The organism is Pseudomonas sp. NPDC087804 (genome assembly GCF_044742965.1).
In the GTDB taxonomy this organism is placed as follows: domain Bacteria; phylum Pseudomonadota; class Gammaproteobacteria; order Pseudomonadales; family Pseudomonadaceae; genus Aquipseudomonas; species Aquipseudomonas rustica.
The window spans coordinates 50,071-143,924 of the sequence record NZ_JBIUVN010000011.1 but is presented as its reverse complement, the minus strand read 5'-3'; the positions used below and the strand labels follow the sequence as shown (position 1 = coordinate 143,924).

The 93,854-nt window shown below is 55.5% G+C and carries 81 protein-coding genes and 3 pseudogenes; 44 read left to right on the top strand and 40 right to left on the bottom strand.

Going from position 1 to position 93,854, the window contains the following annotated elements:
• From ACIOMO_RS16525 to ACIOMO_RS16505, 5 genes are all read left to right on the top strand, one after another.
• Nucleotides 1–814: ribonucleotide-diphosphate reductase subunit beta (locus tag ACIOMO_RS16525; protein WP_401242091.1), on the top strand; the 814-nt coding region annotated here is incomplete at its 5' end.
• A 622-nt stretch (nucleotides 815–1,436) separates the two neighbouring features.
• Complete coding sequence (locus tag ACIOMO_RS16520; protein ID WP_401242088.1) at nucleotides 1,437–4,421, top strand: type I restriction endonuclease subunit R; 2,985 nt, start codon at nucleotides 1,437–1,439, stop codon at nucleotides 4,419–4,421.
• Nucleotides 4,411–5,733, top strand: coding sequence for a restriction endonuclease subunit S (locus ACIOMO_RS16515; protein WP_401242085.1), 1,323 nt, complete (start codon nucleotides 4,411–4,413; stop codon nucleotides 5,731–5,733). Before ACIOMO_RS16520 ends, ACIOMO_RS16515 begins: the two co-directional genes overlap by 11 nt.
• On the top strand, nucleotides 5,730–6,863 hold the full coding sequence (locus ACIOMO_RS16510) for an AAA family ATPase (RefSeq protein WP_218263292.1): 1,134 nt from the start codon (nucleotides 5,730–5,732) through the stop codon (nucleotides 6,861–6,863). Before ACIOMO_RS16515 ends, ACIOMO_RS16510 begins: the two co-directional genes overlap by 4 nt.
• Complete coding sequence (locus ACIOMO_RS16505; protein ID WP_054070660.1) at nucleotides 6,860–8,467, top strand: type I restriction-modification system subunit M; 1,608 nt, start codon at nucleotides 6,860–6,862, stop codon at nucleotides 8,465–8,467. Before ACIOMO_RS16510 ends, ACIOMO_RS16505 begins: the two co-directional genes overlap by 4 nt.
• Nucleotides 8,468–8,807: 340 nt before the next feature.
• Here the strand turns inward: ACIOMO_RS16505 and ACIOMO_RS16500 are convergent, their stop codons facing one another.
• The gene (locus tag ACIOMO_RS16500) at nucleotides 8,808–10,085 is read right to left on the bottom strand and encodes a hypothetical protein (protein WP_401242081.1); all 1,278 of its coding nucleotides are present in this window, start codon (nucleotides 10,083–10,085) and stop codon (nucleotides 8,808–8,810) included.
• A gap of 552 nt (nucleotides 10,086–10,637) precedes the next feature.
• Here ACIOMO_RS16500 and ACIOMO_RS16495 point away from each other — a divergent pair.
• Together ACIOMO_RS16495 and ACIOMO_RS16490 are read left to right on the top strand one after the other, a co-directional pair.
• Complete coding sequence (locus ACIOMO_RS16495) at nucleotides 10,638–13,958, top strand: STY4851/ECs_5259 family protein (RefSeq protein ID WP_401242078.1); 3,321 nt, start codon at nucleotides 10,638–10,640, stop codon at nucleotides 13,956–13,958.
• A 9-nt stretch (nucleotides 13,959–13,967) separates the two neighbouring features.
• Nucleotides 13,968–20,234 carry a DEAD/DEAH box helicase gene (locus ACIOMO_RS16490; RefSeq protein WP_401242075.1) on the top strand — a complete coding sequence of 2,089 codons (6,267 nt, stop codon included), beginning with the start codon at nucleotides 13,968–13,970 and terminating at the stop codon, nucleotides 20,232–20,234.
• Between the two features lie 128 nt (nucleotides 20,235–20,362).
• On the opposite strand, the gene ACIOMO_RS16485 is transcribed toward ACIOMO_RS16490, so the two are convergent.
• Both ACIOMO_RS16485 and ACIOMO_RS16480 read right to left on the bottom strand, forming a co-directional pair.
• Nucleotides 20,363–21,511, bottom strand: a complete 1,149-nt coding sequence (locus ACIOMO_RS16485; RefSeq protein ID WP_401242072.1) for a hypothetical protein — start codon at nucleotides 21,509–21,511, stop codon at nucleotides 20,363–20,365.
• A gap of 96 nt (nucleotides 21,512–21,607) precedes the next feature.
• The gene (locus ACIOMO_RS16480; RefSeq protein WP_401242069.1) at nucleotides 21,608–22,468 is read right to left on the bottom strand and encodes a tetratricopeptide repeat protein; all 861 of its coding nucleotides are present in this window, start codon (nucleotides 22,466–22,468) and stop codon (nucleotides 21,608–21,610) included.
• An 88-nt stretch (nucleotides 22,469–22,556) separates the two neighbouring features.
• On the opposite strand from ACIOMO_RS16480, the gene ACIOMO_RS16475 reads away from it, so the two are divergent.
• Nucleotides 22,557–23,600 (top strand): helix-turn-helix transcriptional regulator, encoded by a 1,044-nt coding sequence (locus ACIOMO_RS16475; protein ID WP_401242067.1) that lies wholly within the window; start codon nucleotides 22,557–22,559, stop codon nucleotides 23,598–23,600.
• A 133-nt stretch (nucleotides 23,601–23,733) separates the two neighbouring features.
• On the opposite strand, the gene ACIOMO_RS16470 is transcribed toward ACIOMO_RS16475, so the two are convergent.
• A complete protein-coding gene (locus tag ACIOMO_RS16470) occupies nucleotides 23,734–25,692 on the bottom strand; it encodes a DUF262 domain-containing protein (RefSeq protein ID WP_401242064.1) in 1,959 nt (652 codons plus the stop codon).
• Nucleotides 25,693–26,407: 715 nt separating this feature from the next.
• On the opposite strand from ACIOMO_RS16470, the gene ACIOMO_RS16465 reads away from it, so the two are divergent.
• Together ACIOMO_RS16465 and ACIOMO_RS16460 are read left to right on the top strand one after the other, a co-directional pair.
• Entirely contained in the window at nucleotides 26,408–26,632 is a 225-nt protein-coding gene (locus ACIOMO_RS16465; protein WP_103405935.1) for a hypothetical protein, read from the top strand.
• A gap of 228 nt (nucleotides 26,633–26,860) precedes the next feature.
• Entirely contained in the window at nucleotides 26,861–27,988 is a 1,128-nt protein-coding gene (locus ACIOMO_RS16460) for a hypothetical protein (RefSeq protein WP_401242061.1), read from the top strand.
• A 288-nt stretch (nucleotides 27,989–28,276) separates the two neighbouring features.
• Here the strand turns inward: ACIOMO_RS16460 and ACIOMO_RS16455 are convergent, their stop codons facing one another.
• The 3 genes from ACIOMO_RS16455 to ACIOMO_RS16445 are packed head-to-tail and all read right to left on the bottom strand — an operon-like array spanning nucleotide 28,277 to nucleotide 31,661.
• Nucleotides 28,277–29,182: a plasmid partitioning protein RepB C-terminal domain-containing protein gene (locus tag ACIOMO_RS16455; RefSeq protein ID WP_401242059.1), complete on the bottom strand. Its 906-nt coding sequence runs from the start codon at nucleotides 29,180–29,182 to the stop codon at nucleotides 28,277–28,279.
• A 2-nt stretch (nucleotides 29,183–29,184) separates the two neighbouring features.
• Nucleotides 29,185–30,099, bottom strand: a complete 915-nt coding sequence (locus ACIOMO_RS16450; protein WP_169909414.1) for a ParB/RepB/Spo0J family partition protein — start codon at nucleotides 30,097–30,099, stop codon at nucleotides 29,185–29,187.
• Nucleotides 30,096–31,661, bottom strand: coding sequence for a recombinase family protein (locus tag ACIOMO_RS16445; RefSeq protein WP_169909412.1), 1,566 nt, complete (start codon nucleotides 31,659–31,661; stop codon nucleotides 30,096–30,098). Before ACIOMO_RS16445 ends, ACIOMO_RS16450 begins: the two co-directional genes overlap by 4 nt.
• A 115-nt stretch (nucleotides 31,662–31,776) precedes the next feature.
• On the opposite strand from ACIOMO_RS16445, the gene ACIOMO_RS16440 reads away from it, so the two are divergent.
• Together ACIOMO_RS16440 and ACIOMO_RS16435 are read left to right on the top strand one after the other, a co-directional pair.
• Nucleotides 31,777–32,127, top strand: coding sequence for a hypothetical protein (locus ACIOMO_RS16440; protein ID WP_262502001.1), 351 nt, complete (start codon nucleotides 31,777–31,779; stop codon nucleotides 32,125–32,127).
• A gap of 95 nt (nucleotides 32,128–32,222) precedes the next feature.
• Complete coding sequence (locus tag ACIOMO_RS16435; protein ID WP_169909410.1) at nucleotides 32,223–32,432, top strand: hypothetical protein; 210 nt, start codon at nucleotides 32,223–32,225, stop codon at nucleotides 32,430–32,432.
• Nucleotides 32,433–32,588: 156 nt separating this feature from the next.
• Here ACIOMO_RS16435 and ACIOMO_RS16430 read toward each other — a convergent pair whose 3' ends face one another.
• Entirely contained in the window at nucleotides 32,589–33,203 is a 615-nt protein-coding gene (locus ACIOMO_RS16430) for an MbcA/ParS/Xre antitoxin family protein (RefSeq protein WP_169909408.1), read from the bottom strand.
• A gap of 141 nt (nucleotides 33,204–33,344) precedes the next feature.
• The gene (locus ACIOMO_RS16425) at nucleotides 33,345–33,683 is read right to left on the bottom strand and encodes a hypothetical protein (protein ID WP_401242053.1); all 339 of its coding nucleotides are present in this window, start codon (nucleotides 33,681–33,683) and stop codon (nucleotides 33,345–33,347) included.
• A gap of 1,129 nt (nucleotides 33,684–34,812) precedes the next feature.
• Here ACIOMO_RS16425 and ACIOMO_RS16420 point away from each other — a divergent pair.
• The 7 genes from ACIOMO_RS16420 (at nucleotide 34,813) to ACIOMO_RS16390 (ending at nucleotide 43,449) form a co-directional block, all read left to right on the top strand.
• Nucleotides 34,813–35,463, top strand: coding sequence for a TnsA endonuclease N-terminal domain-containing protein (locus ACIOMO_RS16420; protein ID WP_169909403.1), 651 nt, complete (start codon nucleotides 34,813–34,815; stop codon nucleotides 35,461–35,463).
• Between the two features lie 6 nt (nucleotides 35,464–35,469).
• Nucleotides 35,470–37,401, top strand: a complete 1,932-nt coding sequence (locus ACIOMO_RS16415; RefSeq protein WP_401242050.1) for a hypothetical protein — start codon at nucleotides 35,470–35,472, stop codon at nucleotides 37,399–37,401.
• On the top strand, nucleotides 37,401–38,345 hold the full coding sequence (locus tag ACIOMO_RS16410; RefSeq protein WP_169909399.1) for a TniB family NTP-binding protein: 945 nt from the start codon (nucleotides 37,401–37,403) through the stop codon (nucleotides 38,343–38,345). The genes ACIOMO_RS16415 and ACIOMO_RS16410 overlap by 1 nt, the downstream gene beginning before the upstream one ends.
• Nucleotides 38,342–40,288 (top strand): TniQ family protein, encoded by a 1,947-nt coding sequence (locus tag ACIOMO_RS16405; protein WP_248693405.1) that lies wholly within the window; start codon nucleotides 38,342–38,344, stop codon nucleotides 40,286–40,288. Before ACIOMO_RS16410 ends, ACIOMO_RS16405 begins: the two co-directional genes overlap by 4 nt.
• Before the next feature lie 545 nt (nucleotides 40,289–40,833).
• Nucleotides 40,834–41,367 carry a Bro-N domain-containing protein gene (locus tag ACIOMO_RS16400; protein WP_159812725.1) on the top strand — a complete coding sequence of 178 codons (534 nt, stop codon included), beginning with the start codon at nucleotides 40,834–40,836 and terminating at the stop codon, nucleotides 41,365–41,367.
• A 113-nt stretch (nucleotides 41,368–41,480) separates the two neighbouring features.
• Complete coding sequence (locus ACIOMO_RS16395; RefSeq protein WP_159812727.1) at nucleotides 41,481–42,194, top strand: HNH endonuclease signature motif containing protein; 714 nt, start codon at nucleotides 41,481–41,483, stop codon at nucleotides 42,192–42,194.
• Nucleotides 42,195–42,462: 268 nt separating this feature from the next.
• On the top strand, nucleotides 42,463–43,449 hold the full coding sequence (locus ACIOMO_RS16390) for a hypothetical protein (protein ID WP_401242045.1): 987 nt from the start codon (nucleotides 42,463–42,465) through the stop codon (nucleotides 43,447–43,449).
• Nucleotides 43,450–43,615: 166 nt separating this feature from the next.
• On the opposite strand, the gene ACIOMO_RS16385 is transcribed toward ACIOMO_RS16390, so the two are convergent.
• Nucleotides 43,616–44,296, bottom strand: a complete 681-nt coding sequence (locus ACIOMO_RS16385) for a DUF6933 domain-containing protein (RefSeq protein ID WP_053122903.1) — start codon at nucleotides 44,294–44,296, stop codon at nucleotides 43,616–43,618.
• Between the two features lie 374 nt (nucleotides 44,297–44,670).
• Here ACIOMO_RS16385 and ACIOMO_RS16380 point away from each other — a divergent pair, with 374 nt between their 5' ends.
• Entirely contained in the window at nucleotides 44,671–44,988 is a 318-nt protein-coding gene (locus ACIOMO_RS16380) for an XRE family transcriptional regulator (protein WP_212543847.1), read from the top strand.
• On the opposite strand, the gene ACIOMO_RS16375 is transcribed toward ACIOMO_RS16380, so the two are convergent.
• A complete protein-coding gene (locus ACIOMO_RS16375; protein ID WP_401242042.1) occupies nucleotides 44,989–46,506 on the bottom strand; it encodes an amidase family protein in 1,518 nt (505 codons plus the stop codon).
• A 361-nt stretch (nucleotides 46,507–46,867) separates the two neighbouring features.
• Here ACIOMO_RS16375 and ACIOMO_RS16370 point away from each other — a divergent pair, with 361 nt between their 5' ends.
• The gene (locus ACIOMO_RS16370) at nucleotides 46,868–47,236 is read left to right on the top strand and encodes a type II toxin-antitoxin system RelE/ParE family toxin (RefSeq protein ID WP_159812737.1); all 369 of its coding nucleotides are present in this window, start codon (nucleotides 46,868–46,870) and stop codon (nucleotides 47,234–47,236) included.
• Nucleotides 47,223–47,543, top strand: a complete 321-nt coding sequence (locus ACIOMO_RS16365; protein ID WP_053122912.1) for a helix-turn-helix domain-containing protein — start codon at nucleotides 47,223–47,225, stop codon at nucleotides 47,541–47,543. The genes ACIOMO_RS16370 and ACIOMO_RS16365 overlap by 14 nt, the downstream gene beginning before the upstream one ends.
• 12 nt (nucleotides 47,544–47,555) lie before the next feature.
• On the opposite strand, the gene ACIOMO_RS16360 is transcribed toward ACIOMO_RS16365, so the two are convergent.
• Entirely contained in the window at nucleotides 47,556–48,599 is a 1,044-nt protein-coding gene (locus tag ACIOMO_RS16360) for an MBL fold metallo-hydrolase (RefSeq protein ID WP_401242038.1), read from the bottom strand.
• Between the two features lie 215 nt (nucleotides 48,600–48,814).
• Between ACIOMO_RS16360 and ACIOMO_RS16355 the strand changes: the two genes are divergently transcribed.
• The 3 genes from ACIOMO_RS16355 (at nucleotide 48,815) to ACIOMO_RS16345 (ending at nucleotide 51,336) form a co-directional block, all read left to right on the top strand.
• Nucleotides 48,815–49,423: a TetR/AcrR family transcriptional regulator gene (locus ACIOMO_RS16355; RefSeq protein ID WP_053122915.1), complete on the top strand. Its 609-nt coding sequence runs from the start codon at nucleotides 48,815–48,817 to the stop codon at nucleotides 49,421–49,423.
• A 157-nt stretch (nucleotides 49,424–49,580) separates the two neighbouring features.
• On the top strand, nucleotides 49,581–50,636 hold the full coding sequence (locus tag ACIOMO_RS16350; protein ID WP_401242035.1) for a diguanylate cyclase: 1,056 nt from the start codon (nucleotides 49,581–49,583) through the stop codon (nucleotides 50,634–50,636).
• Between the two features lie 166 nt (nucleotides 50,637–50,802).
• On the top strand, nucleotides 50,803–51,336 hold the full coding sequence (locus ACIOMO_RS16345) for a DUF1003 domain-containing protein (protein ID WP_053122919.1): 534 nt from the start codon (nucleotides 50,803–50,805) through the stop codon (nucleotides 51,334–51,336).
• On the opposite strand, the gene ACIOMO_RS16340 is transcribed toward ACIOMO_RS16345, so the two are convergent.
• Nucleotides 51,337–52,215 carry a LysR substrate-binding domain-containing protein gene (locus tag ACIOMO_RS16340; RefSeq protein WP_053122921.1) on the bottom strand — a complete coding sequence of 293 codons (879 nt, stop codon included), beginning with the start codon at nucleotides 52,213–52,215 and terminating at the stop codon, nucleotides 51,337–51,339. It abuts the gene before it with no gap.
• A gap of 228 nt (nucleotides 52,216–52,443) precedes the next feature.
• Between ACIOMO_RS16340 and ACIOMO_RS16335 the strand changes: the two genes are divergently transcribed.
• Both ACIOMO_RS16335 and ACIOMO_RS16330 read left to right on the top strand, forming a co-directional pair.
• On the top strand, nucleotides 52,444–53,145 hold the full coding sequence (locus ACIOMO_RS16335) for a CTP synthase (RefSeq protein ID WP_401242033.1): 702 nt from the start codon (nucleotides 52,444–52,446) through the stop codon (nucleotides 53,143–53,145).
• Nucleotides 53,142–53,447 carry an antibiotic biosynthesis monooxygenase gene (locus ACIOMO_RS16330; protein ID WP_159812747.1) on the top strand — a complete coding sequence of 102 codons (306 nt, stop codon included), beginning with the start codon at nucleotides 53,142–53,144 and terminating at the stop codon, nucleotides 53,445–53,447. Before ACIOMO_RS16335 ends, ACIOMO_RS16330 begins: the two co-directional genes overlap by 4 nt.
• A gap of 127 nt (nucleotides 53,448–53,574) precedes the next feature.
• Here ACIOMO_RS16330 and ACIOMO_RS16325 read toward each other — a convergent pair whose 3' ends face one another.
• Complete coding sequence (locus ACIOMO_RS16325) at nucleotides 53,575–53,901, bottom strand: DUF2025 family protein (RefSeq protein ID WP_159812749.1); 327 nt, start codon at nucleotides 53,899–53,901, stop codon at nucleotides 53,575–53,577.
• Nucleotides 53,902–54,121: 220 nt separating this feature from the next.
• Here ACIOMO_RS16325 and ACIOMO_RS16320 point away from each other — a divergent pair, with 220 nt between their 5' ends.
• Both ACIOMO_RS16320 and ACIOMO_RS16315 read left to right on the top strand, forming a co-directional pair.
• Complete coding sequence (locus ACIOMO_RS16320; protein ID WP_401242028.1) at nucleotides 54,122–55,249, top strand: glycerophosphodiester phosphodiesterase; 1,128 nt, start codon at nucleotides 54,122–54,124, stop codon at nucleotides 55,247–55,249.
• Nucleotides 55,250–55,405: 156 nt separating this feature from the next.
• Nucleotides 55,406–55,711, top strand: a complete 306-nt coding sequence (locus ACIOMO_RS16315) for a PepSY domain-containing protein (protein ID WP_159812753.1) — start codon at nucleotides 55,406–55,408, stop codon at nucleotides 55,709–55,711.
• A 257-nt stretch (nucleotides 55,712–55,968) separates the two neighbouring features.
• On the opposite strand, the gene ACIOMO_RS16310 is transcribed toward ACIOMO_RS16315, so the two are convergent.
• A complete protein-coding gene (locus ACIOMO_RS16310) occupies nucleotides 55,969–56,415 on the bottom strand; it encodes a hypothetical protein (RefSeq protein WP_401242026.1) in 447 nt (148 codons plus the stop codon).
• Between the two features lie 207 nt (nucleotides 56,416–56,622).
• On the opposite strand from ACIOMO_RS16310, the gene ACIOMO_RS16305 reads away from it, so the two are divergent.
• Together ACIOMO_RS16305 and ACIOMO_RS16300 are read left to right on the top strand one after the other, a co-directional pair.
• Nucleotides 56,623–57,645: a transporter gene (locus ACIOMO_RS16305; protein ID WP_401242023.1), complete on the top strand. Its 1,023-nt coding sequence runs from the start codon at nucleotides 56,623–56,625 to the stop codon at nucleotides 57,643–57,645.
• A 374-nt stretch (nucleotides 57,646–58,019) separates the two neighbouring features.
• Nucleotides 58,020–59,633: an inorganic phosphate transporter gene (locus tag ACIOMO_RS16300; protein ID WP_212543853.1), complete on the top strand. Its 1,614-nt coding sequence runs from the start codon at nucleotides 58,020–58,022 to the stop codon at nucleotides 59,631–59,633.
• 143 nt (nucleotides 59,634–59,776) lie between these two features.
• Here the strand turns inward: ACIOMO_RS16300 and ACIOMO_RS16295 are convergent, their stop codons facing one another.
• Nucleotides 59,777–60,673 carry a LysR family transcriptional regulator gene (locus tag ACIOMO_RS16295; RefSeq protein ID WP_401242020.1) on the bottom strand — a complete coding sequence of 299 codons (897 nt, stop codon included), beginning with the start codon at nucleotides 60,671–60,673 and terminating at the stop codon, nucleotides 59,777–59,779.
• A gap of 121 nt (nucleotides 60,674–60,794) precedes the next feature.
• On the opposite strand from ACIOMO_RS16295, the gene ACIOMO_RS16290 reads away from it, so the two are divergent.
• A complete protein-coding gene (locus tag ACIOMO_RS16290) occupies nucleotides 60,795–61,553 on the top strand; it encodes an SDR family NAD(P)-dependent oxidoreductase (RefSeq protein ID WP_401242017.1) in 759 nt (252 codons plus the stop codon).
• A 117-nt stretch (nucleotides 61,554–61,670) separates the two neighbouring features.
• Here the strand turns inward: ACIOMO_RS16290 and ACIOMO_RS16285 are convergent, their stop codons facing one another.
• Nucleotides 61,671–62,108 carry a multidrug/biocide efflux PACE transporter gene (locus ACIOMO_RS16285; RefSeq protein WP_401242014.1) on the bottom strand — a complete coding sequence of 146 codons (438 nt, stop codon included), beginning with the start codon at nucleotides 62,106–62,108 and terminating at the stop codon, nucleotides 61,671–61,673.
• Nucleotides 62,109–62,197: 89 nt separating this feature from the next.
• On the opposite strand from ACIOMO_RS16285, the gene ACIOMO_RS16280 reads away from it, so the two are divergent.
• On the top strand, nucleotides 62,198–63,052 hold the full coding sequence (locus ACIOMO_RS16280; RefSeq protein ID WP_053122944.1) for a LysR family transcriptional regulator: 855 nt from the start codon (nucleotides 62,198–62,200) through the stop codon (nucleotides 63,050–63,052).
• A 195-nt stretch (nucleotides 63,053–63,247) separates the two neighbouring features.
• On the opposite strand, the gene ACIOMO_RS16275 is transcribed toward ACIOMO_RS16280, so the two are convergent.
• The 3 genes from ACIOMO_RS16275 to ACIOMO_RS16265 are packed head-to-tail and all read right to left on the bottom strand — an operon-like array spanning nucleotide 63,248 to nucleotide 65,292.
• Entirely contained in the window at nucleotides 63,248–64,489 is a 1,242-nt protein-coding gene (locus ACIOMO_RS16275; protein ID WP_401242011.1) for an RNA polymerase sigma factor, read from the bottom strand.
• The gene (locus ACIOMO_RS16270; RefSeq protein WP_053122952.1) at nucleotides 64,482–64,826 is read right to left on the bottom strand and encodes a YciI family protein; all 345 of its coding nucleotides are present in this window, start codon (nucleotides 64,824–64,826) and stop codon (nucleotides 64,482–64,484) included. The genes ACIOMO_RS16275 and ACIOMO_RS16270 overlap by 8 nt, the downstream gene beginning before the upstream one ends.
• 40 nt (nucleotides 64,827–64,866) lie before the next feature.
• Nucleotides 64,867–65,292, bottom strand: coding sequence for a YybH family protein (locus ACIOMO_RS16265; RefSeq protein ID WP_401242009.1), 426 nt, complete (start codon nucleotides 65,290–65,292; stop codon nucleotides 64,867–64,869).
• A gap of 141 nt (nucleotides 65,293–65,433) precedes the next feature.
• Between ACIOMO_RS16265 and ACIOMO_RS16260 the strand changes: the two genes are divergently transcribed.
• The gene (locus ACIOMO_RS16260; RefSeq protein WP_159812775.1) at nucleotides 65,434–65,919 is read left to right on the top strand and encodes an N-acetyltransferase; all 486 of its coding nucleotides are present in this window, start codon (nucleotides 65,434–65,436) and stop codon (nucleotides 65,917–65,919) included.
• A gap of 193 nt (nucleotides 65,920–66,112) precedes the next feature.
• Here ACIOMO_RS16260 and ACIOMO_RS16255 read toward each other — a convergent pair whose 3' ends face one another.
• The 3 genes from ACIOMO_RS16255 to ACIOMO_RS16245 form a co-directional block, all read right to left on the bottom strand.
• Entirely contained in the window at nucleotides 66,113–66,601 is a 489-nt protein-coding gene (locus ACIOMO_RS16255) for a GNAT family N-acetyltransferase (RefSeq protein ID WP_053122958.1), read from the bottom strand.
• A gap of 120 nt (nucleotides 66,602–66,721) precedes the next feature.
• Nucleotides 66,722–67,216, bottom strand: a complete 495-nt coding sequence (locus ACIOMO_RS16250) for a GyrI-like domain-containing protein (RefSeq protein WP_053122959.1) — start codon at nucleotides 67,214–67,216, stop codon at nucleotides 66,722–66,724.
• A 67-nt stretch (nucleotides 67,217–67,283) separates the two neighbouring features.
• Nucleotides 67,284–67,946: a LysE family translocator gene (locus ACIOMO_RS16245; protein ID WP_212543864.1), complete on the bottom strand. Its 663-nt coding sequence runs from the start codon at nucleotides 67,944–67,946 to the stop codon at nucleotides 67,284–67,286.
• 138 nt (nucleotides 67,947–68,084) lie between these two features.
• Here ACIOMO_RS16245 and alaC point away from each other — a divergent pair, with 138 nt between their 5' ends.
• On the top strand, nucleotides 68,085–69,302 hold the full coding sequence (gene alaC / locus ACIOMO_RS16240; RefSeq protein ID WP_159812781.1) for an alanine transaminase: 1,218 nt from the start codon (nucleotides 68,085–68,087) through the stop codon (nucleotides 69,300–69,302).
• 164 nt (nucleotides 69,303–69,466) lie between these two features.
• Here the strand turns inward: alaC and ACIOMO_RS16235 are convergent, their stop codons facing one another.
• Together ACIOMO_RS16235 and ACIOMO_RS16230 are read right to left on the bottom strand one after the other, a co-directional pair.
• Entirely contained in the window at nucleotides 69,467–70,822 is a 1,356-nt protein-coding gene (locus ACIOMO_RS16235; protein WP_159812783.1) for a GntP family permease, read from the bottom strand.
• 82 nt (nucleotides 70,823–70,904) lie between these two features.
• Nucleotides 70,905–71,393, bottom strand: a pseudogene (locus ACIOMO_RS16230) (gluconokinase); the annotation flags it as partial.
• A 49-nt stretch (nucleotides 71,394–71,442) separates the two neighbouring features.
• On the opposite strand from ACIOMO_RS16230, the gene ACIOMO_RS16225 reads away from it, so the two are divergent.
• The gene (locus ACIOMO_RS16225; protein WP_401242004.1) at nucleotides 71,443–72,474 is read left to right on the top strand and encodes a LacI family DNA-binding transcriptional regulator; all 1,032 of its coding nucleotides are present in this window, start codon (nucleotides 71,443–71,445) and stop codon (nucleotides 72,472–72,474) included.
• Nucleotides 72,475–72,595: 121 nt separating this feature from the next.
• Here ACIOMO_RS16225 and ACIOMO_RS16220 read toward each other — a convergent pair whose 3' ends face one another.
• A complete protein-coding gene (locus ACIOMO_RS16220; protein ID WP_282357922.1) occupies nucleotides 72,596–73,468 on the bottom strand; it encodes a LysR family transcriptional regulator in 873 nt (290 codons plus the stop codon).
• 121 nt (nucleotides 73,469–73,589) lie between these two features.
• On the opposite strand from ACIOMO_RS16220, the gene ACIOMO_RS16215 reads away from it, so the two are divergent.
• On the top strand, nucleotides 73,590–74,030 hold the full coding sequence (locus ACIOMO_RS16215; RefSeq protein ID WP_053122973.1) for a PACE efflux transporter: 441 nt from the start codon (nucleotides 73,590–73,592) through the stop codon (nucleotides 74,028–74,030).
• 125 nt (nucleotides 74,031–74,155) lie between these two features.
• Nucleotides 74,156–75,574, top strand: coding sequence for an MFS transporter (locus tag ACIOMO_RS16210; RefSeq protein ID WP_401242001.1), 1,419 nt, complete (start codon nucleotides 74,156–74,158; stop codon nucleotides 75,572–75,574).
• A 117-nt stretch (nucleotides 75,575–75,691) separates the two neighbouring features.
• On the opposite strand, the pseudogene ACIOMO_RS16205 reads toward ACIOMO_RS16210, so the two are convergent.
• The 6 genes and pseudogenes from ACIOMO_RS16205 to ACIOMO_RS16180 all read right to left on the bottom strand — a co-directional run.
• Nucleotides 75,692–76,120 (bottom strand): annotated as a pseudogene (locus ACIOMO_RS16205) (methyl-accepting chemotaxis protein); the annotation flags it as partial.
• A 114-nt stretch (nucleotides 76,121–76,234) separates the two neighbouring features.
• A pseudogene (locus tag ACIOMO_RS16200) lies at nucleotides 76,235–77,011 on the bottom strand (PAS domain-containing protein); the annotation flags it as partial.
• A gap of 532 nt (nucleotides 77,012–77,543) precedes the next feature.
• The gene (locus ACIOMO_RS16195; RefSeq protein ID WP_401241999.1) at nucleotides 77,544–78,557 is read right to left on the bottom strand and encodes an ABC transporter substrate-binding protein; all 1,014 of its coding nucleotides are present in this window, start codon (nucleotides 78,555–78,557) and stop codon (nucleotides 77,544–77,546) included.
• On the bottom strand, nucleotides 78,554–79,081 hold the full coding sequence (locus tag ACIOMO_RS16190; RefSeq protein ID WP_401241997.1) for a sigma-70 family RNA polymerase sigma factor: 528 nt from the start codon (nucleotides 79,079–79,081) through the stop codon (nucleotides 78,554–78,556). The genes ACIOMO_RS16195 and ACIOMO_RS16190 overlap by 4 nt, the downstream gene beginning before the upstream one ends.
• Before the next feature lie 179 nt (nucleotides 79,082–79,260).
• Nucleotides 79,261–80,052, bottom strand: coding sequence for a phosphate/phosphite/phosphonate ABC transporter substrate-binding protein (locus ACIOMO_RS16185; RefSeq protein WP_401241995.1), 792 nt, complete (start codon nucleotides 80,050–80,052; stop codon nucleotides 79,261–79,263).
• Nucleotides 80,053–80,195: 143 nt separating this feature from the next.
• Complete coding sequence (locus ACIOMO_RS16180; RefSeq protein ID WP_401241992.1) at nucleotides 80,196–81,137, bottom strand: fatty acid desaturase; 942 nt, start codon at nucleotides 81,135–81,137, stop codon at nucleotides 80,196–80,198.
• Nucleotides 81,138–81,461: 324 nt separating this feature from the next.
• Here ACIOMO_RS16180 and ACIOMO_RS16175 point away from each other — a divergent pair, with 324 nt between their 5' ends.
• The gene (locus ACIOMO_RS16175) at nucleotides 81,462–81,869 is read left to right on the top strand and encodes a GNAT family N-acetyltransferase (protein ID WP_053122987.1); all 408 of its coding nucleotides are present in this window, start codon (nucleotides 81,462–81,464) and stop codon (nucleotides 81,867–81,869) included.
• Between the two features lie 81 nt (nucleotides 81,870–81,950).
• Here the strand turns inward: ACIOMO_RS16175 and def are convergent, their stop codons facing one another.
• The 3 genes from def to ACIOMO_RS16160 form a co-directional block, all read right to left on the bottom strand.
• Nucleotides 81,951–82,490 (bottom strand): peptide deformylase, encoded by a 540-nt coding sequence (def, locus tag ACIOMO_RS16170; RefSeq protein WP_401241988.1) that lies wholly within the window; start codon nucleotides 82,488–82,490, stop codon nucleotides 81,951–81,953.
• On the bottom strand, nucleotides 82,487–83,443 hold the full coding sequence (locus ACIOMO_RS16165; protein ID WP_053122992.1) for a YihY/virulence factor BrkB family protein: 957 nt from the start codon (nucleotides 83,441–83,443) through the stop codon (nucleotides 82,487–82,489). The genes def and ACIOMO_RS16165 overlap by 4 nt, the downstream gene beginning before the upstream one ends.
• A 165-nt stretch (nucleotides 83,444–83,608) precedes the next feature.
• Nucleotides 83,609–83,800 carry a CsbD family protein gene (locus ACIOMO_RS16160; protein WP_053122994.1) on the bottom strand — a complete coding sequence of 64 codons (192 nt, stop codon included), beginning with the start codon at nucleotides 83,798–83,800 and terminating at the stop codon, nucleotides 83,609–83,611.
• A 198-nt stretch (nucleotides 83,801–83,998) separates the two neighbouring features.
• Here ACIOMO_RS16160 and ACIOMO_RS16155 point away from each other — a divergent pair, with 198 nt between their 5' ends.
• Nucleotides 83,999–84,376, top strand: a complete 378-nt coding sequence (locus tag ACIOMO_RS16155; protein WP_008082340.1) for a hypothetical protein — start codon at nucleotides 83,999–84,001, stop codon at nucleotides 84,374–84,376.
• A gap of 196 nt (nucleotides 84,377–84,572) precedes the next feature.
• Here the strand turns inward: ACIOMO_RS16155 and fadD1 are convergent, their stop codons facing one another.
• Nucleotides 84,573–86,270, bottom strand: a complete 1,698-nt coding sequence (fadD1, locus tag ACIOMO_RS16150) for a long-chain-fatty-acid--CoA ligase FadD1 (RefSeq protein WP_401241983.1) — start codon at nucleotides 86,268–86,270, stop codon at nucleotides 84,573–84,575.
• Between the two features lie 360 nt (nucleotides 86,271–86,630).
• Nucleotides 86,631–88,319 carry a long-chain-fatty-acid--CoA ligase FadD2 gene (gene fadD2, locus ACIOMO_RS16145; RefSeq protein ID WP_159812801.1) on the bottom strand — a complete coding sequence of 563 codons (1,689 nt, stop codon included), beginning with the start codon at nucleotides 88,317–88,319 and terminating at the stop codon, nucleotides 86,631–86,633.
• Between the two features lie 199 nt (nucleotides 88,320–88,518).
• On the opposite strand from fadD2, the gene ACIOMO_RS16140 reads away from it, so the two are divergent.
• Nucleotides 88,519–89,463, top strand: a complete 945-nt coding sequence (locus ACIOMO_RS16140) for an alpha/beta hydrolase (RefSeq protein ID WP_053123001.1) — start codon at nucleotides 88,519–88,521, stop codon at nucleotides 89,461–89,463.
• A gap of 42 nt (nucleotides 89,464–89,505) precedes the next feature.
• A complete protein-coding gene (locus ACIOMO_RS16135) occupies nucleotides 89,506–89,976 on the top strand; it encodes a MaoC family dehydratase (RefSeq protein WP_053123003.1) in 471 nt (156 codons plus the stop codon).
• 139 nt (nucleotides 89,977–90,115) lie between these two features.
• On the opposite strand, the gene ACIOMO_RS16130 is transcribed toward ACIOMO_RS16135, so the two are convergent.
• On the bottom strand, nucleotides 90,116–90,583 hold the full coding sequence (locus ACIOMO_RS16130) for a PA2169 family four-helix-bundle protein (RefSeq protein ID WP_038369175.1): 468 nt from the start codon (nucleotides 90,581–90,583) through the stop codon (nucleotides 90,116–90,118).
• A 205-nt stretch (nucleotides 90,584–90,788) separates the two neighbouring features.
• On the opposite strand from ACIOMO_RS16130, the gene ACIOMO_RS16125 reads away from it, so the two are divergent.
• A complete protein-coding gene (locus tag ACIOMO_RS16125) occupies nucleotides 90,789–91,025 on the top strand; it encodes a DUF3820 family protein (protein ID WP_003213031.1) in 237 nt (78 codons plus the stop codon).
• A gap of 28 nt (nucleotides 91,026–91,053) precedes the next feature.
• Nucleotides 91,054–92,235, top strand: coding sequence for an aminotransferase class V-fold PLP-dependent enzyme (locus ACIOMO_RS16120; RefSeq protein ID WP_401241978.1), 1,182 nt, complete (start codon nucleotides 91,054–91,056; stop codon nucleotides 92,233–92,235).
• Between the two features lie 5 nt (nucleotides 92,236–92,240).
• On the opposite strand, the gene ACIOMO_RS16115 is transcribed toward ACIOMO_RS16120, so the two are convergent.
• Complete coding sequence (locus ACIOMO_RS16115) at nucleotides 92,241–92,966, bottom strand: intradiol ring-cleavage dioxygenase (protein ID WP_159812807.1); 726 nt, start codon at nucleotides 92,964–92,966, stop codon at nucleotides 92,241–92,243.
• Between the two features lie 305 nt (nucleotides 92,967–93,271).
• Nucleotides 93,272–93,854, bottom strand: a 583-nt coding sequence (locus ACIOMO_RS16110; RefSeq protein ID WP_401241975.1) for a bifunctional 4-hydroxy-2-oxoglutarate aldolase/2-dehydro-3-deoxy-phosphogluconate aldolase, incomplete at its 5' end; no start/stop codon positions are given.

The following is a 93,854-nucleotide window of genomic DNA, read 5'->3' as shown; positions in this document are numbered from 1 at the left end:
CATGCGCAACCTCGGCTTATTCTCCACCGCCGTCTCCCTGGTTGCCTTCAACCTGGTACTGGCCGTGTACCGCCTGATCACCTACCCGGAATGCCGCCAGTACATCCTGCGCCAGGCCTTCGAAGAGGCGATCCACACCCACGCCTACCAGTACTGCATCGAATCGCTGGCCATGGATGAAGGCGAAATCTTCAACATGTACCACGAGATCCCATCGGTCGCTAAAAAAGCCGCCTGGGGCCTGAAGTACACCCGTTCGATCTCCGATCCGAAGTTCGAAACCGGCACCCCGGACACCGACAAAGAGTTGCTGCGCAACCTGATCGCCTACTACTGCGTTCTGGAAGGCATCTTCTTCTACTGCGGCTTCACCCAAATCCTCTCAATGGGCCGCCGCAACAAAATGACCGGCGTCGCCGAGCAGTTCCAATACATCCTGCGCGACGAATCCATGCACCTGAACTTCGGCATCGACGTGATCAACCAGATCAAAATCGAAAACCCGCACTTGTGGGATGCTGAGATGAAGGAAGAAGCGACCCAGATGATTCTGCAGGGTACGCAGCTGGAGATTGAATACGCACGGGATACCATGCCTCGCGGGGTGTTGGGTATGAACGCGGCGATGATGGAGGATTATCTGAAGTTCATCGCTAACCGTCGTTTGTCGCAGATCGGCCTTAAAGAGGAATATCCAGGGACGACTAACCCGTTCCCTTGGATGAGCGAGATTATGGACTTGAAGAAAGAGAAGAATTTCTTTGAGACTCGTGTGATCGAATACCAAACTGGTGGTGCGTTGAGCTGGGACTAATAGTCTCGCTCGCTCAAAAGCACTAAAATGTGAAACCTTCTCACTAAACGTGGAATGGATGCACCAAAAAGGGCTGCCATATGGCAGCCCTTTTTATTCGCAAGAAAATACCCTCAATTCAAAGCGTACCTCCCAATACGGCACCCACGGTAGAGATGCCGCTACAGCTACCCTCTGTTAGACTGACAACGACATGGAACAGCTTTGAGACAATGACCTGAGCCAATGCCATGAATTCGAACCGTTGGTCACCGCCATCGATATCGCCGGTCATCTGGGCGTCGCGAAAGGCACCGCTATCGGGAGCGCAACGGCCTGCTGGTGCACAAAATCGGTCGGCGGCGAAATCTCCAACCGTCCGAGGTCGATGCTTAGTGCGGGTGGGCGGTGCGGATAAGGAGTGGAAAGGTGAAAGCGAATAAGAATGAAGCAAAAGGGAATAATAGTTATGAGGGCCCGTAGGCCGTCGGTCGTCATTTGCTTCAAAACCGAGCCCTATCTGCCGTACCCGAGCCAAGAAATCGGGTCAAATCGGCCACTTCTTCCGCTTAATCCACATACCCCCAGCGGTCAATCATCATGGTAGCCAAGGCAATTCACCTGGCGCATCTGGAATGGATCTATGACGACATCGGAACAACAAATTGAACAAGCCCTGATCGAAAAACTGGGCAATCTGAAATACACCTACCGCCCGAACATCTGTGATCGTGCAGCACTGGAGGCCAATTTCCGCCAGCACTTCGAGACGCTCAATCACGTTCAACTCACCGATAACGAATTCGCGCGCCTCTTGGAATCCATCGTCACACCCGATGTCTTTGCAGCTGCCAAGCACCTTCGTGAGCGCAACAGTTTTGAGCGCGATGACGGCACTCCGCTTTACTACACACTGGTGAACATTAAGGATTGGTGCAAGAACAACTTTGAAGTCATCAACCAGCTCCGCATCAGCACCGATTATAGCAATCACCGCTTTGATGTGATTTTGCTCATCAACGGCGTGCCAGTGGTGCAGATCGAGTTGAAGACCCTGGCCATCAGCCCCCGCCGAGCCATGCAGCAAATCGTCGATTACAAGAACGACCCAGGCAATGGCTATACCAAAACGTTGCTGTGTTTTTTGCAACTGTTCATCGTAAGCAACCGCAGCGATACCTGGTACTTCGCCAACAACAACAGCCGGCATTTCAGCTTCGACGCCGACGAGCGCTTTCTGCCTCTCTACCAATTTGCCAGTGAAGACAACACCAAAATAACCCATCTTGATTGTTTCGCCGACGCCTTCCTCGCCAAGTGCACGCTGGGTCAGATGATCAGCCGCTATATGGTGCTGGTGGCCAGCGAACAGAAGCTGTTGATGATGCGGCCTTATCAAATCTATGCGGTCAGGGCGATTGTCGAATGCATCCACCAGAATACTGGCAATGGCTATGTCTGGCACACTACCGGCAGCGGCAAAACGCTCACCTCGTTTAAAACCTCCACACTACTCAAAGACAACCCAGACATCGACAAATGTCTGTTCGTGGTTGACCGCAAAGACCTCGACCGGCAGACACGGGAAGAATTCAACAGATTTCAGGAAGGCTGCGTCGAAGAAAACACCAACACCGAAACGCTGGTGCGACGCCTGCTCTCGGACGACTACGCCGACAAGGTAATTGTCACCACCATCCAGAAGCTCGGCTTGGCGTTGGATGGCACTAACAAGCGCAACTACAAAGAGCGCTTGGAGCCGCTACGTAACCAGCGCATGGTCTTCATTTTCGATGAATGCCATCGCTCCCAGTTTGGCGAGAACCACAAGGCCATCAAAGAATTCTTTCCCAACGCCCAGCTGTTCGGTTTTACTGGCACACCCATTTTTGAAACCAACGCCAGCGCCCAACAGATCGAAGGCGAGCAGGCCAGCTACAAAACCACGGCGGATATATTCCAGCAGCAATTGCACGCCTACACCATCACGCATGCCATTGAAGACCGCAACGTGCTGCGCTTCCATGTCGACTATTACAAACCCGATGGCAAACCCGGAGCCAAAAAGCCACCCATGCCCGGCGAGCCGCTGGCCAAACGCGCCATCGTCGAAGCGATATTGAGCAAGCACGATTCTGCTACCGCTGGGCGCAAATTCAACGCGGTGCTAGCTACCGCCAGCATTAACGACGCCATCGAATACCATTCCCTATTTAAAACAGTGCAGGCTGAAAAAAAGAACGCCTCCCCGCACTTCCAGCAGCTCAACATCGCCTGCGTTTTCTCGCCGCCGGCTGAAGGCAACAAGGACGTGCAGCAGATTCAAGAAGATCTGCCACAAGAAAAACTGGATAACGAGCAAGCGCCGGACGAAAAGAAAGCCGCGCTCAAGGCAATCATCGCCGACTACAACGTTCAATATGGCAGTAACCACAGCATTGGCGAATTCGATCTGTACTACCAGGACGTGCAAAAGCGCATCAAGGATCAGCAATACCCCAACTCCGACCTGCCGCACGCACAGAAACTCGACATCACTATCGTGGTGGACATGCTACTCACCGGCTTCGATTCCAAATTCCTGAACACGCTTTACGTGGACAAAAATCTAAAGTTCCACGGACTAATCCAGGCGTTTTCGCGCACGAACCGAGTGCTCAACGACACCAAGCCCTACGGCAACATCCTCGACTTCCGTCAGCAGCAAGACGCTGTAGACACTGCCATCGGTCTGTTCTCCGGTGAAGCCAGCAAACCCGCCAAAGAAATTTGGCTGGTGGACAAGGCGCCGGTGGTCATCGAAAAGCTACAAGCGGCCGTGCAACAGTTGGATGCGTTCATGCAATCGCAAGGGCTGGAGAACAAACCCGAAGCCGTACCCAACCTCAAGGGCGACGCTGCCCGCGCCCAGTTCATCAATCTGTTTAAAGAAGTACAGCGCCTCAACACCCAGCTCGACCAATACACCGACCTGACCGACGAGAACAAGACCGCCATCGAGAAGGTTATGCCTAAGGAGCAGTTGCAGGGTTTCAAAGGCGTGTACCTCGATACCGCCCAGCGCCTGAAAGAAAAACAGGACAAAGGTGACAACAAAACCGACCCGGCTGTGCAGGAGCTAGATTTTGAGTTCGTGCTGTTTGCCAGCGCAGTAATTGATTACGACTACATAATGGCCCTCATAACCCGCTATGCCAGCCAAACGCCGGGCAAGCAGAAGATGAGCCGCGAACAGCTCATGGGGCTGATCCAGGGCGATGCCAAATTCATGAATGAGCGCGACGAAATTGCTGAGTACATCAGCACGCTGGAAGCGGGCAAGGCGCTAGATGAAAAAGCCATCCGCGCCGGGTTTGAGCATTTCAAAGCTGACAAGCACGCCGACCAAATAGCTGAAATTGCTGGCAAGCACGGCCTGGATGTCGCCGCACTGCAAACTTTTGTGGATACCACCCTGCGCCGCATGGTGTTCAATGGCGATCTATTGAGCGATCTATTCACGCCGCTGGAACTGGGCTGGAAAGCCCGCACCAAGGCGGAACTGGCTTTGATGGAAGAGCTGAACCCGCTACTAAAAAAACTCGCACAAGGGCGAGAAATTTCAGGACTAGGCGCGTATGAACAATAAGGTGGAAGTCAAGATGATGGAGTCAGTGGAGAAACCCATCTTGGTGCCCAAGCTGCGCTTCACGGAGTTTCTGGAGGCCGGAGCATGGAAAACTGAAACGCTAGGTTCGATGGCAACAATTAGCACAGAGAAAGTGGGTGAGAAAACGTGCTTACCCATGAGTATCACCTCCGGCGTTGGCTTGGTGAGCCAACAGGATAAATTTGGGCGAATCATCGCCGGAAGCTCCTACAAAAATTATTTGCAACTGAAACAATACGACTTCGCCTACAACAAGAGCAGCACCAAAGAATATCCAGAAGGGTACCTTGCTCTGTATTCGGGGGAGGAGCTTGCTGCTGTTCCAAACAGCATATTCACCTGCTTTCGAATCAAGGGGGACTCGCCTGCACCGCAGTATCTGAACTATTTATTTCAATACAACCTGCATGGGAAGTGGCTACGAAAGTTCATACAAGTGGGTGCCCGTGCCCATGGATCATTGAGCATAAACGATAGCGATTTGATGGCATTGCCTGTACCGCTTCCACAGGGGGCATCGTCACTCTCCGAACAACAGAAAATCGCCGATTGCCTTGCTTCCATTGACGAGGTGATTACCCAAGCGGGAAAAAAGCTCGACACGCTCAAGGCGCATAAAAAAGGCCTAATGCGGCAGCTTTTCCCAGCCGAAGGCCAAACTCTACCCAAACTGCGTTTCCCAGAGTTCCAAAACGCACCAGGGTGGAAGAGTGACTCAATTGGAAAAATTTTTGAAACAACGTCTGGCGGCACACCAAGCCGCTCAGAAGCGAGCTACTGGGGCGGAGACATTCCATGGATCACTACCTCTTTAGTGAATTTTTGCGTGATAACTGAGGCTGGGGAATTCATCAGTGAGGACGGTCTGAGATATTCATCCGCCAAACTCTTCCCTAAAGGAACTGTTCTGATCGCGATGTATGGCCAAGGGAAAACGCGAGGACAGGTCGCATTGCTGGGAGTTGAAGCCGCAACAAATCAAGCGTGCGCAGCCATTCTTCCTAGGAAGGGGGTCGAGCCATATTTCGTGTTTCTGAATTTGGCGGGGAGATACGAGGAGTTGCGAGATTTGAGCAACAGCGGCGGACAAGAAAACTTGAGCCAAGGGCTCATTAGAGAAGTTACCTTCTCGTATCCCTCGGATGTCGAGGAGCAAAAAACCATCATTTCTTGCCTCTTCTCCCTCAACGATCTCATAGACGCCCAAGCCCAAAAGCTAGAGAAGCTCAAGATCCATAAAAAGGGGCTGATGCAACAACTTTATCCGGCGCTGGACGAGGTACTGGGATGAGTGGAATCACCCTAGACAGTCTGGACGATTTGGCCGAGCACCTGCGAGCCGAGCTAGAAGAAAAGAATTGCGTCCTGCTTTACGCCTATAACGGCACCGGTAAGACCAGGCTCTCGATGGCCTTCAAGGACATCGGCAAGCAAGGCGAAGGCGAGAATGCCACACGTGACACGCTCTACTTCAACGCCTTTACCGAAGACCTATTCACCTGGGACAACGATCTGGAGGGCGACAGCACGCGGGTACTGAAAATGAACGCCGCGTCACGATTTTTTGCAGGACTGGAAACACTGGAGATGGAAACCCGCATCCGTCCCTTCCTGCACCGCTATGCCGATTTTGATTTTGCTATCGACTACAGCGACTGGACGATTCGTTTCTCGCGTGACGTTTTTGTGGGCGAAACGACGCAAGCTATTGACAACATCAAGGTGTCACGCGGCGAAGAAAATCTTTTCATCTGGTGTTTCTTTCTGGCAATCGCTCAACTCGCCATGGATGGTGCGGAGTCTTATCAATGGGTAAGATACATATACATTGACGACCCCATCACGTCGCTGGACGAACACAACGCCATTGCAGTGGGCAACCATCTGGCGCAGTTTCTCAAACGAAAAGACCACACCATAAAAACGGTCATTTCATCGCACCACACGCTTTTCTTTAACGTGTTGTGGAATGAGCTACGCGAGATTGACCGTAGGAAATTCGCCCCGCATTTTTTGTCGCACTCCCGAAAGACCGGAGAGTTTCACCTTTCTTATACCGGTGATACGCCATTTTTCCACCATTTGACGCTATTACAGGATATTTGGCAGGCGAAGGAAACGGGCGAAATCTACACACATCACTTCAACGCTTTGCGCAGCCTGTTGGAAAAATCCTCCATCTTCCACGGACACAAGAAGTTTACAGTTTGTATCAAGCAGCAGGATGACGATCCGGACGACACCCTTTACGGCAGGCTCGTAAACATTTTGAGTCACGGTAATTATTCGTTCTATGACCCTGTGGAAATGCTCCCTGAAAACAAAGCGCATTTTGAAAAAATACTGGCCGACTTTCTTGAGTTCTACCCCTTCAACTCAGACCTGTTGCCAGAAACGCAAGAACAGGAAGCGACTCCATGACCGAACAAGATCAGAAACAACTGGGTACCACCCTATGGGGAATTGCCGACACCTTACGTGGGGCAATGAACGCGGATGACTTTCGCGATTACATGCTCTCGTTCTTATTCCTGCGCTATCTGTCTGACAACTACGAGACGGCGGCGCAAAAGGAGTTGGGCTCCGATTATCCGAAACTGGATGCAGGCGACCGCCGTGCACCTCTAGCGGTGTGGTACACACAAAACCCGGAGGACACCGCTGACTTTGAAAAGCAGATGCGCCGTAAGACGCATTATGTGATTCAGCCCGCTTTTCTATGGAGCAGCATCGCTGAGATGGCCCGCACCCAAGACGGTGAACTGCTGCGCACGCTGCAAATGGGCTTCGACTACATCGAGAATGAATCCTTCTCCAGCACTTTTGGCGGGCTGTTCTCCGAGATCAATCTAAACTCTGAAAAGCTGGGAAAGGGCTACACTGCACAAAACGCCAAGCTCTGCACCGTCATTAAAGCGATTGCCGAGGGACTGGAAAAGTTCTCTACCGACAAAGACACGCTAGGTGATGCCTACGAATACCTGATCGGTCAGTTTGCGGCGGGTAGTGGCAAGAAAGCGGGAGAGTTTTACACCCCACAACAGATCTCCAGCATCTTGTCGGGCATTGTCACACTAGACAGTCAGGAACCCGCTACCGGCCAAAAGAATTATCTGGAAAGCGTGTTTGACTTCACCTGCGGCTCTGGCTCATTGCTTCTGAACGTGCGCCACCGCATGGGCCCGCACGGCATTGGCAAAATCGTTGGGCAAGAAAAGAACATTACCACCTACAATCTTGCGCGCATGAATATGCTGCTGCACGGAGTGAAGGACTCAGAGTTCGAGATCTACCATGGCGACACACTGATTAACGAATGGGATTCGCTACGCGAAATGAACCCGGCCAAGATGCCGAAGTTTGATGCGGTAGTAGCTAATCCACCGTTCAGTTATCGCTGGGAGCCAACCGCGGCGCTGGGCGAGGACATGCGCTTCAAGAATTATGGCCTGGCACCGAAGTCAGCCGCTGACTTCGCCTTTCTGTTGCACGGCTTTCACTACCTGAAGCAGGACGGCGTGATGGCCATCATTCTGCCCCACGGCGTCCTGTTCCGTGGCGGCGCAGAAGAGCGCATACGGACAAAACTACTGAAAGACGGCCACATCGACACGGTGATTGGCCTGCCGGCAAACCTGTTCTTCTCAACAGGCATACCTGTGTGCATTCTGGTGTTGAAGAAATGCAAGAAGCCCGATGATGTGTTGTTTATTAATGCCGCCGAGCACTTCGAGAAGGGCAAGCGGCAAAACCGACTGCTGCCCGAGCACATCGACAAGATTCTCGACACCTACCAGTTCCGCAGCGAAGAAACGCACTACTCCATGCGTGTGTCGATGGATCGCATTGAAAAGGAAGGCTTCAATCTAAATATCTCGCGTTATATCAGTACTACACAGACGGAAGAAGAAATTGTGCTGGCAGATGTTCATAGCGAACTGCTGGCTCTCGATAAAAAATGTAAAGTCGCAAGGGATAGGCACAACGACTTTCTCAAAGAGCTGGGGCTGCCTGCATTGCCATGAGCAAACGCCCCATCAACCTCTCTGACCTGCTGTGCCACCGAACGGTGAAGGGTAAGCGCATCGGGCAAAGAGTCCGGACATGATCATTTGCACCCTGGGTAGATACTCTAACTACTTCGAAATTTCGACGGCATTCACGTGGTGATCGGGTAGTGGTCGCAGCACGCTTCAATCAGTTGGACCACTGTGATCAACTAGGGACCGGGCGGCTGGCGACCGGTCCCGACGGGACTGACGCCAGGGATGAGCTAAACGAGGAGGCATTGACCATAAGGCTAAATTACGCGCGCACATCTTTTTATGAAGGACGAGGGATATGCGCCCCACTGCGACCGATCGCCTATCGGGGGGATAACAACCCGAAAGCGAAGTTCACGGATTCGCCTTTACTCGCTTGTAGTGGGCGGTAGGGAGCAAAATCCTCAAGAACTTCAGTGTGTGGGTGACGATATCCCCTATGAAGGGGATTGGAGCTGAACACGCTGAGTTCGGGGCGGATTTTATCAGCCAACCCGGTGTGCCAATTTGCTCTTGCCCCGTGATGCATGACTTGCAATGCAGCGAGACTTTTCAAGCGATGCGGGCCCACGAAGGCCTGCATACTGGCAAACCGTAAATCGGTATCGAGGTAACCATCACCGGTATAGAGCAGACTGCCCCTACACGTCGTAATAAGCTCGACCCAATCGCGCCTATTGTGCCAACGCCAATACCAATAAGGTTCCCATAGATGCCCCTCATACACATCCGCCGTGCATGATTCTGTCGGTCCGGCGTAGAGAAACAGGGAAATCAAATTGTTGTTTTCCTCATGACCATTGAAGTCAAACTCCTTTGCGTACAACCTTTTCAGCACCTCCAAAGTACGGGTTGCAACGCTCTTGACACCGCCAAGCAGATCGCTGCGCAAACGGAAAACCTCATTGCGAAATGCCGCCGAGGCCATCGGTGCCAGCTGCGCATCGTTGTACGGCATGAACTCCCAGCAGCCTGCGACCACCAGCGCTGTTCCAACCTTCATGAACGCAACGCTTGTTCCATTTCTAGCGGCCTCCGCCATGCGAGTGGCGTCGAACCGCATGCCATCCGCAGTACCCAGGCTGGACAAATCCTCGGTATCAACTTCTACGGAAATAGGCTTCGCTCGGCGATGCTCTGCCCGCTCGTCACCTGATGCGGCTGGTCGTTCGGGTTGTGGCGAGATACCTGCATCACGGCGCGGCTCCTCAAGGGGAGGCCCGCCTGAAGCAAACAAAATACGTTTGACGTTAGATTCCGGCACAGCAGCAATGAACGCCACCGGATTCACCAGAAAATTCGTCAAGCGCGAGCGGTGGCCTCGATGGGCGTGAAAGGCAATAACAAGCCGTTGCCAGAGTGGCATATACGGCAATAGAAGGTCACCAACATCGAAGCGCTCCAGCAGCTTCACAAGTCCGCTGATGTGATCCTTATCGAAGTGTGAAATGGTAACCAGATCAAGGTAGGGGCGCCGGCCCGCAGGCGTGCGGATGTCACGCTCCAAATCGCCCAGCGCACTATCCAGATAATGCTGGGAGGAAGAGGTACCACAGTCATACACCCAGTTGAATTGGCTGCTAGTGGCTCCGTTGAGCATCACAAGGCTCCCCGAACTGAACAACCCTTGACCTACGCCGTGGAACCCATAATGAACTCGCAGACCCCATTTCATACTGTGTGGAATTCCTTTTGCTTTTACGGAGAATCGCTAAAGGAGGTATTGAACTGTCTTTCGCTCAACATAGCCATAGCAAAACGCCATCTCACAAGGCGCGACCAAATTCCGCATCACGAGGCAGCGCTCCGATAGTCACCCACGGGGCCTGCCAAGCTCAGTTCACAATCGCCTCGGCACACCCAATCATGAGTCCCACTCTCGAATTGAACTCGCCACCAACCCGCGAACGGCTTGCGGTAAGCGCTCAATAACCTCAAGAGCAGCGTGCTCAGCCGCAAGAACAGCGACGCTATTGCGAGCAGAAATGCCGATTGGAGCCTCCGAGCTATCAAGATTCAAATGTCGACGGCGTTTGGCCAAGATGGCACAGTGACACACGCCTCAAAAACTGAGGTGGTGCAGCTGTAGGCGTCGTCAAGGGTCTGTGCTGCGTTGCATGCTTGTGAATCTTCAGCATAAGGATTTGCGTCAATGACCGCGTTCACTCCTGCTGTAAATCCCATAAAAGCCTGGCTCAGCGAGTTTTTGCTCACCCGCGAGCTATTCAAAGGACCTAACGGCAAACCTCTGTACAGCTACCAACTGTCCGAACACGAGTACGCATCCTTACGCGATTTACTTCAAAAGTACCTTCGCCTAGCGTCCAGTCCAGTTCAGGTCATACACCTGGGAGCATGTTTTTGTTTATTTGTCAGTGAGCAGTACCGTAGAAATTACAACAGTTCATGGTCCTGGTCAGGCGCTGAGAGCGAGTTAGCCGTCTCACTGTCACACAGCCAGCATGCAACCTTGACCAGTAAAGGACTGGAATACTGGAAACGCCCTATTCGGTACCGTGAAAACGGTAGGGATTGGCTAGGGTCCCTTTTCGCAGAAGGTGGGTTACCTTGGCCCCTAGTTCAAAAGGAATCACATGGCTTTGGCAGAGCCGTCAATCGAGGTATTAATCTCTTCAGCGCAGGGAGCAGCCACCGAACAACTGCTGACCTAATAGCGGCGCACGAAGATGAATTGCCAATTTCCTTTCGAAATCTAGAAACCAGGCAGCTGCTTGCCGGCATTGTTGAACAGTTGATGCATCTGGCGGGGCAATATCCGCTTAAGGATCAGAAAGACCCCGCTGCCTACCTGGATAAAGTCGCTCCTGAGTGGACAGAAGCCTTTCCAATCCCTCTCGATGAAACTAATGCTAGAGGCCTGATTAATGATTGGCTACATGATGCTGGCAAGCAGCGGCTTGATAGAAAAGAGGCCCTCATTCAAGCCAGAGCATTCACCTGTGAGCATTTTCTATTAGGCACACTGCCGGACTGGAGGATTAGGACAGAGCTGGCCTTGCCAAAGGAACACTCATTTGACATTGATGCCCAGCAGTTGGGTAGCACTCGGCTCGATCAAGCCTATTACGAAGGTGAGCACATATTAGCTCGTGGGCCTGCGGTGTATGCCCAGCTGAACGAGTCGCGTCTGACGATCCGCTTCTCCAATCCCTCAATATCAATAGAACGTCGCCGGCTAGGCGAACCTGTCACGCTGCGCTTACTCGACAATGGACGAGTTGTTCAATGTTACCAATTCGACGGCAGCGAGTTGGATTATGAAGAAACGCCGTTAGTTTTTGAGCAGCGGGCGGATTGCTGGCAATTGGTCGGAACATCTTCTTGCGGTGTCGTTGGTGAGTCCGCACGTATTCGTATTCCGACCAAATTTAGTTTTTTGTCAGACGGCCTCTCACCATCGCTGCTGACTACCGACAAAGAGAGCGGCCAGTGGCTGGATCTACGGGCCGATGTATCGCTCCAAAACGGCCCTGACCTCTATCGAATCGAATTAAATCAGAATCAAAACGAACACCGAAAGCCCGCTCTGGCCGGTGTTCAGGGGCTCTATGACAGTAACCCAGGTGTTGTATATTTGGGTTGGCCACGACTGGAGTTGCCCGAAGACTATGAGTTTGGTATGGGCGATATTCTGGAATTTGCCAATGGGCACCCCCTGGACACTCTTCGCCGTACCGGGCCCTTCGGTGTCGTTCGTTACACCTTGAAAAACCGCACGGGGAAAACGCTTTTAACACGACGCTTTGCCGTCCTACCCAAAGAATTCAGTACTTCGTTGCTTCCCGCAACCACTGAAAAACCTGCTCGATTGCAGGTCAAAGGTGCGCTCCAGCTTGACTTAAAAATCGACAGCTCGCTGCTAATGGCCAAGCGATTGGAGTCTGATCACTCCGCAACCACTTTCAGCCTTATTCATCGAACCGATACACCTCCTGCTGGTTTTACGCTGGAGATCGACCAGAAAAGCAGCAATCAGCAACTACGACTTCGCCTCCCGTACCCGTATCAAGGAGCCCGGCTTATTGGACCAGACGACCGGCCCTCACGAGCACACGAACTTACGTTACCTGAACTGATAGGTCATCGCATCGCATTGACCTCAGGGCAAACTCAAGGGCAAAGTTTCTACATGCAACTGGAACTGGTGTGCGAGGCGCTGCCACATCCAAAACGGCACTATGAGATCAAAGTAGGCTCATCGCCCACGCTGCTAAATTTGTTTAGCTACCAAAATGACATGCTTCAAATGCTGGGAGCTGTCGACGAACAAGATGCGTTTATTAAGCTCACCTTAGAAACCGAACAGCGCGCGCTCAGCCTGAATATCAGACGGTACAACGGCCGCTTACAATGGGAAAGTCGAGACACATTCACAATCTGCGAAATAAGTAACGCGACAATTTTGAATGACACCGAAGTTGAAGCAATGTTGCTTTCTGATCCTAAACAAGTGCCAGTCAAAATCGAGGAACTCAAGAGCCAGGATGTTGGCACCGGGCGATTTATTTTACCCAACACCATGCAACGTGATGGCCCATGGCTAATCTACCCAGCCAAAGATAGTAAAACTCAATTTCGCCCTGCACTGTTCGTGTCGGCTTCGTCGATTACTGAAATTCAAACTGAAGTTTTATCCCTGCACAGAGCGACACAGGTTTTCCACCCAAAAACCAACCCAAACGCCATCAGTCAACAAATCTCCGTCATGGCAAAAGAGTTCGGACACAGTGGTTGGCAATATTTAGCGGATTTGAAGCAACATTACGCGCACCTGCCGTTGTCCTCATTTGAAAGCTGGAAGGCACTGTCAAAGCAACCAGAGGCGCTGGCATTCGCGGTGCTCCGACTAGAAATGGACGAAGCGTTCTGCGCTCGAATTCGCGATGAGCTGGCGGTAATCTGGGAAGCAATTCCTCTCCCCATGTGGGCCGAAGCGCATGCACGACTTTTTCAAGGGCTGATGGCATGTGGCTTGCCGGAGATTCTTATCAAGAACCTTGAAACGAATCGCGCGGCCGTGTTGCGACTTGTGGTTTCCGGCTTTGACTATTTGGGCGACTACCTAAGTACTGGCAATAAAAACAGTCTGACCAAAATCCCTCCCCAATTGGTGGTACCAGGCTGGAATCAAGCTTTACGCCAACAACACGCTACCGACAGACAGTGGCCTACCGATCTTACTGCGGAGTTGACTAGCTGGCTCCTTCAGAATCCGGTACCTGCATTCTTGAGAGAGATCACCCCTGTTGGTTTCACTAAAGCAGTTTCTTACTTACCAATTTTTTTGGCCTATGTGACGGCAGGCAAAGCCACCCTAAATGATCTTCCTGTGCCGATGGCGTACCTAAAATTTGCCATTCGATTGGTTTCTGATTTTGACCGTCAGGGATGGTTCGCACCTACTCACGCACTGATGGTTTCGTATTTGCTAGCCTCCGATGACGAGGCATAAGGAGTTCCGATGCGTTTTTTCACGGATTTAATTGAGCAAAGCCTTAACCGCACGCGGGAAGCAACCCTAGGCGTCCTAGGAGTTAACGAACCAGGGCTTCGCCGTCATCTGAACGAAAAAATGGTTGATGAATTGGGGGCCGATGGCTGCTTTTTGGCTCCGCCGGTTTTCGAACATACGTTTGGTTGGAAAGAGTCGGAACAACGTCTTCTCGACTTAGAGGGCACATTGCTCTCCAAAAGCCTGCTCAATACATTACAAAACGCCCATGCGTATGACTTCCCAAGAGAAGCCCATCCCTATACGCACCAGCTTCAGGCTTGGCGAACGTTGCTTAACGAGAAACCTCGATCTGCCATCATCACCAGTGGCACCGGCTCGGGGAAAACAGAATGTTTCATGGTGCCTATCCTTGAAGATCTAATCCGGGAACGTGAGCGAAATCAGTCGTCTTTGATTGGGGTGAGAGCGCTATTTCTCTATCCCCTCAACGCCCTAATCAACTCTCAACAGGAGCGATTAGATGCATGGACCCGTGCGTACGGTAAAGATATTCGGTTTTGTTTATACAACGGCAAAACTGAAGAACGCGAAGGGGTCATTCGCAAGATTCAAGAACAGAAACCCAACCAGGTTTTGTCACGTGAGCTTTTGCGCAAAGAGCCCGCGCCAATATTAATGACCAACGCGACAATGCTCGAATACATGCTGGTTCGTCAGGTAGACAATCCTATCCTGGAGATTTCAAAGCAGCAGCAGTCTCTACGCTGGATTGTCCTCGACGAGGCACACACTTACGTTGGTTCTCAAGCCGCAGAAATGTCCCTCCTGCTGCGCCGCGTCGTTCAAGCCTTCGGTAAAAATCCTGAAGAGATTCGTTTTGTCGCGACATCGGCCACCATCGCTGGGGGGGAGGCCGAAGAAAAGTTGAAACGGTACCTTGCAGACCTCGCAGGAGTGCGGCTAGAACAAGTCGACGTCATTGGAGGATCTCGTGTTTGGCCGGATATCTTGTTCGACTCGAAAGTCGACAAGGCCTCGCTGGAGGTCGTGCAGTCTATCGAGAATGAACAAAAAATATCACCGTCCCGTTTTGAGGCTTTAGGACGTAATTCAATAGCACGCTCATTAAGGCATGCGATTGTTAACTCGACGAAACCGTTAGATTTAAATGAATTACTGACGATACTGCAATCCGAATTAATGCCCGGCTCGCGGCTGGAGCAGCAACGGGAAGTGTTAGGTTGGCTCGATGTATCAACTGGCACCCGACGCCATAAGGACGAACCGCCGTTTCTTAAACTACGGACCCATCTTTTCCAACGAATGCTTCATGGACTATGGTCCTGCATAGACCCCAATTGCACTGCCAAATCTGCCAGTCTGAGTGAATGGCCATTTGGCAACGTCTACGTTCATCAACGTGCACGCTGCGAGTGCAACGCGCCAGTGTACGAATTAGGATTTTGCGATGACTGTAAAACTCCGCATTTGATTGCAGAGGATCGCAATGGGGTTCTTCACCAATTGAGCCCGTACGCAGGAGATGAGTTTTCTCTGAGCTACGAAAGCGGCGAAGAAGAGACGTCGCCTGAAAGTGAGGTAACCGGCCCCACTACTAGTCGTACTTATGCGCAACGTTTGGTAATTGCCGGATTGCAGGTCGCACAAGATCCCTTTTTCAGCGTCAGCCTCGATCTCGACACCCACGGCTTATGTGCTACTAACTCAGAACGCCCTATCAACATTACTATCGCTGAAGAGAAAGCGGCTTGCTGTAGTCACTGCGATCACGAACTTCCAAACAAAAAGAGCTTTCTGAGAAAAGCGTACCTGGGCGCTCCATTCTATGTTGCGAATGCCGTCCCGACGGTGCTGGAGTTTTGCCCAGATGCCGACAAAAAAGACAGCAATGAGCGCTCCCCAGAAGAATTACCCGGTCGGGGTCGCAAGCTAATTACGTTCACCGATAGCCGTCAAGGTACGGCACGTATGGCCGTACGCATGCAACAAGAAGCCGAGCGTTCGCGGTTGCGTGGCTTAGTATTTGAAACGCTTCGGAACGTTCAGGCCAAAGCTGATGCGGAACCTAAAGACGTTCCTACTGGCAACTATGATCTGCTGATGCACCAGGCAGAAGGCTTAGAACAGTCGGGAATGGGTGTCATGGCGGCAGAGCTACGCAGACAAGCGGCCGCGCTACGATCCGGCAGCGCCCCACAAAAACGAATCGTCAACGTCGATTGGGCAAGCATGGTGTATGAGCTAGCCGCATCCAAGGATGTTGAACAATCAATCTTGCGCTACAACCGCTACGCCAACCCTGTCCTTTTTGACGGGAGTCAAGGGGGCGCAACTATGGCTCGCTTACTTTTAGCTCGGGAATTTTCCCGACGCCCAAAAAATCAAAACAGTACGGAGACTCTCGGCCTCGTAAAAGTAACCTACCGAGGTCTCACAGAAATTAGCTCTACACCGCCGATGTGGACGGAAACAAACGCGGTACCGGCGACAGGGGCATTTTCGGCGCCTGAAACTCGCTTAACTCTAGAGGATTGGCACGACTACCTTAAAGTTGCACTTGATTTTTACGTGCGCGAGAACACCTTTATAAACATGGATCGCGACATGCAATCCTGGATGGGCAGCAGGTTCACCCCAAAATCGCTGTTCTCTCCAAAAACCGAGATGGAAGAAAGCACAACAGTAAAAAAATGGCCTCAAGTAAAATCTGGAAATCCGCATCGGTTAGTAAAACTACTGGAACAAGCCACCGGATTGAATCGGACGGTCGCTACAGATGCGGACAAAATCAATGCTTGGCTAGAGGCCGCATGGTCTGCTCTGACACAGGCTCTCATCCTGGAGCCCGCAGACCCAGGGCATCGCCTGAAGCTAGAAACACTGACCTTTGCGCTATTAGAAGAGGGGTGGCTCTGCCCGATAACGCACCGAATTTTTGATTCGACTTTTCGTGGGCTAACCCCCTATTTACCCATAAAGTTGCGTCCGCAAGACTATCGCTGCCAGAAAATCCAACTCGCCTCGCTAGCTAACCTCCAGATAGATGGTAGCGCCGTGGCCAAGCAATTGCAGATTCGTGCGCAGGTCTTACAAGACCCGGTCATCCAGCACCTTCGGTCTGAGAATCTCTGGACCGATATCAGCGACCGTACCGTGGAAGGCGGATTTTACTATCGAACCGCAGAACATTCAGCTCAGCAGTCGGCCCAGAGACTCGATGACTATGTTGATCTATTTAAGAAGGGTGATATCAACGTACTCAACTGCTCCACGACTATGGAGATGGGCGTAGATATTGGGGGCATCTCTGCTGTAGTGATGAACAATCTGCCACCCCACCCTGCCAACTATTTGCAACGGGCGGGACGCGCCGGACGCCGTAGTGAGGCACGCGCGATAGCCTACACCTTATGTAAAGCGGACCCTCATAACCAGCGCGCGTTTGCACAGCCTAAGTGGCCATTCATTACCGCCATTCCCGCTCCCACCATTATTTTAAGCTCTTCTCGCATTGTTCAGAGGCACGTCAATTCGCTGCTCTTGTCTATTTTCCTAAAGTCAAAAACCAGTAGTGACGGTGACCGAACCAGGCTGACTCTCCAATGGTTTTTTGGCGGGGAGGACTCACCCTGCCAGCAATTCAAAAGCTGGCTGACTAGTTGTCAGACAGAATTCGCAGACCCAATCAAACGCCTTGTCAGCGGAACTTGCTTAGATGGCTGCCTGCTCAGCACAATCTCAGCCGAGACTCAGGAAAGCGTGCGTATTCTGGAGGACCGGTGGCTTGAAGAGTCTCGAAAGCTCAACGCTAAGCTGCAAGCGGCGACAGATTTACCGTACAAAAAAGCGCTAGAGCTGGAGAAAAAACGTCACGACGGTGAGTACTTGCTTCGCGATCTCGCGTCCCGTGCGTTCCTTCCAGGATATGGATTCCCTACCGATGTCGTGACACTCAATACCTACAACATTGAGGACTTCAAGCACCAGCGAACTCATCCTGAGAGTCGTGAAGACAGCATTTTCAACAACAAAGAGCTTCCGTCTCGCGGCTTAAACATTGCGATCCGAGAGTATGCACCTGGGTCGCAAGTGGTAATCGATGGGCGAGTCTATCGTTCGGCAGGAATCAGTTTGCAATGGCATGCGTCAGGCCAAGTAAACGAAGCACAAAAATTTGATATCGCCTGGAGATGCTCAAATTGTGGAGCGACAGGCGTAATCGAAAACGCCTATACCAACAGCTCCGAGCTAACGTGCTCACACTGCATGCACGCAATTCAACCAAACGAGCGCCGAACCGTCCTTCGCCCTGGCGGCTTTGTAACCGACTTTTATGAGTCCACAACAAACGACATCACTTCTCAGAAGTTCATCCGAGTCGAACGACCTCGCATCCAACTGACTGGCGAGACGATCTCGCTGCCCGACAAGCGGTGTGGTTTCGTTCGATTTGGTCACGATGGCAGTGTGTTTCATCATTCATCCGGTGAACACGAAAAAGGTTACGCCGTGTGCCTAACCTGTGGACGTGCAGATTCAATGCTCGCCTCCGGTGACATTCCTAAAAATCTGCTTCCAGATCAGCTACACCGGCCAGTGGGCGGGATCACAGGCAGTCGTAAAGAGTTCGACTGCCCCGGCACGGCAGTTAAGCCTAACCTGTTCTTGGGCTATCAAATTCGCACTGACGTCATGGAGCTTTACTTAAGAAGTCCCCAGACAGGCCTGTGGCTCGGAGATAGTCTGGCAGAGCAAACTATAGCCACGACTCTTGCCGTTGCGCTACGCGACGTAATCGCCGAACTCTTAGGTATTGCCAGCACAGAAATGGGGTTTGGTTTCCGTCTTGATCGCGATATCGAAAGTGGACAAGGGCGAACGGTCATTCAGCTGTTCGATGAAGTCAGCGGAGGAGCCGGGTTTGTCCTGGCTGGCTTAGCGAATACAACCGAGCTATTACGTAAAACGTTAGGGAAGCTGCATTGCCCGGTTAACTGCGAAAACGTCTGCTCGCACTGTCTTGCAGGTCAAGACAGTCGAGTGGAGCGAGAAGAGCTAGATCGTGGACGCGCCATGGAGTGGCTGACTTTGTCGGGCCTAATCGAACATTTAGACTTGCCCAGCGAGTTTGAAACTGTGGTGGGGGCTAGTTATTGCTCGACCGGCCCGATCCGCTATTTGTCCTCTGCGATCAATTCAGCGGATCGCAGTGAAAACGACACCTCTATTTGCTTGGTGATGAGGGGAGATGCAGAGGACTGGGACCTAGATCACCCTTACTTCCGTGAAAAAATCCTCACTTGGGCAATCGCTGACAAACTCAAGGTGAAACTGGCAATTCCTTCAGGAGCGTCGCTAAGCAAAGAACAGAAGAACACCCTCTTTGACCTGGCCAGTCTTGGGGTTGTGATTGAGGATATGGACAACTCACTTCCACTGATCAAGCCTTACCTGGTGGCTCAAATTCGTTCCAAGTCGGGCATCAAGAGTCTTTTTAGCAGCGATGCCTCCGCTGCGACTCCAGGAGCCGGATGGCTGAGTAGCAACGATGGAATAGTATGGGCTGGAAGCGACTGTGTTTCTGATTGCGGTGGTCAGCCTATCAACGTCCGGACCTGGCGCCAATTTGAGCAGGGTGCACGGGTCATCGAAATCACCCACGAACTTGACGGGCCTATCAGCAGCTTGCATAGACGTCTCGCTACTCTCATTGAGAAGCACGCGCCCGAACTGACTGAGTTGATTGCCACGGACCAAGCAGCAGTGGTCAGCTATTCCGACCGTTATTTGAAATCACCGTGGTCGTTAATGTTGTTAAGCGGTTTTCTTGAACTTTTCAAAAATGAAAAACTTGAGTCGCTTCGAATTCAAACGCTAGCATCCAGTGGCGATCAGTCCAGCAATCAAATCAGTCATGACTGGAGGTTCCAACTTGATCAAGAAGCACTTCTTAAGCTTTGGTTGGGTAGCCAGTTCTCCATCCCACCTGAAATTGAAATCAAAGAACGAAGCCGGGAGCTTCAACACGCGAGAGTGATAACAGTAGATTGGGTATCGGGTAAGCGCAGCAAAGTTTTCCTTGATCAAGGAATGGGATACTGGCGAGGTAGAATGCCGTATCGCGACCAGATGGGGTTTGACTTCCGCGCTAACCACGAGAGCCAAGCGCTACAAATGCTGGAGAAATACAAAGTGGCGCAAATGTGTCCTAGCGGTGAGTGGCCCACTTACATGAGCCTGCTGGTGAGCTAAGCCAAGCACCCAATGAGCCAGAGAACGGTGTCCACCTAAGACAAAGTGGACGCCACTTTTCTGTCTTCAAAGGCACTCGAAAATAAGGTGCGTCAAATTTCTTTAGGCCTAGACCTCTACTCCAGCTGTCACGTATGGGGTAGGTCGAGGTCAACATAAGCGAACAACGGCAGGTCATACAGATCACCGAACAGCTGATAGATCTTCGCAGAGGCGTTGATCAGTTTTTTTACACTGCCAGCGTGATGCGTCAGGTTTATACGCTTGTTGTGGTCCCGGCTCATCGCACTTAACGCCTCATAGACCCGAGCATCCGGTACACAGCAGAACTCGCCTGGAATTGATGGATAAAGCTGACAACGCAACTCTCGCATGACCAGAGGAATCTTGATCAGCATGCTTTTCTGGCCGATCCCCAAGCCTTTTAATGAACGCATAAAGTCGAAAAACGCAGAGTATTGGCTAGTCGTGATCATGACGTCGATGGCACGTTTGATGCCGTCCCAGTTGTGGGCAAGGACTTTCACACTCGCGTAAACATCTTTCCTGAAACTGACCTGCTTCCTGGTGTCGGGATCGAGGCACTGACCTACGGTCTGCACCATGGAGGCCTTACAGTTACTACGCTCTATTTCGACAAACGCGCCGTTTGTCCATAAAGCGGGTGCGTCTTTGTGAGCCAGCTTCATCCAGGCCACAAAATAGACGGCATTCTCCCAAGGGCCTGTCCGAGACCAAACCACCGCCAAGACAAACAGGAGAAACAGATCCTTCTCCTCTCGTAGATCCAGCTTCAGTGAACGACCATCCAACAGAGGAATTTTGAAGTCAGCAACCCATCCTCGATAACTTCCAGCCTCGTTGAGGTTGGCATAGGCGAGGTTCGGCGACGCGGCCTTGAAGCGGTCGATCAGCCATGCGGCCGCCTCCATTTCTTCATTTCCAGGCAGAGTGCTCGTGGGTGCCTGAGTCTGTTCGTAGCGAGGTTTGGAAATCACACTCAGCCCAGCGCAACGATACCCGGTTGATGGACATTTCATGTCTGTGCGGTCAAAACGACCAGAAGCAACCAACTGATCAACCACTTGCGCTTCCGCTTGCATCTGGTCTTTTCGGTTGGCTCCATTGGTTCTAATCCAGTAATCCAACGAGTCCGGCTTCTTGTGATCGGTCAACCCTACTTTGATGGAACCCAACACCATGGAGCCACCCAATCCCTCTACTTTTGTAACCAAAGCATCAATGCTGAATGAGCCGCCGTCTCTCAACGTAATCATTACGCGTCCTTAATTTTTTCATTTAAAACACTGTTGAATACTAGGGTCACCAGTGGATTTCCAGGTAAACCAGGGTTTCCCCATACGAGCCCTACATCAACGTTCCCGGCACTCAAACGCGTCTCGCAGACCTTCGGCATACGAGGCCCAAAATAAACGCATACGTCCCTGAGGATCCGGCATGTACAGCGCATCCTCATAAAAATACTCCAAGGCATCAGCCGCTGCGGCATCACCGCTGAGCGCAGCTCGCTGCAACCAAAAAAGCCCCTTTGAGACGTGACGCGAAACGCCATTGCCCTCCAGGTAACTCTTCCCAAGGCGTGCAAACGCCGCAGTGTCGCCAGCACGAGCGGCTTTTCGGTACCAACGAAAAGCCTTCCGGTTATCGGCCTCAACCCATGAAGCTTCACAACTGCCTTTTCGATCCCGCGCGTCGTAAAGCCACGCGACCTCCAAAGCAGCCTCGCGGATCCCACCTTTAAACGCCTTTTTCAGCCATCGCTGGGCCATTTGCTCATCGACGGCGACACCTATTCCGTAGGTATACAGCTGCCCTAGATTGAAAAAGGCTTCAGATAAATCGTCCGCCGCAGCCAGCCGAAAAAGGTGCAGAGCAATCGCTGGATCCTCGATCAACGTGCACCCATCCAGCCATAACCAACCGAGGTCATTTAGCGCATCTGCATCCTGTTCGAGTGCTGCTCGTCGAAGCTGCACATATAGCAGGAGAAATGATTCTCGTGCCAAGGCCGCTTTTAAAGGATTCATGGCCTTCACTTCAGCGTATGACACAGCCCCATGACGCTCAGACATTTCAACAATCCGCAGAGTCGGCATGCCCAATCCCGCCCCCAGGCCGTCATGTTCACTGGATTCACGGAACTCCAGCATTTCAGGCTCGGGCAGAAAAGCTTCAAGTATGTTGACGACATTTTCAGGCTTGGGCATCGCCATTCCTCGGCTCCGGCATCAGATTGATTTCTCGAAAGGAATCATCCACCCTCTGAACGACAAACTGTGTCGCAATAGAGGAAGTATGGAGATGTCAGGAAAACGCCTGGAAGAGAGGTTTCGCCTAGATCTACTCCTGGCAATGATTCCCACACGGGGCGGCACGGCAACGCCGTCCGGCTTGCGCGTGGCACAGTTCCAAGAAAGACTTCGAGCCCAGTCCATCGAGGTGGACGACCGGACGATTCAACGCAACCTCAAAGCCCTGCTAGAGGATAAACGCTACGGTGTTAAGCGAAAAAAAGAAGGTCGGGAATACGTGTATTGGGCCGACAAGGAATTGTCGAGGTTCGTGCTCAAACCCACTGACGCAATGAATTTGATCATGGTCATCGATCATGCCCGCCCGTACACCAGCCGCACGCTAGGCGGTAATCTTCAGGAGCTGTACGAGCACGCCCAGTCGATTTTGAACAAACATTCCCACCGACTTTATGACTGGACCAAGAAGGTGGTCAGCAACACCCGTTTTCTGAATTTACAGCCGGGATTGGTCGAGCCGCAGGTCTTTCAAACCATCCAGGACGCCTTGCTGGAGGGAAGCATGCTGGATGTGCTGTACCAGCCACGCGGCGCGCCATACCCCAAGCCTTACCGATTGACACCGTTGGGCCTGTCCTTTCAGGACGCCAACATCTACCTGTCACTCGTCGTGGATGGCAGAGACCCGGACACGCCTTATGCCTGGCCAATACACCGTTTCAAATCCGCAAAAGCGGCAGGGTTTGAACCCGCTCAGGTACCCGCTGAGTACGACATTCGTAATACCAGTTCATTGAAGAGCTTGATTGGGCTGGAGAACGAACACCCCATCCAGCTGGAGTTGCTGATCGATGAAAAGATGTTTCAGCGCCTGAGCGAGAACTGGCTCAGTCCGCAACAGGTTTTACAGCCCTACGATACGGAACGCTGGCACCTGAGTTGTGAACTGCATTTGAGCCAAGGGTTGCGACTTTGGATTTTGAGTCAAGGTGCCAGCGTTGAGGTTCTCAAACCGTCAGTACTCAGAGGGGAGATCCTTGCAGAAATCGAACAGATGTCGGCGCTGTATCGTGTCAAAAGCGCGGATACCTAATGCTTGTTCGATCTACACCGGACCGCGCCTGCACCACAGAAAACAACACCGGCAGAATTCTTTCACCTTGCGGGCGTACCACCCCACACGCAAGTGGGTCCGGTACGCCCTTCGGCTCATTCAAACGCAACCCTCAGCTTTCTTCGTGCGCGGCGGCCGCTTCCCGCTGAATTTGCGCGTACCCAATGAAAGGCTTCAGCGACCAACGTGCCTGGGCAAACTTGATGAACCGTTGCTCTTGATGGTCATTTAGCTCGCCATGAAGGTCGTGATAAAAATTGATCGTCCGCCTTCTGCCATCGAAACTTTCGATCAGCGCATACGTGTCGGTAGCCATTTTTCGAACTTGATGAAGTTCTGTAGTCGGTTCTTCCCCTAGACCCTCGCAGTAGCGTGGAAGCTTGTCTTCCAGGTCATCGTTGTTTCCCTGAATGTTCAGGCGCAGTTCCAGTAAGACAAAATTGCCTAGCCGGCGCCGTTGGTACTTATCTTGTTTACGGTTGTTTTCCCCCTCACGACTTCTATTTTCAGTAGCCCAGAGGTGCTCCACCGAGTAATAGTCTGAGGTTTTACCCTCCGAAACCCCGAGAAGAATTTTATCAATTTGAATCGTTTTTCGCGGTTGGAGCTTTGCCTCGTAGTTCATGAGGAAGTACCGCAAGCCACGCCATTTGTAAAAATCGTCGGGGCTGTCAGGGTCCAGAGAGAAGGACTTAATAAACCGGTGATCCGCCGCTAGCCAATTGATAAAATTAACGAGCCGGTACTCCAACGCATCCTCATCGGTTTCCAAATGGATGCGCCCGACCTTAAGCTCTTCAGGGGGAAGCGCGGCCAAAAGCTCAGAGTGGTAGTAACGTGCCGCGTACCCATAAAGATCGCCTTGTCCGGTGTCATTACGTGACGTCATGTTCCGCGCCATGTAGACCCGAAAATTGAGGATCTCCAACAACCGAAGCAGTTTATGCAGGCGCTCGCCCGAGCCCTGCAATTTGATTACCATCGCCAGGAACAGCGGCATAATGGACGCATGACGTGCCTGCGCCCGGATTTGATCAAGAAGCACCACTATCTCAGGCTCTAAACCTGCGTGATCACGCCCATACAGGCGTTGATACCAGAGCGCGGCGGTTTTCATAAACTGCACAAAGGCGGCAATTTTTTTGATCACCGGCTCGCGTGGTAAATCCTCAGTCAGACAGCTGTCGAGGTTTACTCGCTTTTTCAGCTCTTCATAACCGTATTGGCTATCGGTTTTATTCAGTTTGAAATGGACGACTAGGCAGTAACGAAGGAATGCACTTTCGTCGCCGGCTGAGGTTTTGCCAGCGATGTTCAAGGCCCTTAGGATTTCTGACCAATCCTGATCGATTGTGTCCCTGAGCGAAGCCGCAGAAAGCTTCACACAGCAGTAAATCAAATAGTTTTTAACCTTCTCCAACTCGCTAAGCGGTTTCCCTCTGTTGTTGATGACCTCGAACATGATCCCTGTTTCAGCATCTTCTTCAGGCGCGAACACCAGAAAGCCGAGCCGGGACTCAAGGATGTCCCTGATCCGCTGTGGCTCAATTCCCAAAGCGATTTTGTCCTCAAGCCACTTCTTAATCGAACCTCTGGCGCTGAGTAATCGTTGATGCGCCTCAAGTTTAATCGGACTGTTATCGAGGTTGCCTTCAGCCATCACCACACGTTCGAAAAACGACCGTGTATCCGAGTTTAAGCGCAACACAGCCCGATCATTGCCAAGCTCACCACGGCGTAAATACAGCGCGGAAAACGCTGCCCGTTCTTCGATAGGCAGCGACTCACAAAGCAGGTACAGAAAAATGGCAAGTGTGGTCAGCCGCTGCTGACCATCCACGACGTGGAAGACGTTGTCTGTTGCATGTTTCGGGCGACTGAGGACGAGTGTGCCGGTGTAATGACGTAATGCGGCGCCATCTTGCATCAGATGATCGACGTCCTTGAGCAGTTCATCGACCTGCTTTTTGTCCCACGCGTAGCCACGCTGATAATCCGGAATGGTGAAAAGCCGATCCGAAAAGATGCTCGGCAGCGTCAGCAGTTGAGCGCCAAATCCTTGTGTGGTCATTGCGGTGTATCGCTCCTTGAATGGGGGGGCGTGTAGAGAACGTGAGAGATCACGTGCCCACTCAACGCCATCAGTAACCTTAAGCCTGCTGGAGCCACCAACGACTGAATGATCGTTGTAGGCAGTAAAATCTGCCCGGTTGAGCAACCCCGACGTGGCGGGTGAACCATGATGCCACTATGCCGCCATCGCACTCAGCGGTAAATTTTTATTACGGATTGGGTTTGGGTGTTCGCTAGATGCGCCAGCCCAGCCGCGACCAATACGATTTCCCAGAGGGCGAACGTCAATCGGCAATGACTGTGAAACACGCCGCTTGACGGTCAATTCGATTCAGCCAAGGGCTGGGTAGTGGGCAGTCGAACCGCTGCGCATAACACATTTTTGGTTAAAGGCAGGATGGCAGATCCTAGCGCTATGCAGCCCTTTCACATCCCAGTCTTTTCCGAACCTGACCTGACCGAGCAAGCGATCCGATTCGATTCAGTTGCTGTCGACAGGGATAGTGGTTGATGCTTCCGTGTACGCTGGATCGCTGCGGCGGCGTGAGTCGAGTGACTTCGTCTCCCTCGAACAAGCTCTGCGTAAACCTGTTGTTTGCGTAAACCCGTGAGGTTTACGCAAACAACAGGTTTACGCAGACTCTGTCGATGCCGTCACGTGCAGTTGGTTGGCTGATTCGGCATCCATCGATTTTGAGCCTGAGGACACACCGATGAATACGCTTGTACTTCGTCGCTTCAAAGGTGCACTGACCCTTACCTTGCCAAATGAATTTGTTGCGCAGAATCGCCTGACAGTGGGCTCGGTCGTGGAGTGCTCAATGGTCGATCCGGACATTCTGATCGTGAGGCCGGTTCGCAAAAAGCTGACTCTGGAACAGCTGCTCGCTGACACCCCAGAGGACTCACGTGTGAAGGGGTGGGAATCGCTGGGCTGACGGCAAGCGTTAGCGCACGGCTCCTTTGCAGAGCATCGCCAGGACGTCGCGAAGACATTCAACTCGGTTCATGCCTGCCAGGGCTGTACGGGAAGCACAATGAACGGTCGCCACACATTGAAAACGTGGAGTCGATCACCAGCAGGGCAAATGGGATATTGAACCGCGCTGCGCATAATCGGATTTCGGTTCAATCAGCTGTAGGTTCATCCACTGGGGGATCAGCGCATGGGGCAACTGTATGATCGCGCGCAGCTGCTCGCCGAGGTCTGGGCCGAACCCCTGACCGTGATCGCGCACCGCTACGGCCTGTCGAATGTGGGTCTTGCCAAACTGTGTACCCGTTTAAACATTTCGCGCCCGGCCCAAGGGCATTGGGCCAAGCGAGCGGCGGATAAAGCGGTGCCGGCTGTCCCCGCTTTGCCGGCGTACACCGGTTCACCCAGTGCCTTGCGACGCCCCACTCACCGAACGGCTCCGGATTCCGCTCCCCCGGTCGATCCTCGGTTGGCGGCGGTGATCGAGTTTGAGGCGCGAGCGGAAAATCGCATCCGCGTAGTGACGTCGGTGCCGGCGTGGCACCCCGTGGTGGCGGCCGCCCAGGCGTCGCTGCAACGCCCCAGAATTGATGCCCGAGGGTTGCCGCAAACCACCGCCGGCACCTTGGATATTTCCGTGTCGCCGGCGTTGCTGTCGCGCACTTTGAACGTGGCCAATGCTCTATTGCAAGCGCTGGAAGTGCGGGGTTACACCCTCGCGCCGGGTCGGCAGCGCATAGAAGTGAAGGTCTTGGGCGTGGCATTGACTGTCCGCTTTTATGAACCCACGCATCGTCTGGACTATCAGCCCACCGCCGAAGAACGGGCGGAAGCCGCCGCTGGTGAGGCGGGGTATTGGCCGAAGTGGCAGTTCCAGCCTACGGGCAAATTGCAGCTGATTGTCAGCGACGGTTTCGGCGGAAAAGTCAGTGATTCCAGCGCCCGTTCGGTCGACGATCAGCTCAATCATGTGATCGTGCTGATGGTGACCCGAGCGGTCGAGATCCTTTTGCGCGAAGAGCGGTACGCGGTTGAGGCCGCAGAGCGCGAGGCGGTGCGGCAAGTCCATGCGCAACGCCAGCACGTACAAACGTTGGAGCGGGCGCGCTTGGCCCAGCTGGAGGACCAAGCGTTGCGCTGGCAGCGCGCTGCACGGATACGGGAGTACCTTGCGGCGCTGGAACACCACCAGGGTGACGACATTGATGCTGAACAGCGGTCGTTGCTGCACTGGGGACGAAGTATGGCCGATTGGTTAGATCCGCTCACGCCCAGCGCCGCGTCTATTCTGGATGAAGACCTTGAGCAGCCGTCTTGAGGAAAACAGGGCCATGACCGACCTACCCCCTGCCGAAAGAACCTCGCGCGGCATCGGCCGTTGCACAAATGTTCCCTCGTAAACAGGCGCGGCGTGTTGAGCATGCGGCGACGAGGCGTCACTGGGAAACTTGGTATGCGGTGTTGGATACGCTGCAAAAGGCCCAAAAAGTCGCCGCGCTGGCGACCCAAGGCCGGGAGATCGCAGCTCACTTCGGCCGATCCTTGGCGGTTTATTGTCCGTCCACCGGAGGGTCAGCACACATGATTCGACACGTGCCTAAATCGGTCACTCCCGTTCAGGTTTTCTGGCGTCGGAGCTGACCGCGTCCATGATCGCCGTTAACTCCACCAGGAGTTCGCCGTGGAAACGATTTAAGTAGCCCGATATGGTTTCATTGCGAAGCAGACGGGCGAGATACCCCTTGGCAACCACCAAAAACAACATTGTCTCCCCCAGCGTGTCCTCCACGACCTTGTAATCGTGAAACAACTTTTCCATCTCGCGCTCCATCCTCGCCAATTCTTCAACGCTGACCTCGGCAGGGAGCTTGGATTTTTTTTCGATCAACATGTCTGGTCGTGTCGCGGCAAGTACCATGTCGGCATAGTTCTGGGTGAAGCAGTTGGCTGACACCATCAGCTCCACGGTTTCAATTTGACGCATCGGTTTCATTTTTTTCAATGTCCGGAATACGCCTCGGCTGACCATTTTGACTTTGAGCATTTCCACCACTTCAGGCGCAATACCATCGAGCAAGTGTTGCCGCTCGTGGATGCGCTCAACATTAATGCCCAATACCGTGGCGATGAGGGCGGGGGAAATGCCTCGGCGGACGGCGGTGAGAATCATTTTGTGTTCTTGCACAGGGGTTAGCCGGTTAATTTGCCGGTTGTACGTAAAACCTTCGTCGTCAATGGACAGCAAGCACAGTGCCTCACTGGCCCCCAGTGCTTTTAGCGCGTGTAAGCGCAGGTGGCCGTCAAGCAACACGAAAGCTACCTCGCCCTGCGCATTGGTCTGTTGTCGATGCACCGCGAGTGGCTCAATGACCCCCAACTCTCGAATGGACGTCAGGATGGTTAAGTACTTTTTGGTCTGTTCTATGTCCTTATCCAGAGATCGAGTTGGGAGAATTCGGTCGAGAGGGACCGGGATGATCTGCCGCTCAAAGCCTTGCTTCACCTGACCCATGTTTACCCCTCACCTTGAATACGGTCAGCCAACGACTTCGGCATGTCCGCGATGCTCTCGCTGCGCAGCAGCGTGCAGAAGTAGTCGTCGGCCAACAGTCGGCGCATGGCGGTGACAATGATCAAAACGCGCTGCTCATTGATGTCGGCTTTTTTGATCATGACTCGTTGGCGCCTGACTTCAGTCTGATAGGTGCTCAGCAGCTTTTGAGGCGTCGTCGGCTGCTCGGCGGCTTTTCTTTGCTGACCGTAGTGTTTCCCTAAAAATCGACGCCTATCGATCAGGCGTCTGACCTTGATCAACTGCTCACCCTTCAAGACACCTGTCTCGTAGGCCTTGATCATGGCCACTTGCACTTCGGTATCACTGGATCTAGCGACTTCGGTCGCAACACTGATGGGCAGCCAGCCTTTCTCGACAGCGGCGATGAGCCGTTCCTCTCCTTGACGCAGAAGTAGGAGGATGGCGTTGATATAAGCGGGATCCAGGGCGGTTTTGGCGCAGATCTGTTTGGTCGTGTAGCCGCGCTCCGACAAAATCTGGATGGAGTAGAGCAAGTCCCTGTTTGTGTGCTTCCGACGGGCAAGGTTTTCCACCAAGCTGATGAGGAAACGATCAGTCTCCGGGGCGCTGATAATCACACACGGAATTTCTCGTTCACCCAGCGCACAAAACGCTTCGTATCGGCCTTGCCCGCAGACCAATTCGAAAAATCCTGGATGTTCTGGGTCACTGCTGGGGGTGACGGTTATCGGTCGCTTCAAGCCCAAGCTCGAAATGTTTTCAACCATTTTGGCGAACGCCTGTTTATTGCGCGCTCGTGGGTTGAGGACGCGGATGCGATCCAGACTGACCATTTGGATAGTCGTGGCTTCGCCGACATGGTGTGGGCTTCGAGGGTGTTGCGGCATATTCATGCGGCTCTCCCCACGGCAGTGCGGCGAGAAAGTTGCGCGAGGGCTTCGAGGCTGTCGTAGCGATAAATTTCCAGATTGGAGGCGTTAGATTCACTAAGGCGAATGTTGGGTTGTTGAATATCGAGGGTCGGCAGGATGTAGTAATCACGAGCGATCTCTTCTCCCGGCTCCATGCGGACGGCAACGGTGATATCCGGTGAGAGGCCAAGATCAAAGCGTATTTTCCAACGATTTGCCCCTGACTCACTGTGCTGACAGCGACACAGAACCAGAGAGATCAGCAGCTCTTCATTCACCTGGAGCAGGTCGTTGGTTGGGTCGATAGCTACTCGTCCCCCGACCTGTTGAATGTGCTCCACCGTTCGAGCCAACATCAGAGGATGCATCAGCCGAAGTTGATGGTTGGCGGCAACGTAGTCGTAGTCCCGCGAAGGGGTGTAGCCAATGAGCGAGTACGTCCTCAGAAGGCTGCCAAATCGATATTGATACGCCGTGCTGGAGGGGCATTCGTCAGACTCATTGATGATCAGGCCGGATAAATACCCAGCTTTCTCATACAATTTTTTGAGACGCTCCAGCATTTCCGCGTCGGGCATGCGATAGCTACGTGACTGGATGATGTCTTGGGCGGCGGCGAACAGTACGTGGTCGACCAAAGCTGGAAAGGCACCGTCCGCGCGTATCCATTGTTCTGGATCATTCCGCACATGTTCTTGTTTAAGTTTGAAGGAGGACCGGTTCCAGACGTTGTTGCCGATGTACTTCTCGTTGGTCAGGACCTGATGGACGCCCCCTTTGGTCCATGGCCTGGCTAAGTCATTCTGGAGTCCTCGACTATTCAGTTGCTGCGCGATCTCAGTCTCCGAGTAACCGGCTTCAACAAATCGTTGGTAGATCCAATGAACGGTTGCGACCTCTTCGGGTGGCCCAGGAACTAGCCTTACGCGGTCGGTTTGGATGCTTTTGTGTTCGCCAATCGTCAGTTCCGCTTTGGGGTTACCACCTGCGTCGACCAACTGACGCCTGAGCCCATACCCTGCCATCCCACCCTGCCGAAACCCCAATTGGATAAGCCGGGATTGCCCCGCGAAGACTTTTACGGACAGCTCCCGACTGTACTCGCCCGCCATCATGCGTTTCAGGCTTTTGACGATGTTAGAAACGGGAGAGCCGTCATTGGAGAATTGCTCTGCGCAGTAATGAACCGAGACACCTGCCTGCCGGCAACGGACCTCGAAGCTGGCAGCCAAATCCGGATCTTGAAAACGTCCCCAGCGGCTGACGTCATATACGAGAATCGTCGAAAAGCCAACCTCTCCGCTTTCAACGTCGCTGAAGAGTTGAATCAGCGCATCACGTCCTTCCAGGCGCAGTCCGCTCTTGCCCGCGTCGGTATAAATTCTGACGATTTCGAGAGAATGCGCCGCGGCGTAAAGCTTGATGGTGTCTAGCTGGTTTTCAGTTGAATACTGTTGATGTTCTGTGGACATGCGGACATAAGCCGCTGCCAAACCTGGATCTTGGGATGAATTTTCCGAATGAGCACCTTTACGACTGTGCATACGCCATAGCCCCTGCGTGCATCCACACTGGACGTGCGCCGTTGGGGCGTACCCGTTCTGCTGCTACTCAAGCAAGCGGTGTGTTTTTCAACCATAGAGGATCGCAGGAGGAAAAATGTTTACTAAAAAGTGCAAAACTTTTCCGAACCGACAAGAGTATGCGTCGGGGTTGGCGATAGCATTACAAAGTGAGTTGGGCTCGACCCACCAAGCCGTGAAAACGCTGATGAGATGGACAAATGCGAACGAACGGACTGCGAAAAACTGGTTAAAAGGAACGTGTGGCCCCCGAGGAGAGCATCTAGCTCGCCTTATTCAACACTCCGACGCCGCCTTGGCCAGCTTCTTAGACATGGCGAAGCGAAACAGCACTGTAATTCGCACGACACTTCCGTCCTTGAGAAGTGATCTGATGAGGGCGGTGAATGCCATTGACTGCTGTTTGTCCGCTGTGAACGAACCATAGCCGGATTGAGGTGGTTTTACTTTGGGCTCCGTTGCTCGGCGGTTCGACTAGTCTTCCAGGGATGTCATACATCTGTACGCCAAGGATGAACCGCCATGCCCCATTCAGACCTACTCCCTTCACTGCTTCTAAAGCTCAATGAAAACCAACTCGCCCTGGAAGCGGCGATTATGGAACTCACAAACTGGGTTGAGCAGCGCGGATCAGGCGATGTGGCGGAGAATGTGCGCGGCGCGTTGACTGCAATCGATCGTAATGAGGAGTTCATCAAGATGACGCTTGCTGTGATGATGGCGCCGGAGTGACTGCACTCATACACCTTCAAAGAATTTTGGATCTATATCAGCGTCTCAGATTTTATTTCCTGTCGGTCGTTTTTTTACAATCGGAACCCACTCCAACGCAAATGAATGGCTAGCTCGTATGCAAATACGAGGTCATGAACGCTGCGATTTCGCACTTCATGGTGTGATGCCATGTTCAAGACGCCCTATTAGAGTTAGCACCTGGCGCTGGCCTTCCTCTGATCCTGCCAACGCCAACGGAATGATATGACCCAGCGCAGGTGCTGGCTGAGTCAACCACCGCGCAGCAGCCTGACCATCAAGTGCAAAGAACTCCAATGCTGCACCTAGCAACTCCCCCATCTTCGGAGCGAGCAGAAGCTCATCCCTCACTTTCGTCAGGAGCGGCTCCTCATAAACGGACGTGCGATCATGCGTCGGGCAACGCGTTTGAACCCAACCAAGAAGTTGGACTGACTTGCCGACCGCGCCACATATCTCACACACATGCAGAGACAGCGATTCAGCGAGGTCCACCACCGCAGCCGCGTGATCGCTGCCATGCTGGTAGTAAAAACGAAGCCCACCAAATTTTTGTTTCACCTGCAAAGCCCGAAGCGGCTGAATGCCATCGCTCTCGATGTGACGCTGGATCAATTCACATGCCCCATCGATAAGCGGGAACCACCCATCGCCGCACTCGAAACCGAACAAGCGCTGGTCCACAGCGCCCTCGGGTGAAAATATGGCCGGATATCGCGTACACAGAAGTGCATCGAGTTGCTCATGCATGGTTTCAGTAACCTCTTGGCAGGTCGGTGGTAGCTATGAACCACCGCAGTTCTGGCTCGGTACCCGACTTCGCAGTGCGACTGGGGCTTATCATTTTCATCACGTAAAACTCGCCGCCTTATTCACATCGAATCCACGCCCTCACTGCACGCAATAACGCGAACCGCTCATGGCTCCGCTGGTGAATAGCTCCAGCAAAAACTTCAGCGACTTGCGCCCTCCGCATGGATGAAAATTCACCAGCAGCAACCGTTCGCCATCGACCGTCTCGATCAGGTAGCGACGGTCGTACTCGACGACCTTGCTGATTTCCTCTGAGAGCATCAATGCACCATTTTGATAGCCGACACTTTTGTAAACATGCCCCATCGCGCAATAGCTGCTGATGTAAACGTCCATCAAATACCCGGTAATCACATATTCTGGATAGTTCTCTAACATCGCATTGACGAGCAGAACCGCTTTATAAGGGCTGATCACCTTTCTTCTCCCGTCACTGCAATGTCAAAGATAACAACCCTACGAACATAGGACGTGCAATTCACCCTGTTACAACGCCGGAAACATGCATAGGACTCAGCTACTAAAGAGTGAGATCAAAGGCACCCTAAGTGCGCGTATACAGCGCTCTGCGAACACGTTCAATGCGTGATCGAAGTGTTAAAAAGGTGAAAACCCCACTGGATCCGGGAAGCCGGTAGCAAGCGAGAGAAAAATCCTAAGCCAGGATTTCACCCCGCAATAGCGACTAATCTCGTGGGCGAAAAATCCCTCACTTGATCATCGATGGATCCCGAACACCTTCGGACTCCGACCGAATCAACTCGCCAAGACAAAGAAAATGAAAGTCGGGACGATTGATTTGTTTCATGACTGCCCTCGAAAACTCATCAAAGTTGCAATTGAACGAAGCAATGAAATCAACTTAGTCGATCAAGGCATCGTGTCAACCCCCTTCTTACTAGAAAAGTTACGCAGGCGCTTTGAGTTACATCTTTGTCATTAACGAGCGAAAGCGTAAGTGGTGACAGGCCATCGTCAACAACTCTGGGCGCAGTCGTTGGGCTCCCAAGCAGGAGGCTTGGGGGCCTTAGTATCAGGCCTCTCCGTCTTTGTAGCAGAAGGTGATCGCGCGGGTACGCCCTAATGAAAGATGCTGTACCAGCAACTTACCTCTTGACTTTTCAAAAAAGAATTGTCATAGTCCGTAGGCATCAGGTCAGTCCGACCTGCACTGCGAAGACAACTATGAAGCACTCGCTACCTCCTCCCCTCCTGTTATTACGCACCTTCTGATTTTCCATAGGAATTTTCGGCTGACGTCGGCTATTTCCTATTACCCCCCAACTCTAGTATTCCTCAAAAGCTCGTTTGCGCTGAAGGTTTTCGTGCGCCCGTTCGTCGGGCAATAAAATTGAGCAACTCTATTTAATAATAAAAAAAGTAAGAGCGTAAGTTATTGACTTACTTAGATCCAGCTCGAAATTGTCAATATAGAAAACACCGAAACGCCGGAGGCCACATGATGTTATGCCGTTTAAGCCAGCAAACCATTTGACAAGCTGAAACTTGACCACCAATCTCTAAAAAACTCTGACGAGCACACATCATGAAAAAACTCCGAACTCAAGACGGCGGGACAACGTCACCCCTAAGAAACATAAAACGCAGCCAATATGGCAAGCAGACGACGTTCTTTCCATCCCGAAAAAATGGCGAACTAATCATCTGCGAAGTACGACTAGAGGCTGACGCCTGTTTCCTGTGGGAACAGGACAAAAATGTCGTTAGCTATCGTGCACAACCCGAACGGTTGGTCCTGGAAGTTGAGGGAAAGTCCCGTACTTACGTTCCCGATTTCGCCGTTCGTTATGCGAGCGGCTTGACCAAGTTTGTTGAAATCAAGCCCGACAATGTTTTTCTCAAGCCCAAATATCTCGCCTTGTATCGCGCAGCTACCCAGCGTCTACGTGAGCGCGGTGACGACTTCGAGCTGCTCACCGCGAGCCGTATCCGCCAACAGCCCCGCTTGAATAATCTGATCAAGACCTATTGCCAGGCACGTGGAGTTACTCCACTTGAGCAGGCCTATTTGCGCGACCAGCTCAGCATGCTGACCTCGCCTATGAAAATTTGCGACCTTCTAGCGCTGCCCTCACCGCCATCTCCAGCAGCGCTATCTGCGGCGATTTTTGGTTTGGAACTGCGTTGTGACTGGAACAAGCCAATTTCAACCAACAGCCAAGTCTTCTGGGGGTAAATCACGATGGACAAACATGATGTACAGCCGGGTGCACGTTACCAACTGAATGGCGAGCTAGTCGAAGTCATCGCCCGTGACCATGGTCGCGTTCTCATGCGCGGTGTGAACCACAAAGGCTCCATATATCTGCCGGAATCAGAGGTCGATCCACTCCTTCGCCAAGGGCGCCTTGTACCCGTTTCCAGTGCACTGCTGGATGAAAAAAAAGCGCTGGAACTGGTAAGGCAAGACGCTTCAAAGCGGCAGCGGTTCGACCGTGCTACTTACTACATCCAAAAACTTCTGGAGATGTTCCACGGTGCGCTCCCTCGGGAAAAAACCATCGCTGCTGTGGAGAAGATGGCAGTTGAATTGGGTGATCCCAAACCACCGAAATACACAAAGTTGTACCAACTCAAAAAACGCTTTTTGGACAATGGCCAGAACGCCTTCGCACTGATGGATACATCGACAGGAAAGCAGCTGCGTACCAAGCGATTGAGCCAAGAATCCCTGGAAGTCATGCAGGACTATATCCGCAATCACTACCTGAACAACACAAGGCCGCCGGCGCTTATGGTCTACAAATTGTTCGTTGCACACCTTGAGGAATTGAACCGCCAGTCCGCCATCAATGACATCAAGTTGGATATCCCGTCGCCGTCAACTTTTTACCGTGCCCTGAAGATTCTTCCTAGCTTCACGGTAGACGTCGCCCGGCTTGGCAAAAAGGCGGCAGAAAAGAAGCATGGATTTGGCAAGGGGATCCATTGCCCGGACAGGCTTTTGGCTCGGGTCGAAGCAGATACCCAGGAAGTCGACGTACAACTTGTGGGAGAAGACGGCCTGTGCATTGGTCGTGCCCATCTCACTGTATTGCTGGATGCACTCACCAGCTCCGTAATCGGCTGGAGCCTTTCGTTTACTCCGCCGTGTTTTGAAAAGACAGCCAGTGCACTACGCCATGCTTTGACTGAGCGTCAGGACGGCTCACCCGCTGGACTCATGGAAGAACTAGTCGTTGATAACGGCTCAGAGTTCTACAACGCATCGTTGCTTTCGATAGCCAACCGTATGGGATTCACGGTTCGATTTTGCGCCAAGGGTCAGCCTAACCAGAAACCGCATATTGAATCTTTTTTCCGCACATTGAACATACAGCTCATTCACGGGCTGAACGGAACAACGAAATCGAATCCGATAATGCGAGGAGACTATGACTCTGAAGGCGAAGCTGTAATGACGTTGGATGAGTTGCGCAGCATCCTCACAGACTGGATTGAAAACTACTACAACAAAACCGCTCATGGCCACCGCCACCTGCCAGCCAACGTTCTGTGGGAGCGAAACTTGGACAAAATGAATCCGCCAAAAGTCTTCACGGATGGAGACGTCCGGTTTATTTGCATGGCAACGCATTTCTGCACCATAAACAGAGGCCGTGTTCGGTTCAAAAATTTGAGCTGGAGTGGCCCAGGACTATCCCATATCCAGAATCAATTGAAGCCAGGACAAAAGGTCGAAGTGCTATACGACCGTACAAACCTTGGCATCGTCCACGTGTGTGATCCACACAGCGGGGTTCTTTATCAGGCCGATGCGGTGCATGAATACCAATACGACCTGTCACTGTTCGAACATGAATTGGTTCAACAAAAAATGAAGGAGGAGGCGAAACTTTTCACCGGCGAAGAAGCCCGACAGACGTTGCGGCGCATCTGGCAGGCCCTGAGCGAGAGCAAAACGAACAATGCACGACGTAAGCGCGCTCACCTGCGCGACACTCGTAATGTTGAAAACCACCTCACGACCCAACTTATTGAAATTGGGGTCGATACGCAGTACATCGACGAAAACATTCAGCGTCCTGAGGAAATCGACTTTGAACTTATTGACGACATATCGGATGACGATGCCAACGACTACGAAATCTTCCAACTGCCCAGGAAGCAATGATGAACACCGATATCCAAGACAAGCTCGTCCAGTTTGCACAATTTGTCGTGAGCCACCCTGAGTATGCCGGTGCAATGGATTGCATTTCTCGCAGCATCGACGCCACTCTGACTCGCGGGGAGCCCGCATCTGCACTCCTGACTGGCGACCCAGGCACGGGAAAATCCACTGTCTGTAAAATCGCCTTGAGCCATTTTGGGGAGAGAAGGATCGTCACTACAGAAGCAGGCACTACTGAGATCGTCCCTGCTTTCTACTGCTCTCTACAAGCAGGCGCGACAATCAAGAGCCTCACGACTTCCATGTTGCAGGAGTTGGGTTCCAATAACGTGACTGGCAACAGCTCGACCCTTTTTAAGCGCCTGGTCACTCTCCTCCAAACCTGCGAGACCAAACTCATTGTTCTCGATGAGTTTGACAATTTGCTTCGAAAAGGAGCAGAAAAATCCCGCGAACAAGTATGCGATTGGGTAAGAACACTCCTGAATGAAACGCTGGTCCCGGTTGCGATTGTGGGCGTCCCTAGTTGCGAAGAAATCATCAACGCGCACCCGCAGCTTTCCCGCAGATACCCCTACCGGCACAAGATGAATCATTTCACGTACTCCGCACTAGACCCCGCGTCCGTATTCAGCAAAACATTGCGAGCGTTCGGCACAGCGATCAAGCGAATCGGAGAGTTCGATAAGTGCATCAGTTTGAGCACAGAGCAGCCACTAAAGGCCATGTATCTCGCGACCGGTGGGAACATGAATGGCATCCGCCAAATACTCAACGATGCCTTCAGAATAGCGCTCCTTCGCAACGATAATAGCTTCGGGTTTGGCGATCTGGTCAGCGCTGCCGACCTATCTGTAATTCCAACAGCCCAACATCGAAGCAATGCTTTTCGGCTGCCACTTGATTCACTAGACAAAGTCATCTCGCAGGCGAAGGGCAAATGAATCTTTTCCACCTTGCCCATGCCCGTCTGGAAGAAAGCCCCCGAAGTGTAATGATGCGTACCGCCTACGCGAATGGGTTTGGCTCGGTTTCGGCCATGGCCAGAGCGTTTGGAGCAAAAGAATCACTCCAACCTTTGGCCTGGCAGATGAAGCACTCGAAGCTCGTTGGTCAACTGGCCGGCCATCTACACCTCAATGGCCAACTGTTTCAAGATAGCTTCTATATGCAGCTTGGACGCACCGCCGAAAGCCCAGTGAAGGTCATGGGATTGGCAGTGCCCTCGGCCAATATTCGGGCTGATGCCTTTAGCATTTGCCCCGACTGCATTAAGGCGGGCACCCACTCGTCGATACTTGATCTCAACTGGCTTCAAAGCTGTCCCGAACACGACTGCAAGCTAGAGTCAGCCTGCCCTCAATGCCGTCGTCCAATCCGTTGGACACAGCTTTCAGGGGCTAATTGCCGGTGCGGGTTTGATCTACGCAACATGCCGAAAAAAAACTTGCACTCGCCGAGTTCGCATTGTCTGCTGAAGATCTTTAGGGCAAAAGATCAGGTTGCATTGGATCGATTCATTTTTGCGTTGAAGGCGCTCCGATATACCAAGCAGCCCAACCAAACTCAGAAGATCCTAGAAACCGCTGCTCGTGTCGCCGATTGTGACACTGAGATATTTGAGGAACTGCTGGGGGCAACCAAGCAGCTGTACCCGTGCCTTACGTTGAGGCCTCTGCTTGCTCCTTGGATGGCGTCGGAAGACTCATGGATCAAAAGCCAAGTGCAACTTTTGCTCCATTCCAAATCCGATATCGCAGATGCTAAGGGAGAGTGTAAATGCTCAGCGCTTCGGCTTTATCAGGATGAGATGATTCACGCGCTGAAAATTTCACAGACCAAGCTTCGCTCGTTCCTGACTCGTGATTTGGTTCAACGGGAAAAGGGTGAGGACACTCGGTGGACATACTCCGCCAAAAAGCTATGCATGCTGCTTGAGCAACCGACGAGAGTTCTCCTGCCAACCGAGCAGTCTTCTATCTCAGGACCTTCAACTCAAGATTGCAGCACGCGCCTTACCATCGAAGAAACCGCTATTCGCTTGGGCGTATATCCGCAGGCAATTCGTAGCGCGCACTCGCGGGGTTTCATGCAAACTGGAGTAAGTAAAGGCCCCCATGGCAAGACCTTGCTCCAGGTGACTGCGGTAGACCACTTCTCGGAAAACTTCGTGTTCATAGGTCAACTCGCTTCGGATCTCGGCCTTCCCAGAACGACGCTTTCAGCAAAGCTCCTCCACCTAGGGATAGCTCCGATTTCTGGGCCGGATCTCGATGGAGGGCTTATAACCGTTTACCGCCGCGAAGACATCAATCGCGAGGTCAAAGCCTCTCTGCAAAACGTTTCTCACTACAAATCCAACGCGGGTAGAAAAACCAAAGGCTCCGCCAGCGTCACGGGAGAGGAATCTACATCAAGCACTGATACAGCACGCGCTCTTGGGTTTGTACTGCACGACTTGAAGCATCTCGAACGACAGGGCTTTATTAGCCGAGCTAAAAATCTGAAGACTGGCCGCCATTTCACTAGCAGCTCGGTGGCTAATGCCAAAGCACAGCTTGAGAAGATGATCCCGCTTAAACGTTTTTCAGCTCAGCTCGGCATGACTCCACAGACGTTCTCCAGAAGATTTATCCAAAGCGACTTTCTGAAGTACCTCCGCATAGGGAGCAAAACCCTAGTATCCATAGAGCAAATCCGTCGAGTGCAAGAGCACCGTGAGCTATTCATGAGCTTCTGCGAAGCGGATGAATTTCTAGGTGCCTCAATCGGCCACACCGCTAACCTTGTAAGACAGAAAAGGCTCAACCCCGTACACCCGCATGAGACCGGGTATATTTCTACAGTTCGCCTTCTGCGCCGACATGATGTTATCGAAATAAAATAACCCCCTCCTACGCAAAAACCAGTAGTGTCCAGCTACTGGAAATCCCCATGAAAAAACGAACAAAATCAATTTCATAAATTAGCGCGAAAAATGTTCATAAATTCGCGAAATAATGAAAAAAGAATTTCGCCTCTAGTGAAAAAATTCTCTAAAGGCCTTGGTTTACGGGACCACCGTTTCGTAGGCCAATGACGATGAGCGTCGCTTGGCACGATTTGACGATTGCAGTTTGAGTCGGCGAGTCGAGAAAGCAAAAAAGCCCCGATCTGATCGGGGCTTTTTTATGGGCGATTGGTAATCATATTTACGCCTACGTCACAGCGTTCAATCTCCTACAGCACTTACAGTCGCTTCCCATTGAAGCCTGCCACGAGCACTACTAAGCTCTATCGCAGGTGCCTAAGAAACGCCCAACGTAGAAAGCTTGGTCAGTGACACAGACGCGTAATTCGTCGGTGGCAACTGCTCTGCTCGTTGGGATTTCTTAAGTCCGCTCTACGTTGGGGTCAGGCCCTCTCAAAATCTAAAACGTAGAGGTCATAGATATGCCTTATCCATGCTCGGTAACCGTCTTCTCTCGCCACAAACTTTCTCTGCATGCCCTCCTATTAGAGAACCAGCCTTGGTTCTCCGCTCGCGATGTTGGCCGCTTGATGGGTTTCCATCTGAATGATCGGGTGGTCAACAAGCTAGATAGCGATCAACGCCGCGTCATGTGGATTGAGTACTTTCGAGAACCTGAACAGCATCTGATGCTCAGTGAATCTGGGGTGTACGCGCTGTTGATCTATCACTACGTTCCGGGAAATCGGTTGTTACGGGAATGGCTGACCAATGAGGTCGTGCCGAGCTTGCGCGATGCTGCGGACTCGGGAAATTCCAATCGGCCAATGTTGAGCTTGTTGGATTGGCCGGAGATGTCTTTGTGTTTGCTGCATTGGCAAGATGAGGGCTGGATTCGGCTTCGGGATATGCCTTACCTATTAAACGACCAATCCTCACGGCGGGCTGCGGTAGGGAAACCTTGGTGGCGAAGGTTTTCGCAGGTATTTCAATCTTCGAAACACTCCATGGGTTAGGGACAGATTTGTAGGATCGTGCAGGATCCGTCGCTATTTTCTGTAGGATTTTTCGTAGACAGATGTGATGGCCACTCAGTATCGTCCGAGGGTTTTCAACCCTCGGCGATTGTATGGACACCTCGAAAGAAAAATCTGGCTGGAGTGATGAGGAGCTAGAAGCTTCTGTTGACGCTTATCTGAAAATGCTGGTTCTTGAACTGCAAAATCAGCCGTTCAATAAAGCGGACGAAAACCGACTATTACGGAAAGGCCCGCTAATCAGACGCAGCTCCTCTTCAGTCGAATACCGCATGCAGAATATCTCTGCGGTAATGGATCAGTTGGGACTGCCTCGAATTACAGGCTATGTTTCGGCGAAGAATCTCGGTTCTGGTGTCATTACGCGTATCAAAGAAATCCTCGCCAAAAAAGACACGGACGCGATACGGCACATCTCCCCACGACGCACTCCTCTTACAGAATTCCGGTTTATCGAACCTACCGCACCTGAATTGAATGATGCGCCCGCGGGTGTACTAAACCCAAAGCAGACTAACGCGACGGTAGTTAGGCTTTCGCGCAAACTAAACGTCAAAAAATGGGTTCTGAAACGTTCTAAAGGCATGTGTGAGGGTTGTGGCCAAAAAGCGCCATTCCAGGATGCCGATGGCAAACCATTTCTTGAAGTCCACCATGTGAAACATCTCGTCAACGGAGGGACAGACCGTACGAGCAATGCAGTAGCCTTGTGCCCGAACTGCCATCGACGCTGCCATTACTCGAGCGACAAAGATGAGTTCACTGCGGAGTTTTATAAAAGAGTCGCAGGGTTAGAGACTGAGTAGTGGTAGTGCATTCGGCACTCGACCAATTAGGCATTATTAACCCGGTGCCTTTTGGGGCAGCTCCGCTTCCCATCGGGGATAAATCCCCTCACCACATTTGAAACGTGTTGCTGCCGGGCGGGTGTCTGGATTCGACATTGTGTTGATGCCGAGAATCCCGAGCAGCCTGGCTCCCACAAATCCCGCATCATCCTGAAAACAATCAGTGCAACCCGCGCCACCTCCCGCTATTAATACCCCTCCCCCACTCAAGGATCCGAGCCCCACCATGAAATTCGATCTCGCCTACTGCCTCAGCCTCGACGACAAGTTGTCGATCTATGATGTTCGCGATCTCAATTTCGATGAGACGGTGGCGTTTGACTCTGCGAAGGAACACTTCCAGTGCCCCAACGATGCCTGTCGTTCGGCGTTCGAGGCCTCCAATGAGTTGGGCACGTTCAACGCCAAGAATGTGAATTACGTGCGCACGCCGCACTTCAAGAATCTGCCCACTACGCAGCATGTCGCGGGTTGTCCGTATGTGAGTTTGAAGGCTTTGGCTTCTGGCGTTGAGACGGCGGATGGCGAGGTGGATGACGGGCGTGAGGAACATTTCCCATCGGAGTTGTTGCTGACCCGGCGTGAGTATGTGCGCAAGCCCGTCGCGCCAGCGGGGGCGGCGGATGTGTTGCGCGATGATCCGGTGCGGGCGGCGGCGGACGGTGGTAAAGAGTCGGCGGGTCGTGAGTCGGCGCCGGACAAGACCAGTGTGTTTGCGCATCCGGTGGAGTGTTTTGTTTCCAACTTCGCGGACAAGGAGTTGCTTAAGCGGATGCCGTTGAAGGTCGGCGAGCATTCGGCGCCGTACAGTTCGTTCTTTAAGAAGGTTGAGTATCTGACGGACAACAAGGGGCTGATTTACTGGGGGCGGATCAAGAAGATCGAGGACTTCCACAGTGCCAGTTTTCGTATCGATTTCGAGGACAAGGTCTGGTTCAAGAAGCCCGAGGACAGTAAGAAGAAGCCGTATCCGGTGAGTGTTTATCTCAACAAGAAGCTGATCGACACCTACCGCAAGCGCAAGGCGTTTCTGGAAGAGATCAAGCACGCGGTGGACAGCGACAAGGCGTTGTTCTGTTTCTTCTATGGGGTGACGCCGGAGTTGAAGCAGGTGCCCGGCAAGAAGAACCCCGAAAAGCCTTTCGAGGTCTTCAATGCCAATATCGAGAACCTGGATCACTTCATTATTCGTGAGGCGCCGGGACTGGAGTGACGGTTAGCCTTGGGGTAGTTGCAGGTTGACGGCGCCAGCAGGCTGACTATGTCGGGATACAGAACTGCTGGAGCGACGCTCATACTGCTCAGCATTCCCCCCCTGCAACATACGAGCGTGATAACTGATGACTTCGCGCCCGAGTTGCTCAAGCATGGGCTACACCCTAGCGCCTATGACAAGCATTGATCTCTCGCCACGCCTCCAGACGTCGCTTCAAGGCATGTTCGATACCCGCCTCATCAACAGCGCAATATTCACGCAACCAGTGAGCGACCATTTCGACATTCGGCCAGTACATATCTTTCTGACCTTTGCTGCTTCTGGGCGTGTCATTCATCGCGGCATCGAAACCAATGGCTGCCCGTTCACCCGGTGGTAAACAGCCCGACTCAGATGCACTGCCTTGGAAATACCAGGCAATTTCATCAATGTGTTTTTGCGCACTTCGATGGCTACGCCGATAAAACCTGTAATCGTGACAGCCTTGATCCATGCGCTCCGGCATGACACCGGCATCGACCCAATCCATAAAGCCGTGATTGATCGCATCGCGGATCAATCCTTCACGCCAACGATCAGCAAACCAGGCAACGAAACCTTCTGCGTCGGCTTTTTTCGCCTCGGCGAAGACCATGCAGTAACGGGTTTTCACATGGATAACCAACAATACGTGCTTACGTTGCACCGTGATCGCATGGACTAGCCATTGCTCTACGGAATTGCTGGCCTCGTCATCTTCAATGGCCTTCGACGGGGGGTTGTTGTCCACCGGCGTGATTTTTTTGCCTTTGTGAACCCGGCTGAAAAACTTGCTGGCAGCTTCGGTGCAATTGAAGATCAACATGCGTTTTCTCTTTTGAATACTGAGGCCATCTTAGATCGACCGGGTATCCACTTCACTGATCTCGTGCCCTTCCCAGTGACGACTGAAGGAAAGCTACCCACACGGTGTCGGAGTTTTCTGCAACGTCCCAACACACGTCAAACACTCCCACAGCCGACGGAGCAGTTACCCGTAAGCTTGCCTACCTTCAATCGTTCTTTGCACCGCAAACCGGGCCGAGTTTCAGCGAGCAGCGACGACTCGGTCAGGCACCGTCCGTCTGGTTGGAGGCGGCGAATCAGGGAAAATCAAAAAATGCGTTTGATCCCGGCCGAAAACAACTGTACAAAAACACAGTATATTTTCAATCAGCACTCTTGAGCCCGGAGCACACCATGGCCACTTCTGCGATGAACCTCATTCTCGAACATATCGCGCTTTTCCAGTTTACCCCGACGCATTGCGTACAGGCCCGAGCCATGCTCGGCTGGAGCGCTGAGCAGTTGTCGCGTGAGGCCCAGGTGTCTGTCGAAGACATTCAGCGGTTTGAGGCGCAGCAGGATGTGGCCGATGCGGCGCGTCTGGCATTGGCGTATCGCTTGGAAGCGCAGGGGTTGGTGTTCTTTCCCGGGTTCGCGCCAGGCCGTAAATTGAATCCCCAGGCTATGCAGCAGAACGCTGTTGAGCGTGGGGATTTTGCTCAGGTCGGATGATTACTTGAAGGCAGGATGGTGCAGTTCGGCCGAGGCTTGTTCATAGCTGTAGGCCATGGCGAACAGTTGCGGCTCGCTCCAGGCTTTGCCGAAAAAGAACACCGAGGTCGGCAGTCCGTCATCGTCCATGCCCGATGGCACAGTGATCGCTGGATAGCCGGCGACGGCGGCGGCGAACTGCGAGTAGCCGTCGGCTTCGGCAATCATTGCGTCGAGGTTGTGTTCTTGCAGTTGTTCGTCGATGGCGCCCTTGAATTTTTCGCTGATGGTTGCGAGCGAAGCACGTGCCTGATCATGGGTCATGTCCATATCGTTGATCGCTTCGAGCATGCTTTGTCCGTGACCTTCAGTGCCGGGATTGGTTTTGTTGAAGTCGATCAGCGCTTGCAGCGACTGAATTGGCAGGTCGGGACGGCTTGCGAAGTATTCCGGCAATTCGTGTTTCATCCCGCCCATCAGATTTGGTATGTAATCAGCGGAATAGGGAAAACGGATAGTCACAGGTACGATCGTGGCGCCTTGTTCCTGCATCGCTGCCATGGCCATCAGAAATTCGACGCCAGGCGTCAGAGGCTTACCGTTGGCGCCGACGTATGCAACGGGATAACCGATGCGTTTGCCTTGCAGGGCATCGTTGCTCAGCAGCGCGGTGTAATCGATTCCTGTCGGTGCGCCCGAGGTGGCCGAGTCCGCCGCATCGATGCCTTGCATGAGGTTTAAGGTCAGCGCCGCATCGCGAACGGTTCGGCTTAAGGTTCCAGGAGTGTCTTGCAGTCGAGTGATCGGCACGATCCCGGATCGGCTTAACAGACCTAATGTCGGTTTGACGCCAACCACGCCGTTAGCCGACGCCGGGCAAGTGATCGAACCGTTGGTTTCAGTGCCCAAGGAAATTGGGGCGTAACCTGCTGCCACAGCAGAGGCGGAACCGGAGCTGGAACCGCATGTGCTTTCACTCGCCAGATGTGGGTTTTTCCCTTGGCCACCGCGACCGCTCCAGCCATGCGGCAGATCCATGTCCCGCACGTAAGCCCACTCACTCATGTTGGTTTTGCCCAACACAATCGCGCCAGCATCCCTTAATTGCTTAACCACGAAAGCATCAGCGGCAGCCGGCTGACCGACCATCGCCAAAGAACCCGCGCTGGTTTGCAGACTGTCAGCGGTATCGAAATTGTCTTTGAGCAGCACGGGAATGCCATGCAGCGCACCCCGCGTCTGACCTGCTGCGCGCTCTTCATCCAGTGCCTTGGCGATATCGAGCGCTTGCGGGTTGAGCTCGATAACGGCGTGAAGGGCCGGGCCTTGTTTGTCCAGGTCAGCGATTCGCTGCGTGAGGTGCTCAACTAGTGCGACGGCAGTCAGTTCATTGTTCGCCATCAGGGTGCCGAGTTCAGTAACGCTGGCGTATTCGAGTTCGGTATTCGCGGTGGCGGTGCTGGCAACGGCTGTGGCTGTCAGCGAAATCAGGATTGCTTGCGCCAGCGTGTTCATCCGGCGTTTGAAGGGGTGTTTCATGTGGATCATCCTTGTATGAAAAAATGCGAGTGAGTCATTCACTCGCGATACAGCCTACCGACACCGTCAGAAAGCGCTGTCAGCAACAAGGACAATCAGCAGTAGGAAAAGTCAGCCTGACTTGTAGCCGCTACACGGGGTGGAGGCTTTTTCTGACGCCGCTTCTTCCAGATTCAGCCAGCATTTGTGCACTGAAAATCTGAGATCGGAAAATGGTTTCACCCGCATACAAAACGCATTTGATTCCAGCAAATATTAACTGTACAAAAAACCAGTACACCCTAAATCACGCCTTAGTCTCAACCAGGCGTTAGCAATGAAAAGGATCGTTGACCATTATCCCAACATAGGTATATTTTGAATGTGTGCAAGGAAGCCGCTCTTGTGGGTGTGTAGCAGCAAAAAAGACCTGAAGCAGATGCCCACAGACGTGCAGGACGTTTTCGGTTATGCACTGGATCTCGCCCAAAATGGGCTGAAGCACCCAGATGCAAAACCTTTGAAGGGCTTTGGCGGTGCAGGAGTATTGGAACTGGTGGAGAACTTCGATACCAACACCTATCGCGCCGTTTACACAGTTCGTTTCGACAGCGCTGTTTACGTTTTGCACTGTTTCCAGAAGAAGGCGACGTCTGGAATCAAAACCGCTCAGTCGGACATTGAGCTAATCCGAAACCGACTTAGAGCTGCCCAGAATCACGCCAAAGGATCATCAAATGATAGAAATTGAAGAAGGCAGCGGCAACGTCTACCAAGACCTCGGCTTGCCCAATGCCAGTGAAATGCAGGTCAAATCACAACTCGCGGCCAAGATCGGCGAAATCATAAAGGCACGCCATCTGACCCAAATTCAAGCTTCGGAAATTCTGGGTTTGTCTCAGCCCAAACTCTCCGAAATGCTTCGCGGGAAATTTCGCGGTATCAGTGAAGCCAAGATGATGGAGTGTCTTTCTCGGCTCGGACGAGACGTACAAATAGTGGTGAAATCAGCCCCTCGTTCAAGGAAAGAGGGGCGTATTGAGGTGGTATTCGCTTGACGCGATAAGGCGTCAGGCGCCCTGCACCGCTGCTTCAGTCTCACCTTCAACCGTCAACCACCACGCACTCCCCCGCTGCGGCTGCGCCAGATTAAACGCCTCGCCCATCTGCGGCGTCGTGATCGTCACACTGCGCTCCCACGCCAGCGCGAGGATCCGGTCGAACGGTTCGTGCCAGGCATGCATGGCCAGGTCGAACGTGCCGTTGTGGATTGGAAATAGCCGGCGGCCCTTGAGGTCGATGTGCGCTTGCAGGGTTTGTTCCGGTTGCATGTGCACGTGTGGCCATTCGACGTTGTAGGCGCCGGTTTCCATCAGGGTCAGGTCGAACGGGCCGTATTCTTCGCCGATGCGTTTGAAGCCGTCGAAGTAGCCGCTGTCGCCGCTGAAGAAGATGCGCGTGTCGCCGTCGATCATTACCCACGACGCCCACAGCGTGCTGTTGCCGTCGAACAGGCCTCGACCGGAGAAGTGTTGCGACGGGGTGGCGATGAAGCGGATGCCGGCGATTTCGGTGCCCTGCCACCAGTCGTACTGGCGCACTTTGCTGGCGTCGATGCCCCATTTGATCAGGGTGTCGCCGACGCCCAGTGGGGTCAGGAAGTAGTTGGTTTTGTCGGCGAGTTTGAGTACGGCTTGGTAGTCGAGGTGGTCGTAGTGGTTGTGCGACAGGATCACCGCTTCGATCGGCGGCAATTGGTCGATGCTGATGGGTGGCTGGTGAAAACGTTTCGGGCCGGCCCATTGCACGGGCGAAGCACGCTCGGCAAAGACCGGGTCGGTGATCCAGAATTTATCGCGCATCTTCAATAGAAGAGTTGAGTGGCCGAGGCGATAGACGCTGTGGTTCGGCGCGGCCAGCAGGTCTTCGCGGGTCAGCGCTTGCACCGGGATCGGCGCGGCGGGCCGGGTGTCGCGGGGTTTGTGGAAGATCATGTTCCACATGATCCGCAACATTTTGCGCAGGCCTTCGCGCTGCACCGGCGCGTGGTTGCGGAACAGCCCTTGAGCCTGACGTGAGGCTTCGGGTGTGGAAGCGGGATTTGGGTTGGCCATGACTGAATGACTCCTGAAAAACCGGGGAATTCACGGCGTTTCACGGTGGGACGATAAATGGCCAAGGCTGCACGCACAGGCCGAACTGTCTGTTTTTTAGGTTGCGAGGATTAACGCAACATTACACTGAGCGGTGTAGTTTCTAGGTTGCATCAAACACGATGACAAGTAAACTACCGAGTGTAATTTCATTCACTTCCTGCCGAAGCTTACTTATGACAGCTCCACAGCGCCTCACCGACCGTAAACGCGAAGCCATTATTCAGGCAGCGATTGCCGAATTTCGTGCCAACGGGTTCGAGGTCACCAGCATGGATAAGATCGCCGCGACGGCGGGTGTGTCGAAGCGCACGGTGTACAACCATTTCCCCAGCAAGGAAGAGTTGTTCGCCGAGATTCTGAATCAGTTGTGGGCGCGGATCAGCGCAGAAATGCGCGAACCGTATTGCGCCGACAAGCCTTTGCGCGAGCAGCTGCGGCAGATGCTGTTGGCCAAATTGCAGATGATGGCCGACGACAATTTCCTCGGCCTGGCGCGGGTCGCGATTGCCGCCACCATCCATTCCCCGGAGCGTGCGCAGAACATGGTGGCGCGCATGGGCGAACGCGAAGAAGGCCTGACGGTGTGGATTCGTGCGGCGGTGGCCGACGGTCGATTGAAACCTATCGATCCGGAGTTCGCCGCGCATCAGGTGCAAGGGCTGCTGAAGTCGTTTGGCTTCTGGCCACAGATTTCCATGGGCCAACCGCCGCTGGATGCCGAGATGCAGAACACCGTCGTTGAATCGGCTCTGGACATGTTTCTCGGCTGTTATCAGCTCTAAGTCGCCGCTCTCCTGCGTGAGCCATCGATTAATGGCTCGGAAGGACACTGATCATTCCCGTTGGAATAAATGACAATGTCCGACAATCGACCGACAGACGGTCGACCTGAGGAAATATACTGCAAAGTATTTCAGGACGAATCACGCGCAGGACACCATGGAAAACAATCGCGGCAAAGGCTTGTCATTCGCCAGACGTATTTACCTGCCCCGGATCATCGGTCTGGGCGTCGGGTTTTTCTGTGTCGGCGCCGCGCTGCATCCGCTGAACATGCCGGGCTGGATCTGGGCACTGTTGCTGTTTAACGGCTTTGCCTGGCCGCATCTGGCGTATCAGATCTCCACGCGCTCTGCTTTTCCCTATCAGGCCGAGCGCCGCAACATGCTTTACGACTCGCTGTGCGGCGGGTTCTGGGCGGCGAGTTTTCAGTTCAATCCGCTGGCGACCGTGACCATTCTGTCGATGATGACCATGAACAACGTGGCGGCCGGTGGCCAGCGACTGTTCGTGTTTGGCGCCCTCGCCCAACTGGTCGGCGTGTTGCTGGGTTGGTCGATGTTCGGTTTCAAATTCAGTCTGACGATGACACAGGCGCAAGTCTGGGCCTGCTTGCCGATGCTCACCTTGTATCCGCTGGCGCTGGGCATGGTTTGTTATCGACTGGCGATCAAACTGTCCCAGCATAAACGTGCGTTGAGTGCGCTCAGCCGAACCGACAGCCTGACCGGCCTGCTCAATCACGGCGCTTGGAAAGACCTGTTGCACCTGAAGTTTCAGCAGTGCCGTCAGCACAACACGCAGGCGACGTTGGCGTTGATCGATATCGATCATTTCAAAGTGATCAACGACAGTTATGGGCACATCGTTGGCGATGCCGCGCTGCGTCAATTGAGTCAGGAGCTCAAGCGTGTGCTCGATGAATATGAGTTGGCCGGGCGCTATGGCGGTGATGAGTTTTGCGTGATTCTGCCGACGTTGCCATTGGCCAAAGCCGAGGTGTTGATGGAGCAGTTGCGCGAGGCGCTGGAGCAGTATCGCCATCCGGATGTGCCGGATTTGCGGGTGAGTTTAAGTATTGGCCTGGCGCGCTATCAGGCCGGGTATAAGGATGCGGTGGATTGGCTGGAGGATGCGGACAAGGCGTTGTATACGGCGAAACATACGGGGCGCAATACGATCAGTGTGGCGTTGGCGCACGACGCGAGAGTTTGAGTGACCGAGTCGCAGCCTTCGCGAGCAAGCTCGCTCCCACAATTTGACCGAGTTTCATCAGTAGGAATGCAGTTCAAATGTGGGAGCGAGCCTGCTCGCGAAGAGGCCGGCAGCCACAACGCAAGACTATAGTGATGCACAGCCACCCAACCCCGCCGAGCCCATCATGACCCCTGACCCATCCGAAAAACCCACCACCGATCCCACCGATCACCTGCGCTTCCACCGCCCTCACGCCCACCTCGCCACCACGTTCGGTAACGACACCTTCGCCCTGCGCGCCGAGGCCTTTGCGCGGTTCTTCGGCACGCCGACATTTCTCGGCGCGCAAACCCTGATCGTGTTGCTGTGGGTCTGCCTCAACGTTTTCGGCGTGACCACGTTCGACGTTTACCCGTTCATCCTGCTCAACCTCGCGTTCAGCCTGCAATCGGCCTACGCCGCGCCGCTGATTCTGCTCGCGCAAACCCGCCAGGCCGCGCGCGACAAGGCGCAATCCGACGCCGATGCCCAGCACCGTGAAGACCTCGCGCGAGCTAACACTGAGCGCCAGGCTCAAGCGGCACAGAACACCGCGCAATTACTGGAATTGCTGGAGCAAAACACCCGCCTCACCGAGATGACCAAGAGCCTGACCGAACGTATCGAAAGTCTCACCAGCGAGATGCACGATCACATGCGCCAGTCTGCGCAGCGCTGATCACGGCAGACGCAGCGCCCGCCCAAGTTCATCGAACAGCGTGACCACCGAGCGCAACGCCCGGCAATCCGGACGGGTCAGCAGCCACAGCGCGGTGTCGTAACCGTGCAACGGTTCGCTCAAGGCTTGCAGGTCATCGCCCATCAGAAAATCCGGCAATGCCGCCACACCGAGCCCGGCGCGTACCAACTCCGTAACCGAGAGCATGCTGTTGCAGCGATAACCCGGCACCACGCCGGGCAAGTGCTGACGGCGCCAGGCGATGGTCGGGTGATCGGGCAGAAAGTCATCCGGGGCGATCCAGGTCAGCGCGGCCAGATCTGTAGGATCGACGTTCTGCAGATAGCGCGGACTGGCACAGACCCTGTAGGAAATCTTCGCCAGTTGCCGTCCGACCAAGTGCTCCGGCGGTGTGCGCGTGAGACGCAGGGCAATGTCGGCATCACGGCGGCTGAGGTTGGCGAAGTCGTTGGAGGTGCTCAGTTCGATGGTCAGCGCCGGGTAGTTGGGCATGAACTGCGCCAGCGCCGGCAGCAGCAGGCCTTGCAGTACCGAGTCGGTGCAGGTCAGACGCACCGTGCCGCTGATCACTTCGCCACCCTGCTCCACGCCAATGCGTGCCGCTTCGAGGGCTTGCTCGGCGCGTTCGGCCTGCTCGGCGAGGTTCTGTGCGAGGGTAGTCGGCAGGTAACCGGCGCGGCTTTTTTCGAAGAGTTGCTGGCCGAGCGCGGCTTCGAGACGGCGCACGGCGCGGAACACGGTGGAGACGTCTACTTTTAACAGCTGAGATGCGCGGGCCAGAGAGCCGGCGCGCGTTAGAGCGAGGATCAGGGCCAGATCGGGGTAGTCGAGCTGATAGTGCGCCGCTGCATTGATCACTTGGGGAAACGCCAATATTGAGTGCGTGAGCGCCAATCTATAGTGAGTGGCGTTAGCGGGCAATCACACCCTCCTCAAAGCAAACGCAAAACTCTGTGGTGAGGGGATTTATCCCCAGTCGGCTGCGAAGCAGTCGTCGCTCTTGAAATCTTGGGGCCGCTTCGCTGCCCAACGGGGATAAATCCCCTCGCCACAGGGGTTCATCGATCTATTCAAAAAGGAATTTACATGGACGCTGTTTCCATCGCCCTCATCGGCGATTACGACCCGCAGGTGACGGCCCACCAGGCCATCCCCGTCGCCCTTGGGCTGATCGCTGAACACCTCGCCCGCCCCGTGCATTTCGAATGGCTGGCCACCGACCAGATTCACGCCGATAGCGCGCTGCAACGCTTCGACGGCATCTGGTGCGTCCCCGCCAGCCCTTACAAAAACGAAGCCGGCGCTCTGCGGGCCATCCGTTTTGCCCGCGAGCAGCAGCGACCTTTCCTCGGCACCTGCGGTGGTTTTCAACATGCCGTACTGGAATTTTCCCGCAACGTGCTGGGCTGGGCCGACGCAGAGCACGGCGAAACCTCGCCCGATTCCGAACGTGCTTTGCTCACGCCGTTGACCTGTTCACTGGTCGAAGCGGTGGACAGCATTCATCTGGTATCCGGTTCGTTGATCGCCAAGGCGTACGAAACGTCGGAAATTCAGGAAGGCTATCGCTGCCGCTACGGTGTGAATCCGCAGTTCGAGGGTGATCTTCTGAGCAATGGCCTACACGCCACAGGGCATGATTCGGTGGGGGATTTACGCGCGATCGAGCTCAAGGATCATCGGTTCTTTGTCGCAACGTTGTTCCAGCCGGAACGCGCGGCGCTCGGAGGAAAAATCCCACCGCTGGTGCGGGCGTTTGTCGAAGCTTGCGTGGAGGCACAGCAATGACCTCGTGTTTTGCGGTGATCTTCACCTCGACGCGCACCGAGGGTGATAACGGTTATGCCGCAGCCGCCGAGCGCATGGAAGAGTTGGTGAATATGCAACCGGGGTATCTCGGTGTGGAGTCGGTTCGTGGGGCGGATGGTGTCGGCATTACCGTGTCGTATTGGGAGAGTGAGGCGGCGATTCTTGCGTGGCGGCAGAATCCTGAGCATCGGGTAATTCAGGAGCGTGGGCGATCGATTTGGTATTCGAAGTTTCATACGCGGGTTTGCCGGGTTGAGCGGGAGTATCGGTTTGGGCAGTGAGGATGGCGGCGCAGTCTAGGCCGCCTTCGCGAGCAAGCTCGGCTCCTACAAAAGATTTGCGAGCGCCACCAATCCTTGTAGGAGCCGAGCTTGCTCGCGAAGAGGCCCTCTCAGTCACCGCAAAATCTCAACCCCGCACCAAGCTGCGCACCGCCACTATCTCCGGCACTTCAACCTTCTGCATATACACCCGCAACGGCTCGGTAATGTTGATCCGCTCATCAATATGCTGATCCAGCAGCAACTGAATCAACTCACGTTTAAGCGTCATGGTCTGCTCGGTCGCCGGCGCCCAGACGAATTCGCTGGTCGGAATAATGCCGTCATCGGCGACGTCCATGCCGAACGAATCTTCGCTGAAACGCACGATGTATTGACCGGTTTTGCGGTTGAGGCCGACAAAACCCTTGAGGTCGTCGGCAGCCTGGCAGATGAGTTGGGAGGTGATGCGCATGGTAAACCTCACGAAAAGTGATCGATGGTTTACACGCAAGGCGATCGAGTGGCGCGCCCTCTGCCGGGGCGTCTGCCGAGGGCAAGCGTACTTCAGTTGGCGAGCAGAATTGTAGGAAAATTCGGTTTTAATACATTTATGTCGGTCTGGCGATAGCACGCAATCGATTCAGTTGTTAAAAGGTACGTCTTTGAAACAGACCCGCGAAAGGATCTCGAACATGCCCGCCACTTTCACCAAAAGCGCCCTCATGCTGAGCCTGTTGCTCGGACTCGGTCAGGCGCACGCCGCCAGCCAGAGCAATCCCGACGCCGTGGCCGGGGCGCATGGCATCCCGCACCCGGCGGTGATCGCTCACCGTGGCGCGTCCTTCGATGCTCCGGAATCCACTGCCGCCTCCTACACACTGGCCCGCGACCTCGGCGCTGATTATCTGGAAATGGATTTGCAGCGCAGCAAGGATGGCGTGCTGTTCGCCCTGCACGATGACAATCTGCAGCGCACCACCGACGTCGCGAGCAAGTTCCCGGATCGCAAGGACAGCCCGGCCAACGCCTTCACCATGGCCGAACTGAAAACCCTCGACGCCGGCAGCTGGTTCAACGCCAAGTACCCGGAGCGCGCGCGTCCTTCTTATGCCGGGCTGAAAATTCTGACCCTGGACGAAATCATCAACATCGCCCAGGCCAACCCGCACCACAAACCAGGCCTTTACATCGAAACCAAAGAGCCGCAGCTGTTCCCGGGCATCGAACATGACCTCAAGGAAAAATTGCAGGATCGCGGCTGGCTGAGCCCGGCCGGTTCGAAACTGGCGAAGAGTCCGTTGGGCGTGGGTCAGGGTAAAGGCAAAGTGATCCTGCAGACGTTCGAGAAAAACAGCCTCGAACTGCTGGAAAAAGAAATGCCGCAAGTGCCGAAAATCCTGCTGTTGTGGGTCGGCGAAGGCAGCGTCGAACCGAAGTCGAAAGTGACTTTTGCCGAGTCGGGCGAGAAGGACAAAAACGTTTTCTACGGCAAACAGGAGCCGAAGTCTGAAGCCGAGTTCAAGCAGTGGGTCGACTACGCCAAGGCGCAAGGTGCAATCGGCACCGGCCCTTCGGCGAAGTTGACCAACAGCGGCGATCAAAGCTATTCGGATCTGGTGCAACCGTGGATGAATAAGTACACCCACGATCAAGGCATGCTCGTTCACGTTTACACCGTCGATGAGCCGGTGGATTTCGAGAAGGTGATGGCTGCGGGTGTCGACGGCATCTTCACCAACCGCGCCAGCGAACTGTTGAAGTTCTACAAGCGTCCGGCGGCCGGCAGTGTTGATCAGGTGTTGAAGAACAACGGTTATTGAGCGGCGATCTAGGTATCTGCATCGCGAGCAGGCGCGCTCCTATAAGAGCTGTTTGTTGGCGGTGCAAGTTTTTAAGGGTGAGTTAAGTTGCGCTGGTTAACCTGAACTCACTTAAACAGCTCACCCAATTAGACACACCACTAAAGGATTGAACCGATGAAAACTTTGACTGCCCTGTTTACTGCCGCTGCTCTGACCCTGACTGCTGGCCTGGCCCAAGCTGATGTTCGCGTCGACCAGATCCCTCAGTTGGTGAAGGAAGGCAAGATCAAGTCGCTGGAATCGATGAACGCCGAAGCGTTGAAACTGCACCCGGGTGCGACCATCACTGACACCGATCTCGATAACCACTTCAATGGTTATGAGTATGAAGTTGAACTGCGCCTGGCCGATGGCACTGAGTGGGATGTCGACTTCGACGCCACTACCGGTAAAGTGCTGAGCAACAAGCAAGACCACTGATACAGCGCACTAGCGAAAGCCGCACGATTGAAAGATCGTGCGGCTTTTTTGTGTTTGGTCTGAGAGATTTGTCGACGGTGGGATTTTACCCCCTCACCCCAGCCCTCTCCCCCAAGGGGGCGAGGGGGAAAGGGAGCAAATCGTGAGCTTTTCAAAGTCAAAGTACGGCTCGAAATCTCAGGTCGGTGAACCTTAAAAGAACACCTCGGTCAGTCCCCTCTCCCCCCGGGAGAGGGTTAGGGTGAGGGGAAAAGCCATCACGCCGAAGTACTGACCAACGCCCCCGACGTACTCGACCCCGAATCCTGCAACGCCTGCAACAACGACGCCGTAGCCGTCTGCAAAGAAGCCGACGTCGTGGTGATCTGCGCCTGCGCTGCCGCTACGTCCGCCGCTTTCGCGTCCGCGCTTTCCTGCTTCGCCTGCGCCGCTTGCAGTGCCTGCTGCTGTTGCTGCAATTGCTTTTGCAGCTCGGCAATCTGCTTGCGCAGCTCCTTCACCGAATCCGATTCTTCACTGCTGCTGGAACTGCTATCCCCCGCCGGTGCCGCGCCGCCCGCCGCTTTCGGCGCATCGCCGGATGCACTCGCACTCGCAGTCGCCGTCGCGGTGGTGGTGGTGTCGTCGCCAACGTCGTTGATCGTGGTTTTACTGGTGGACGTAGTGACAGTCTGATTGATCGAAACAGAGCTGATGCTGACCATGGAAATACTCCAATACCGGTGATAGATAAGCGGTCATCGACCAGCGCCGCGATGAATTGAGATCGACTGTGTACCCACACGGTATCGAAATCGGTACATGTCACCCCGTCATCGAGCGGTCACAAAATCGTCACGCACGATTGCGAAGATGCCGAGCAGGTGAATCTGTAAACCCCACGCCAGACGCCCTCTCCGCAGCGAGCCTCCATGAACCACAGCCTCGACATCAGTCATCGCGATCCCGATCTGTTTGGCCTGCTCTACGGCTTTCGCTTTCTGCCCGGCGAACGTGGCCGCGAAGTGGATTCGGCGACGGCATTACGCTGTTTGCAGGACGACAGCGACAGCGGCGAATTTCTCTGGCTGCACCTCAATCTCGCGCACGCGGCGTGCGAGCGCTGGATGAAGAGTCATCTGCAATTGCCGGAAGAGTTTTTCGAAGCGTTGCATGAAGGCTCGCGGTCGACGCGCATCGAGCATGTCGACTCGGCGTTGCTGGCGGTGGTCAACGATGTGGTGTTCAACCTCAGCAGCATGGTGTCGTCGGACGTGTCGACATTGTGGGTCTGCGTGCGCAGCAAATTGATCGTCAGCGCGCGCCTGCAACCGCTGCACTCGGTGGATAAATTGCGTTCGTCGGTAAAGGCCGGCGAGCGCTTTCGTTCACCGTCGGAACTACTCGTGCATTTGCTGCGGGATCAGGGCGAGGTGCTGACGCAAATCGTGCGCAAAACCAGTATGAGTGTGGATCAGGTCGAGGATGAATTGCTCTCCTCAAAGCTATCGACCAACCGTGCCGAACTGGGTGCCAATCGACGGGTGCTGGTGCGGCTGCAACGGCTGTTGGCGCTGGAGCCGGGTTCGTTGCTGCGTCTGCTCAATCGGCCGCCGCCGTGGTTGCAGAAGGAGGACGTCAAGGAGCTGCGCAAATCCACTGAAGAGTTTGCGCTGATCATCAACGACCTCATGGCGTTGGGTGAGCGGATCAAATTGCTCCAGGAAGAAATCGCCGCCAACCTCAACGAACAGAGCAACCGCACGCTGTTTACCCTGACCGTGGTGACGGTGCTGGCGCTGCCGATCAACATCATTGCCGGTTTTTTCGGGATGAATGTGGGGGGCGTGCCACTGTCGCAGGATCCGGAAGGGTTCTGGATATTGGTGGCGCTGGTGGCGACGTTTACCGTGATTGCGGGGCGGTGGGCGTTTCGTAAAAGGGGTGATTACTGACCCTTGTCCATCGCAGATCCATCGTTGAGACAGAGATCCCATTGTGGTGACAGAGAGCTGTCTTGGTGACACAGATCCATTGTGGTGACAAAGATCCTGTGGCGAGGGGATTTATCCCCGATGGGTTGCGAAGCAGCCCCAAAACCATTCACCCCGGTTTTTCAGTTGAACCGCGTCTGCCGGATTTACGACTGCTGCGCAGCCGATCGGGGATAAATCCCCTCACCACAGGTAAATCATTGCTCCTGCGACCTCCTTTCCCTTCAGATCAATGGTTGCGCTATTCATCCAAACACTGATCTGCCGCAGTCTCTCTGTAACATTCTGCAATGATCATGGGCGACATTCCTTCCCTCGCTGAGGATTGTCCGCTCATGGCTACTCCCTCCCTGACCGCCAGCCACACATCCGCCCCCAGCGGCAGGCCCGCCCTCGACAAGAAAACCAGCCCGTTCACCTACGTGATTTTTTTCGCCGTGCTGGCGATGGGCATGCTGTTCACCGCCTACAGCCTGATGCACGACATGCACGAACTCGGCACGGTCGTCACCACGTGGACGCCGTTTCTGCTGCTCGGCGTTGCGCTGTTGATTGCGCTGGGCTTCGAGTTCGTCAACGGTTTCCATGACACCGCCAACGCCGTCGCGACGGTGATTTATACCCACTCGCTACCGCCGAATGTCGCGGTGGTCTGGTCGGGTTTTTTCAACTTTCTCGGTGTGCTGCTTTCGAGCGGCGCGGTGGCGTTCGGCATCATCGCTCTGCTGCCGGTTGAGTTGATTTTGCAGGTCGGCTCGTCGGCGGGTTTCGCGATGATTTTCGCGCTGCTGATCGCCGCGATCCTGTGGAACCTCGGCACTTGGTGGCTGGGTTTACCGGCCTCTTCGTCGCACACGCTGATCGGTTCGATCATCGGCGTCGGCGTGGCCAATGCCTTGATGCATGGCCGCGACGGCACCAGCGGTGTCGACTGGGCGCAGGCGACCAAGATCGGTTACGCGCTGCTGCTCTCACCGCTGGTGGGTTTCGGTTGTGCCGCGCTGTTGCTGCTGGCGCTGCGGGCGTTCGTGAAGAATCGTTCGCTGTACAAGGCACCGGAAGGCAACGCGCCGCCGCCCTGGTGGATTCGCGGTTTGCTGATCGCCACGTGCACCGGCGTGTCCTTCGCTCACGGCTCCAACGACGGCCAGAAAGGCATGGGCCTGATCATGTTGATTCTGGTCGGCACGCTGCCAATGGCGTACGCCTTGAACCGCACCATGCCCGAAGAACAATCGCTGCAGTTCGCCGCTGTGGCGCAAGTCACCCAGCAAGCGCTGGTGAAAAGTGCACCGCAGCCGGCGCCGGCTGATCCGCGTCCGATCCTTTCCGATTACGTGCGCAGCAAGGAAGCCACGCCGCAACTGATTCCCGCCCTCGCTGCCCTCACCGGGCACATCGGCGAAGAAGTCCGGGGCTACGGTTCGCTGGCGAAAGTCCCGGCCGAGGCCATGGGCAACGTGCGTAACGACATGTACCTGGCCAGCGAAAGTATTCGCCTGATGGACAAGAACAAGGTCGGCAATTTCGACGCTGACACTAGCAGCAAGCTGCAACTGTTCAAGCAACAGATCGACAACGCCACGCGGTTTATTCCGCTGTGGGTGAAGATCGCCGTGGCCATCGCACTGGGGCTTGGCACTATGGTTGGCTGGAAGCGGATTGTGGTGACGGTGGGTGAAAAAATCGGCAAGACGCATCTGACGTATGCCCAGGGTGCGTCGGCGGAAACCGTGGCGATGCTGACCATTGGTGCGGCGGATATGTTCGGTTTGCCGGTGTCGACGACGCATGTGTTGTCGTCGGGTGTGGCGGGGACGATGGTTGCCAACGGCGGTGGATTGCAGATGAAGACCATCCGCAATTTGTTGATGGCGTGGGTGCTGACGTTGCCGGCGGCGATCCTGCTGTCAGGCAGCCTCTACTGGCTGTTTACCCAAATCTTCTGACCCACAACAATTCCCTGTAGGAGCTGCCGCAGGCTGCGATCTTTTGATCCTGTTTTAAAGATCAAAAGATCGCAGCCTGCGGCAGCTCCTACAGGTAGCCGTTTCAGATAGAGATCCAGTGAGGTTTGAGTGCAAGGTGTGGGTTAGAGGGTTGAGCGGATCACATCGCCGAGCCAATCCATAAACACCCGCACGCGCAACGGCAAATGTCGCTGCCGGGCATACAACAACGAAATCGCCATCGACGGCGCCGTGAACTGCGGCAACACCGCCAGCAGTTCGCCGTTATCCAAATGCGGTTTCATGCCCGAGCGCGGCACTTGGGTCAAACCGAACCCGCCCAGACACGCCGACTCATAAGCATCCGTGCTGTTAACCGTCACACTGCCCGCCATCGGCAAACGCTTAACCTCACCTCCCTCCTCGTACACAAACCCTTCCGAACGCGAACCCAATACGCCGACGTAATGCACCAGCCGATGCTGCGCCAGATCCTCCAGCGTCTGCGGCACACCATAGCGTTCAAGGTAAGCCGGGCTCGCGCAGTTGATCATCGAAAAATCGCCCAAATGCCGCGCCACCACCGATTGATCCGGCTGCGCGCCAATGCGCACCACACAATCAAAACCCTCGCTGAGCAGATCGACGCGGCGGTCGGTGCTGCTGATTTCCAGTTCCAGATTTGGGTGACGATCCATGAACTCAGGCAACAGCGGCATGACCAGACGTCGCGACAGAATGTTCGGCATGTCGACACGAATACGCCCGGTCAGCGAGGCCTCATCCTGGCGGAACAACCCTTCAATCTCGTCCATGTGCGAAAGCAGATCTTTGCTGCGTTCGTACAGCACCAAACCGTCCTGCGTCGCCTGCACTTTGCGCGTGGTGCGCTGCAACAGGCGCGTGCCGACCAGTGTTTCGAGTGCCTGCACATGTTCGGACACGGTAGAGCGCGGCAGGCCGAGGCTCTCGCCGGCGAGGGTGAAACTCGACAGTTCGCTGACCCGGACGAAGGTGCGCAGCAGTTCCAGTTTGTTCATGTAAGCACCTGAAGATTGTTCGGCTGAGCCGATCAGTGATTCCGATTTCAGTCTGTTTATCACCTATCGGCGGACAAATAAACTGAGTCCCATCACCACTCACCAGCATCGAGGAAAGCCCATGAACCGCAAAATCGCATTGATCACCGGCGCCAGTCGTGGCCTCGGCAAAAACGCCGCCCTGCACCTCGCGGCCCAAGGTGTCGACATCATCGGCACTTACCACAGCCGCGTGGATGAAGCGCAGGCGCTGGTCGTCGAACTGGAAAAACTCGGCGCCAAAGCGGTGATGCTGCAACTGGACGTCGGTCGCAGTGACAGCTTTGCCGGGTTCGGCGCGAAGGTTGAGCAAGCGCTGCGCGAACAATTTGAACGTGAGCGTTTTGATTTTCTGATCAACAACGCCGGGGTCGGTCTGCACGTGAGTTTCGCCGAGACCACAGTTGAGCAATTCGACATGCTGATGAACGTGCATTTCAAGGGGCCGTTCTTCCTGACGCAGCAACTCTTACCGCTGATTAACGACGGCGGACGCATCATCAATATCTCCAGCGGCCTCGCGCGTTTCACCATTCCGGGCGCCAGTGCTTATGCGGCGATGAAAGGCGCGATTGAAGTGCTGACTCGTTATCAGGCGAAAGAGCTGGGCGCGCGGCAGATTGCTGTGAACACGTTGGCGCCAGGCGCGATTGAAACTGATTTTGGTGGCGGGACTGTTCGCGATAATGCAGCGGTGAATGCGATGGTCGCGGAAAACACTGCGCTGGGACGCGCCGGTCAGCCGGATGATATTGGCGGGGCGCTGGCGTTGTTGCTGTCGCCGGGTGCGCAATGGATCAATGGGCAGCGGGTTGAAGCCTCCGGCGGGATGTTCCTCTAACGTCCCTGAAAACACCTACCTCTGTAGGAGCTGCCGAAGGCTGCGATCTTTTGATTTTGCCCTTTAAATCAAGATCAAAAGATCGCAGCCTTCGGCAGCTCCTACACGAGGATCGGGTTAGCCTTGGCAAACACCACGGGTCATGAAGCGTTCACGCAGCACGTCGTACGCCCAGTGATAAACATAGGTGTACGGCAGGAAGAACAGCAGCACACCGATATCCAGCAAAAACGCCTGCCACAAACTGACCGACAACCACCACGCAATCAGCGGCACGCCCATCACGATCAAGCCACCCTCGAACAGCAGCGCATGCACCACACGCACCCAGGCGTTATGCGCAACATTCATCCGCGCCAGTACCCGGTCGAAGTAGCGGTTGAACACTACGTTCCAGCCCAGCGCCAGCATCGCGATCAACACCGTCACCGCGCCCATTTCAAGCATCGGTTTTTTCATCAGCCACGCCAGCAGCGGTGTACAGATCAGAATGGCCAGCAGTTCGAAACCAACGGCCTGGAAAATACGTTCAGTGATGGATTTAGGGGCAGTCATTGCCTGACTCCTTGAGTGAAGATGGTTGCCATGATTCATCCTCACACCGATACTTCATAACCAATAACCATCGATCAAGGCGATAGTTCATGGCCTCGCAAGAAGTGCTGTTGGCGTTTGTGCAAGCGGCGACCCAAGGTTCGTTTTCGGCGGCGGCGCGCAAACTCGGGCGCAGTCAGTCGACCATCAGCGCGGCGGTGGCCAGCCTTGAGATCGATCTGGATCTGGTGCTGTTCGATCGCAGCAGCCGAAAACCGACGCTCACCCCCGCCGGGCATGTGATGTTGCAACGAGCGGAGGCGATTCTGGCGGCGACCAGTCGTCTGGAGATGACCGCGCGGCAGTTGTCCCAGGGGGTCGAGCCGAAACTGACCGTGGCGATTTCCGACACGTATCAGTCCTATCGTTTTGAAGCGGCGCTGGTTGGGTTTGAGCAGCGTTATCCGGATCTGGAGCTGGAATGTTTGATCGCTGAATGCGATGACTTGATTGAACTGGTGCAACGCGGTCGTGCGCATCTGGCCTTTGCGGAGATGCAGGAGAATTATCCGCCAGATCTGGTGACCTCGACCGTGGCCGAACGCACGGAAATCGCTTTGTTCGTGAATCGCGATCATCCGCTGGCGACGCTTGATCACATTGATCAGCACACCTTGGAACTGCATCGCGAGCTGCGCCTGGCGACCATCGTTAATCCGTACGACAGTCGTGGCAAAGGCCGGGTGTGGTCGGCGCCGAGTTATTTGATGTTGCTGGAAATGGCCGAAAAGGGTTTTGGCTGGGCGCCGTTGCCGCGTTGGCTGGCGCAGCGGTTTGGCAATGATTTGCTGGTGGAGTTGAAGGTGCGCGGCTGGCCTAAACCGGTGTTTGTCGATGCACTGTGGTCGCGGCTGTATCCGCCGGGGCCAGCGGGGAGCTGGTTGCTTAACAAGATGCTGGAATAGCTGCGCGGCCGATCAGGCCTAGGTCAAAAGCCCCTCACCCCAACCCTCTCCCAGAGGGAGAGGGGGCCGACCGCGGTGTCTTGCGTCGTACATCGACCTGAAATTTTGAGTCGATTATGGATTCACCGTTGTTTTTTCAGGTCGGCGTACTTCTTCAGCATCCCCCAATCTGTCCCCTCTCCCTCCGGGAGAGGGCTAGGGTGAGGGCAATTTCAACGCCAAAAGCCGCCCCTCAATAAACCTCCGCTCCGGCTCCTGCCGCGTCAATTCAAGCGCCCGCAAATACGCCTCCCGCGCATCTTCCACCCGCCCCAACTGCCGACAAAACTCCGCCCGCGCCGAATGCGCCAAGTGATAATCCTGCAACTCGCCCCGCGCCAAAATTCCTTCAATCAACTGCAACCCCGCCAACGCCCCATCCTGCTTCGCCACCGCCACCGCTCGATTCAACTCGATCACCGGCGAAGGCACCGCCCGCAACAGCACGTCATACAAACCAACGATCTGCTCCCAATCCGTCTGCGCCGCCGTCGGCGCTTCGGCATGCACCGCCGCAATCGCTGCCTGCAAACAATACGGCCCAAATCGCCGTGTGGTCAGCGCGCGCTCCACCAGCGCGCAACCTTCAGCAATCAACCCGGCATCCCACAACGCGCGATCCTGATCATCCAGCAGCACCAGTTCACCACTCGGCGAGGTGCGCGCCGAGCGTCGTGATTCGTGCAACAGCATCATCGCCAGCAGCCCCATCACTTCCGGCTCCGGCAACAATTCCATCAACAACCGACCCAACCTGATCGCCTCACGCGTCAGATCTTCGCGGGTCAGTTCAGTGCCGACCGACGCCGAATAGCCTTCGTTGAACACCAGATAAATCACCCGCAACACGCTGTCGAGGCGCTCGGGTAATTCGCTCAGGCTTGGCACTTGATAGGGGATTTTCGCGTCACGGATCTTGGCTTTCGCCCGCACGATGCGTTGGGCAATCGCCGCCGGCGCCGAGAGAAACGCGCGGGCGATTTCTTCGGTGGTCAGGTCGCAGACTTCACGCAAGGTCAGCGGCACTTGCGCATCCGCCGCCAGCGCCGGGTGACAACAGGTGAAGATCAGCCGCAGACGATCATCTTCCACGTCTTCGCCACTCCAGTCGGCCTGTTCGAGTTCTTCCAGTTGCGCGAGCAACATCGGCTGCGAGGCCTTGAACCGGGCGCGGCGGCGCAATACGTCAATCGCCTTGAAGCGCCCGGTCGAGACCAGCCAGGTGCGCGGATTGTCCGGCACGCCATCGCGCTGCCAGCGTTCGACGGCGACGAAGAACGCCTCGTGCAAGGCTTCTTCGGCGAGGTCGAAATCACCCAGCAGGCGAATCAGCGTCGCCAGAATCCGCCGCGAGTCTTCGCGATAGACCTGCTCGACCCGCGCCCGAACCTCAGACATTCAACTGCCGCACCGGGCGCACTTCAACGCTGCCGACCCGCGCTGCCGGAATGTTGCCGGCGACCTGGATCGCTTCGTTGAGATCCTTGGCGTCGATCAAATAGAAACCGGCCAGTTGCTCCTTGGTTTCCGCGAACGGGCCATCGGTGATCGACACTTTGCCGTTGCGCATACGCACCGTGGTGGCGGTCTGCACTGACTCCAAGGCCTCGGCGGCAACCATTCGCCCGCTGCCCTGAATCGACTCGGCGTAGGCCCAGCACTCGGCGTCTTCCGGGCTGTCGGGCGATGAATGCAGCAGGCGCTCATCGCTGTAGACCAGGCATAAATACTTCATGGCGTTCTCCTGAAGCGGACGGATCAACTATGGCTGAAGATCAAGGTTGCACATCGAACAGGGTCGCGCCGCTCATCGGATCGAATGGCGCCGACCAGTGTTCATGGGCGATTTTCCACGCCCCGCCGATCTGCCGATAGCAGGCGGTGACGCGCATCCAGCAGCTCTGAATTTCGCCTTTTTCATTGGTGCCGCCGCAATTGGCCACCCAGTGCGCGAAGGCGATGTTGTCGGCGCTTTCGATGGCGATTTCATGGAATTCGAAAATGTGCGGGCCGGGGCACATTTCCATGCACGCGACCCAGTGTTCGCGGTACGCCGGTTTGCCCTTGAATTGCAGGGCCTTGATCGCGTCGAACGAGACGATGTCGTCGGCGTACAGCGCCATGACTTTCTCTACGTCCTTTTTCATCACGGCGTCGCGGTAGGTGTTGATCAGGGTCTGGATTTCGGATTGTGCGCTCATGGTGTTCTCCGTGGTTTTTGTTGTGAAGACACCCTTAGTCGCTTGGTGGATCGGCAGATCGACAGGCGAAACAAAAAAATTCCACTGAGGGCAAAATCGCTAGAATCCGAGGCTTATCTTTGTAGGAAAAAGGAAATTCCCGTGTCAGCCCAACTCGTGCCGTACGACAGCCTGAATGCTTTGCAGCGTCAACAAGTCGAGGCGATTGAAATCCATGCCGAGCAGATCAAGTTCTCCGGCGATATTCACGGTGCGTTGCACACCTTGTTGTCGAAACCCGGCCCCGGCGTGAAGGGTTTTGCCTTGCTGGCGGATGAAGTGCCGGTGGCGTTTCTGCTGCTCAAGCGCCCGCCCGTGTTGCCGGCCTGGGCTGATGAACACAGCGCCACCTTGCATGCGTTGCAGGTAGATCGCCGCGCGCAGGGCAAGGGTTATGGCAAAGCGTGTCTGCAAGCGCTGCCCGAGGTTGCGCGTCAGGCTTGGCCGGAGATCAAAGGGCTGGAGTTGTCGGTGGACGCGGATAATGACGCGGCGATTGCGCTGTACGCCAAGCACGGATATGTCGACAGCGGCGAAGCGTACAAGGGCCGGATCGGTTACGAACGGCGCATGGGCCTGGTTTTCTGAGACATCGAGGGATGCATGATGCCGAAACCTACGACCTTGATGCATCAAAACGGATAACCGACCCCCTTACTGACACAACTCAAACCATTGTAGGAGCTGCCGAAGGCTGCGATCTTTTGATCTTGATCTTCTTAACAGCAAGATCAAAAGATCGCAGCCTTCGGCAGCTCCTACAGTGGAGATCGGGTTGGCTTTAGAGGGTCAGGATCATCTCGTGCCACGCCATCCCGCCGTGATCCGACTCCGACGGTTTGATGTAGGCAAAGCCAAACCCGGCGTACAGCGGAATATGCTTTTCCTTGCACATCAAATGAATCGTCGCCTTGTCCATCCCGCGCATACGCTCGATAAACTCAGCCATCAAGCGCTTCGCCAACCCTTGCCCCTGATAATCCGGGTGCACCACCACCGACATGATCACCACGTTCGGCCCTTTCGGGTCATGGCCGATCAACTCTTTGAACGCCTCATCCGACATCTGCACATCAAACGCCGCGCCCGAATTGACGAAACCCGCCACCACGCCATCCACTTCCGCCACGACAAAGCCTTCCGGCCAGGTGGCGATGCGCGTGGCGATTTTCTCGCGGGTGGCGGCTTCGTCGCCTTCGTAGGCAACGGTTTCGATGGCGTAGCAGCGATCCAGGTCGGCGGCGGTGACGTTGCGGATGACGGTGTTCATGGCGGCTCGGAAATCAGCAGAAGAAAGTGCTGAAAGCATAAAGGAATCGCGGGGGCATATCGATCCGCACACGGCGCAAACGCCTGAGGCGGATCAGTGATCCGCCTCATCGGCTGTGGCTCAAGCCTTGGTATCGACCGGCACACAGATTTCCAGTTTGCCAGTGTGCAGGCGCGGGTTGAAATCGGCGCTGTAACGCTCCAGTTCCGGCGCATTCAGCTCGACGTAGTGAGAGGTCGGCAACCAGGTTTTGTAGATGTATTGCAGGGTTTGCGGCAACTGATCGAGCGGGCCTTTGTGTTCGAACACCGCGTATTGACGGGGCAGCACTTCGACCCAGCGATAGACGTCCTGCGGCAGTTCGTCGAGCTTGGTGATTTCCACGCCGGCGATGTAATCGAAGCCGCCCTTGCCGTCGAAATTGCAGCACACGCCGTAGGTCACTTCGCCTTTTTGCCCGGGAATTCGTCCCAGGTGCGGCAGGAATTTCTCCCACAGCGCCGGGATGTCCTTGGCGGTGTCTTGGGTAAATCGATCGCCAAATCCTGCAATCAGCAGGAAGTGTCCATGTTCGAAGCGAGGTTCAGCCACTTCGACGCGTGTTTGCTCATCCATGACTCGACTCCTGGCACAAAAAAGGGGTTCGGCTGGGAGTATAGAAAGCCAAACCCGTTTCGCACGGTTACAGCGAATGCAACTGCTCGACGGCACCGGAACCGACGAATTCGTTGTAGCCGGATACGATCACGTAGACTGCGAAATAGCAGAAGATCGCTGCAGATGCCATGTAGGAATAGCGCAACAGCTTGTCGCCCAGCAGCTTGCCACCGTGGCTGGCAGCAAAGCACAGACCGGCCGACCAGAGCAGCCCGGCGCAGAGGAAACCACCGAGGAACAGCGCCGAACTCACCGGGCCACCGCCACCGGAGCGGGCGATCAGCGTGCCGCCCACCGCAGCGAACCAAAGAATCGCGCTCGGCGACGACATGGCGAGAAAAATCCCACGAAAGAATTCCTTGCGATGGGAGTTCTGCCCCACCTCCGCCGTCTCGGCCAGCAGCGCTTCGTGATGGATCGCCGAGTAAATCATCTTCGCCGCAAAGTAGATCAGCAGCGCCGAACCGCCGATCCACAGCACCCAGCGCACGCTTTCGTATTGCAGCAGAACGGTCATCCCGGCCAGCGCCAGCACCGCATAAATCAAGTCGCCGACGCAGGTGCCAAGGCCCAGCGCGAAGCCTTGAAAGTAACCGCGCTGCATCGCCAATGTGATCATTGCGATGTTGGCCACGCCGATATCCAGGCACAGCGAAAGGCTCAGCAAGAAGCCGCTGGTGAATTCCATCAACCATTTTCCTTGGAAAAATTTGTTAACAAACGGGCTGGACAGTATGCCATCACTGACCTTATCTTCCGCCACAGGTCACCGCAGTGACCAGCGTCGCTCGGACGGTTCCGGGCGCTTACGTTATCCGAGGCAACAATGGCCGAACAAGGTTCGCCGCGCCGCTTTGCGCGCATAGATCGACTCCCCCCTTACGTTTTCAACATCACCGCCGAGCTGAAGATGGCCGCGCGTCGTCGTGGTGAAGACATCATCGACTTGAGCATGGGCAACCCCGACGGGGCCACGCCGCCGCACATTGTCGAAAAACTCGTACAAGTCGCCCAACGCGAAGACACCCACGGTTACTCGACGTCCAAAGGCATTCCGCGCCTGCGCCGGGCGATTTCCAACTGGTACAAGCAACGCTACGAAGTCGATATCGACCCGGAAAGCGAAGCCATTGTCACCATCGGTTCTAAGGAAGGCCTGGCGCATTTGATGCTGGCGACCCTCGATCAGGGCGACACCGTACTGGTGCCGAACCCGAGCTACCCGATTCACATTTACGGTGCGGTGATTGCCGGTGCCCAAGTGCGTTCGGTGCCGCTGGTGCCCGGTGTGGATTTCTTCGATGAGCTGGAACGGGCGATTCGCGGCTCGATTCCGAAACCGAAAATGATGATCCTCGGCTTCCCGTCGAACCCGACTGCGCAGTGCGTGGAACTGGATTTCTTCGAGCGGGTGATCGCCCTCGCCAAGCAATACGACGTGCTGGTGATTCACGATCTGGCCTACGCCGACATCGTCTACGACGGCTGGAAAGCCCCGTCGATCATGCAAGTACCGGGCGCCAAGGACATCGCGGTGGAGTTTTTCACCCTGTCCAAGAGCTACAACATGGCGGGCTGGCGCATTGGTTTCATGGTCGGCAATCCAGAACTGGTTAACGCCTTGGCGCGGATCAAGAGCTACCACGACTACGGCACCTTCACCCCGCTGCAAGTCGCGGCGATCGCGGCGCTGGAAGGTGATCAGCAGTGTGTGCGCGACATCGCCGAGCAGTATCGTCAGCGTCGTAATGTGTTGGTGAAAGGGCTGCATGAATTGGGCTGGATGGTCGAGAATCCGAAGGCATCGATGTATGTCTGGGCGAAAATTCCTGAGGCGTATGCGCATCTGGGTTCGCTGGAATTCGCCAAGAAACTGCTGGCTGAAGCGAAGGTTTGCGTCTCGCCGGGGGTGGGATTTGGTGAGTATGGCGACGATCACGTGCGCTTTGCGCTGATCGAAAACCAGGATCGCATTCGCCAGGCTGTGCGCGGCATTCGCGGGATGTTCCGTGCCGATGGCCTGGCCCCGAAAACCTCTGCCTGACGCACTGATCGTTCCCACGCTCCGCGTGGGAATACAGCCCGGGACGCTCCGCGTCCCAAAGCGGACGCAGAGCGTCCATTGAGGCATTCCCACGCAGAGCGTGGGAACGATCACCCACAAAAAAACCGCATCGCTGCGGTTTTTTTGTGTCTGCAAGAAGCTGTTTACACGAACAGCGACAGCAGCAGGATAAAGCCCAACGCAACCACCGAGAGGATGGTTTCCATCGCCGTCCAGGTCTTGAACGTTTCGGCCACGGTCATGTTGAAGTACTGCTTCACCAGCCAGAAACCGGCGTCGTTCACGTGCGACAGGATCAACGAACCGGCGCCAGTCGCGAGTACCAGCAACTCACGGTTAACGCCCGGAATCATCCCCACCACCGGCACCACAATGCCCGCGCCAGTGATGGTCGCCACAGTTGCCGAACCAGTCGCGATACGGATCACCGCCGCCACCAGCCATGCCAGCAGGATCGGCGAGATCTGTGCGCTGACCGCCATGTGGCCGATCACGTCGCCCACGCCGCTGGTCACCAGCATCTGCTTGAAGCCACCGCCCGCACCGATGATCAGAATGATCGCGGCGGTTGGCGCCAGGCTCGCGTCCAGCCACTTGAGCATCTGTTGCGAGCCGATGCCTTGTTTGTGACCGAAGGTGTACAGCGACAGCAGCAACGCCAGCAGCAGTGCGGAGATCGGGTGACCGATCATGTCCATCCAGGTGCGGAAGAAGTGACCGTCCGGTAGCGCGACGTCTGCGAAGGTTTTCAGCAACATCAGGAAAACCGGCAGCAGCACGGTAACCAGGGTGATACCGAAGCTCGGCAGGCTCGCCGAGTCATCGTTTTCGCGGGCCAGTTGATCGACCAGTTCCTGATTCGGGTGACCCGGAATGTGCTTGGCGATGAAGGTACCGAAGATCGGACCGGCAATGATCGCGGTTGGCAGCGCCACGATCAGACCATAAAGAATGGTCTTGCCGATGTCCGCGCCGAACACGCCGATGGCCAGCAACGGGCCCGGGTGCGGTGGCACCAGACCGTGCACGGCGGACAGACCGGCAAGCAGCGGGATACCGATCTTGATAATCGACACGCCAGTGCGGCGCGCCACGATGAACACCAGTGGAATCAGCAGAACAAAACCGATTTCGAAGAACAGCGGGATGCCGACCAGAAACGCGGCGAACATCATCGCCCACTGGACTTTGTCCTTGCCGAACGCACGAATCAGGGTCTGGGCAATCTGATCTGCCCCGCCCGATTCAGCCATCATTTTGCCGAGCATGGTGCCCAGCGCGAGGATGATGCCGACGAAACCGAGCACGCCACCGAAGCCGTCCTGGAACGCTTTGATGATGGTGCCGATCGGCATGCCGGAGGTCAGACCGAGGAACGCGGCAGCGATGGTCAGGGAAATAAACGGGTGCAGCTTGAACTTGGTGATCAGGACAATCAGTCCGATCACGGTGACCACTGCATCAAGCAGCAGAAACGCGTCGTGGGACATGCCAAACATTGGGGGTGTCTCCTGGATTGTTGTTGTTATTAAAGCGGGTTAAACAGAAATCGTGAGGACAGCGCTATCTCTTTCAACACACTCATACCGCCTGTTTCAGACCGTGGGCCTGCCACCAGACGTGAGCCTGCGACGCCAGTTCTTCAACGTTGTGGATCGAAGCATTCAGCGCCAGGGTCAACGGCTCGCCTACTGGCGATTCGAGGGTGGCGAACTGGCTTTCGATCAACGTGGCCGGCATGAAGTGGCCCGGACGGTGGGACACACGTTCAGCGGCGACTTCAGGGGTCAACTCAAGAAACACGAAGCCCAGGCCCGGCAAGGCGCTGCGCAACACTTCGCGATAACTGTGTTTGAGGGCCGAGCAGGTCAGCACCGGGCGTTTGCCCGATGCATCGACGCGACGTAGTTCGACGCACAGGCTGTCGAGCCAGCCGGCGCGGTCGTCGTCGTTCAGGGGGATCCCCGCGCTCATCTTTTCGATGTTCGCGGCCGGATGGAAAGTATCGCCTTCAATGGCAGTGGCGCCGCTCAATTGGCACAGGACCTCGCTTACGCATTTACAGCTGCATCAGGACAGCGCTACCTTAGTGCCTTGATTTTTGTTTGGCAAGCCGTCGATGACCACCCCTAAAAACGATAAAAATACCCGCACCACCGGCCGTCCCACCCTGAATGAAGTTGCCCGCCTGGCCGGTGTCAGTCCGATTACCGCCTCCCGCGCCTTGCGTGGGGTCAGCACCGTGGCCACCGAACTGGTAGAAAAAGTCCGCAAAGCCGCCCTCGAACTCAACTACGTGGTCAACCCTGCCGCCCGCGCTCTGGCATCGGCGCAGAGCCATTCGGTGGTGGTTTTGGTGCCATCGTTGTCCAACCTTTTGTTTATCGACACGCTGGAAGCCATTCATCGGGTGCTCACGCCCAAGGGCTTCGAAGTGCTGATCGGCAACTTCCACTATTCCCGCGATGAAGAAGAAAACCTGCTGCGCAATTACATGGCGTACCAGCCGCGCGGGTTTCTGCTGACCGGGTTTGATCGCACGGAAAGTTCGCGGCGGATGATCGAGGCGAGCAACATTCCCTGCGTGTACATGATGGAACTGGACAGCGCTGCCGGGGTGAATTGCGTCGGGTTTTCGCAGTTGAGTGCCGGGGAGACGGCGGCTGAGCATTTGCTCTCTCGTGGGCGCAAGCGTCTGGCGTACATCGGCGCGCAACTCGATCAACGTACGTTGTTGCGCGGTGAGGGTTTCCGCAAAGCACTGCAGAAGGCCGGGCGTTACGACCCGGATCTGGAAGTGCTGACGCCGCGCGCTTCGTCGGTGGGCTTGGGTGGGGAATTGTTTTTGCAGTTGCTCGCGGCGCATCCGGACGTTGATGCGATCTTTTTTGGTAACGACGATTTGGCGCAGGGTGCTTTATTAGAAGCGCTGCGCAACGGCATCAAGATTCCCGAGCAGGTGGCGATTCTCGGTTTCAACGACTTGCCGATGTCCGAACACATGGTGCCGCGTTTGAGCAGCATCAACACCCCGCGCGAGGCGATCGGCCGGCGCGCTGCGGAGCAGATGTTGACGTTGATGGCGGGTAACAACGTTGCGCGTCCAGTAGAAGACATGGGCTTCGAACTGAAGATTCGCGAAAGTACCTGACGCTTCGCAATCCGATCATTCCCACGCTCTGTGTGGGAATGCCTCAACGGATGCTCCGCGTTCGGCGGTGAAGGGACGCAGAGCGTCCCGGGCTGCGTTCCCACGCGGAGCGTGGGAACGATCAACCACTCAACAGGTCAACGAGGGCCAGTGCGCCTTTCTGTAGCGGCTGGCTCTTGAGCCACACCGCGTGCACCGGCATCACCAGACCGTTTTCGATGTTGCGAAAATTCAGGCGTTTCAGCCGGCCGTTGTCCAGTCGCGATTGCACCACCGACAACGGAAAATTGCCCCAGCCCAATCCCGCCTCAACCATCTCCATCGCCGTCTCAAGACTGTCGGTGCGCCAGTACGACTCCGCCACCAACGGCCGCGTCTCGCTGATCGGCAAGTCGCGACTGGCGACGATGATCTGCCGCACATGCACCAGATCTTCCAGAAACAAATCCTGCCCCCGCAACAACGGGCTGTCCGCCGCCAGCGTGGCGATCATCCGTTCGCTGCCGACGAACTGAAAACGCTCCAGCACGTTCATGCTCAACCCGGCGAACGCCAGGCACACACTGACACGACCACTGTGCAGCATCGCCAGCACGTCATCCTGCGGCGCGGTCAGCACTTCGATGTCGAGCAGCGGATGACGCTCAGCAATCACCTTGATCGCCGCCAGCAAACGCCGCCGATCAATGTCCGCAACCACGCCAATCGACAACTTGCTCTCCAGCCCCAACGACAACTCCACCGCGTGCACTTGCAGTTGCTTGAGTTGCTCGGCAATCAACCGCGCGTGTGGCACCAACGACAACGCCATCGCCGTGGGTTGTGGCTCGCGATGACTGCGGTCAAACAGCAGATAACCGAGTTCGGCCTCAAGGTTGCCAATACTCATGCTCACCGCCGATGGCACCCGACCCAATGCCCGAGCCGCCGCCGAAAACGAGCCGCGCTCAATCACCGCGAGAAACAACTCGATGCTGTCGCTGTTGAAATTCACTTCATCTACCTATCACCAAAACTGAAAGCTACTGACTTTTTCTGTCAGCCCTATTGAAGCTATCTTTCGTCGCCTTCGCCAGTCCCGCTGGCCAACAAACGGCAAGAAAGAGGCAATTCCCATGCAAGGCGTCAAACGCAAACTGGTCTACGTGTCGCTCTACGAAGTGATCGGCATGACCTTCTCCGCCCTCGGTCTAGCGCTGCTGTCCGGCACATCCCCGGGCAGCACCGGGCCACTGGCGGTGATCATCACCACCATCGCCGTGACCTGGAACTTCATTTACACCTCGCTGTTCGAGCGCTGGGAAAGCCGTCAGGTGTCGCGCACGCGCACGGTGAAACGCCGCATCGCCCACGCCATCGGTTTTCAGTTGACCTTGATCGTGTTCCTGATTCCGTTGATTGCCTGGTGGATGAACATCAGCCTGGTGCAGGCCTTTCTGCTGGATCTGGCGCTGATCATTTTCATCCCGTGCTACACGTTCGCGTTCAACTGGCTGTTCGACCGGATTTTCGGTTTGCCGGCCTCGGCACTGCCGGATTCGGCGGCTGCGGCATAAATCGTTAATTCGTAAGCAGATATTGCAAGAAATCAGCGGTTTCCCGGGGCAAATCGCTGATCTTCACAATCCGTGGTTTCCGATAGCAGGCTAAGCTTTTCCATCAATAAAAAATGGATCTGCCCATGACTGCACACGCCCCCGCCGCCGCGCAAAGCGACGGCATCGATCCGATCCGCGCTGCCGAAGTTTCCGCCCGTATCGACCGTCTCCCCGCTGTCGCGACGATCTGGCGATTGGTGGCGCTGCTGTCGATCGGTGGTTTTTTCGAACTCTACGATTTATTCCAGACCGCCTACATCAGCCCCGGACTGATCCGCGACGGCATCTTCGCCACCGGCAATCAGGGCGTGTTCGGTTTCTCCGATCAAGCGGCGTTCGCTTCGGCGACGTTTCTCGGCCTGTTCCTCGGCGCCAGCCTGCTCAGCCCGCTGGCGGATCGCTTCGGTCGCCGCGCAATCTTCACTTTCGCGCTGGTCTGGTACACCGTGGCGACGGTGTTGATGGGTATTCAGAGTTCGGCGCTGGGCATCATCTGCATGCGCTTTCTGGTCGGCATCGGTTTGGGCATCGAGTTGGTGACCATCGACGCCTACCTCTCGGAACTGGTGCCCAAACGCATGCGCAGCTCAGCGTTCGCTTTCGCGTTTTTCGTGCAATTTCTCTCGGTGCCGGCGGTGGCGTTGATGTCGTGGTGGCTGGTGCCGCAAGCGCCGTTCGGTGTGTCCGGCTGGCGTTGGGTGGTGTTGGCCAGCGCGGTATTTGCGCTGTTTATCTGGTGGTTGCGCAAGCGTCTGCCGGAGTCGCCGCGGTGGTTGGCGCAGCACGGTCGATTCGACGAAGCCAACCGGATTCTCGATAACATCGAGGCACGCTGCGAGAAGGATCATGGCCAGCCCTTGGATACGCCGGAAACAGTGTCGGTCGATGTTGAAGGCAAGGGTCGTTTCGCCGACATCTGGCAACCACCGTATCGCCGCCGCGCCTTGATGCTGATCGTCTTCCACGTCTTTCAAGCGATCGGTTTTTTCGGTTTTGGCAATTGGTTGCCGGCGCTGCTGTCCGGCCAGGGCGTGAGCGTCACCCACAGTTTGATGTACGCGTTCATCATCACCCTCGCCTACCCGCTCGGGCCGCTGCTGTTCGTCAAGTTCGCCAACCGTTTCGAGAACAAATGGCAGATCGTCGGCTCGGCCCTCGGTGCGATGACCTTCGGTACGTTGTTCGCGCTGCAGACCAGTGCCTTCGGGCTGATCTTTTGCGGGGTGATGATCACCTTCTGCAACGCCTGGCTGAGCTTCAGTTATCACTCGTACCAGAGCGAATTGTTCCCGACCAATATTCGCGCCCGCGCGGTAGGGTTCTGCTATTCCTTCAGTCGTTTGTCGACGGTGTTCAGCAGCCTGCTGATCGGCTTTTTTCTCGACAGTTTTGGCACGCCGGGCGTGTTGACGTTCATTGCCAGCAGCATGTTGATCGTGATGCTGACCATCGGCTACTTCGGCCCGCGCACGCGTAATCTGGCGCTGGAAAACATTGCCTGATCCTGTAGGAGCTGCGGCACGCTGCGATCTTTTGATCCTCATCTTTTGATCTGAATTTATAGGATCAACATCAAAAGATCGCAGCGTGCCGCAGTTCCTACAGGGGGCGGTGTGATGTCAGTTCAGTTGCAGGGTTTCGTTGAACTGGCTGATGGCATCGACGACGTGACGTGAGCCTTGCTGAATCTCCTGAATCACTGCCCCCGCCTCGTTCGCCAGCTCCACACCAAGTCCGGTACGGCTGAGACTCGACTGCATGCTCGACACCGCGCTCAGCGACAGGTCGTGGTTGCGCCGTACAACATCGACGATCTCTAAAGTAGCCTGACTCGTTCTTGCCGCCAGACTTCTCACCTCATCCGCCACCACGGCAAACCCGCGCCCGTGCTCACCCGCCCGCGCCGCTTCGATCGCGGCGTTGAGCGCCAGCAAATTAGTCTGATCGGCAATCCCGCGAATGGTCTGGACGATGGTGCCGATGATGTCTGACTGTTTGCTGACCGCATCGATGCTGATTGCCGCTTCGTTGAGGTCGCGGGAAATGTCCTGAATGATCTGCACCGTTTGCTGCACGACTTGTGAGCCTTTTTGCGCGCAGGCGTCGTTTTGTACCGAGGTGCTGTGGGCCGATTCCGCAGCGTTCTGCAGCGTGGTCATTTGTTGGGTGATGTCGCTGGCGAACTTGACCACTTTGTACAAGCGGCCCTTGGCATCAAACAGCGGGTTGTACGAGGCTTCGAGGTAAACCATGTGCCCGGATTTGTTCTTGCGCTCGAAACGGTGCGAGTGATATTCGCCGCGATTGAGCGAAGCCCAGAAGGCTTTGTATTGCGACGATTCGGATTCGCTGCGGTGGCAGAACATGCTGTGGTGATGCCCAACGACTTCGTTGTGCGAGTACTGCATGGTCTTGAGAAAGTTGTCGTTGGCGGTGATGACATTGCCTTCCGGGGTGAACTCGATCACGGCCATCGAGCGACCGATCGCCGCGAGCATGGCTTCTTGTTCATGCTCCTTGTTGATCCGCGCGGTAATGTCGGACGCCACTTTGATGACACTTTTAACTTGCTTGTCCGGGCCATACACCGGCATGTAACTGGCTTCGAGCCAGACTTCCTTGCCACTTTTGTTCAAACGCAGAAACGTCCCGCTGATCGGTTCACCACGGGCCAGGTCGCGCCACAACTTGGCGTATTCCTCGCTGCGATAAAACGCTTCTTCACAGAAGATCCGGTGATGTTTGCCGCGCACTTCATCGGCGCCATAGCCCATGGTTTTACAGAAGTTTTCGTTGGCATCCAGAACGATGCCGTCGGGGGTGAATTCGATCATCGCCATCGAACGGCTGATCGCGGCCAACTTGGCATTGGCCTCGGTCAAGGCACAGCTGAATCGTTCGATTTCCAGCAGGTCAGCCTTGTGATGTAGGTTAAACATGGTTGTATCACCTTCCGCGCGGACTTTTGATTTGATGAAAGTTCAGGTCTTTCACGATCCACCACTACGTTCCAAAGAACAGGCACACGCATTCCTCCACGGGAGGAAGTTGTCAGGTGATAAATGATGGTCAATCGGAGAGTCCATGCAGCGACGCTCTAATCAAGACATCCTTCTCTTGATAGCCCGCTCGCGGGCCAGCCCTAACGCGTTGAAGAACTTCCATTTAAAAAATGCTCCTTGTTGGTTCAGTGTCGGTGCCTTGGGTTGCGCACTCTGGCAGCATGAATTTGCAGACTAACCGTGCACGGTCGACATAGTTAGTTACAGAGCAGCATAGCTAGCGCAAAACCTTGCGCAAGGCCACTAGTCGGCCAGTAGTGAGGACTTTTTGCACAAGAATCGGTTCAGCGGAAAATGAACAGCCCCCTGTAGGAGCTGCCGAAGGCTGCGATCTTTGGACTTTGATTTTTTCAAGATCAAAAGATCGCAGCCTTCGGCAGCTCCTACAGGGGGGGGGCGGCGTTGGGAATTAGAGGCTGGTGCTGACTTTGGTAGCCACTTCTGCTGGCACCCACGATTTCCAAACCTGCGGCTGATCGCGTAAAAACGCCTCCGCCACCACCCTCGGCTGCAAGCGTTTTTCACTCATCCCCGCCAGCGTCTGGTTCAACAGATCTATCGGCAAGTCGACCTTCTCAAAAAACGTCACCAGCTCCGGATACTGCGCCTTGAACGGCGCCGACACGCCAATCGCCAGACTCGCCGGCATCGACCGCGTGCCTTTGGGATTCGGATTATTGGCATCGGCCAAGGTCTTCCAGGCTTCGGCATCAAACGGCGGTTCCTCGAGTTTCACCAGTTTGAAACGCCCGAGCAGCGGCGTCGGTGACCAGTAGTAGAACAGCACCGGTTTGCCACGTTTGATCGACGACGCCACCTCGGCATCCAGCGCCGCGCCGGAGCCGGTGCGGAAGTTGACGAAGCTGTCGTTGAGCGCATAGGCCTTGAGCTTCTGAGTGTTGACGATCTCCGACGTCCAACCCGTCGGGCTGTTGAGGAAACGCCCACGGCTCGGGTCTTCAGGATCACGGAACACGTCTTTGTAGCGCGGCAGATCCGCCACCGATTTCAATTCCGGCGCCAAGGGTTTGATGCCGCGTTCAGGGTCGCCCTTGATCACGTACTCCGGCACCCACCAGCCTTCGGTGGCGCCTTTCACTGTATCGCCGAGCCCGAATACTTTGCCTTCGGCAGCAGCCTTGACCCACGCCGGACTGCGCCCGGCCCACTCTTCGCCGATCACTTGAATATCGTTTTTTGCCAACGCTGCTTCGAGGCTGACGGTGCTGCCCGGCAGCGTATCGGTCGGATAGCCGTAGCCTTTTTCGACAATCAGGCGCAGCACTTCGGTGATAAAACTGCCGCTCTCCCAAGTGATGTCGCCGAAGTGGATCGGCGCGGTTTTCTCCGTTGCAGTAACTGCGCCGACGCTCAAGCTCAGCGCCAGCAGCGAACCGCCGAGCAGGGTTTTGATCGATCTCATGCAGACCTCTTGTCTTGTAGGAATTGGTTGGCGCTGTGGCGATCGCACAGGGCTTGGGAACGGGTCATGTACACGCTCACCGAACGCTGGGAGATGCCCAGTTCGGCAGCAATTTGCGGGTAGGTCAGGCCATCGACGCGGGCGAGCAGAAAGGTCGAACGGACTTTGCCGGGCAGGCGTTGCAGGCTGTGATCGAGGCGCTTCAGGGTTTGCGACAGTTGCGCGAGATGTTCGGGCGACGCGGTGCCCTCCTCATCGACCTGTAGCTGATGCCGACGCTGTAGATCCGCACGGCGCCAGTGCTGATAAAGCAGACGTTGGGCGACGGTGGTGAGCAAGGCGCGGGGCTCGCGGATCGCGGTCAGTGATGATGATTCGAGCAGTTGCGCGAAGGTTTCGGCCGCGATGTCTTCAACGCTCGCCGCGTCGTGCAGATGCCGACGCAGATAGGTGCAAAGCCAGTGATGATGGGCGCGGAACAGGCCGGCCAGGTGTTGGCGATGGGAAAGGTCGGCGCCGGACATAGGGGCTCCTGGGTTAGGGGTCGCTGAATGTCCGGTGTTCCGGTGGCGCGATCGTAGCAAGGCGCCTTATGCATTAATAATATTTAAATTTCATTTTTATATTCGATTATGGAATACAAGATCAAAAGATCGCAGCCCGGAACGCGATCCCTGTAGGAGCTGCCGAAGGCTGCGATCTTTCAACGCAAGCAGCCATACCCCAACTCCACAGCCTCACGCTGATAGTCGAGCACCACCTGATAATCACCCTCTCCCGCCGCCAACACCTCAGGCAATCCCAACGTTTGCACAACATCCGGAAGTTCGTGCAACGACTGATTCATCACTTGTCGCAGCCGCTCGATCTGTTCATCCGTAGCACTGGCGACGGTGATAAAAGGCAACGTCGGACTGAACGCACTGCGTCCAACAACACGTAGTCCCCTGACTTCCTCAGGCGCATGCTGCGCGAGGTAGGCGTAGGTGACGCTGTCGATGGCGGCCAGATCTGCGCGCTTCTCACGCAACCAGCGCAGGCTTTCACGGTGACCGCCGCTGATGCCGACCGTGGAGAAGAATTGCCCATCGCGATGCAACGGGGCGAGGCGTTGGCGCAACAGATTCATGCCGCTGTTGGAATCGTCGCTGTTGATCACGCCGCGACTGTCGCGAAAGGCTGGCAAGGTTTTGCGTGGGTCATCGGCGCGGCTGAGGATCAGGCTGCAATGGTTGCCGGCACTGGCGTCGGGGAGTTCGTAGCGTGGGCGGCCGATCACACGAACCTGGCCTTTTAATGCCGTCATCAATGGATAGCCGCAGGTTTGTGTGAGTAGCAGATTGGGGGATAACCAGAGTTCGCGCAGTGACAGGTCTTCAGCGCTCAGACGGGTGTGACCGAGGTGTTCAAGGATGCGCGCGAGCCAGCGCTCGTTGGCCACACGGATGGGCTCGGGGGCGGTGTACATAAGGAGTTCGGCGTGGTGTTGAGTCATACGCATATTTCCTGACAACAAATTTCCAACTGTGGGAGCGGGCTTGCTCGCGAAAGCGGTGAATCAGTAAAAAATACTTTGAATGACCCACCGCATTCGCGAGCAAGCCCGCTCCCACAGGGGGTTGTGTGGGGGGCCTGAGGTTAGTGATAAGGATGCTCGGGGCTGTCGATCGGTCTGACGCCATGCTCCCGCCACAACTGCCCATACCCTTGCACCAGAAACCCGCCACTCCTCGCCACCCATTGCTCGCGATTCGCGCGATACACCTTGGGCAAGTCGTACCACGCCAGCCCCGGCAAATCATGATGCACCAGATGAAAATTCAGATTAAGAAACAGCCAGCGCCACGGCCACCCAGCTTCATTTAGCACCGTGCGCTGCTCCGGTTGCGCGTGCGGTCGATGTTCGTAGTAGGAGCGGATCATCGCAATCGACAGCGCCGGCACACTGATCAACAACAGGTAATGCCACACTGGCAACACGCTGTAGCGCGCGATAAACCACAGCATCAGCAGCGTGAATGCGCCATGGGTCAGCCACATCAGCCAGGCTTGGCGCTCACGGTTTTTCAGCCGCTGCAATTCTTCACTCGCCAACGCCAGCAAGCCCAACGGCGCACCGATGGCAAAACGCCCGAGCACGGTTTTATTCAGCCAGTGCAAGCTGCGTTCAAACAGCGAACTGCCCTGCCAGCGCCCCCGCGTCAGGTAACGGCTTTCCGGATCGACACCGGGCACCGTCAGATCCTCATCGCGGTGATGCAGTAGATGGCTGTCGCGATACAGCGTGTACGGATACCACACGGCAAACGGCGCATAGCCGAGAATTTTATTGAAGCGAATCCAGCGCGTCGGATGACCATGGAGCAATTCGTGTTGCACCGACAGCCACAGCACCAGCAGCGGAATCAGCAGCACGGTACTTAAACCCCGTCCCAGCCAGTGGCTGTTGAACATGATTGCAAACCAGCCGCCATACACGCCGATCAACAACAGCCAGGTCGGCCAGTCGCTGCGAGCGGTAAAACGTTGGCGCAGGGTTTCGATGTGTTGACGGTGGACGGCGTCGAAATAATGAGACATGGCGTTGCTCGCAGCGGGTTCCTTCCCTTTCTGTGCAACGACCACCGAGAATCTTGCAGATTATTTTGGATCAACAGGGAAGCCCGAGAACCGGGCTTCCGAAAGGCGTGATCAATGACCGAAAATATCGGTTTTCTTGGCCTTCTTCTCCGCGCGTTTTTCAATCGCGGTCTTGGCCGGTTTCTTCTTCGCGGCTTTCTTTGAATCCATACCTTTGGACATGATGCGTACTCCACTCACAGGGGATGTGAGCTCAGGTATACACCTATCCAGACGCGCGCGTTCTTTTATAATCGCCGCGAAATCTACCGACAGTCAGAACCCATGCCCGATACCCAATACAGCCTGCTCGACGCGTCACTCTGGCCGTTGATGAACAAGTTTTACCGCAGCCACCAATCCTCGATGAAAGCCGTGCGTGATGCGCAATTGTGGGTGGCGCGACGTGGCGAGATTGTTGCGGCGTTGTGCTTGCGACCGGTGGCGGGTGGGCACTGGTTGACGGGGTTGTTTGTTGATCCGGGGTGTCGGGATCAGGGGATTGCGGGGCAGTTGATGGCAGCGGCGGTTCAGGATGTGACGGAGCCGGTGTGGCTGTTCTGTCATCCGGATTTGCGCGGGTTTTACGAGCGGCGCGGGTTCCGGTTTGATCCTGAGTTGCCGCAGGCGATGGCGGAGCGATTGAGCCGGTATGCGCGGAGCAAGCCGATGATTGCGATGGGCCTGGGGTGAAGATCAAAAGATCGCAGCCTTCGGCAGCTCCTACACCTATCCCTGTAGGAGCTGCCGAAGGCTGCGATCTTTTGATTCTGGTTAATCGTCAACCGTGGGATCGAGATCCGGGAACATCACTTCGGTGAAACCGAATTTGCTGAAATCAGTAATCCGCGAAGGGTACAACCGGCCGATCAAGTGATCGCACTCATGCTGCACCACCCGCGCATGGAAACCTGAAGCCACACGCATGATCGGCTCGCCCTTCGGATCAAAACCCTCGTAGCGAATCTGCTGATAACGATCCACCGCGCCACGCAAACCCGGCACCGACAAACACCCTTCAAACCCCTCCTCCATCAACGGATTCAACGGCGTGATCAGCGGGTTGATCAGGATCGTCTGCGGCACGGCTTCGGCGTCCGGGTAACGTTCGCTGTGCTCGAAACCAAAGATAACCAATTGCAGATCGACGCCGATCTGCGGCGCGGCCAGGCCGACGCCGCCGACGCTTTCCATGGTCTGGAACATGTCGTCGATCAGTTGCCAAAGCTCAGGGCTGTTGAACATTTCCGGCGGCACTGGCGGGGCGATGCGCAGCAAGCGCTCGTCGCCCATTTTGAGGATTTCACGGATCATGATGTGGCTTCGTCAGTGTCCGGCTTGAGCGAGTGATCGCGACCCAGGCCCGAGACGTGTTGTTTGGGTTGTTCATCGAGTTCGCCGGGGACTTTCTCGCCCTCGTCTTTGCCCTCGCTGGACATGTGCTCGATCACCGCATTCATCTCCGCGCCGAGTAGCAGCACCGCGGCGGAAATGTAGAAATACAGCAAGAGCACGATGATCGCCCCGATGCTGCCATACATCGCGTTGTAGTTGGCGAAGGTTTTCACGTAGAACGCGAAACCCAACGAGGCGATGATCCATACCACCACGGCCAGTACCGAGCCCGGGGTGATGAAGCGAAATTCCTGTTTGACGTCGGGCATCACGTAATAGATGAGTGCCACGGCGACCATCATCAGAATCACGATCACCGGCCAGCGCGCGATTGTCCAGATGGTCACGATGACCTCTTCCAGCCCCACTTGCGCGGCAATCCAGCCCATGACTTGCGGGCCGAGCACCATCAGTGCGGCGGCCATCAGCAGCATGCCGGCGATGCCGACGGTGTAGACCACCGACAGCGGAAAGCGCTTCCAGATTGGTCGGCCTTCGACCACGTCATACGCCGCATTCATCGCGCTCATCATCAGGCGCACGCCGGCAGACGCGGTGTACAGCGCGATGACGATACCGACCGAGAGCAAGCCGCCCTTGGACTGCTGCAACTGGTCGATCACCGGGTTCACTGATTCCAGCGCCTGCGGCGGCAGCACCAGTTCCGATTGCAGGCGCAGCCAGGAGAAAAAGTCCGGCAGGTGCAGGAAACCGATCAGGGCGATCAGAAACAGGATGAACGGGAACAGCGAGAACAGCATCTGGTAGGCCAGTGCCGAGGCGTAGGTCGACATTTCGTCATCGACGAATTCAGTGACCGTGCGCACCATCACTCGGTGCAGGGGCAGACCTTTCATGTCTGGAAATATCATTCGCGTCTCCTTTCGCCGCAATACAGGTTTGAAGTCGTGGCGACTCAGGGGCCGTTTTTTACATCAAGGTAGCTTGTTTGGCGAACCTTGGTGGGTGTCAGCAGGATTTCGACACAAAAACGGCCATCCTTGGATGGCCGCTCGTGTCTTTCGTTCAAGGCTGGATTACGCCTTGTCGACGCCTTTTTTGACAGCGTCCTTGGCTTTGCCGACCGCTTGCTGGGCTTCGCCTTTTTTCTCCTGGACTTTGCCTTCGGCCTGCAGCTTGGTGTTGTCGGTGGCTTTACCGACGCCTTGCTTGACGTTGCCGACCGCTTCGTTGGCCATGCCTTTTACTTTATCGCCTGTGCTACTCATGGTGTTTCTCCTTGGTGCAATTAGGGGGAAAAGTCAGTACGTAATGATTGACTGGCCGGGTTTGCGCCAAGTTTCATTTATTTTTCGCCGGATCATTTCGTCGCGACGAACAGGTTGGGCTTTATGTTTGCGTGCAATGCCCCGAGAATGCGCAGCATAAGGGCGCCACGCGCCAGGAACCGATCCTGCAGGAATGTTATGAAACTCGATAAAACGCTCGCCATCGCCCGTAGAAACAAGGAACTGGGCGGCGCCGTGCTCGGCACCAACAATTGCCACTTCGCCGAACTGAACCGCAACCGCAACATCTGGTGGTTCGACCTGCCAGTGTCGCGTCTGGCGATTGGTCAGTACGAGTGGATTCACCTGCTGATGCACACGCCGGCCACCGACGAACTGCTGCACCTGAAAGTGCCGACGGTGTTTCTGCGTGAGAAGCTCGAGGGGCTGGTGATTCGCAACGAAGGCAAGCGCAAAGCGGCGCTGAGCCTGGAATTGAGTGCAGACAAGGATTCGTATCTGCAGGACATGCGTCCGGCGGGGACTAATGTGAATTTCGCGCCGTTCCGTCAGTAAATCAAAAGATCGCAGCCTGCGGCAGCTCCTACATGATCATTCCCACGCTCTGCGTGGGATTGCATCTAGGGACGCTCTGCGTCCCAGCAGTTCTGGACGCAGAGCGTCCGGGGCGGCATTCCCACGCCGAGCGTGGGAACGATCAAAGCCATGCTCCGCACCAACAAAAAGCCCCGCATCTGCGGGGCTTCGTGTTTTAGGCGGCGGACTTGGCCTTGATCTTCTTCAGCTCTTCATCGCGCAGTTCGCGGCGCAGGATCTTGCCGACGTTGGTGGTCGGCAGCGCATCGCGGAACTCGACCGAACGCGGCACCTTGTAACCGGTGACGTTGGCGCGCATGTGCTCCATCACCGTTTCCTTGGTCAGCGTCACGCCCGGTTTGGCGACGATGAAAATCTTGATCGCTTCGCCCGACTTCTCGTCCGGGATGCCAATGGCCGCGCACTGCAACACGCCTGGCAGGGTCGCCAGTACGTCTTCCAGTTCATTCGGATAAACGTTGAAACCGGAAACCAGAATCATGTCTTTCTTGCGATCGACAATGCGCATGTAGCCGTCCGGCTGGATCAGCGCGATGTCGCCGGTTTTCAGCCAGCCGTCGCTGTCGAGCATTTCGTCGGTGGCTTCCTGACGCTGCCAGTAGCCCTTCATCACTTGCGGGCCCTTGACGCACAGTTCGCCGATTTCGCCCATTGGCTGTTCGACACCGGCATCGTCGATGACTTTGCACAGGGTCGATGGCACTGGGATGCCGATGGTGCCGATCTGGATGTGCTGGATCGGATTCACCGTGGCGACCGGGCTGGTTTCGGTCATGCCGTAACCTTCGCAGATCGAGCAACCGGTCACCGCTTTCCAGCGCTCAGCCGCGGCCAGCTGCAGGGCCATGCCGCCCGACAAAGTCACTTTCAGCGCCGAGAAGTCCAGCTTGCGAAAACCTTCGTTGTTGCACAGCGCCACGAACAGCGTGTTGAGGCCGACGAAACCGCTGAACTTCCACTTCGACAGTTCCTTGACCATCGCCGGCAGGTCGCGCGGGTTGCTGATCAGGAGGTTGGGGTTGCCGATCAGCATCATCGCCATGCAATGAAAGGTGAACGCATAGATGTGGTACAGCGGCAGCGGCGTGATCAGAATCTCGCAACCTTCATTGAGGTTCGAGCCCATCAGCGCCTTGCATTGCAGCATGTTGGCGACGAGGTTGCGGTGGGTGAGCATCGCACCTTTGGCCACGCCGGTGGTGCCGCCGGTGTATTGCAGCACCGCGACATCGCCGCTGTGCGGGTTGGCTTCGGCCACAGGCTGGCCTTGGCCTTTGCTTAACGCGTCATTGAACTTGATGGCTTTCGGCAGGTGGTAAGCCGGCACCATTTTCTTCACGTACTTGATGACGCTGTTGATCAGCAGGCGCTTGACCGGCGGCAACAGGTCGGCGACTTCGGTAACGAAAACGTGTTTGACGCCGGTTTTCGGCACCACGGTTTCGGCCAGGTGCGCCATGTTCGCCAGGCAAACAAGGGCTTTGGCACCGGAGTCGTTGAATTGGTGTTCCATTTCCCGCGCGGTGTACAGCGGGTTGGTGTTGACCACGATCAGCCCGGCACGGATGGCACCGAAGACGGCCACCGGGTACTGCAGAACGTTGGGCAGTTGCACGGCGATTCGATCACCGGGCTGCAAGTCGGTATGCTGTTGCAGATACGCGGCAAACGCACCGGACAATTCGTACAGTTCACCGTAGGTGATTGTCTTGCCCAGGTTGCTGAAAGCCGGTTTGTTGGCGAAGCGTTGGCAGGACTGCTTCAACACTGCCTGAATATTCGGGTACTCATCTGGATTGATGTCGGCAGCAATTCCAGCGGGGTACTTATCCTTCCAAAAGTCTTCGTTCATGGAAGCCCACTCCTCAGCAACGCGAATTCTTCACCGCATTTGATGCGATTATTATTGGTGTGTGTTTTGTATTGGTGAATCTGGCTTTTTGATAGGCCGAGAAGTCACAAAGCGCGCCGAGAGTAGCAGCTTTGCCGAGGGTCGACTAGAGCCAAAAGCGGCCCATACAGTCATATTTATGACTCAAGACTTGCTAACGGTCATTTTAGAGCAAAAATCCTAGAACACCTTGAAAGTCCCGCAAAACGGGGGTTTGCTCCCCTCAAAAGCTTCGCGGGCAAGCCTTGCTCCTACGGGTCGGTGAGATCCTGTAGGAGCAAGGCTTGCCCGCGATCCGCGTAAAGCGCGGCCATTCAGCGATTAAGCGATATCGCGCAACTCACGGCGCAGAATTTTCCCGACCGGCGTCATCGGCAACGATTCGCGCAGCACGATGTGCTTCGGCACTTTGTACGCGGTGAAATTCTCTTTGCAGTACGCCTTCAGCTCTTCCAGGCTGACGCCGGTTTCCCGCGCCACCACAAACAGCTTCACCGCCTCGCCCGAACGCTCGTCCGGCACGCCGATCACCGCGCAGTTGGCGACTTTCGGGTGGGCCATCACCACGTCTTCGATCTCGTTCGGGTACACGTTGAAACCGGAGACGATGATCATGTCCTTCTTGCGATCAACGATGCGCACGAAACCGTCCGGGTCGATTACTGCGATGTCGCCGGATTTGAACCAGCCTTCGGCATCCAGTACTTCGGCGGTGGCCTCGGGTTTGTTCCAGTAGCCCTTCATGATCTGCGGGCCTTTGATGCACAGTTCGCCACGCTCGCCCATTGGCTGCTCGACGCCATCATCGTTGATCACTTTCAACAACGTGCCCGGTACCGGCAAACCGACCGTGCCCAGGCGCGATTGATCGCCGTACGGGTTGGTGCACGCCACCGGCGAGGTTTCGGTCAGACCGTAGCCTTCGGTGATGCGGCAACCGGTCATCTGCTCCCAACGCTCGGCGGTGGCTTTGACCAGTGCGGTGCCGCCGGAGTTGGTGAGTTTCAGGCTGGAGAAATCCAGGGTCTTGAAATCCGGGTGATCCATCAGCGCAACGAACAGTGTGTTCAGCCCCAGCAACGCCGAGAAACGCCAGTTCTTCAGCTCTTTGATGAACCCGGCAATGTCGCGCGGATTGCTGATCAATACGTTGTGGTTGCCGGAGACCATCATGCACATGCAATTCGCGGTGAACGCATAGATGTGGTACAGCGGCAGCGGCGCGATCATCACTTCCTGACCCTCGCGCAGCAGTGGCTGACCATCCGGGCCGAGCTGCGCCAGACACGCGCGCACTTGCTGCATGTTCGCCACCAGATTGCCGTGGGTGAGCATCGCGCCCTTGGCCAGACCGGTGGTGCCGCCGGTGTATTGCAGCACGGCAATATCGTCGAGGCTGACCTTCAACGGCTTGATGCCCAAGCCCCGGCCCATGCGCAGCGCACTCTTGAAGGAGATCGCCTGCGGCAGCGAATACGCCGGCACCATTTTTTTCACTTTGCTGATCACGGTGTTGATCAGCCAGCCTTTGGCGGTGGGCATCAAGTCGCCCATCTTCGCTTCGATCAGGTATTGAATGTCAGTGTCGGGCAGCACTTCCTGGACTTTCTGGCCGAACATGTTCAGGTACACCAACGCACGTGCGCCGGAATCCTTGAACTGGTGACGCATTTCCCGCGCGGTGTACAGCGGGTTGGTGTTGACCACGATCAGCCCGGCGCGCAAGGCACCGAACACGGCAATCGGATAATGCAGGACGTTGGGCATCTGCACGGCGATGCGATCGCCCGGCACCAGATCGGTGTGCGCTTGCAGGTAACCGGCGAAAGCGGCGCTCTGACGTTCGAGCTCGGCGTAGGTCAGGGTCACGCCCATGTTGCTGAATGCCGGGCGATCCGCGAACTTCTTGCAGGAGCGCTCAAACACCTCGATCACCGACTTGAACTCACCCATGTCGATGTCCAGCGGTACGCCGGCCGGGCGTTTGTCGTTCCAGAAATCAGGTTGCATTGTTCTTGTCCTCTTTACCTGAGCCGATCCGGGCCGCTTTCTGTCATTTCTGAAAAAGCGGAGCTTCACGGACACTAGCAGTTATGGCCATTGAGGCAAATACGGGCAAAGCCGTCATTGATCGTGTGAATCTTCCTGCCGTGGCGTGGGCTGATCAGACGCGCTATACAATGTGCCGACTCTGAGCAAAGGAATCGCCATGATCCACCACCCCCTATGGCTGGACGCGAGTGACCGCAGCCGCCTGTTCGTCAACCAATGGCTGCCAGCCGCGCCGTTGAAAGCGGTGATCCTGCTGGCCCACGGCATGGCCGAACACAGCGGCCGATATGCCCGTTTGGCCGACACGTTTTGCGACAAAGGTTATGGCGTTTACGCGCCGGATTTGCGCGGACATGGCAAAACTGCCGAACACGGTACGCTCGGACATTTCGCCGACGACGATGGCTGGTGCAAGGTGCTGGGTGATTTGGCGAGCCTCAATCAACACATCGGCCAGCAGCACCCCGGCGTGCCGATCATCCTGCTCGGCCACAGCATGGGCAGCTACCTCGCGCAGGCCTATCTGCTGCACCACAGCGCCAGTTTGCAGGGGGCGATTCTCAGCGGTTCGAACTTCCAGCCGGTGGCGCTTTATGGCGCGGCACGGCAGATCGCCCGACTGGAAAAACTGCGTCAGGGCGGCAAGGGGCGCAGTGCGCTGATCGAGTGGTTGTCGTTCGGCTCGTTCAACAAAAAATTCAAACCGGTGCGCACGCCGTTCGACTGGCTCAGCCGCGATCCGGCCGAAGTCGACCTGTACGCCAACGACCCGTTGTGTGGCTTTCGCTGCACCAATCAGCTGTGGATCGACCTGCTCGGTGGCTTGCAGCAAATCAGCAAAGCGTCCAATCTCGCCCAGATCAACCCGGGCCTGCCGTTGCTGGTGATTGGCGGCGAATGTGATCCGGTGAGTGAAGGCAAGCGTCTGACTGATCTGGCCAACGCCTTGCGCTCGGCCGGCAGCCAGAACCTGCAACTGCAGATCTACCCGCAGGCGCGGCACGAATTGTTCAACGAAACCAATCGCGATGAGGTGATTGCCGATGTGCTGGCCTGGATCGATCAGGTGCTCAGCCATCCGCGCCCGCAACGCAGCGAATAATTTTTTGTGGATTTATTTAATCCGTCACAGGAATCAAGACCAATGACCCAGGTTACCAACATCCCTTACGAAGCCCTCGAAGTCGGCCAGACCGCCAGCTACAGCAAGACCGTCGAAGAGCGCGACATTCAGCTGTTCGCCGCGATGTCCGGCGACCACAACCCGGTGCACCTGGACGCCGAGTTCGCCGCCGCCAGCATGTTCAAGGAGCGCATCGCTCACGGCATGTTCAGTGGCGCGCTGATCAGCGCCGCCGTGGCGTGCGAAATGCCTGGGCCGGGCACTATTTATATCGGTCAGCAGATGAGCTTTCAGAAGCCGGTGAAGATCGGCGACACGCTGACGGTGCGTCTGGAAATCCTCGAGAAGCTGCCGAAGTTTCGCGTGCGCATTGCCACTCGCGTGTTTAACCAGCGTGATGAGTTGGTGGTGGATGGTGAGGCAGAGATTCTGGCACCGCGTAAGCAGCAGACGGTGACGTTGCCTACTTTGCCGGCGATTAGTATTGGTTGATTGAAAAGATCGCAGCCTTCAGCAGCTCCTACATTGGAATGCGTCCCTGTAGGAGCTGCCGCAGGCTGCGATCTTTTGCTTTTAAAACAAACATAAAAAAACGCCAGACTAGCTGGCGTTTTTTGTTACCGGCGTACGCTTACGAGCGTGCGCGAGCCTGGTTACGCAGGGCTTTTACCTGGTCGTGGTTGCGTTGTACGCCGTGGTACTGACGTTCAACCAGGTCACGAATGCCCACCAGGTTGTGCTTGTTGATTTTTTCCAGTGCTTCTTTGTAAGCCTTCAGCGCATGGTCTTCACCACGTTCGGCTTCGTTCAGCACAGCCTCTTCGTCTTTGCCGGTGAACATCGCTTTAACGTCGACCCAGCGACGGTGCAGATCACCGCTGACGCTGGTGGAAGTTTCCGGATCGCCGCCCAGTTTGCGAACTTCAGCTTGCAGCTCAGCTGCAGCGGTAGCGCAATCGGCAGAGCGGGTCACGAACAGGGTTTTCAGTTCTGGGTGCTTGATATCTTCAGCGCAAGTCTTGAACCCTTCCTGACCGTCCTTGCTGGTTTCAATCAGGTCATTGAGTACAGAGATGGCTTCTTTATTCATGTCGGTCATTTTTCAATTCCTTGCGATCGGTGGAAGATGCAAGGGATATTGCAGTGTGCGTGCCAGTTTTTACTCAGAAATAAAACACATATAAATCAACAACTTAAAGATAAATGAACTATCTGTATTGCGGTTATTTGCATGATCTGTCATTTGGCCTGCATGCAGAATGCCTGTATTTTCCAATCTGATTTGAAGCCAGACGATCCTTTTGATGAATCCCGAAAAACTCGAACTGCTGATCACCCGAGAAATGCCCTTCGGCAAGTACAAGGGCCGGATCATCGCCGACCTGCCAGGCCCTTACTTGAACTGGTTCGCCCGTGAAGGTTTCCCGCACGGCGAACTCGGCGGATTGCTTGCACTGATGCAGGAGATCGACCATAACGGTTTGTCCGAGCTGCTCGAACCGCTGCGTGCCAAACATGGCAAACCCGCCCCGCGCCACTGAAGCGCCCTCCTCTATAGAGCCAGCCGCCATGCCCGATAACACCCTGCGCGCCCGTGATGAAGCTTTTTGGCAAATGTTTGTCGGCCGCTATGACGTCCAACCCGGCCCGATCAATCTGGAGAACGGTTACTTCGGACGCATGTCGCGCACGGTGATCGAGGAGTACCAGCGCAACATCGAGCTGATCAACACCAGCAATTCGGTGTACGTGCGCCAGCGCTACGAGCAATACGACAACCTCGACATCCGCGCACAACTGGCCGAGCTGATCGGCGTGCGCGCGCAGAGTGTGGCGTTTACCCGCAATGCCACTGAAGGCCTGCAATCGCTGATTCGCAACTACAATCGCCTGCAACCCGGCGATCAGGTGCTGATCTGCGACCTCGAATACGACACGGTCAAAGGCGCCATGCGCTGGCTAGGCAAGCATCGCGGGGTCGAAGTCATCGAGATTGACCACGCGCATCCGGCGACTTTCGAGAGCCTGCTGGCCACCTACCGCGAAACCTTTATTCGTCACCCGAAACTGAAACTGATGGCGCTGACGCACGTCACCCATCGCAGCGGTCTGGTGATGCCGGTGCAGGCCATCGCCGCGCTGGCCAAAGAGCATGGGATCGACATCATCCTTGATGGCGCCCACGCCCTCGGCCAGATCGAGTTCGACTTCGAAGCCCTCGGCATCGCCTTCGCCGCGTACAACCTGCACAAATGGATCGGCGCACCGCTGACTCTCGGTTTCCTTTATATCGCTCCACAGCGGCTGGCCGATATCGACCCGGACATGGGCGAGATGCACTACCCGGTCAACGATATCCGCTCGCGCACCTCGTACAGCACACCGAACATTCCGGCGCTGATGACCTTGCCGCTGGTGTTCGAAGAGCATCGCTCGCTCGGCGGCGCAGCGGCCAAAGGGGCGCGAATCAATTACCTGCGCAACCTGTGGGTCAGCGCCGTGCGCCAGTTGCCGGGCATCGAAGTGATGACGCCAGACGACCCACGCTTGTATTGCGGGATCACGGCGCTGCGTTTCACTCGCCATGACAATCAGCAGGCGATGGCCGAGCGTCTGCTCAACGAATACAACCTGTTCACCGTGGTGCGCACTGGCGCCGCGTGCGGGCCGTGCATTCGCATCACGCCGGGGCTGACCACCACCGCCGCCGAGATGCAATTGCTCACCCGCGCGCTGAACGAGCTGCGCTGAATCGCTCAGACGGTGTATTTGTCGAAGTCCTCGGGTTTGATCTGCGACGACACCGCAAAGGTGTCGATGCCGATGGTCAGGTGGCCGAAGAAACCGTCCTCGTGGGAGTCGCGGCCGATCGGCCAAACGGTCAGGGTCGAAGCCTCGCCGCCCATGTCGGCAAAGAAACTGTCCTGAGTATTGTTCAAAGCGGTTGAGGCGCGACCGCGATAGGCTTTGGCGTTGAGCACCGAGCGCGACACTACTTCGGGGAAATACAACTGACCGACCCACGCCACGTTGCGCTCTTCGAGGTACTCGGTACCCGTGACCATGCGCACTGCCACATGAATGTGCAGCGCACGACCGGCGTAGAACCCCGGATAGATCGTGGTGAAGCGCGCCCTGCCCTTGTGATCACAGAACTGGCTGCCGCGCAGGTAAGTGTCATCGTCGGTGCGCGGGATCGAACCGATGGCTTCGGCGTCGACTTCGAGATCCGGGTTGATCCGGCTCCAGCCCGAATACGCACCGCGAGCGTTGCAATGCCAGATGTCCACCAGCGCGCCGCTCACCGGTTCGCCAGTCATCGCATCAACGATGGTCAGGCGGAGCAGCAGCGGCAAGCCTTCCGCACCTTCGCTGATGTTGCGGCGCAACAGTTGCGGGTTGCGAAAATACGGCCCGGCGATTTGCTCGGGGGCCAGTTGATACACCGGGTTCGGTGAGGGTGTTGCAGCGTCTCGATCCATGATGCGTTCTCTCTTCCATAAGAGAACGCAGATTAGCGCCACGCAATCGCCTGTGTGCGGTAACTATGTATCGCGTCGTAACTCCAGGCAGCGATCTTTTGGCCTAGCCATTTGAAAGCAAGATCAAAAGATCGCAGCCTCGTTGCACTCGACAGCTCCTACATTGCATCCCGTATCAACGCCCTGTAGGAGCTGCCGAAGGCTGCGATCTTTTGATGTTGGCTTTTCTGCGGGCAAAAAAAAACGGTGCGCCGACCGAGCGCACCGTAAAGCCGTAGAACACACAACGAAGTGTTTGGTAACAATCAGTCCAGCAGCGCCAACGCCTCAGCGGTGCATTCCTGAATGCGGGCCCAGTCGCCGTTCTTGATCCACTCCGGATCAAGCATCCAGCTACCGCCCACGCACATGACGTTTTTCAGCGCCATGTAGCTTTTGATGTTGGCCGGGCCGACGCCGCCAGTCGGGCAGAATTTCACTTCACCGAACGGGCCGCCGAGGGCTTTGATTGCCGCGACGCCACCGCTGACTTCCGCCGGGAACAGCTTGAAGCGGCGATAGCCCAGACCGTAGCCTTCCATGATGCCGGAGGCGTTGCTGATGCCCGGCAACAGCGGAATCGGGCTGTCGACGCTGGCTTCCAGCAGGTCACGGGTAATGCCTGGGGTGACGATGAATTGCGAGCCGGCAGCTTCGGCCGCCGCGAGCATGTTGCGATCGAGCACGGTGCCGGCACCGGTCATCAGTTCCGGACGCTGGTCGCGCAGGATCTGAATGGCCTTGAGGCCGAACTGCGAACGCAGGGTCACTTCCAGCGCGGTCAGACCACCGGCGGCCAGGGCGTCGGCCAGCGGCAGCACGTCCTGTTCGCGGGCGATGGTGATCACC

Coding starts and splice junctions, on each gene's coding strand:
- ACIOMO_RS16520 (WP_401242088.1), top strand. CDS start 1,437: ATGACGACATCGGAACAACAAATTGAACAAGCCCTGATCGAAAAACTG.
- ACIOMO_RS16515 (WP_401242085.1), top strand. CDS start 4,411: ATGAACAATAAGGTGGAAGTCAAGATGATGGAGTCAGTGGAGAAACCC.
- ACIOMO_RS16510 (WP_218263292.1), top strand. CDS start 5,730: ATGAGTGGAATCACCCTAGACAGTCTGGACGATTTGGCCGAGCACCTG.
- ACIOMO_RS16505 (WP_054070660.1), top strand. CDS start 6,860: ATGACCGAACAAGATCAGAAACAACTGGGTACCACCCTATGGGGAATT.
- ACIOMO_RS16500 (WP_401242081.1), bottom strand. CDS start 10,085: ATGCTCAACGGAGCCACTAGCAGCCAATTCAACTGGGTGTATGACTGT.
- ACIOMO_RS16495 (WP_401242078.1), top strand. CDS start 10,638: ATGACCGCGTTCACTCCTGCTGTAAATCCCATAAAAGCCTGGCTCAGC.
- ACIOMO_RS16490 (WP_401242075.1), top strand. CDS start 13,968: ATGCGTTTTTTCACGGATTTAATTGAGCAAAGCCTTAACCGCACGCGG.
- ACIOMO_RS16485 (WP_401242072.1), bottom strand. CDS start 21,511: ATGATTACGTTGAGAGACGGCGGCTCATTCAGCATTGATGCTTTGGTT.
- ACIOMO_RS16480 (WP_401242069.1), bottom strand. CDS start 22,468: ATGGCGATGCCCAAGCCTGAAAATGTCGTCAACATACTTGAAGCTTTT.
- ACIOMO_RS16475 (WP_401242067.1), top strand. CDS start 22,557: ATGTCAGGAAAACGCCTGGAAGAGAGGTTTCGCCTAGATCTACTCCTG.
- ACIOMO_RS16470 (WP_401242064.1), bottom strand. CDS start 25,692: ATGACCACACAAGGATTTGGCGCTCAACTGCTGACGCTGCCGAGCATC.
- ACIOMO_RS16465 (WP_103405935.1), top strand. CDS start 26,408: ATGAATACGCTTGTACTTCGTCGCTTCAAAGGTGCACTGACCCTTACC.
- ACIOMO_RS16460 (WP_401242061.1), top strand. CDS start 26,861: ATGGGGCAACTGTATGATCGCGCGCAGCTGCTCGCCGAGGTCTGGGCC.
- ACIOMO_RS16455 (WP_401242059.1), bottom strand. CDS start 29,182: ATGGGTCAGGTGAAGCAAGGCTTTGAGCGGCAGATCATCCCGGTCCCT.
- ACIOMO_RS16450 (WP_169909414.1), bottom strand. CDS start 30,099: ATGAATATGCCGCAACACCCTCGAAGCCCACACCATGTCGGCGAAGCC.
- ACIOMO_RS16445 (WP_169909412.1), bottom strand. CDS start 31,661: ATGCACAGTCGTAAAGGTGCTCATTCGGAAAATTCATCCCAAGATCCA.
- ACIOMO_RS16440 (WP_262502001.1), top strand. CDS start 31,777: ATGTTTACTAAAAAGTGCAAAACTTTTCCGAACCGACAAGAGTATGCG.
- ACIOMO_RS16435 (WP_169909410.1), top strand. CDS start 32,223: ATGCCCCATTCAGACCTACTCCCTTCACTGCTTCTAAAGCTCAATGAA.
- ACIOMO_RS16430 (WP_169909408.1), bottom strand. CDS start 33,203: ATGCATGAGCAACTCGATGCACTTCTGTGTACGCGATATCCGGCCATA.
- ACIOMO_RS16420 (WP_169909403.1), top strand. CDS start 34,813: ATGAAAAAACTCCGAACTCAAGACGGCGGGACAACGTCACCCCTAAGA.
- ACIOMO_RS16415 (WP_401242050.1), top strand. CDS start 35,470: ATGGACAAACATGATGTACAGCCGGGTGCACGTTACCAACTGAATGGC.
- ACIOMO_RS16410 (WP_169909399.1), top strand. CDS start 37,401: ATGAACACCGATATCCAAGACAAGCTCGTCCAGTTTGCACAATTTGTC.
- ACIOMO_RS16405 (WP_248693405.1), top strand. CDS start 38,342: ATGAATCTTTTCCACCTTGCCCATGCCCGTCTGGAAGAAAGCCCCCGA.
- ACIOMO_RS16400 (WP_159812725.1), top strand. CDS start 40,834: ATGCCTTATCCATGCTCGGTAACCGTCTTCTCTCGCCACAAACTTTCT.
- ACIOMO_RS16395 (WP_159812727.1), top strand. CDS start 41,481: ATGGACACCTCGAAAGAAAAATCTGGCTGGAGTGATGAGGAGCTAGAA.
- ACIOMO_RS16390 (WP_401242045.1), top strand. CDS start 42,463: ATGAAATTCGATCTCGCCTACTGCCTCAGCCTCGACGACAAGTTGTCG.
- ACIOMO_RS16385 (WP_053122903.1), bottom strand. CDS start 44,296: ATGTTGATCTTCAATTGCACCGAAGCTGCCAGCAAGTTTTTCAGCCGG.
- ACIOMO_RS16380 (WP_212543847.1), top strand. CDS start 44,671: ATGGCCACTTCTGCGATGAACCTCATTCTCGAACATATCGCGCTTTTC.
- ACIOMO_RS16375 (WP_401242042.1), bottom strand. CDS start 46,506: ATGAAACACCCCTTCAAACGCCGGATGAACACGCTGGCGCAAGCAATC.
- ACIOMO_RS16370 (WP_159812737.1), top strand. CDS start 46,868: ATGTGTGCAAGGAAGCCGCTCTTGTGGGTGTGTAGCAGCAAAAAAGAC.
- ACIOMO_RS16365 (WP_053122912.1), top strand. CDS start 47,223: ATGATAGAAATTGAAGAAGGCAGCGGCAACGTCTACCAAGACCTCGGC.
- ACIOMO_RS16360 (WP_401242038.1), bottom strand. CDS start 48,599: ATGGCCAACCCAAATCCCGCTTCCACACCCGAAGCCTCACGTCAGGCT.
- ACIOMO_RS16355 (WP_053122915.1), top strand. CDS start 48,815: ATGACAGCTCCACAGCGCCTCACCGACCGTAAACGCGAAGCCATTATT.
- ACIOMO_RS16350 (WP_401242035.1), top strand. CDS start 49,581: ATGGAAAACAATCGCGGCAAAGGCTTGTCATTCGCCAGACGTATTTAC.
- ACIOMO_RS16345 (WP_053122919.1), top strand. CDS start 50,803: ATGACCCCTGACCCATCCGAAAAACCCACCACCGATCCCACCGATCAC.
- ACIOMO_RS16335 (WP_401242033.1), top strand. CDS start 52,444: ATGGACGCTGTTTCCATCGCCCTCATCGGCGATTACGACCCGCAGGTG.
- ACIOMO_RS16330 (WP_159812747.1), top strand. CDS start 53,142: ATGACCTCGTGTTTTGCGGTGATCTTCACCTCGACGCGCACCGAGGGT.
- ACIOMO_RS16325 (WP_159812749.1), bottom strand. CDS start 53,901: ATGCGCATCACCTCCCAACTCATCTGCCAGGCTGCCGACGACCTCAAG.
- ACIOMO_RS16320 (WP_401242028.1), top strand. CDS start 54,122: ATGCCCGCCACTTTCACCAAAAGCGCCCTCATGCTGAGCCTGTTGCTC.
- ACIOMO_RS16315 (WP_159812753.1), top strand. CDS start 55,406: ATGAAAACTTTGACTGCCCTGTTTACTGCCGCTGCTCTGACCCTGACT.
- ACIOMO_RS16310 (WP_401242026.1), bottom strand. CDS start 56,415: ATGGTCAGCATCAGCTCTGTTTCGATCAATCAGACTGTCACTACGTCC.
- ACIOMO_RS16305 (WP_401242023.1), top strand. CDS start 56,623: ATGAACCACAGCCTCGACATCAGTCATCGCGATCCCGATCTGTTTGGC.
- ACIOMO_RS16300 (WP_212543853.1), top strand. CDS start 58,020: ATGGCTACTCCCTCCCTGACCGCCAGCCACACATCCGCCCCCAGCGGC.
- ACIOMO_RS16295 (WP_401242020.1), bottom strand. CDS start 60,673: ATGAACAAACTGGAACTGCTGCGCACCTTCGTCCGGGTCAGCGAACTG.
- ACIOMO_RS16290 (WP_401242017.1), top strand. CDS start 60,795: ATGAACCGCAAAATCGCATTGATCACCGGCGCCAGTCGTGGCCTCGGC.
- ACIOMO_RS16285 (WP_401242014.1), bottom strand. CDS start 62,108: ATGACTGCCCCTAAATCCATCACTGAACGTATTTTCCAGGCCGTTGGT.
- ACIOMO_RS16280 (WP_053122944.1), top strand. CDS start 62,198: ATGGCCTCGCAAGAAGTGCTGTTGGCGTTTGTGCAAGCGGCGACCCAA.
- ACIOMO_RS16275 (WP_401242011.1), bottom strand. CDS start 64,489: ATGTCTGAGGTTCGGGCGCGGGTCGAGCAGGTCTATCGCGAAGACTCG.
- ACIOMO_RS16270 (WP_053122952.1), bottom strand. CDS start 64,826: ATGAAGTATTTATGCCTGGTCTACAGCGATGAGCGCCTGCTGCATTCA.
- ACIOMO_RS16265 (WP_401242009.1), bottom strand. CDS start 65,292: ATGAGCGCACAATCCGAAATCCAGACCCTGATCAACACCTACCGCGAC.
- ACIOMO_RS16255 (WP_053122958.1), bottom strand. CDS start 66,601: ATGAACACCGTCATCCGCAACGTCACCGCCGCCGACCTGGATCGCTGC.
- ACIOMO_RS16250 (WP_053122959.1), bottom strand. CDS start 67,216: ATGGATGAGCAAACACGCGTCGAAGTGGCTGAACCTCGCTTCGAACAT.
- ACIOMO_RS16245 (WP_212543864.1), bottom strand. CDS start 67,946: ATGGAATTCACCAGCGGCTTCTTGCTGAGCCTTTCGCTGTGCCTGGAT.
- alaC (WP_159812781.1), top strand. CDS start 68,085: ATGGCCGAACAAGGTTCGCCGCGCCGCTTTGCGCGCATAGATCGACTC.
- ACIOMO_RS16235 (WP_159812783.1), bottom strand. CDS start 70,822: ATGTTTGGCATGTCCCACGACGCGTTTCTGCTGCTTGATGCAGTGGTC.
- ACIOMO_RS16225 (WP_401242004.1), top strand. CDS start 71,443: ATGACCACCCCTAAAAACGATAAAAATACCCGCACCACCGGCCGTCCC.
- ACIOMO_RS16215 (WP_053122973.1), top strand. CDS start 73,590: ATGCAAGGCGTCAAACGCAAACTGGTCTACGTGTCGCTCTACGAAGTG.
- ACIOMO_RS16210 (WP_401242001.1), top strand. CDS start 74,156: ATGACTGCACACGCCCCCGCCGCCGCGCAAAGCGACGGCATCGATCCG.
- ACIOMO_RS16195 (WP_401241999.1), bottom strand. CDS start 78,557: ATGAGATCGATCAAAACCCTGCTCGGCGGTTCGCTGCTGGCGCTGAGC.
- ACIOMO_RS16190 (WP_401241997.1), bottom strand. CDS start 79,081: ATGTCCGGCGCCGACCTTTCCCATCGCCAACACCTGGCCGGCCTGTTC.
- ACIOMO_RS16185 (WP_401241995.1), bottom strand. CDS start 80,052: ATGACTCAACACCACGCCGAACTCCTTATGTACACCGCCCCCGAGCCC.
- ACIOMO_RS16180 (WP_401241992.1), bottom strand. CDS start 81,137: ATGTCTCATTATTTCGACGCCGTCCACCGTCAACACATCGAAACCCTG.
- ACIOMO_RS16175 (WP_053122987.1), top strand. CDS start 81,462: ATGCCCGATACCCAATACAGCCTGCTCGACGCGTCACTCTGGCCGTTG.
- def (WP_401241988.1), bottom strand. CDS start 82,490: ATGATCCGTGAAATCCTCAAAATGGGCGACGAGCGCTTGCTGCGCATC.
- ACIOMO_RS16165 (WP_053122992.1), bottom strand. CDS start 83,443: ATGATATTTCCAGACATGAAAGGTCTGCCCCTGCACCGAGTGATGGTG.
- ACIOMO_RS16160 (WP_053122994.1), bottom strand. CDS start 83,800: ATGAGTAGCACAGGCGATAAAGTAAAAGGCATGGCCAACGAAGCGGTC.
- ACIOMO_RS16155 (WP_008082340.1), top strand. CDS start 83,999: ATGAAACTCGATAAAACGCTCGCCATCGCCCGTAGAAACAAGGAACTG.
- fadD1 (WP_401241983.1), bottom strand. CDS start 86,270: ATGAACGAAGACTTTTGGAAGGATAAGTACCCCGCTGGAATTGCTGCC.
- fadD2 (WP_159812801.1), bottom strand. CDS start 88,319: ATGCAACCTGATTTCTGGAACGACAAACGCCCGGCCGGCGTACCGCTG.
- ACIOMO_RS16140 (WP_053123001.1), top strand. CDS start 88,519: ATGATCCACCACCCCCTATGGCTGGACGCGAGTGACCGCAGCCGCCTG.
- ACIOMO_RS16135 (WP_053123003.1), top strand. CDS start 89,506: ATGACCCAGGTTACCAACATCCCTTACGAAGCCCTCGAAGTCGGCCAG.
- ACIOMO_RS16130 (WP_038369175.1), bottom strand. CDS start 90,583: ATGACCGACATGAATAAAGAAGCCATCTCTGTACTCAATGACCTGATT.
- ACIOMO_RS16125 (WP_003213031.1), top strand. CDS start 90,789: ATGAATCCCGAAAAACTCGAACTGCTGATCACCCGAGAAATGCCCTTC.
- ACIOMO_RS16120 (WP_401241978.1), top strand. CDS start 91,054: ATGCCCGATAACACCCTGCGCGCCCGTGATGAAGCTTTTTGGCAAATG.
- ACIOMO_RS16115 (WP_159812807.1), bottom strand. CDS start 92,966: ATGGATCGAGACGCTGCAACACCCTCACCGAACCCGGTGTATCAACTG.